104 protein-coding genes and 2 tRNA genes (2 of these 106 cut by a window edge) are annotated in these 114388 nt (G+C 67.9%); 78 read left to right on the top strand and 28 right to left on the bottom strand.

The window, feature by feature from the left end; all coding sequences use genetic code 11:
* Positions 1-2554, top strand: the 3' portion of a protein-coding gene (locus AAG688_RS10990; protein ID WP_411832273.1) for an alpha-1,6-glucosidase domain-containing protein. Its footprint begins 236 nt before the window's first position; the window shows 2554 of its 2790 coding nt (coding positions 237-2790); its start codon lies beyond the left edge, outside the window; the stop codon is at positions 2552-2554.
* 152 nt (positions 2555-2706) lie between these two features.
* Here the strand turns inward: AAG688_RS10990 and AAG688_RS10985 are convergent, their stop codons facing one another.
* Positions 2707-5349 carry an alpha-amylase family glycosyl hydrolase gene (locus AAG688_RS10985; RefSeq protein ID WP_411832272.1) on the bottom strand — a complete coding sequence of 881 codons (2643 nt, stop codon included), beginning with the start codon at positions 5347-5349 and terminating at the stop codon, positions 2707-2709.
* A gap of 218 nt (positions 5350-5567) precedes the next feature.
* On the opposite strand from AAG688_RS10985, the gene AAG688_RS10980 reads away from it, so the two are divergent.
* The 5 genes from AAG688_RS10980 to AAG688_RS10960 all read left to right on the top strand — a co-directional run bounded on the left by AAG688_RS10980 (position 5568) and on the right by AAG688_RS10960 (position 14611).
* Positions 5568-8261: a TonB-dependent receptor gene (locus tag AAG688_RS10980; protein ID WP_411832271.1), complete on the top strand. Its 2694-nt coding sequence runs from the start codon at positions 5568-5570 to the stop codon at positions 8259-8261.
* Positions 8262-8421: 160 nt separating this feature from the next.
* Positions 8422-8817 carry a hypothetical protein gene (locus AAG688_RS10975; RefSeq protein ID WP_411832270.1) on the top strand — a complete coding sequence of 132 codons (396 nt, stop codon included), beginning with the start codon at positions 8422-8424 and terminating at the stop codon, positions 8815-8817.
* Positions 8818-8868: 51 nt separating this feature from the next.
* Entirely contained in the window at positions 8869-10143 is a 1275-nt protein-coding gene (locus tag AAG688_RS10970) for a TolC family protein (protein ID WP_411832269.1), read from the top strand.
* Positions 10140-11399, top strand: coding sequence for an efflux RND transporter periplasmic adaptor subunit (locus AAG688_RS10965; protein ID WP_411832268.1), 1260 nt, complete (start codon positions 10140-10142; stop codon positions 11397-11399). The genes AAG688_RS10970 and AAG688_RS10965 overlap by 4 nt, the downstream gene beginning before the upstream one ends.
* A gap of 11 nt (positions 11400-11410) precedes the next feature.
* Positions 11411-14611, top strand: a complete 3201-nt coding sequence (locus AAG688_RS10960; RefSeq protein WP_411832267.1) for an efflux RND transporter permease subunit — start codon at positions 11411-11413, stop codon at positions 14609-14611.
* Positions 14612-14840: 229 nt separating this feature from the next.
* Here the strand turns inward: AAG688_RS10960 and AAG688_RS10955 are convergent.
* Both AAG688_RS10955 and rnd read right to left on the bottom strand, forming a co-directional pair.
* Positions 14841-14916, bottom strand: a tRNA-Ala gene (locus AAG688_RS10955).
* 149 nt (positions 14917-15065) lie between these two features.
* On the bottom strand, positions 15066-16169 hold the full coding sequence (gene rnd, locus AAG688_RS10950; RefSeq protein WP_411832266.1) for a ribonuclease D: 1104 nt from the start codon (positions 16167-16169) through the stop codon (positions 15066-15068).
* Between the two features lie 199 nt (positions 16170-16368).
* On the opposite strand from rnd, the gene AAG688_RS10945 reads away from it, so the two are divergent.
* Both AAG688_RS10945 and AAG688_RS10940 read left to right on the top strand, forming a co-directional pair.
* Positions 16369-18102: an SUMF1/EgtB/PvdO family nonheme iron enzyme gene (locus AAG688_RS10945; protein ID WP_411834988.1), complete on the top strand. Its 1734-nt coding sequence runs from the start codon at positions 16369-16371 to the stop codon at positions 18100-18102.
* Between the two features lie 109 nt (positions 18103-18211).
* Positions 18212-19033 carry a M48 family metallopeptidase gene (locus AAG688_RS10940; protein ID WP_411832265.1) on the top strand — a complete coding sequence of 274 codons (822 nt, stop codon included), beginning with the start codon at positions 18212-18214 and terminating at the stop codon, positions 19031-19033.
* A gap of 242 nt (positions 19034-19275) precedes the next feature.
* Here the strand turns inward: AAG688_RS10940 and AAG688_RS10935 are convergent, their stop codons facing one another.
* The 5 genes from AAG688_RS10935 to gluQRS all read right to left on the bottom strand — a co-directional run bounded on the left by AAG688_RS10935 (position 19276) and on the right by gluQRS (position 22719).
* Positions 19276-19446 carry a hypothetical protein gene (locus AAG688_RS10935; protein ID WP_411832264.1) on the bottom strand — a complete coding sequence of 57 codons (171 nt, stop codon included), beginning with the start codon at positions 19444-19446 and terminating at the stop codon, positions 19276-19278.
* Positions 19447-19494: 48 nt separating this feature from the next.
* On the bottom strand, positions 19495-20235 hold the full coding sequence (locus tag AAG688_RS10930; RefSeq protein ID WP_411832263.1) for a beta-ketoacyl-ACP reductase: 741 nt from the start codon (positions 20233-20235) through the stop codon (positions 19495-19497).
* A 72-nt stretch (positions 20236-20307) separates the two neighbouring features.
* Positions 20308-20829: a polyhydroxyalkanoate synthesis repressor PhaR gene (gene phaR / locus AAG688_RS10925; RefSeq protein WP_411832262.1), complete on the bottom strand. Its 522-nt coding sequence runs from the start codon at positions 20827-20829 to the stop codon at positions 20308-20310.
* A 164-nt stretch (positions 20830-20993) separates the two neighbouring features.
* Positions 20994-21734, bottom strand: a complete 741-nt coding sequence (locus AAG688_RS10920) for a beta-ketoacyl-ACP reductase (protein WP_411832261.1) — start codon at positions 21732-21734, stop codon at positions 20994-20996.
* 43 nt (positions 21735-21777) lie between these two features.
* Positions 21778-22719 (bottom strand): tRNA glutamyl-Q(34) synthetase GluQRS, encoded by a 942-nt coding sequence (gene gluQRS, locus AAG688_RS10915; protein WP_411834987.1) that lies wholly within the window; start codon positions 22717-22719, stop codon positions 21778-21780.
* 98 nt (positions 22720-22817) lie between these two features.
* Between gluQRS and htpX the strand changes: the two genes are divergently transcribed.
* On the top strand, positions 22818-23702 hold the full coding sequence (gene htpX, locus AAG688_RS10910; protein ID WP_411832260.1) for a protease HtpX: 885 nt from the start codon (positions 22818-22820) through the stop codon (positions 23700-23702).
* 73 nt (positions 23703-23775) lie between these two features.
* Here htpX and AAG688_RS10905 read toward each other — a convergent pair whose 3' ends face one another.
* On the bottom strand, positions 23776-25854 hold the full coding sequence (locus tag AAG688_RS10905) for an EAL domain-containing protein (RefSeq protein ID WP_411832259.1): 2079 nt from the start codon (positions 25852-25854) through the stop codon (positions 23776-23778).
* Positions 25855-25936: 82 nt separating this feature from the next.
* Complete coding sequence (gene epmB / locus AAG688_RS10900; RefSeq protein WP_411832258.1) at positions 25937-26956, bottom strand: EF-P beta-lysylation protein EpmB; 1020 nt, start codon at positions 26954-26956, stop codon at positions 25937-25939.
* 98 nt (positions 26957-27054) lie between these two features.
* Here epmB and efp point away from each other — a divergent pair, with 98 nt between their 5' ends.
* The 7 genes from efp (at position 27055) to AAG688_RS10865 (ending at position 34435) form a co-directional block, all read left to right on the top strand.
* The gene (efp, locus tag AAG688_RS10895; protein WP_411832257.1) at positions 27055-27621 is read left to right on the top strand and encodes an elongation factor P; all 567 of its coding nucleotides are present in this window, start codon (positions 27055-27057) and stop codon (positions 27619-27621) included.
* 239 nt (positions 27622-27860) lie between these two features.
* Positions 27861-29201, top strand: a complete 1341-nt coding sequence (locus AAG688_RS10890) for a TRZ/ATZ family hydrolase (protein ID WP_411832256.1) — start codon at positions 27861-27863, stop codon at positions 29199-29201.
* A 213-nt stretch (positions 29202-29414) separates the two neighbouring features.
* Positions 29415-30158: a bifunctional 2-polyprenyl-6-hydroxyphenol methylase/3-demethylubiquinol 3-O-methyltransferase UbiG gene (ubiG, locus tag AAG688_RS10885; protein WP_411832255.1), complete on the top strand. Its 744-nt coding sequence runs from the start codon at positions 29415-29417 to the stop codon at positions 30156-30158.
* Entirely contained in the window at positions 30148-30840 is a 693-nt protein-coding gene (locus tag AAG688_RS10880; RefSeq protein ID WP_411834986.1) for a phosphoglycolate phosphatase, read from the top strand. The genes ubiG and AAG688_RS10880 overlap by 11 nt, the downstream gene beginning before the upstream one ends.
* Before the next feature lie 85 nt (positions 30841-30925).
* The gene (locus AAG688_RS10875; RefSeq protein WP_411832254.1) at positions 30926-31615 is read left to right on the top strand and encodes a phytoene/squalene synthase family protein; all 690 of its coding nucleotides are present in this window, start codon (positions 30926-30928) and stop codon (positions 31613-31615) included.
* A gap of 133 nt (positions 31616-31748) precedes the next feature.
* Positions 31749-32693 (top strand): GTP cyclohydrolase FolE2, encoded by a 945-nt coding sequence (gene folE2 / locus AAG688_RS10870; RefSeq protein ID WP_411832253.1) that lies wholly within the window; start codon positions 31749-31751, stop codon positions 32691-32693.
* 80 nt (positions 32694-32773) lie between these two features.
* Complete coding sequence (locus AAG688_RS10865; RefSeq protein ID WP_411832252.1) at positions 32774-34435, top strand: diguanylate cyclase; 1662 nt, start codon at positions 32774-32776, stop codon at positions 34433-34435.
* Between the two features lie 445 nt (positions 34436-34880).
* Here AAG688_RS10865 and AAG688_RS10860 read toward each other — a convergent pair whose 3' ends face one another.
* The 3 genes from AAG688_RS10860 to yidD are packed head-to-tail and all read right to left on the bottom strand — an operon-like array spanning position 34881 to position 37323.
* Entirely contained in the window at positions 34881-35726 is an 846-nt protein-coding gene (locus AAG688_RS10860; protein ID WP_411832251.1) for a M23 family metallopeptidase, read from the bottom strand.
* On the bottom strand, positions 35723-37072 hold the full coding sequence (locus tag AAG688_RS10855) for a dihydroorotase (RefSeq protein WP_411832250.1): 1350 nt from the start codon (positions 37070-37072) through the stop codon (positions 35723-35725). The genes AAG688_RS10860 and AAG688_RS10855 overlap by 4 nt, the downstream gene beginning before the upstream one ends.
* Positions 37072-37323: a membrane protein insertion efficiency factor YidD gene (gene yidD / locus AAG688_RS10850; protein WP_411832249.1), complete on the bottom strand. Its 252-nt coding sequence runs from the start codon at positions 37321-37323 to the stop codon at positions 37072-37074. The genes AAG688_RS10855 and yidD overlap by 1 nt, the downstream gene beginning before the upstream one ends.
* Before the next feature lie 96 nt (positions 37324-37419).
* Here yidD and dksA point away from each other — a divergent pair, with 96 nt between their 5' ends.
* From dksA to radC, 4 genes are all read left to right on the top strand, one after another.
* Complete coding sequence (dksA, locus tag AAG688_RS10845; RefSeq protein WP_411832248.1) at positions 37420-38484, top strand: RNA polymerase-binding protein DksA; 1065 nt, start codon at positions 37420-37422, stop codon at positions 38482-38484.
* A 213-nt stretch (positions 38485-38697) separates the two neighbouring features.
* Entirely contained in the window at positions 38698-39897 is a 1200-nt protein-coding gene (locus AAG688_RS10840; protein WP_411832247.1) for a tyrosine-type recombinase/integrase, read from the top strand.
* Positions 39894-40958 (top strand): YhcG family protein, encoded by a 1065-nt coding sequence (locus tag AAG688_RS10835; RefSeq protein WP_037039054.1) that lies wholly within the window; start codon positions 39894-39896, stop codon positions 40956-40958. Before AAG688_RS10840 ends, AAG688_RS10835 begins: the two co-directional genes overlap by 4 nt.
* Positions 40959-41309: 351 nt before the next feature.
* Positions 41310-41819: a RadC family protein gene (gene radC / locus AAG688_RS10830; protein ID WP_037039057.1), complete on the top strand. Its 510-nt coding sequence runs from the start codon at positions 41310-41312 to the stop codon at positions 41817-41819.
* Between the two features lie 41 nt (positions 41820-41860).
* Here radC and arsH read toward each other — a convergent pair whose 3' ends face one another.
* From arsH to AAG688_RS10790, 8 genes are all read right to left on the bottom strand, one after another.
* The gene (gene arsH, locus AAG688_RS10825; protein WP_037039128.1) at positions 41861-42583 is read right to left on the bottom strand and encodes an arsenical resistance protein ArsH; all 723 of its coding nucleotides are present in this window, start codon (positions 42581-42583) and stop codon (positions 41861-41863) included.
* Positions 42576-42998 (bottom strand): arsenate reductase (glutaredoxin), encoded by a 423-nt coding sequence (gene arsC / locus AAG688_RS10820; RefSeq protein WP_037039059.1) that lies wholly within the window; start codon positions 42996-42998, stop codon positions 42576-42578. Before arsC ends, arsH begins: the two co-directional genes overlap by 8 nt.
* Positions 42999-43107: 109 nt before the next feature.
* On the bottom strand, positions 43108-44151 hold the full coding sequence (gene arsB, locus AAG688_RS10815) for an ACR3 family arsenite efflux transporter (RefSeq protein WP_051497092.1): 1044 nt from the start codon (positions 44149-44151) through the stop codon (positions 43108-43110).
* Positions 44148-45914 carry an arsenical pump-driving ATPase gene (gene arsA / locus AAG688_RS10810; protein ID WP_037039062.1) on the bottom strand — a complete coding sequence of 589 codons (1767 nt, stop codon included), beginning with the start codon at positions 45912-45914 and terminating at the stop codon, positions 44148-44150. The genes arsB and arsA overlap by 4 nt, the downstream gene beginning before the upstream one ends.
* Positions 45915-45927: 13 nt before the next feature.
* A complete protein-coding gene (gene arsD, locus AAG688_RS10805) occupies positions 45928-46287 on the bottom strand; it encodes an arsenite efflux transporter metallochaperone ArsD (protein WP_037039064.1) in 360 nt (119 codons plus the stop codon).
* Between the two features lie 42 nt (positions 46288-46329).
* Positions 46330-46827: an arsenate reductase ArsC gene (locus tag AAG688_RS10800; protein WP_037039133.1), complete on the bottom strand. Its 498-nt coding sequence runs from the start codon at positions 46825-46827 to the stop codon at positions 46330-46332.
* An 11-nt stretch (positions 46828-46838) separates the two neighbouring features.
* The gene (locus AAG688_RS10795; protein ID WP_209421559.1) at positions 46839-47285 is read right to left on the bottom strand and encodes an ArsI/CadI family heavy metal resistance metalloenzyme; all 447 of its coding nucleotides are present in this window, start codon (positions 47283-47285) and stop codon (positions 46839-46841) included.
* A 12-nt stretch (positions 47286-47297) separates the two neighbouring features.
* Positions 47298-47627 (bottom strand): ArsR/SmtB family transcription factor, encoded by a 330-nt coding sequence (locus tag AAG688_RS10790; protein ID WP_037039069.1) that lies wholly within the window; start codon positions 47625-47627, stop codon positions 47298-47300.
* Between the two features lie 541 nt (positions 47628-48168).
* On the opposite strand from AAG688_RS10790, the gene AAG688_RS10785 reads away from it, so the two are divergent.
* The 4 genes from AAG688_RS10785 to AAG688_RS10770 all read left to right on the top strand — a co-directional run bounded on the left by AAG688_RS10785 (position 48169) and on the right by AAG688_RS10770 (position 52432).
* Positions 48169-48996: a DUF932 domain-containing protein gene (locus tag AAG688_RS10785; RefSeq protein WP_411832245.1), complete on the top strand. Its 828-nt coding sequence runs from the start codon at positions 48169-48171 to the stop codon at positions 48994-48996.
* Between the two features lie 65 nt (positions 48997-49061).
* Positions 49062-51086, top strand: a complete 2025-nt coding sequence (locus AAG688_RS10780; protein WP_411832244.1) for a ParB N-terminal domain-containing protein — start codon at positions 49062-49064, stop codon at positions 51084-51086.
* Between the two features lie 62 nt (positions 51087-51148).
* Positions 51149-51358: a hypothetical protein gene (locus AAG688_RS10775; protein WP_037039073.1), complete on the top strand. Its 210-nt coding sequence runs from the start codon at positions 51149-51151 to the stop codon at positions 51356-51358.
* A 759-nt stretch (positions 51359-52117) separates the two neighbouring features.
* Complete coding sequence (locus AAG688_RS10770) at positions 52118-52432, top strand: DUF736 domain-containing protein (protein ID WP_014859397.1); 315 nt, start codon at positions 52118-52120, stop codon at positions 52430-52432.
* 70 nt (positions 52433-52502) lie between these two features.
* Here the strand turns inward: AAG688_RS10770 and AAG688_RS10765 are convergent, their stop codons facing one another.
* On the bottom strand, positions 52503-52796 hold the full coding sequence (locus AAG688_RS10765; RefSeq protein ID WP_128576136.1) for a helix-turn-helix domain-containing protein: 294 nt from the start codon (positions 52794-52796) through the stop codon (positions 52503-52505).
* A gap of 319 nt (positions 52797-53115) precedes the next feature.
* Between AAG688_RS10765 and AAG688_RS10760 the strand changes: the two genes are divergently transcribed.
* The 33 genes from AAG688_RS10760 to AAG688_RS10600 all read left to right on the top strand — a co-directional run bounded on the left by AAG688_RS10760 (position 53116) and on the right by AAG688_RS10600 (position 85018).
* Entirely contained in the window at positions 53116-53466 is a 351-nt protein-coding gene (locus tag AAG688_RS10760) for a DUF2958 domain-containing protein (protein WP_037039138.1), read from the top strand.
* A gap of 370 nt (positions 53467-53836) precedes the next feature.
* A complete protein-coding gene (locus AAG688_RS10755) occupies positions 53837-54607 on the top strand; it encodes a DUF2285 domain-containing protein (protein ID WP_037039077.1) in 771 nt (256 codons plus the stop codon).
* 112 nt (positions 54608-54719) lie between these two features.
* A complete protein-coding gene (locus AAG688_RS10750) occupies positions 54720-55004 on the top strand; it encodes a helix-turn-helix transcriptional regulator (protein ID WP_411832243.1) in 285 nt (94 codons plus the stop codon).
* A 26-nt stretch (positions 55005-55030) separates the two neighbouring features.
* Positions 55031-55876 carry a replication initiator protein A gene (locus tag AAG688_RS10745; protein WP_037039140.1) on the top strand — a complete coding sequence of 282 codons (846 nt, stop codon included), beginning with the start codon at positions 55031-55033 and terminating at the stop codon, positions 55874-55876.
* A 265-nt stretch (positions 55877-56141) separates the two neighbouring features.
* The gene (parA, locus tag AAG688_RS10740) at positions 56142-56780 is read left to right on the top strand and encodes a ParA family partition ATPase (RefSeq protein ID WP_312452891.1); all 639 of its coding nucleotides are present in this window, start codon (positions 56142-56144) and stop codon (positions 56778-56780) included.
* Positions 56777-57040 carry a hypothetical protein gene (locus tag AAG688_RS10735; RefSeq protein WP_037039142.1) on the top strand — a complete coding sequence of 88 codons (264 nt, stop codon included), beginning with the start codon at positions 56777-56779 and terminating at the stop codon, positions 57038-57040. The genes parA and AAG688_RS10735 overlap by 4 nt, the downstream gene beginning before the upstream one ends.
* The gene (locus AAG688_RS10730; RefSeq protein ID WP_411832241.1) at positions 57037-57594 is read left to right on the top strand and encodes a DUF2840 domain-containing protein; all 558 of its coding nucleotides are present in this window, start codon (positions 57037-57039) and stop codon (positions 57592-57594) included. The genes AAG688_RS10735 and AAG688_RS10730 overlap by 4 nt, the downstream gene beginning before the upstream one ends.
* The gene (locus AAG688_RS10725) at positions 57591-58190 is read left to right on the top strand and encodes a S26 family signal peptidase (RefSeq protein WP_037039081.1); all 600 of its coding nucleotides are present in this window, start codon (positions 57591-57593) and stop codon (positions 58188-58190) included. Before AAG688_RS10730 ends, AAG688_RS10725 begins: the two co-directional genes overlap by 4 nt.
* Positions 58191-58641: 451 nt before the next feature.
* Positions 58642-60627 (top strand): relaxase/mobilization nuclease domain-containing protein, encoded by a 1986-nt coding sequence (locus AAG688_RS10720; RefSeq protein ID WP_034011144.1) that lies wholly within the window; start codon positions 58642-58644, stop codon positions 60625-60627.
* 109 nt (positions 60628-60736) lie between these two features.
* Positions 60737-61135 carry a BlaI/MecI/CopY family transcriptional regulator gene (locus tag AAG688_RS10715; protein WP_023114178.1) on the top strand — a complete coding sequence of 133 codons (399 nt, stop codon included), beginning with the start codon at positions 60737-60739 and terminating at the stop codon, positions 61133-61135.
* The gene (locus tag AAG688_RS10710; protein WP_034011145.1) at positions 61135-62130 is read left to right on the top strand and encodes a M56 family metallopeptidase; all 996 of its coding nucleotides are present in this window, start codon (positions 61135-61137) and stop codon (positions 62128-62130) included. The genes AAG688_RS10715 and AAG688_RS10710 overlap by 1 nt, the downstream gene beginning before the upstream one ends.
* 140 nt (positions 62131-62270) lie before the next feature.
* Positions 62271-63518 carry a TolC family protein gene (locus AAG688_RS10705; RefSeq protein ID WP_411832240.1) on the top strand — a complete coding sequence of 416 codons (1248 nt, stop codon included), beginning with the start codon at positions 62271-62273 and terminating at the stop codon, positions 63516-63518.
* Complete coding sequence (locus tag AAG688_RS10700) at positions 63515-64744, top strand: efflux RND transporter periplasmic adaptor subunit (RefSeq protein ID WP_023101669.1); 1230 nt, start codon at positions 63515-63517, stop codon at positions 64742-64744. Before AAG688_RS10705 ends, AAG688_RS10700 begins: the two co-directional genes overlap by 4 nt.
* A 10-nt stretch (positions 64745-64754) precedes the next feature.
* On the top strand, positions 64755-67895 hold the full coding sequence (locus AAG688_RS10695; protein ID WP_023101668.1) for an efflux RND transporter permease subunit: 3141 nt from the start codon (positions 64755-64757) through the stop codon (positions 67893-67895).
* A 102-nt stretch (positions 67896-67997) separates the two neighbouring features.
* Positions 67998-68735 (top strand): HupE/UreJ family protein, encoded by a 738-nt coding sequence (locus AAG688_RS10690; protein ID WP_023101667.1) that lies wholly within the window; start codon positions 67998-68000, stop codon positions 68733-68735.
* A 22-nt stretch (positions 68736-68757) separates the two neighbouring features.
* Positions 68758-69384, top strand: a complete 627-nt coding sequence (locus tag AAG688_RS10685) for a hypothetical protein (RefSeq protein ID WP_023101666.1) — start codon at positions 68758-68760, stop codon at positions 69382-69384.
* A 126-nt stretch (positions 69385-69510) separates the two neighbouring features.
* Positions 69511-69774, top strand: a complete 264-nt coding sequence (locus AAG688_RS10680; protein WP_023101665.1) for a hypothetical protein — start codon at positions 69511-69513, stop codon at positions 69772-69774.
* 77 nt (positions 69775-69851) lie between these two features.
* Positions 69852-71183 (top strand): MFS transporter, encoded by a 1332-nt coding sequence (locus tag AAG688_RS10675; protein WP_023101664.1) that lies wholly within the window; start codon positions 69852-69854, stop codon positions 71181-71183.
* A 67-nt stretch (positions 71184-71250) separates the two neighbouring features.
* A complete protein-coding gene (locus AAG688_RS10670; RefSeq protein ID WP_023101663.1) occupies positions 71251-72195 on the top strand; it encodes a LysR family transcriptional regulator in 945 nt (314 codons plus the stop codon).
* Positions 72192-72470 carry an EexN family lipoprotein gene (locus tag AAG688_RS10665; RefSeq protein WP_023101662.1) on the top strand — a complete coding sequence of 93 codons (279 nt, stop codon included), beginning with the start codon at positions 72192-72194 and terminating at the stop codon, positions 72468-72470. The genes AAG688_RS10670 and AAG688_RS10665 overlap by 4 nt, the downstream gene beginning before the upstream one ends.
* Positions 72471-72706: 236 nt before the next feature.
* A complete protein-coding gene (locus tag AAG688_RS10660; RefSeq protein ID WP_411832239.1) occupies positions 72707-74716 on the top strand; it encodes a conjugal transfer protein TraG in 2010 nt (669 codons plus the stop codon).
* Positions 74713-75177: a ribbon-helix-helix protein, CopG family gene (locus tag AAG688_RS10655; RefSeq protein WP_003111089.1), complete on the top strand. Its 465-nt coding sequence runs from the start codon at positions 74713-74715 to the stop codon at positions 75175-75177. The genes AAG688_RS10660 and AAG688_RS10655 overlap by 4 nt, the downstream gene beginning before the upstream one ends.
* Positions 75174-76226 (top strand): P-type conjugative transfer ATPase TrbB, encoded by a 1053-nt coding sequence (gene trbB / locus AAG688_RS10650; protein WP_031636909.1) that lies wholly within the window; start codon positions 75174-75176, stop codon positions 76224-76226. The genes AAG688_RS10655 and trbB overlap by 4 nt, the downstream gene beginning before the upstream one ends.
* Positions 76223-76606: a TrbC/VirB2 family protein gene (locus tag AAG688_RS10645; RefSeq protein WP_031636907.1), complete on the top strand. Its 384-nt coding sequence runs from the start codon at positions 76223-76225 to the stop codon at positions 76604-76606. Before trbB ends, AAG688_RS10645 begins: the two co-directional genes overlap by 4 nt.
* The gene (locus tag AAG688_RS10640; RefSeq protein WP_003103993.1) at positions 76603-76875 is read left to right on the top strand and encodes a VirB3 family type IV secretion system protein; all 273 of its coding nucleotides are present in this window, start codon (positions 76603-76605) and stop codon (positions 76873-76875) included. The genes AAG688_RS10645 and AAG688_RS10640 overlap by 4 nt, the downstream gene beginning before the upstream one ends.
* A 15-nt stretch (positions 76876-76890) precedes the next feature.
* Positions 76891-79350: a conjugal transfer protein TrbE gene (trbE, locus tag AAG688_RS10635; RefSeq protein ID WP_023101657.1), complete on the top strand. Its 2460-nt coding sequence runs from the start codon at positions 76891-76893 to the stop codon at positions 79348-79350.
* Positions 79347-80072, top strand: coding sequence for a P-type conjugative transfer protein TrbJ (trbJ, locus tag AAG688_RS10630; RefSeq protein ID WP_023101656.1), 726 nt, complete (start codon positions 79347-79349; stop codon positions 80070-80072). The genes trbE and trbJ overlap by 4 nt, the downstream gene beginning before the upstream one ends.
* Positions 80073-80084: 12 nt before the next feature.
* Entirely contained in the window at positions 80085-80402 is a 318-nt protein-coding gene (locus AAG688_RS10625; protein ID WP_023101655.1) for a hypothetical protein, read from the top strand.
* On the top strand, positions 80399-81781 hold the full coding sequence (gene trbL / locus AAG688_RS10620) for a P-type conjugative transfer protein TrbL (RefSeq protein ID WP_023101654.1): 1383 nt from the start codon (positions 80399-80401) through the stop codon (positions 81779-81781). The genes AAG688_RS10625 and trbL overlap by 4 nt, the downstream gene beginning before the upstream one ends.
* Before the next feature lie 12 nt (positions 81782-81793).
* A complete protein-coding gene (gene trbF, locus AAG688_RS10615; RefSeq protein WP_023101653.1) occupies positions 81794-82498 on the top strand; it encodes a conjugal transfer protein TrbF in 705 nt (234 codons plus the stop codon).
* Positions 82495-83487 carry a P-type conjugative transfer protein TrbG gene (gene trbG, locus AAG688_RS10610; protein ID WP_023101652.1) on the top strand — a complete coding sequence of 331 codons (993 nt, stop codon included), beginning with the start codon at positions 82495-82497 and terminating at the stop codon, positions 83485-83487. The genes trbF and trbG overlap by 4 nt, the downstream gene beginning before the upstream one ends.
* 2 nt (positions 83488-83489) lie before the next feature.
* Positions 83490-84776 (top strand): TrbI/VirB10 family protein, encoded by a 1287-nt coding sequence (locus AAG688_RS10605; RefSeq protein ID WP_023101651.1) that lies wholly within the window; start codon positions 83490-83492, stop codon positions 84774-84776.
* Complete coding sequence (locus tag AAG688_RS10600; RefSeq protein WP_023101650.1) at positions 84773-85018, top strand: DUF2274 domain-containing protein; 246 nt, start codon at positions 84773-84775, stop codon at positions 85016-85018. Before AAG688_RS10605 ends, AAG688_RS10600 begins: the two co-directional genes overlap by 4 nt.
* Before the next feature lie 378 nt (positions 85019-85396).
* On the opposite strand, the gene AAG688_RS10595 is transcribed toward AAG688_RS10600, so the two are convergent.
* Together AAG688_RS10595 and cysS are read right to left on the bottom strand one after the other, a co-directional pair.
* Complete coding sequence (locus AAG688_RS10595) at positions 85397-85837, bottom strand: SufE family protein (protein ID WP_411832238.1); 441 nt, start codon at positions 85835-85837, stop codon at positions 85397-85399.
* Positions 85838-85899: 62 nt separating this feature from the next.
* On the bottom strand, positions 85900-87270 hold the full coding sequence (cysS, locus tag AAG688_RS10590; RefSeq protein WP_411832237.1) for a cysteine--tRNA ligase: 1371 nt from the start codon (positions 87268-87270) through the stop codon (positions 85900-85902).
* 110 nt (positions 87271-87380) lie between these two features.
* Between cysS and AAG688_RS10585 the strand changes: the two genes are divergently transcribed.
* The 11 genes from AAG688_RS10585 to AAG688_RS10535 all read left to right on the top strand — a co-directional run bounded on the left by AAG688_RS10585 (position 87381) and on the right by AAG688_RS10535 (position 99062).
* Positions 87381-87869 carry a hypothetical protein gene (locus AAG688_RS10585; protein WP_411832236.1) on the top strand — a complete coding sequence of 163 codons (489 nt, stop codon included), beginning with the start codon at positions 87381-87383 and terminating at the stop codon, positions 87867-87869.
* Between the two features lie 294 nt (positions 87870-88163).
* A complete protein-coding gene (locus AAG688_RS10580) occupies positions 88164-89189 on the top strand; it encodes an N-acetylornithine carbamoyltransferase (RefSeq protein ID WP_411832235.1) in 1026 nt (341 codons plus the stop codon).
* 59 nt (positions 89190-89248) lie between these two features.
* Positions 89249-90484, top strand: a complete 1236-nt coding sequence (locus AAG688_RS10575) for an argininosuccinate synthase (protein WP_411832234.1) — start codon at positions 89249-89251, stop codon at positions 90482-90484.
* 157 nt (positions 90485-90641) lie between these two features.
* Positions 90642-91742 carry an acetylornithine deacetylase gene (locus tag AAG688_RS10570; RefSeq protein WP_411832233.1) on the top strand — a complete coding sequence of 367 codons (1101 nt, stop codon included), beginning with the start codon at positions 90642-90644 and terminating at the stop codon, positions 91740-91742.
* A gap of 101 nt (positions 91743-91843) precedes the next feature.
* Complete coding sequence (locus AAG688_RS10565) at positions 91844-93160, top strand: acetylglutamate kinase (protein WP_411832232.1); 1317 nt, start codon at positions 91844-91846, stop codon at positions 93158-93160.
* 3 nt (positions 93161-93163) lie between these two features.
* Entirely contained in the window at positions 93164-93784 is a 621-nt protein-coding gene (locus tag AAG688_RS10560) for a GNAT family N-acetyltransferase (RefSeq protein WP_411832231.1), read from the top strand.
* Positions 93781-94728, top strand: coding sequence for an N-acetyl-gamma-glutamyl-phosphate reductase (argC, locus tag AAG688_RS10555; protein WP_411832230.1), 948 nt, complete (start codon positions 93781-93783; stop codon positions 94726-94728). Before AAG688_RS10560 ends, argC begins: the two co-directional genes overlap by 4 nt.
* 129 nt (positions 94729-94857) lie before the next feature.
* A complete protein-coding gene (gene argH / locus AAG688_RS10550) occupies positions 94858-96153 on the top strand; it encodes an argininosuccinate lyase (protein ID WP_411832229.1) in 1296 nt (431 codons plus the stop codon).
* A gap of 105 nt (positions 96154-96258) precedes the next feature.
* The gene (locus tag AAG688_RS10545) at positions 96259-96513 is read left to right on the top strand and encodes a YciI family protein (protein WP_411832228.1); all 255 of its coding nucleotides are present in this window, start codon (positions 96259-96261) and stop codon (positions 96511-96513) included.
* Between the two features lie 7 nt (positions 96514-96520).
* The gene (gene proB, locus AAG688_RS10540) at positions 96521-97666 is read left to right on the top strand and encodes a glutamate 5-kinase (RefSeq protein ID WP_411832227.1); all 1146 of its coding nucleotides are present in this window, start codon (positions 96521-96523) and stop codon (positions 97664-97666) included.
* A 130-nt stretch (positions 97667-97796) separates the two neighbouring features.
* Entirely contained in the window at positions 97797-99062 is a 1266-nt protein-coding gene (locus AAG688_RS10535; RefSeq protein ID WP_411832226.1) for a glutamate-5-semialdehyde dehydrogenase, read from the top strand.
* A 318-nt stretch (positions 99063-99380) separates the two neighbouring features.
* Here the strand turns inward: AAG688_RS10535 and AAG688_RS10530 are convergent, their stop codons facing one another.
* Complete coding sequence (locus tag AAG688_RS10530) at positions 99381-100739, bottom strand: MBL fold metallo-hydrolase RNA specificity domain-containing protein (RefSeq protein WP_411832225.1); 1359 nt, start codon at positions 100737-100739, stop codon at positions 99381-99383.
* A gap of 366 nt (positions 100740-101105) precedes the next feature.
* Between AAG688_RS10530 and AAG688_RS10525 the strand changes: the two genes are divergently transcribed.
* Positions 101106-102212: a saccharopine dehydrogenase family protein gene (locus AAG688_RS10525; protein ID WP_411832224.1), complete on the top strand. Its 1107-nt coding sequence runs from the start codon at positions 101106-101108 to the stop codon at positions 102210-102212.
* Positions 102213-102283: 71 nt separating this feature from the next.
* On the opposite strand, the gene AAG688_RS10520 is transcribed toward AAG688_RS10525, so the two are convergent.
* Positions 102284-103216: an SDR family oxidoreductase gene (locus tag AAG688_RS10520; RefSeq protein ID WP_411832223.1), complete on the bottom strand. Its 933-nt coding sequence runs from the start codon at positions 103214-103216 to the stop codon at positions 102284-102286.
* 105 nt (positions 103217-103321) lie between these two features.
* On the opposite strand from AAG688_RS10520, the gene AAG688_RS10515 reads away from it, so the two are divergent.
* Positions 103322-103813, top strand: a complete 492-nt coding sequence (locus AAG688_RS10515; RefSeq protein WP_411832222.1) for a MerR family transcriptional regulator — start codon at positions 103322-103324, stop codon at positions 103811-103813.
* A gap of 1 nt (position 103814) precedes the next feature.
* On the opposite strand, the gene AAG688_RS10510 is transcribed toward AAG688_RS10515, so the two are convergent.
* Positions 103815-103891, bottom strand: a tRNA-Pro gene (locus tag AAG688_RS10510).
* Positions 103892-104040: 149 nt separating this feature from the next.
* On the opposite strand from AAG688_RS10510, the gene hisS reads away from it, so the two are divergent.
* Positions 104041-105447, top strand: coding sequence for a histidine--tRNA ligase (hisS, locus tag AAG688_RS10505; protein WP_411832221.1), 1407 nt, complete (start codon positions 104041-104043; stop codon positions 105445-105447).
* Positions 105447-107339: an HAL/PAL/TAL family ammonia-lyase gene (gene hutH, locus AAG688_RS10500; RefSeq protein WP_411832220.1), complete on the top strand. Its 1893-nt coding sequence runs from the start codon at positions 105447-105449 to the stop codon at positions 107337-107339. Before hisS ends, hutH begins: the two co-directional genes overlap by 1 nt.
* A 199-nt stretch (positions 107340-107538) precedes the next feature.
* Here the strand turns inward: hutH and AAG688_RS10495 are convergent, their stop codons facing one another.
* Entirely contained in the window at positions 107539-109332 is a 1794-nt protein-coding gene (locus AAG688_RS10495) for a 7TM diverse intracellular signaling domain-containing protein (protein WP_411832219.1), read from the bottom strand.
* Positions 109333-109519: 187 nt separating this feature from the next.
* Between AAG688_RS10495 and AAG688_RS10490 the strand changes: the two genes are divergently transcribed.
* From AAG688_RS10490 to hisH, 6 genes are all read left to right on the top strand, one after another.
* The gene (locus AAG688_RS10490) at positions 109520-109846 is read left to right on the top strand and encodes a YerC/YecD family TrpR-related protein (protein ID WP_411832218.1); all 327 of its coding nucleotides are present in this window, start codon (positions 109520-109522) and stop codon (positions 109844-109846) included.
* 9 nt (positions 109847-109855) lie between these two features.
* Complete coding sequence (gene hisG / locus AAG688_RS10485) at positions 109856-110770, top strand: ATP phosphoribosyltransferase (RefSeq protein WP_411832217.1); 915 nt, start codon at positions 109856-109858, stop codon at positions 110768-110770.
* A complete protein-coding gene (gene hisD / locus AAG688_RS10480; RefSeq protein ID WP_411832216.1) occupies positions 110767-112062 on the top strand; it encodes a histidinol dehydrogenase in 1296 nt (431 codons plus the stop codon). The genes hisG and hisD overlap by 4 nt, the downstream gene beginning before the upstream one ends.
* A complete protein-coding gene (hisC, locus tag AAG688_RS10475; protein ID WP_411832215.1) occupies positions 112059-113150 on the top strand; it encodes a histidinol-phosphate transaminase in 1092 nt (363 codons plus the stop codon). The genes hisD and hisC overlap by 4 nt, the downstream gene beginning before the upstream one ends.
* Positions 113151-113274: 124 nt before the next feature.
* Entirely contained in the window at positions 113275-114348 is a 1074-nt protein-coding gene (gene hisB, locus AAG688_RS10470) for a bifunctional histidinol-phosphatase/imidazoleglycerol-phosphate dehydratase HisB (protein ID WP_411832214.1), read from the top strand.
* Positions 114348-114388 carry the beginning of an imidazole glycerol phosphate synthase subunit HisH gene (gene hisH / locus AAG688_RS10465; RefSeq protein ID WP_411832213.1) on the top strand. 559 nt of this gene lie beyond the right edge of the window, so 41 of the gene's 600 nt are visible here — the first part of the coding sequence; the start codon lies at positions 114348-114350; the stop codon falls past the right edge of the window. Before hisB ends, hisH begins: the two co-directional genes overlap by 1 nt.

Below are 114388 nucleotides of genomic sequence, written 5' to 3'. Positions count from 1 at the left end.
GATGGCGCAGGAAGGACGCTACCGCCTCTACCACTCGTCCACCGCCAGCCTCGTCGTCCGGCAGGGCAAACGGCCGAAGGGCGCGGAAGAGATATTGTCGCTATCGCCGCGCAAGGAACCGCCGCCGCCGCCGCTGGCCGAACGCTTCCGCTTCATCGGCGGCGGCGTGGAGCTGTCGCTCGCCGCGCAGGATCGCGCGCGCGTGCCGGATCTGCTGCGCGGGCAACTGCTGCTGGTGCGCGAGGACGCGCAGGGCCGCGTCGAGGCGTTCACCGCCTTGCAGCATCCCGGCGCGCTGGACGATCTGTACGCCGATGCCGCGCAGGCGTCGGATCTCGGGCCGATCATCGACGCGGAAGCCACCTCGCTGAAGCTGTGGGCGCCGACCGCGCGCGCGGTCTCGGCCTGCCTGTTCGACGGCGGCGAAGGCAAGGCGACCGCGCTGCATGCGCTGCAGGAAGACGCGCGGACCGGCATATGGTCCTGGCGAGCACCACGGGATCTCTCCGGCCGCTACTACGTCTACCTCGTGGATGTGTACGTGCCGGGCACGGGCGTGGTGCGCAACCGGGTGACCGACCCGTATTCGATCGGCCTGGGCGCCGACTCGCGGCGCAGCTACCTGGCCGATCTCGATGCGCCCGCGCTCAAGCCGGCGGGCTGGGATGACGCGCCGCGCCCGGATCGGGTCAAGGCGCAGACCGACATGGTCGTCTACGAACTGCACGTGCGCGACTTCTCCATCGGCGACGCCAGCGTGCCGGCGAAGCATCGCGGCAAGTACCTGGCCTTCGCCGAATCCGAATCGGACGGCATGCGCCACCTGCGCGGGCTGTCGCAGGCGGGCCTGACCGACGTCCACCTGCTGCCGGTGTTCGACATCGCCACCATTCCCGAGCGCGGCTGCGAAACGCCGCAGGTGCCGGCGGCCGCGCCGGACAGCGACGCGCAGCAGGCCGCGGTGATGGCGCTGGCCGCGCGCGACTGCTTCAACTGGGGCTATGACCCGTACCACTTCAACGCGCCCGAAGGCAGCTACGCCAGCGACGCCGGCGACGGCGCGCGCCGCATCGTCGAGTTCCGGCAGATGGTGATGGCGCTGAACCGCATCGGCCTGCGCGTGGGCATGGACGTGGTCTACAACCACACCAGCGCCTCGGGCCAGCATCCGCATTCGGTGCTGGACCGGATCGTGCCCGGCTACTACCAGCGCCTGGACGCGGACGGCCGGGTCGAGCGCTCCACCTGCTGCGATAACACCGCCACCGAACACCGGATGATGGCCAGGCTGATGATCGATTCGGCCGAACTGTGGACGCGGCACTACCGCATCGATTCGTTCCGCTTCGATCTGATGGGCCACCAGCCGCGCGCGGCGATGGAAGCGCTCCAGCGCCGCGTCGATGCGGTCGCCGGCAAGCCGGTGCAACTGATAGGCGAGGGTTGGAACTTCGGCGAGGTGGCCGACGGCGCGCGCTTCGTGCAGGCTTCGCAGGCGTCGTTGAACGGGTCCGGTATCGGCACCTTCAGCGATCGCGCGCGCGACGCGCTGCGCGGCGGCGGCCCGGCCGACAATGGCGAGGCGCTGGTCGCCGAGCAGGGCTGGCTGAACGGGTTGATCTACGCGCCGAATGCCGCGGCGGATCCGGCGCGCCCGCGCGAGGATCTGCTCAAGGCGGCCGACATGGTGCGGGTCGGTTTGGCCGGCACGCTGCGCGACTATCGGCTGACCGCCTACGATGGACAGGAACGCACGCTGGCCGGGATCGACTACAAGGGCCAGCCGGCCGGCTACGCCAGCGCGCCGGCCGAGGTCGTCAACTACGCGGACAACCACGACAACCAGACCCTGTTCGACATCAACGCCTTCAAGCTGCCGCGCGATACCCCGGCTGCGGACCGCGCGCGTGTGCAGGCGCTGGGCATGGCGATCGTCGCCTTCAGCCAGGGCGTGGCGTATTTCCACGCCGGCATCGAAACGCTGCGATCCAAGTCGCTGGATCGCAACAGCTACGATTCCGGCGACTGGTTCAACCGGCTGGACTGGACCTACCGCGAAAACTTCTTCGGCACCGGCCTGCCGCCGGCGTCCGACAACGCCGCGAGCTGGCCGCTGATGCGGCCGCTGCTGGCCGATGCGTCGATACGCCCGCGGCCGGAGGACATCGCCTTCGCGCGCGACGCGTTCCGCGATCTGCTGCGCATCCGCGCCAGTTCGCGGCTGTTCCGGCTGGAGAGCGCCGCGGAAGTCCAGCGCCGCCTGCGCTTCCCCGACAGCGGGCCGGCGCAGAATCCGCTGGTGATGGCGGGGCATCTGGACGGCGAGGGCCTCGACGACGCGGGCTTCCGCGAGATCCTCTACCTGGTCAACGTCTCGCCGCAGGCGCAGACGCTGACGCTGGACGGGCATGCCGGCAAGCGCTACGTGCTGCACCCGGTCCATCGCACGGCCGGTGCTGCCGATGCACGGCCGCGCGAGCAGGCGCGCTATGACGCGGCCGACGGAAGCTTCAGCGTGCCGGCGCGCACGGCTGTGGTGTACGTGGTCGAATAGGCGAGATGATGGATAACTTCTTCTGGATGTAGAGCCCTGCAAGAAACCTTCATTCGTCATCCCCGCGAAGGCGGGGACCCAGCGACTTTCCTGGCCCTTTCAGGGCAGGGAATCCCCGCCTTCGCGGGGATGACGATTAAGAATTCGCGGGACTAAGGCACCACGATGACCCGCGTATCGTCCATCACCAGCGGATCCCGTTCGCCGTCGCCGCCACCGAATCCGTACGGCTGCGCCTGCGGCGACAGCGAGCGGTAGCGGCCGTCGTAGTCCCAGGCGTTGACGTAGATCTTCAGGCCCGACAGCGACTCCGGATGGCCGAGCGCGCCGGCGGGGAAGATCAGCGTCAGCGTGCCGCGGGCCGCATCGGCCCGCACGCTGGCCGAGGGCGAGGCCACGCGGCCCTCGTTGCGCGCATCGGCGCCGTGCCAGGAGAACAGCGCATTGGACCAGCCGTGCATGCGCAGCCGGTAGTGCCAGCGCATGCCTTCGGGCAGTGAGGCGTTCTGCAGCGGCATCAGCGTGCTGCCGCCTGCGCGATCCGGCAGGCCGAGGAAGACGGTGAACGCGGCATGGTCGAAGCCATTGGCCGGATTCCACAGCGTCAGCAGGCGCGACATCCGCAGTTCCAGCTTCAACGCGCCGCCGGCGCCGTAGGCACGCACGCCGCGGATGTCGAGCGGGCGGTGATCGCGCCAGCCCGGGTCGGTGGGATAGGCGTAGCGGCCGTCGGGACCGTGGTCGTCGTGCGCGGGATCCTCATGGTCGGCCAGCAGGGTCCAGGGCTGCTCGACGCGGAACTCGCGCGCGGCGGAGGCCACATCGCGCGCCGCATCCCAGGCCACCAGCCGATGGACGACGGCGGCGTCCAGCATGTCGCGCGTGGCCACCGTCGCGCGCCAGCGACCGGCATCGTCGGTGCGCACGCGCACGGCGCGTGCGATGTCGCCATCGACGACCAGTTGCAGCGACGCGCCTGGCGCAGCTCGTCCGGAAACTTCGAAGTCGCCCCGCAACGGCATCGCGGCAAGCGGATCCATCGTCGGCCTGGAGGCGAAGGCGCGCGCGCGTTCCTCCGGCGCGGTCGCCGCGGCGATCCAGACCAATCCGCTGCGCGCGGGCAGCACGCGGGTGAGGCGGCCGTCCGCGTCGACGGCCGCATCGACGGGATCGCCGTCGATCGAGAATGCGCCGCGCAAGCGCGTGCCCGCTGCCAGCCCGGTCGGCAGCGCGTCCATCAGCCGCTCGCCGTCGGCGGTGTTGAACACCACCAGCGCCGTTTCGCCCTGGTGATCCATGCGATAGGCCAGCACGCCAGGCCCGGCGGCATCGTCGCGCAGCACGCTCGGCGTGCCCCGCGAGAACAGCCGGTGCGTCCGGCGCAGCGCCGTGGCCTGCTGCAGGTAGCGGTATAGCGGTGCCTGCGCATCGAAGCGATCGCGGCCGCCGGAACCGTAGCCGCCGGCGAACATCGCCGCGCGCTGGCCGGTGAAGCCCTGCTCGGTGCCGTAGTAGACGGTCGGAATGCCGGGCAGGGTCATGATCAGCAGCAGCGACTGCTTCAGCGCCTCGACGCTGCCGCCGGCGAGGAAGCGATCGACGTCGTGGTTGTCGACGAAGCTCGGCATCAGGTGAGGCCGCGCGTGCATGCGCATCGTGGCGGCGATGCGGTGGCCGAGCTGCGCGGTCGGCGCGCCGCGCGCGAACACGTCGTTCAGCGTGCCGTACAGCGGGAATTGCAGCATCGACGGCAGCAGCGCACGGCCGTCGCCGCCACGCATGTAGCCGTCGATGCGCCGCATCTGCGCCTCGTCGAACGGCCGGTCGATGGCGAAGCCCTCGCCAAAGGCGAGGAAGTCGCTTCGCCCGGTCCGCCGCGCGACTTCGGCCATGCCCGGCGCGTCGGCGTCGTCGGCATGCATGAAGTCGTCGAAGTATTCCGGCGGCACGTAGAACGCGGTGTCGATGCGGAACGCGTCCACGCCGACCTCGCGTATCCAGTGGCCGTAGGCATCGCGCAGCGCGCGCCGCACCACCGGGTTCCCGGTGTTCAGGTCGTCCAGGTCGGCGAGCTGGAAATCCAGTTCCTGCCGGCGCTCGCCGAAGTCGCGGATCGCCGGCGTCCAGTGGTAGACGCCGGCTTGGCGCTGCGCGGGGTCGCGCGCGTCGTTCATGTCGAAGGGTGCGCTGCGCGGCGCCTTCCTGCCGGCCGCGTCGGCGATGCGGCGGAAGCCGTGGGCCGGGTCGTCCTCGCGCCAGTCCTCGCCGTAGCTGAAGAAGTTGGCGGTGTGGTTGACCACCACGTCCTGCACCAGGTACATGCCGGCCTCGTGCAGCGCGTGCGACAGCCGGCGGTAGTCGTCCAGGTCGCCGTAGTGCGCATCGACGGCCTCGAAGTCCTCGGCCCAGTAGCCGTGGTAGCCGCCGTAGTTGGAGAGCGGGTCCCACCAGCGGTTGGCGACCGGCGGCGTGATCCAAACGGCGGTGGCGCCGAGCTCGCGGATGTAGCCGATGCGGCGGGCGACGCCGCGCAGGTCGCCGCCGCTGTAGCGCCGGTGGTCGGCCGGATCGTATTCGCCCGCGCCCTGGTCGTTGTTGGACGGATCGCCGTCGTCGAAGCGATCGATCATCAGGAAGTAGACGATCTGGTCGCGCCAGTCGGGCGAGGGCACATGCAGCTTCAGCGCCTGTGCGGCGTCCACGCTCGCATCGGCAACCACCGCAGGGGCGCCGGCCTGCGCAGGCAGGGCTGTCATCCATGCGGCCAATGCCGCGGCGATCAGGCGGGTTCGCATTTCGATTCTCCTCGCGCCGGCTGCGGCGATGCCGGAACTATCGTCCAGCGATGCGCGAAACCCCTATGAATACGTATGCAAGACCGGTTTGTGCACTGCGACGCACGACTAACATGGCGGCACATTTTGGGGCGGATAGCCCCGCCATGCAGCCGAAATGCCCACTTGCACGCAGGGGCCCGGCTTTTTTCGACAACGACCTTTGGGAGAGGGTAAAAATGCAGCAACTCAAGCGCAATCTACTCAGCGCTGCACTGGCTTCGGCCATCGCCTTGACGGCCGCCGGCGTCCAGGCACAGGAAGCGACCGCGGGCGGGCAGGAGAACCCGGCGGAAGCCACCAACCTCGACAAGGTCACCGTGGTCGGCATCCGCTCGGCCATCGAGAAATCCATCGACACCAAGCAGACCTCCACCTCGATCGTCGAGGCCATTTCCGCCGAGGACATCGGCAAGCTGCCCGATTCCAGCATCGCCGAGTCGATCGCGCGCCTGCCGGGCCTGACCGCGCAACGCGAGCGCGGCCGCGCGGCCCAGATCAACATCCGTGGTTTTGCCGGCGACTTCTCCACCGCCACGCTGAACGGGCGCGAGCAGGCCAGCACCGGCGACAACCGTGGCGTCGAGTTCGACCAGTATCCGTCCGAACTGCTCAGCCAGGTCGTCGTCTACAAGACCCCCGACGCGGCGCTGGTCGGCCAGGGCCTGTCGGGCACCGTGGACCTGCAGACGGTGCGCCCGCTGTCGTTCTCCGAGCGGGTGATGAGCTTCAACGCGCGCTATGACCAGAACAAGATCCGCGACCAGAAGGAAAACGGCTACCGCTTCAGCGCGACCTACGTCGACCAGTTCGCCGACGACACCCTCGGCCTGATGCTGGCGGTGTCGAAGATGGACAGCCCGCAGCCCGGCTACCAGAACGAGGTCTGGGGCTTCACCGACGGTCCCAACGGCACCACCGTGCTGGGCGGCGGCAAGCTCTACCGGTTCGACAACAACCACGAGCGCACCGGCGTCGCCGCGACCCTGCAGTTCAAGCCCAACGACGTCTACGAGGGCACGTTCGACTGGTTCTACTCGAAGTTCGAGAAGACCGAGATCAAGACCGGCATGGAGTTCGGCACGATCTGGGGCTCCGGACAGCTGCGCCCCGGCTACACCGTCGCCGGCAACAACACCATCACCAACAGCGTCTGGGACAACGTCTCGCCGGTGCTGCGCATGGACAGCAACCCGATCGACGACCGCCTGAACTCGATCGGCTTCAACAACAAGTTCCACGTCGGCGACCACTGGCTGATCAACGCCGACGCGTCGATCTCCGAGGTGGAGCGCAAGTTCCGCGTGCTCGAGACCTATGCCGGCCTCTCGACCAACAACGGCTACACCACGCTGGACATATCGCTGGATCCGAGCCGCCTGTACTACAACTACGTGCTCGGCGCGAACTTCGACGACCCGGGCGCGCTGGTGCTGACCGATGCCGGCGGCTGGGGCCAGGACGGCTACATCAAGGACTTCGAGGTCAACGACAAGCTGCGCGCGTTCCGGCTGAACGCGATCCGCAGCTTCGACGACAGCTTCGTCAGCAACATCGACTTCGGCGCCAACTACAGCAAGCGCACCAAGGACAAGAGCTCGATCGAGGCCAAGCTGTGCCTCACCGACTGCACGGGCGGGCGCTTCGGCGTCACCGCGCCGTTCCCGGGCAGCATCCAGGACTTCGACTTCGGCGGCATCGGCCGGTTCGGCATGTTCGACGCCAACCAGGTGCTGGCGTCGGGCATCTACAACTACGTCTACAACTACCACCAGGACATCGCCGCCAAGAACTGGTCGGTCGAGGAAGAACTGTCGACGTTCTACGTGAAGGCGGCCATCGACACCGACTTGGGCAGCATGCCGCTGCGCGGCAACGTCGGCGTGCAGAAGATCTACATCGACCAGTCCTCCGAGGGCTACAGCACCTTCGAGGGCAATCCGGTCGGCACCGCGGTCACCGATGGCATCGATTATTCGGTGACTTTGCCCAGCCTGAACCTGGGCCTGGAGTTCCTGCCGGAGACGGTGTTCCGCCTCGGCCTGGCCCGGCAGATGGCGCGTCCGCGCATGGACCAGCTCCAGGCCGGCATGAACGTCGGCATCGACGTGACCCGCAGCGAGTGGTCCGCGGGCGGCGGCAATCCCAGGCTGCGGCCCTGGCTGGCGGACGCCATCGACCTGTCGGTTGAGAAGTACTTCACCACCCAGGCCGGCAATCGCGGCTACCTCGGCGTGGCGTGGTTCCACAAGGATCTGAAGAGCTACATCTACAACCAGGACATCGAGTTCGACTTCGCCGGCTATCCGCTGCCGCCGCCGGCCGGGCAGACGGTGTATCCGGACTCCACGATTGGCCGCATCAACCAGCCGTTCAACGGCGAGGGCGGCACGATCAAGGGCGTCGAGCTGACCGCTTCGCTGCCGCTGGATCTGCTGTGGGCGCCGCTGAACGGGCTGGGCCTGATCGCCACCTATTCGGACACCAGCAGTTCGATCCAGCCGAACGGTCCCGGCACCAGCGAGCCGATCTCGGGCCTGTCCAAGTACGTCTCCAATGCGACGCTCTACTACGAGCGCGGCGGCTTCTCGATCCGCTACAGCCGCCGCACGCGTTCGGACTTCCGCGGCGAGACGCGCGGCTTCGGCGCCGACTACCAGACCATCAGCATCGCCGGCGAGACCGTGCAGGACGCGCAGCTGAACTACAGCTTCAACCAGGGCGCGCTGCAGGGGCTGTCGCTGTACCTGCAGGTCAGCAACATCGGCGACGAGCCCTTCGCCGCCTACAACGACGGCGACCCGGCCAACCGTCCCGAGAAGTTCTTCGAATACGGCAGGACCACGCTGCTGGGCTTCAGCTACAAGTTCTGAGTGCCGGTCACGCCGCCCTTGCGGATTCGACCGCAAGGGCGGCGCAGGCGAAGCCGCGCCATCATGGGCACGCCGATACGGATCCCGCGATGGAGAACCCGGGCCTGCGACGCCGGCCGTGATTGTTTAACACCTGCGCGCGGCGCTACCATCCGCGCCCATGTCCGTCCGCCGCCACCCGCTACTGTGCCTGCTGCGCGCGCCCGCGCTGTACGCGCTGATGCTGGCCGTGCTGGCGATGCCGATGCTGGCCGCCCTGGGCGACGTGCACGAGGCCGGGCAGGGCATGGGCCATGCGCACGACGGCGAACATGCCTCGCATCCGGCCCCTGAAGGCGGGCACGGCGACGGCCAGGGCGGCGAGCACGGCGAGGAGCGTAGCCTGCTGCACCTGCTCGTGCATGCCAGCCATTGCTGCGGCGTGCTCAGCTTCATCGCGCCCGACGCGCCGCCGCAATGGCATGGCGTCGTAATCCAGGTCCTGCAGACGCCGGCCGTGGAGATCTGGCGCAGCCTGCGCCTCGACGAGGTGTTCCGCCCCCCGATTGCGGCGTGACGCAGCCGCCGGCCGTGGCCGGCGTCCGTTCCCCTTTCGGAGATACCCTTCATGTGGTTGCGACTCGCGGCGATCGCCGCTTTCGCGGCGTGGCCGTGCGCGTGGGCGCAGGCGACGGCGCGGCTTTCCCTGGACGACGCGTTCTTGCGCGTGGCCCGGGTCCATCCCCAACTGCGGCTGGCCGACGCGCGCGAACGCGTGCTGGAAGCCGAGCGCGAGCACGCCGCGCTGCCGCCGGGCCTGTCGATGGCGGCCTCGGTCGAGAACGCCTTCGGCAGCGGCCGCGCGCGCGCGCTGGACGAGGCCGAGATCACGCTGACGCTGGCCTCGGTGCTGGAACGCGGCGGCAAGCTGGACGCGCGCCGCGCACTGGCGCAAAGCCGCATCGACGCATTGGCGATCGAGCGCGAAACGCAGCGCCTGGATCTGCTGGCGGAAACCGCGCGGCGCTACTTGGCCGTCGTCGCGGCGCGGCGGCAGGATGCAATCGCGCGCGTCGACGTCGCCCAGCGCGCCCGCGCGGTCGATGCCGCGCGCCAGCGCTTGCAGGCCGGCGCCTCGCCGGAATCGGTGCTGCTGACCGCGCAGGCGGCGCTGGCGCGGGCCGAGATCGAGCATGCCCGCGCCTTGCAGCGCGGCGACGTCGCGCGCAGGCACCTGGCGGCGCTGTGGGGACAGCGCGAGCCGGACTTCGACGTGGCCGACGCCGAGCCGGACCGGCTGGCGGACATCGGCGAGGTGGACGCGCTTTCCGCCTTGCTCGACGCCACGCCGGAACTGGCGCAGTTCGCCGGCGAGCGCCGCATCCGCGAGGCGCGCCTGCGGCTGGCGCGCCGCGCCGCCCGCGCCGATCTCGAATGGCAGGTCGGCGTGCGCCGCTTGCAGGCCAATGGCGACAGCGCGCTGACTTTCGGCCTGGCGCTGCCGCTGGGCGCGGCGCGGCGCGCCCAGCCGGAGATCCGCGCCGCCGAGGCGGAACTGGCCGCGCTGGAAATCGAGCGCGAGGCCGGCGGCCTGTCGCTCCATGCCACCCTGGTCGAGGCGCACGGCCGCTACCGCGGCGCGCAGATGGAAGTGCGGCGGCTGCGCGACGAGGTGCAGCCGCTGCTGGCGCGCGCCGAGGCCGCCGCCGCCCGCGCGTATCGCGCCGGCGCGATCAGCTACCTGGAATGGTCACAACTGCAAGCCGAGCGCATCGACGCCCAGCGCCGGCAACTGGACGTCGCCGTCGACGCCCAGATCGCCCTCATCGAAATCCAGCGGCTCACCGGGCAGGCGTTCGTCGCCGCGCCGGCCGCCGCCCGCGCGCAAGGAGCGCAGCCATGAATCCCTTTCGTTTCGCTTTCCCGATCGCGCTGCTGCTGGCGCTGGCCGCCTGCGGCGGCGCATCCGACTCCAGGCATGCGCACGGCGATGGTGAAGAACACGCCGATGACCATGCCGACGAGGCGCGCAAGGGCGCCCACGGCGGCCGTCTGCTGGAAAAGGACGGCCATGCCGTCGAACTGGCCATCGTCGAGGACGGCGCGCCCGCGCGCCTGCGGGCCTGGCTGTACCGCGGCGGCAAGCCGCTGCCGCCGTCGGCCGGCGCACTGCGCGTGCGCCTGACGCGGCTGGGCGGCGCCGTCGAGGAGCACGTGCTGACGCCGCGGCCCGACGGCAGCCTGGGCGCCGACGGCGAGATCGCCGAGCCGCATTCGTTCGACGTGCAGGCCATCGCGCGGCTGGACGGAAAGGAACTGCGCTGGGAGTGGCCCAGCTACGAGGGCCGCACCCGCATCGTGGCGGAAGTCGCCGCGCAGAGCGGCATCGAGGTCGCGCCGGTGGCCGCCGGCGAGATCGCCGACGAGCACGAGGTGCAGGGCCTGCTGACGCCGGTCGAGGGCCGCGTCGCCCAGGTTGCCGCGCGCTTCCCCGGGCCGGTGCGCCGGCTCGACGCCGGCATCGGCGATCGCGTTCGCCGCGGGCAGACGCTGGCGCTGATCGAGAGCAACCTCAGCCTGACCCCCTATGCGCTGACCGCGCCGATCGACGGCGTGGTGCTGGCGCGCAACGGCGCGGTCGGCGCGATCGCCGGCGAGGGCGCGGCGCTGTTCGAGATCGCCGATCTGTCGCGGCTGTGGGTGGATCTGCACGTGTTCGGCGCCGACGCCCAGCATTTGCGCGCCGGCCTGCCGATCGAGGTGACGCGGCTGAGCGACGGCGCCACCGCGCGCAGCGACATCGAGCGCATCCTGCCCGGCACCGCCACCGCCAGCCAGAGCACGATCGCGCGCGCGGTGCTGGACAACCGCGACGGCCAGTGGCGTCCCGGCGCGGCGGTGCGCGCGCGGGTGACGGTGGAGCGCCAGCCCGCCGGGCGGGTCGTGCCGCTGTCGGCCTTGCAGCGGCTGGACGGGCGCGAGGTGGCGTTCGTGCGCGTGGGCGACGTCTACGAGGCACGGCCGCTGGAACTGGGCCGGCGCGACGCGCAGCGCGCCGAGGTGCTGTCGGGCCTGGCCGTGGGCGAGGAGGTGGTCGTCGCGCAGAGCTACCTGATCAAGGCGGACATCGAGAAGTCCGGCGTTTCCCACGAGCACTGAAGGACGCCGACATGCTGGAGAACATCATCCGTTTCGCCATCGCCCACCGCTGGCTGATGCTGGCGGCGACGCTGGCGCTGATCGGCGTCGGCGGCTGGAGCTTCACCCGCCTGCCCATCGACGCCACCCCCGACATCACCAACGTGCAGGTGCAGATCAACACCGCGGCCACCGGCTATTCGCCGCTGGAGTCCGAGCAGCGCGTGACCTTCCCCATCGAGACCGTGCTGGCCGGGCTGCCGCGGCTGGACTACACGCGCTCGATCTCGCGCTACGGGCTGTCGCAGGTCACCGTCGTCTTCGAGGACGGCACCGACGTCTACTTCGCCCGCCAGCAGGTGGCCGAGCGGCTGCAACAGGTCCGCTCGCAACTGCCGCCGGGGCTGGAGCCGCAGATGGGGCCGCTGGCCACCGGCATGGGCGAGATCTTCATGTACACGCTGGACGCGCGCCCGGACGCGCGCAAGCCCGACGGCACGCCGTGGACGGCGACCGACCTGCGCACCCTGCAGGACTGGGTGGTGCGCCCGCAGCTGCGCGGCGTGCCGGGCGTGACCGAGGTCAACACCATCGGCGGCCACGCGCGCCAGATCCACATCACTCCGGATCCCGCGCGGCTGGTCGCGCTGGGGTTCACGATGCAGGACGTGGTCGACGCGGTGGCGGCCAACAACCAGAACGTCGGCGCCGGCTACATCGAAAGCAACGGCCAGCAACTGCTGGTGCGCGCGCCGGGGCAGGTCGCCGACGCCGCGGCGATCGGCGACATCGTGCTGGATCGCCGCCAGGGCGTACCGATCCGCGTGCGCGACGTCGCCGAGGTGGGCGAGGGCCTGGAACTGCGCACCGGCGCGGCCACGCAGAACGGGCGCGAGGTGGTGCTGGGCACCGCGTTCATGCTGTTCGGATCCAACAGCCGGCAGGTCGCGCGCGCGGCGGCGGAAAGGCTGGAGCAGGCCAACCGCAGCCTGCCGCCCGGCGTGACCGCCACGCCGGTCTACGACCGCACCGCGCTGGTCGATCGCACCATCGCCACGGTGGCCAGGAACCTGGTCGAGGGCGCGCTGCTGGTGGTGCTGGTGCTGTTCCTGCTGCTGGGCAACGTGCGCGCGGCGCTGATCACCGCGGCGGTGATCCCGCTGTCGATGCTGTTCACGATGACCGGCATGGTGCGCGGCGGCGTGTCCGGCAACCTGATGAGCCTGGGCGCGCTGGACTTCGGCCTGATCGTCGACGGCGCGGTGATCATCGTCGAGAACTGCCTGCGCCGCTTCGGCGAACTGCAGCATGCGCTGGGCCGCGAGATGGACGAGCGGGAGCGGCTGGACGCCACCGCCTCGGCCACCGCCGAGGTCATCCGGCCCAGCCTGTTCGGCCTGGGCATCATCGCCGCCGTCTACCTGCCGATCTTCGCGCTCACCGGGGTGGAGGGAAAGATGTTCCACCCGATGGCGATCACCGTGGTGCTGGCGCTCACCGGCGCGATGCTGCTGTCGCTGACCTACGTGCCGGCGGCGATCGCGCTGTTCCTGCGCGGCCGCGTCGGCGAGGGCGAGACGCGGGCGATGCGCTGGGCGCGGCGGCGCTACGCGCCGGTGCTGGACTGGGCGCTGCGCCGCCGCCGCTGGGTGGTGGCCGGCGCGTTGCTGGGCGTGCTGGGCTGCGCAGCGCTGGCCACCCGGCTGGGCTCGGAGTTCGTCCCCGGGCTGGACGAGGGCGACATCGCGCTGCACGCGCTGCGCATCCCGGGCACCAGCCTGGAGCAGGCGGTGCGCATGCAGGCCACGCTGGAGACGCGCATCGACCGCTTCCCCGAGGTCGAGCGGGTGTTCGGCAAGCTCGGCACCGCCGAGGTCGCCACCGATCCGATGCCGCCTTCGCTGGCCGACACCTTCATCATCCTCAAGCCGCGCGACCGATGGCCGGATCCGCGCAAGCCCAAGGCGCGGCTGGTCGCCGAAATGGAAGAGGCCGTGCGGCAACTGCCCGGCAACAACTACGAGTTCACCCAGCCGATCCAGATGCGGATGAACGAGCTGATCTCCGGCGTGCGCGCCGACGTGGCGGTGAAGGTCTACGGCGACGATCTGGATCGGCTGGTCGAGGCGGGGCGCGCCATCGAGGAAGTGATGCGCGGCGTGCCGGGCGCGTCCGACGTCGCGCTGGAACAGGCGACCGGACTGCCGCTGCTGAGCGTGATCCCGGACCGGCGGGCGCTGGCGCGCTACGGGCTCAACCCGAGCGTGGTGCAGGACACCGTGGCCACCGCGGTGGGCGGCGCGACCGCGGGGCAGTTGTTCGAGGGCGATCGCCGCTTCGACATCGTCGTGCGCCTGCCCGAGTACCTGCGCCAGGATCCGGCCGCGCTGCGCGACCTGCCGGTGCCGCTGGGCGACGACGCGCACGGCGACGAGTCGGATCGCGCCGCGGCGTGGCGCTCCGGCGCGCCGCGCACGGTGCCGCTGCGCGAGCTGGCGGCCATCGGGATCACCGAAGGCGCCAACCAGATCAACCGCGAGAACGGCAAGCGCCGCATCGTCGTCACCGCCAACGTGCGCGGGCGCGACCTCGGCGGCTTCGTCGCCGATCTGCGCCAGCGCATCGACGCCGAAGTGAAGCTGCCGCCGGGCTACTGGCTGGGCTACGGCGGCAGCTTCGAGCAGCTGGTGTCGGCCTGCCAGCGCCTGTCGCTGGTGGTGCCGGCGACGCTGGCGCTGATCTTCGCACTGCTGTTCTGGGCGTTCGGCTCCGGGCGCGACGCGGCCATCGTCTTCAGCGGCGTGCCGCTGGCGCTGACCGGAGGCGTGGTCGCGCTGGCCGCGCGCGGCATCCCGCTGTCGATCTCCGCCGGCGTGGGCTTCATCGCGTTGTCCGGCGTGGCGGTGCTGAACGGGCTGGTGATGCTGGGCTTCATCCGCAGGCTGCGCGCGCAGGGCCTGGCGCTGGACGAGGCCATCGCGCAGGGCGCGCTGGGCCGGCTGCGGCCGGTGCTGATGACCGCGTTGGTGGCCTCGCTGGGCTTCGTGCCGATGGCGGTCAACGTCGGCGCCGGCTCGGAGGTGCAGCGCCCGCTGGCCACAGTGGTAATCGGCGGCATCGTCTCGTCCACGCTGCTGACGCTGGTCGTGCTGCCGGCGCTGTACCGCATGCTGCACGGGCGCGTGCGCGCGCCGGCCGCCACCACCGGCGCGGCATCGCCATTGCCGGGTTGAGGCATGCAGCGCTACAGCATCTCCCCGGCATGCCGTAGAGCGGAGCTTGCTCCGCTGCTCGGCGCTACAGCCGCCCCAGCCACACTGTAGAGCGGAGCTTGCTCCGCTGCCCGGGGAGTTCCCGCCGAGCAAGCTCGGCGCTACAACCGTCTCGGAGAAAAGCCACAAAAAAGCCGGCCAACCTGGAGGTTGCCGGCTTTTCCGTACGTCCCGAGGGACGTTCTCGTAGTGGTGGAGAGGATGGGGATCGAACCCACGACCTCGTCATTGCGAACGACGCGCTCTCCCAGCTGAGCTACCCCCCCACGAGCCAGCGAATTGTACACCCGGCCGGCAGGAGCGCCAAGCGGGCCGGTTCAGCGGTGGTTGAAGCCGATGAACATGCGGCGCGCGGATGGCGTGTACAAGGACGTCGAAGGCGTGGGCGGACGTCGCGCCCTTCGCGGCCGCCGCTTCATGCAGCCGGCGGTGGCGCCGGTGGCGGATTCAGCAGCGGCGCCAGCAGCGGTTCCAGTTGCGCGCGCCGCCAGCCGGACAATGCCGCCGGCCACGGGCCGCCGTCCAGCAGGCTTTCCAGGTGGCGGCGCGATCCCAGCACGCCGTCGGGCAGGCCGAGTTCGGCGCTGTGGCGCGCCACGGCGTCCTGCAGCCTTCGCAGCGCGGCCTTGTCGCCTTCCTGCGCGGCGCGCGCCAGCGGCGCCTGCGCCTCGTCCTCCAGCGGCGTGTCCAGGGCGCGCCAGATCGCGTCGCCGAGCTTGCGCGGCGCCTTGGGATGGGCTTCGAGCTGCGCTTGCAGTGCCTGTCGGTCGGCCGGCGGCTGGCGGGCCAGGTTGACCACCAGTTCGTTGTCGAGGATCCAGCTGCGCGGCTTGTCGCCGCTGCGCGCGGCCTGTTCGCGCCAGCGCAGCAGCCGGATCAGCCGCAGCTGCGCGGCCGGTTCCAGGAACTGCGCGCTGCGCATGGACAGGTGCGGCCAGCGCTCGCCCTCGTCGGCGGCGGCCTGGGCGGTGAAGCGATCGCAGTCCTGCCGCAGCCATTCCAGCCGTCCCTGCGCGGCCAGCTTCTGTTCCAATGCGTCGTGCAGGGCGAACAGGTAGCGCACGTCGTCGGCGGCGTACTGCAGTTGCGCCTCGCTGAGCGGCCGGCGCAGCCAGTCCGAGCGGGTCTCGCCCTTGGCCAGGGTCACGCCGGTGATCTGCTCGACCAGCTTCTGGTAGCCGATACCGCCGGCCACCCCCGCCAGCGCGGCGGCGATCTGGGTATCGAACAACGGCGTGGGCACCACCCCGCAGGTGTACTGGAAGGCGACCAGGTCCTCGCTGGCGCTGTGCATCACCTTGACGATCGCAGGATCGGCCAGCACCGGCTTCAGCGCCTCGGTCATGCCCGGCGCCAGCGGATCGATCAGCAGGATGTCGTCGCCGACCGCCATCTGCACCAGCGCCAGTTGCGGCCAGTAGGTGCGTTCGCGCACGAATTCAGTGTCCAGGCCGACGCGGGCGGGCGGCGAAGCCAGGCGCGCGTGCAGCGCGGCGGGGGTGGCGATCCAATCGGGCACGGAATCTCCGCTGAGTGCAGGGGGTTTGATCAGGCAGGCGACAATAGCCTAACGTCGCACCGCCGGATACCTCGCACACCTGTAGGAGCGCATGCGGAAATCCCTCGTCACGCCGCCCGCGTTGTGCCTGCTGCTGGCGCTGTCGGGCTGCACCCGCGACGGCGGGAGCGGGGCGGAGGACGCGGACGCTTCTCCGCGCATGCCCACGGTGACGGTCAGCGGCGACGACAGCGCCAGCGCGTCGCTGAGCTGGCAGGCGCCGGCGGTGGCGCTGGACGCGGAAGGCCGCGCGCAGGCGCTGCGCGACGCCGCCACCGCGCTCGAACAGGGTCGCCTGTACGAGGACGCGCAGGCGGCCATCCCGATCTACCTGGCGTTGCAGGCACTGGGTCCCGACGATGCCGCGGCCCGGCGCGGGCTGGAACGCGCGCGCCAGCGCCTGCTCGAACAGGGCCGCCAGGCCCTGCGTAAGGCTGACGACGACGACGCGGCGATGCAGCGCGCGGCGGAGATCGCGGCGGTGGCGCGTACCCTCGATGCCGGCGCCGGCGCGGTGCAGGCCTACCTGGAGCGGGTGGACGAGGCCGAGCAGTGGGCACGCCTGAACCAGGCCAGCGAGCGCGCGCTGCGCGCCGGCCAGTTGGGCGAATCCGGCGGCGGCGCGCTGGCCGGATTCCGCGAGGTGCTGAAGTGGAAGCCGGAGCATCCGCGCGCGCTGCAAGGCGTGGCGGCGGTGGAGAGCGCGCTGATCCGCCGCGCCGAGGACGCGGCCGAGGCCGGCGACTTCGCCGCCGCGGCCGACTGGCTGGCGCACGCGGCGCGCGTGCGCGAGGAGGCGGCGACGATCGACGACGCGCGCGCGCGCGTGGCCGCCATCCGCCATGCCCGCATCGTCCGCCTGCGCGACGAGGGCCTGCGCGACATCGCCTCGCCGCTGGGCATCAAGGCCGCGCGCGGCAAGCTGGCCGAAGTGCTGCGGATCGCCGAGCCGGGCGATCCGCTGGCGGCCGATTTCCGCGAGCGCATCGACCTGGCCACCTACTACGGCCTGTTCCGCCCCGGCCAGGCGTTCACCGACACCCTGCGCAACGGCGGCCGCGCGCCGGAGATGGTGGTGGTCCCGCACGGCGGCTACCGGATGGGCGCCGAAGACGACGATCGCCAGGCTGCCGACGCCGAGAAGCCGGCGCACTACATCCGCTTCAACCGCGGCTTCGCGATGTCGCGCCACCCGGTCACCGTGGGGCAGTTCCGGCGCTTCGTAGAGGCCACCGGCTACCGCCCGCGCGCGACCCGGCGCGGCCATTCCGTCGTCTACGACGAACTCAGCGGCAACTTCGTCCGCCGCAGCGGCGTGGACTGGCGCTCGGACTACAGCGGCAAGCCGGCCGCCGACGACATGCCGGTGCTGCACGTCAGCGTCCATGACGCCGAGGCCTACGCCGACTGGCTGGCCGGGCAGACCGGCCACGGCTACCGCCTGCCCAGCGAGGCCGAGTACGAATACGCCCTGCGCGCCGGCACCCGGGGCCGCTATCCCTGGGGCGATGCGCCGGTGCCGCCGGCGCGGGCCGGCAACCTCACCGGCGCCGGCGACAGGTCGCCCAGCGGCCGGCGCTGGAACAACGCCTTCCCCGGCTATGGCGACGGCCATTGGGGTGCGGCGCCGGTCGGCAGCTTCCAGCCCAACGCCTGGGGCCTGCACGACATGACTGGCAACATCAGCGAATGGGTCGGCGACTGCTGGCATGCCAGCTACCGCCGCGCCCCGGCCGACGGCGCGGCCTGGTTCAACCCGGGCTGTCGCGTACGGGTGGTGCGCGGCGCCTCGTGGTCCAGCGCGCCGGCACAGACGCGCGCGGCGTGGCGATCTTCATCCGATTCGGATATGACTAACGGCAGAGTCGGCTTCCGCGTCGTGCGGGGCATCTGAGCCGAGGAAGGGAACGATGAGACAGGATCCATTCGGCCGCGGCCGCGGCGGTGACGGCCAGCGTGGGCAGCCGCAGCGGCGCGGACCGCTGGGCAACATCCGCTGATGGGTGCTGCTGGCCTTCGCCGGCTATGCGGCCTTCTACTGGTTCAGCAACCGCGTCGTCGATCCCTATACCGGCGAGAAGGTGCTGATCGACGGTTCGATCGGCATCGAGGAGGAAAAGGCGCTGGGCCTGCAGGCCTACCGGGAAATCCTCACCCAGGAGCGCCCGATCGACCCCGACTCGCAGGTGGCCCGGCAGGTGCGCGGGATCGCCCAGCGCCTGATCGACAAGGTGGGCGTGGTCGAGCAGGCCATCGCCGCCGAGCGCGGCACCCAGGCCAGCGGCAACTGGAAGTCGTTCGACTGGGACGTCAACGTCATCCAGTCCGAGCAGGCCAACGCGTTCTGCCTGCCCGGCGGCAAGATGGCGGTCTACACCGGCCTGCTGCCGGTGGCGCGGAACGCCGACGCGGTGGCGGTGGTGATGGGCCACGAGATCGCCCACGCGCTGCTGCGCCACGGCGCCCAGCGCATGTCGCAGCAGAAGCTGACCCAGATCGGCCAGATGGCCGGCGCGATGAGCGGCATGGATCCGCAGCAACAGCAGATGGTGATGGCGGCGATGGGCTACGGCTACCTGCTGCCGTACGCGCGCGAGCACGAGACCCAGGCCGACGAGGTGGGGCTGATGCTGGCGGCGGCGGCCTGCTTCGACCCGCGGGAGGCGGTGCCGCTGTGGCAGCGCATGGGCGAGGCCAGCGGCGGCCAGGCCCCGCCGGAGTTCGCCTCTACCCATCCCAATCCCGGCACCCGCATCCAGAACCTGACCGCGCTGATGCCCAAGGCGATGGAATACCGCAAGCGGTTCTGCGAGGCCGCCCGGTAGGGATCCTCCGGACTCGTCCGTTTTTGCTCGTTATGCACTTTCCCGCAGGCCAGGGCCATCGCGATGCGATGTAGCGGGCCTTGCCAAGGCCGGTTCTGCCTCCGGCGCGAGGAGCCGAGCAAGCTCGGCTCTACAGCCAGGCTTGTTGTAGAGCCGAGCTTGCTCGGCTCACCGCCATGCCGGCGGCCCATTCCTTGCCTCAAAGCGACCCGGAGGCACGGAAAGGGGAAACCGCTGTGGCGCTACAGCCGCGCGAACAGCGTGGACAGCACCAGCAGCACGAAGCCGGCGACCACCAGCCAGAAGGCGTGCGGAGCCAGCACCGGCACGTAGCCGAAGCGCGCGGCGATGCCGGCGCCGCCCAGCAGCACCGCGATCAGCCAGACGCCGAAGGTGGGAGGCGTGAGTTTCATGGTCGGCTCCTTTTTCCTGGAACGATTCGGAAGCGGCGCGGCTGGGCTTCAGAAGCCCATCAGCAGCCCGCCGTTGACCGGCAGGTTGGCGCCGGTGATGTAGCCGGCCGCGTCGTCGGCCAGGAAGGCCACCGCGCGCGCGATGTCGCCTGGCTGGCCGATGCGCCCGGCCGGCACGGTGGCGACGATGCGATCGCGCACCTCGGCCGGCATCGCCCGGGTCATCGGCGTCTCCACGTAGCCCGGCGAGATGCTGTTGACGGTGACGCCCTTGGCCGCGACCTCGCGCGCCAGCGACATGGTCAGCCCGTGCAGGCCGGCCTTGGCGGCGGCGTAGTTGGTCTGGCCGAAGTTGCCGGTCTGCCCGCTGATCGAGCTGATGTTGACGATGCGGCCGAAGCCGCGCGCCTGCATGCCCTCGATCGCGTGCCGGCACAGGTTGAACGCGCCGTCCAGGTGCACCCGCAGCACCGCGTCCCACTGCGCGATCTCCATCTTGCGCAGGGTGGCGTCGCGGGTGATGCCGGCGTTGTTGACCAGGATGTCGAGCGCGCCGTGGCGGGCCTGCACCTCGTTCACCAGCGCGCCGCACTGCGCGTGGTCGGTCACGTCCAGTGGCGCGTAGGCGATCTCCAGCCCGGCGTTGCCGGCGGCGAAATCGGCCCGCCGCGCGTCGTCCGCGGGCAGGTCGGCGGCGATCACCGCGCAGCCGGCGCGGGCCAGCGTGCGGCAGATTTCCTGTCCCAGTCCGCCGAGTGCGCCGGTCACCAGCGCGATGCGTCGTGCCATTCCTGTTCCCCTGTGTGCGTGCAGCAAAAAGCCCGCGCGTCGCCGCACGGGCCTGCATTGGACGGTTGCGTGTCAGCGCGTGCGCGTCTTCGGCGTCTCGCGCGGCGTTTCCTTTTTCGGCGCGGTGGTGCCGGACGTCGGCGCGGCCGGGCGGCCCAGGCCGCCGCTGAGGTTGCGCTGGAATTCCTGCCACAGCTCCATGTTGCGCTCGGTGAGCTGGTTCATCATGGTCCAGGGCGTCTGCCCGAGCAGGTTGCCCATCTGGCTGCGGAACTGCTGCTGCTGGTCCAGGAACAGCTGCATGCTGCGCTCCAGGTAGTTGCCCATGAAGCCCTGCAGCGAATCGCCGTAGAAGCGGATGATCTGGCTCAGCAACTGGGTGGACAGCACCGGTTCGCCTTCCTGCTCCTGCTCGCTGATGATCTGCAGCAGCACCGTGCGGGTCAGGTCGTCGCCGCTCTTGGCGTCGCGGACCTCGAAGTCCTCGCCGTCGACGATCAGCTGGCGGACGTCCTCGATGGTGATGTAGCTGGAAATCTCGGTGTCGTAGAGGCGGCGGTTCGGGTATTTCTTGATGATGCGGATGGCAGCCATTGAACCTTCACTCGAACGCAATGCTGCGCAGCATGACGCAGCGCAACAGCCCTTGCAAGCAGCCGCAGGTACGGCCTGTCCTGTTCAGGCAAGGCGGCGAAGGAACGGGGCGGGCCAGTGGAAACGCGGGCGCCGCAGCGGGGCGGCGCCGCGTTCCCGGGACCTCACCAGCCCATGTGGTGGCCGCCGTTGATGTCCAGGTTGGAGCCGGTGATCCACGCCGCCTGCTCGTCGACCAGGAAGGCCACCGCGTAGGCGATCTCCTCCGGCTTGCCGAGCCGGCCGGTCGGGATGTCGGCGGCGATCTTGGCGCGCACTTCCTCCGGCACCGCCATCACCATGTCGGTGGCCACGTAGCCGGGCGAGACCGTGTTGACGGTGATGCCGAGCTTGGCGTTCTCGCGCGCCAGCGAAATGGTGAAGCCGTGCATGCCGGCCTTGGCCGCGGCGTAGTTGGCCTGGCCGTACTGGCCCTTGAGGCCGTTGATCGAGCTGATCTGGATGATCCGGCCCCACTTGCGCTCGCGCATGCCCTCGATGACCGGGCGGGTGACGTTGAACACCGAGTTGAGGTTGGTGTTGATGACGTCGCCCCACTGCTGGGCGGTCATCTTGTGGAAGGTCCCGTCGCGGGTGATGCCGGCGTTGTTGATCAGGATCTCGACCGGGCCCAGCTCGGCCTCGACCTGGCGCACCATCGCCTCGGCCTCGGCCGGATCGGTGACGTCGCCCTTGACCAGGGTGAAGTCGTAGCCCTCGGCCTTCATCTGCTGCTGCCAGGCCCGGGCCTTCTCCTCGTTGCGGTAGTTGGTGGCGACCTTGTGTCCCTGGTCGGCCAGTTTCTTGCAGATGGCGGTACCGATGCCTCCGGTGCCGCCGGTCACCAGGGCGACGCGCGATGTCATGGGGAATTCTCCGATTCCGCCGCAAGTGGCGGTTGCCCGGATTCTAGACAGCGTTCGCGCCGGCGATGTTGTGCAACGCAGCGAATGGCAGCGTGGCGCGCGCGGGCAGCCTGCGCGCGTCGAAATGCAGCAGTGCGCGCTGCAGCCAGGCCTCGATCGGCAGCGTCGCCTGCATCGCGTGCGGTGCCTGTCCGAGCGCGCGCCAGGCCGCGCGCAGGGCCGGCAGCGGATCGGCCGCGTCCACCGGCAGCGCCGCCATCGACTTGGACAGCTTGTGGCCTTCCGCATCGACGATCACGGGCAGGTGCAGGTAGCGCGGGGTCGGCAGGCCGAGCGCGCGCTGCAGCAGGATCTGCCGCGGCGTGGAGTCGAGCAGGTCGGCGCCGCGCACGACGTCGGTGATGCCCTGCGCGGCGTCGTCGACGACCACCGCCAGCTGGTAGGCCCAGTAGCCGTCGGCGCGGCGCAGCACGAAGTCGCCGACCTGCGCGTGCACGTCCTGGGCGAACCGCCCCTGCAGGCCGTCGTCGAACGCCACCTGCGTCCCCGCCGGCACGCGCAGGCGCACCGCCGGATCCGGCCGCCGCGCGCCGGCCACGCAGGCATGGTGGAGGCCGCCGCCGGCGGCCAGCGCGCTGCGGCTGCAATGGCAGGCGAAGGCCAGCCCGCGCTCCAGCAGGTCGGCCAGCGCGCGCTCGTACAGCGCGCCGCGCGCGCTCTGGAAGACCACCGGCTCGTCGGCGTGCAGGCCGAACGCGGCCAGCGTCTCCAGTTGCCGCCGCGCCGCGCCGGGCACTTCGCGCGGCGGATCCAGGTCTTCCACCCGCACCAGCCAGGCGCCGCCGGCCGCGCGCGCCAGCAGCCAGCTGCCCAGCGCGGCCAGCAGCGAGCCGAAATGCAGCGCGCCGGTGGGCGAGGGCGCGAAGCGGCCGCGGTAGCCGGCATCGGCGCGTGCGGGAACGTCGGTGGCGGCGGGGGCGGCGATGGCTGAACGGTCCGGTCAGGAAGCGCCTTGAATTCTAAGCGGCCGGTCTACAGAAAGGCCCTTGTCGTTCCCTCAACAGCCTTCCGGAGTCCCTCGCCGTGTTCAGCCGCGCCGCCCTGTTCCTCGCCACCAACTTCGCCGTCCTGATCCTGGCGGGCATCGTGATGCGGCTGCTGGGCGTGCACCCGCAGCAGATGAGCGGGCTGCTGGTGATGGCGGCCATCTTCGGCTTCGGCGGTTCCTTCATCTCGCTGCTGATGTCCAAGTTCATGGCCAAGCGCGCGACCGGCGCGCAGGTCATCACCCAGCCGCGCAGCGAGACCGAGCGCTGGCTGCTGGCCACCGTGCAGCGGCAGGCGCAGGCCGCCGGCATCGGCATGCCGGAGGTGGCGGTCTACGACGCGCCGGAAATCAACGCCTTCGCCACCGGCGCCAACCGCAACAACGCGCTGGTAGCCGTGTCCACCGGCCTGCTGCGCGGCATGAGCCGCGACGAGGCCGAGGCGGTGCTGGCCCACGAGGTCAGCCACGTCGCCAACGGCGACATGGTGACGATGGCGCTGCTGCAGGGCGTGCTCAACACCTTCGTGATCGTGCTGGCGCGGGTGGTCGGCGGCATCGTCGACAGCTACCTGTCGGGCAACCGCGACGGCGAGCGCGGCCCGGGCTTCGCCTACTTCATCATCGTGATGGTGCTGGAGATGGTGTTCGGCCTGTTCGCGACGATGATCGCGATGTGGTTCTCGCGCCGGCGCGAGTTCCGCGCCGACGCCGGCGGCGCGCACCTGGCCGGCCGCCAGAAGATGATCGCCGCGCTGGAGCGCCTGGGCGCGCAGCACCGCGACAGCACGCTGCCGGCGCAGGTGGAGGCGTTCGGCATCGCCGGCGGCCGCGCGCTGGGGCTGCGCAAGCTGTTCCTGAGCCACCCTCCGCTGGAAGAGCGCATCGCGGCGCTGCGCGGCGCGCAGGCGACGTTCGCCTGAGCGGTTGTGGGAGCGACGATTTACCGGTAAAGCCTCGTCGCGACTGACGTCGCTCCCACAAAAGCAACGGTTTTCAGCCGAAGTCGTAGTTCATCGCCGGCCCCGGCGTGGCCAGGAAGTTGCCTTCGACGTAATCGACCGCGGCGGTGTAGAGGAAGCTCATCGTCGCCGCGTCCTGCACGTGCTCGGCCACGGTCAGGATGCCGAGCGACTGCGCGCGCTCGGCGATCTCGCGCAGCTTCTGCTGCAGTTCCGGCGTCTTGCCCAGATCCTCGGTGAAGGCGCGGTCGATCTTGAGGAACGCCGGCTGGAAGTGCGACAGCAGCTGGAACGAATCCAGGCCCGCGCCGAAGTGCTCCAGGCCGACCTGGCAGCCGAGCTTGGAGGCGCCGCCCTGGAATTCCTGCGCCTGCCGCAGGTGGGTGAACACCTTGGCCTCCGGCGTCTCCAGCCACAGCCGGTTGCCGGGCACGTCGTGCAGGGCCAGTTGCTGGGCGATGAGCTGCAGCAGGCGGCTGTCGGCGAACGAAGCCGGGCTGACCTTGACGATCAGGCGGGTGTCGTGGCCGGCGCGCTTGCGCTCGGCCAGCACCTCGATCGCGCGCTGCACGACCCAGCGGTCGATGTCGTCGAGCAGGCCGTGCTCCTCGGCGATGCCGAGGAAGGCCTGCGGCGCCACCGTTTCGCCATTGCCTTCCAGCCGCAGCAGCGCCTCGTACAACTGGCCCGGCTCGCCGTGCAGGCTGACCACCGGCTGGTAGTGGAGTTGGAAGCCGTTGCCGGCCAAGGCCTCGCGGATGCGCTTGATCCAGCTCTGCACGCGTTCTTCCTCGGCGCGATCCACCGCGCCCGGGTCGAACACCTCGATGCGGTTGCCGCCCAGGCTGGAGGCGGCCTGCAGGCTGTCGGTGGCGCGCTTGAGCACCTGCGCGACGCTGGCGATCTTCTCGCCGATCTGCACGCCGCCCATGCTGACGGTCACCGAGACCGAGCGCTCGCCGACGTTGAACAGGTGCGAGGCGAACGCGGCGCGCAGCTTCTCGGACAGTGTGGCGGTGTCGTTGTGGTCGCCGCGCAGCAGCACGGCGAAGGTGCGCTCGCCGAAGCGCGCCGGGATCGCGCGGTCGTCGAGCTTCTCGCCCAGCCGCGCCGCCAGCGCGGCGGCGAAGTCGTCGGCCGAGTCGATGCCGATGTCGTGGATCAGGCGCTGGTAGTGGTCCGGTTCGACCAGCAGCAGCGCGTACTGGCCGGCGCCGGCGGCGACCTGGCTGACCGCGTCCTCCAGCTCGCGCAGGAAGGTGGCGCGGTTGAGCAGGCCGGTGGCCTGGTCGCGCTGGCGCAGCGCCTCGACCTCGCGCGCCAGTTCCGGGTCGAACTCCTCGCGGCGGCGGAACACCACCTGCACGCACGGCTCGCCCTCGTAGGTGGCGGTGGCGAAGTCGAGCGTGGCCGGGAACTGCTCGCCCTCCAGGCTGCGCGCCTCCAGCTCGTAGCGCGACGGCGGCGGCTCGCCTTTGGACAGTTTCTTCAGCAGCGCCTTGAAGTCGTTGACGTACTGCGGCGCGACCAGATCCAGCAGCGACAGCCCTTCCACGTCCTCGAACGACTCGAAGCCGAACATCTCCATGTAGGCGTCGTTGGCGCGGATGTGCATGCCTTCGTGGATGTAGGCGATGGGATCGCGCGAGGACGAGATCAGCGCGTCGCAGCGGCGCTCGGTCTCGCGCAGCTGGCCTTCCAGCCTGCGCAGCGCGCGGCGCGCGTCCAGGTCGGACCATTCGCGGCGCAGCACCTGGATGAGGTGGTCGTGGTGGCCGCGCACGGCCACCGCGCGCGCGCCGGCGGCCAGGTCGGTGATCAGGTCGTTCTCGTTGACCGCGTCGGCCAGCACGATCACCGGGATGTCCTTGCCGCTGGCGTCGACCTGCGACAGCACGGTGGCCAGCGGGATGCCGGTGGCCGAGCGCGAGGCCAGCACCAGGTCCATCGGCTGGGCGCCCTTCAGCGCCTGCGCCAGTTCGTCGGCGTCGAGCGGGCGCAGCGGGCGCACCGCGATGCCGCCGTTGCGCAGCGCGCTGACCACCGCCTCGGCGTCTTCGCCGCTGTCGTCGATGAGCGTCAGGCGCAAGGTCGTGTCTTTGCCGATCTGCATGCAGGGGTTCCAGCAGGGGTGCGGGTTTATTACACGAAGGCGGCGGAACCGTCCAATCCGGGCCGCCGCGCCGTGGCGTGCGTCACAACGGCCGCTTGCCGCTGTCGCCGGGCACCTCGCGCACCAGCCGCGGCACCAGGTAGCCGGACAGCCGCGCGGCCAGCGCCGCGTGCAGCGCGCGGGCGCGCCCGTCGTCCACCTCGTAGTGGGCCACGCCGGCCACCCGGTCGAGCTGGTGCAGGTAGTAGGGCAGCACGCCGGCGGCGAAGCCGCGCTCGCTCAGGGCCGCCAGCGCCTCGACGCTGTCGTTGACGCCGCGCAGCAGCACCGCCTGGTTGAGCAGCGTGGCGCCGGCCGCGCGCAGGCGGGCGAGGGCGGCATCGACGCCGGCGTCGAACTCGTTGGCGTGGTTGGCGTGGATGACGAAGGCCACCGGCCAGGGCAGCGCGGCCAGCCATTCCGCCAGCGCGCCGTCCACCCGCTCGGGCAGCACCACCGGCAGGCGGCTGTGGATGCGCAGGCGCCTGAGGTGCGGGATGCGCGCCAGCGCATCGGTCAGTTCGGCCAGCCTGGAGGTCGCCAGCGACAGCGGATCGCCGCCGGACAGCAGCACCTCCTCGACGCTGGCATCGGCGGCGACGAGCTCGATGGCCTGCCGCCAGCCGTCGCGCGCGGCGGTTTCCTCGGCATAGGGGAAATGCCGGCGGAAGCAGTAGCGGCAGTTCACCGCGCAGCTGCCGGTGGCCACCAGCAGCGCGCGGCCGGCGTATTTCTGCAGCACGCCCGGCGCGGTGCGCGCGGCGTGGTCGCCGACCGCATCCAGGCCGAAGCCCGGCGCCGCGCGCATCTCCTCGTCCAGCGGCAGCACCTGGCGCAGCAGCGGGTCGTCGATGTCGCCGTGGCGCATCCGCGCGACGAAGCCGCGCGGCACCCGCAGCGGGAACTGCGTCGCCGCCGCCGGCGACAGCCGCGCCGCGTGCGCGTCCAGGCCCAGCAGCGCCAGCAGTTCAGCCGGGTCGCGCACGGCATCGCGCCACAGCTGCTGCCAGCGCGGCGGTTGCAGCGGGGCGGGCTGCATGGGGCGGGGGGCTGCGGTTATCATGTCGGGTCTGGAAACGCCCGCCGGGCCTGGCGGGTCGTCCATTCTATCCGCCCGCCGCTCCGCGCGCAGGCCCAGCCCCACCCTCAGGAGTTTTCCGCATGGCCAGCTATGGCATGAACGACGTCAAGAACGGGATGAAGATCCTGGTCAACAACGAACCGGCGATCATCACCGACACCGAATACGTCAAGCCGGGCAAGGGCCAGGCCTTCACCCGCGTCAAGTACCGCCTGATCAAGAGCGGCCGCGTGCAGGAAATCACCATGAAGTCCACCGACTCGGTGGAGGCCGCCGACGTCGTCGACACCGACATGCAGTACCTGTATTCGGACGGCGAGTACTGGCACTTCATGCAGCAGGAGACCTTCGAGCAGGTGCAGGCCGACAAGGCCGGCATGGGCGGCGCCGAGAAGTGGCTCAAGGGCGAGGAAGGCTGCGTGGTGACGCTGTGGAACGGCGCCCCGATCGCGGTGCAGCCGCCGAACTTCGTCGAACTGAAGATCGTCGAGACCGACCCGGGCGTGCGCGGCGACACCTCCGGCGGCGGCGGCAAGCCGGCCACGCTGGAGACCGGCGCGGTGGTGCGCGTGCCGCTGTTCGTCGGCCAGGACGAAATCATCAAGGTCGACACCCGCACCGGCGAGTACGTCAGCCGGGTCAAGTGACGATTCGGCCCGCAGCCGCTTCGCGGCTACGGCCTTGCCGGACCGTCATCCCCGCGCAGGCGGGGATCCAGCGACTTGCCTTTGCCGTTAAGTCTTCGAACCGATTGAATAATCGGCAGTGACACGACAAGTCCCTGGTTCCCCGCCTTGGCGGGGACGACGGTGCCGAAAGGGAATCGCGGCACCGTCCGCGTTTCCGACTCCCACGGGGGACGAACAAGCCTTGTGAGTAACAGCGCATGACCGACGCCTCCGCCCCCCAACCCTGCGACCTGCTGATCGAAGCCGCCTACGTCGTCCCGATCGCGCCGCACGGGCTGGTGCTGGAGGATCACGCGGTCGCCGTCGACGGCGGCCGGATCCTCGCGCTGCTGCCGCAGGCCGAGGCGCGCGCGCGCTTCGCCCCGCGCCAGGTCATCTCGCGCCCGCACGGCGCGCTGATGCCCGGCCTGGTCAACGCGCACACCCACAACCCGATGACGCTGCTGCGCGGCGTGGCCGACGACCTGCCGCTGAAGGTGTGGCTGCAGGAGCACATCTGGCCGATCGAGGGCGCGCTGATCAGCCCCGAGTTCGTCGCCGACGGCATCACCCTGGCGATCGCCGAGATGCTGCGCGGCGGCACCACCTGCGTCAACGAGAACTACTTCTTCCCCGACGTGCAGGCGGCGACCTACAAGCGCCACGGCTTCCGCGCGCGGGTCGGCCTGCCGGTGATCGATTTCCCCACCGCGTGGGCGAAGAGCGACGACGAGTACTTCGACCGCGCCGGCGAGGTGCACGACCAGTGGCGCGACGATCCGCTGATCGCCACCGCGTTCGCCCCGCATGCGCCGTACACGGTCAACGACGCCAACTTCGAGCGCGTGCGCATGCTGTCCGACCAGCTCGACGTGCCGGTCCACCTGCACCTGCACGAGACCGCGCAGGAAGTGGCGCAGTCGCAGGAAAAGCACGGCCAGCGGCCGATCGCGCGGCTGGACCGGCTGGGCCTGATCAACGACCGCCTGATCGCCGTGCACATGACCCAGCTGACCGAGGGCGAAATCCACCTGTGCGCCGAGCGCGGCGTCAGCGTGGTGCACTGCCCGGAGTCCAACCTCAAGCTGGCCTCGGGTTTCTGCCCGGCCTGCGCGCTGCTGCGCGCGGGCGTCAACCTGGCCATCGGCACCGACGGCTGCGCGTCCAACAACGACCTGGACATGTTCGGTGAGACCCGCACCGCCGCGCTGCTGGCCAAGGCGGTGGCGCAGGACGCGGCCGCGTTCGACGCCGCCAGCGCGCTGCGCGCGGCGACGCTGGGCGGCGCCAGGGCGATCGGCTTCGATCACCTGGTCGGCTCGATCGAGGTGGGCAAGCAGGCCGACCTGGCCTGCGTGGACCTGTCGGCGCTGGAGACCCAGCCGCTGCACCACGTGCTGTCGCAACTGGTCTACGCCACCGGCCGCCAGCAGGTCGCCGACGTCTGGATCGCCGGCCGGCCCAGGCTGCTGCAGCGTGAACTGGTGGACATGGACGTGGTCGCCATCGTCGCCAATGCGCGGCAGTGGCGGGAGCGGATCCGGGCGTTGCCGCGCTGATCCTGCCTGGCCCCGCTGGATGCGGTGGGTGATGTGGAATATGGGAGCGACGTGAGTCGCGAGCTCTCCAGCCAGACGCGAAATACCCGGAAAAACCGTCGCGACTCACGTCGCTCCCACAAGCGTGGAGGCGGATGGCGGGCCGGCGTTGGCTTTTCACGCCACCGATGGGATCATGGCGGCACCGTCGCACCTCCTTCCCCCGGAACCGCCATGAGCGAAGCCGCCTCCACGCCCTCCGACAACTTCGATCAGGCCGAACTGGACAAGTTCGGCGCGCTCGCCGGCCGCTGGTGGGATCCGGACGGCCCGCAGAAGCCGTTGCACGCGCTCAATCCGGTGCGCCTGGACTACGTGCGCCAGCGCGTGGCGCTGGCCGGCGCGCGCGTGCTGGACGTGGGTTGCGGCGGCGGCCTGCTCAGCGAGGCGCTGGCGAAGGCGGGCGCGCAGGTCACCGCCATCGACCTGGCCCCGGAACTGATCAACGTCGCGCGCCTGCATCGGCTCGAATCCGGCGTGCAGGTCGACTACCGGCTGCAGTCGGTCGAGGCGCTGGCCGGGGAGATGCCCGGCGCGTTCGACGCGATCACCTGCATGGAGATGCTGGAGCACGTGCCCGATCCCGGCGCGATCATCGCCGCCTGCGCGCGCCTGCTCAGGCCGGGCGGACGGCTGTTGCTGTCCACGCTCAACCGCACGCCGGCCGCGTTCGCGCTGGCGATCGTCGGCGCCGAGTACATCGCGCGGCTGCTGCCGACCGGCACGCACCATTACGAGGACTTCATCAAGCCGGCCGAACTGGCGGCCTGGCTGCGCCAGGCGGACCTGCAACTGGAGGACGTCAGCGGGCTGGCCTACGAACCGTGGCGCAACCGCGCGCGGCTTGCCTCGCGCACCGACGTCAACTACCTGGCCTGCGCGCGGAAGCCGGAAACCGGGGAAGGCGATCTTGGATAAGCCGCACGCACCGGCCTTCCCGCGCGCGGCGCTGTTCGACCTCGACGGCACGCTGCTGGACAGCGCGCCGGACATGCTGGCCACCGCCAACCGCATGCGCGACGCGCGCGGCCTGCCGCCGCTGGCGCTGGAGACGCTGCGGCCGCAGGTGTCCAAGGGCGCGCGGGCGATGCTGTCGGTGGCGCTGCCGATGCTGGAGACGGACGCGCGTGAAGCGCTGGTGGCTGAGTTCCTGGCGGTCTACCGCGAGGAACTGGGCCGCCACAGCGATCTCTTCGACGGCGTGGCGGCGATGCTCGACGCGCTGGAGGCCGCCGGCACGATCTGGGGCATCGTCACCAACAAGCCCGAGTACCTGGCGCGCGCGGTCCTGCCGCAGTTCGACTGGGAGCCGCGCTGCGCGGTGCTGATCGGCGGCGACACGCTGGCCGAGCGCAAGCCGCACCCGCTGCCGCTGCTGGTCGCGGCCGAGCGCACCGGCGTGGCCCCGGCCGATTGCGTCTACGTGGGCGACGACGAGCGCGACATCGTCGCCGCGCGCGCGGCCGGCATGCCTTCCATCGCCGCGCTGTGGGGCTACCGGCTCGACGGCGACGACCCGGAGACCTGGCAGGCCGACCTGCGCTGCGAGTCGCCGCACGCGCTGTCGCGGCCTTCCGGCTGGCGCAGCCGGAATCCGTAACGCCACGCATCCGCGCGCGAGCCGCCTTCGCCGGCGTTTCCCCCCGCGACCTGTTCGCCAACACCGCACAGCCTTTCCGAACGCCATGTCAGATTCCTCCGCGCTGGACAGCTTCCTCGACAAGTGGCGCGCGCGCTGGCCCGAATGGGACGGTGCGGAAATCTTCGTGCCGGCCGCGCGCCGGCGCACGACGCTGGCGTGGTTCGCCCTGTTGCAGGAGTTCGAGGACGCGATGAACGTCGCCGGTGATCCGCTGCCGGCCGACGCCAAGCTGTCGTGGTGGGCGCAGGAACTGGGCGACTGGGCCGGGCGCCGCTCGCGCCATCCGCTCGGCCGCCTGCTGGAACCGCAGCGCGCGCCCTGGGACAGGCTGGCCGACGCGCTGCCGGCGCTGATTGCCGCGCGCGAGCCTGCCGCGGATCCAGCGCAGGCGTTCGCACGCCTCCGGGGCTACGGACAGGCGGTGGTGGCGATCGAGAACGCGCTGATGGACGGGCAGGGCGGCGAGGCGGCGGTGCAGGCAGTGATCGCGCAGACCCTGGCCGCGCGCGCGGGCAGCCAGGCCGGCGCCGCCCTGTGGAACGAAGCCGGCGCTTCGGTCCCGGTCGCGCTGCTGCGGCAGTGGCCGGCGCGCTTCGCGGGGGGGCGCGAACGCCGGCTGTGGTCGGCGCTGGCCCGCCTGCGGCTGCAACGGCAGGCCGGGCACGGCGGACCGGCGCCATTGGCATCGCCGCTGCGGCGGCTGTTCGTCGCCTGGCGCGCCGCGCGCGGCTGACCGCCGCCGGGCGTTGCCGACAGCGCCGGACAATCGCCGCGATAGCGCCGGCCGATGCCGGTAACGCACTGTTTCAGCGGGCAATTCGGCGCAGCGGGGTACAATGCCGGACCCCCGCATCCGCTGGACTTCCATGTCTGCCTCGTCCGTCCCCGCGCCGCGCGCCGAACTGCCCGACGTCGCCCACCACACGGTGCCGCTGGCGCGCGCGCTGGACTGGGTGGGCATGGAGAACATCGCCCTGCCGATCCGTGTCTCCGACGGCGCCGGCGGCCAGTTGCAGGTGCCGGCCAGCATCGACCTGTCGGTCGACCTGGCCAATCCCGATGCGCGCGGCATCCACATGTCGCGGCTGTACCTGCAACTGCAGGAAGGGCTGGCGCGCGAGGCCATCACCCCGGCCGGGCTGCGCCACCTGCTGCAGGACAGCGTGGCCTCGCAGAACGGCCTGTCCGGCCGCGCCCGGCTGAAGCTGCGCTACGAGGCGCTGCTGCAACGGCGCGCGCTGGAAAGCGGCTACGCCGGCTGGAAGCGCTACCCGGTCGAGATCGAGGCCACCCTCGACGAAGGCCACCTGCAGCTGGCGCTGACCCTGGCGGTCGAGTACTCCAGCACCTGCCCGGCCTCGGCGGCATTGTCGCGGCAGGCCAACGCCGAGCGCTTCGCCGCCGATTTCGCCGATGCCGCCAGCGTGCCGGCCGCGCAGGTCGCCGGCTGGCTGGCTTCCGAGCGCGGCATGGCCGCCACCCCGCACGCCCAGCGCAGCCGCGCTCAGGTGCGGGTGGAACTGCGCCCGCAGTTCGACGAACTGCCGCTGGTGGCGCTGATCGATGCGCTGGAAGCGGCGCTGGCCACGCCGGTGCAGACCGCGGTCAAGCGCGTGGACGAGCAGGCCTTCGCCCGCCTCAACGCCGAGAACCTGATGTTCTGCGAGGACGCCGCGCGCCGGGTCGCCGCCGTGCTCGCCGCCGATCCGCGGGTGGACCGCTACGAGGCCTGCGTGGCCCATTACGAGAGCCTGCACCCGCACGACGCGGTGGCGCGGGTGGCCGGGCAGGGAACCGTTCAACCCCGCTGAGACGCCTCATATCCGGACCTGGCGCACAGTTTGCTCCGGTCGGCTATGCTTGAAGGCTTGCTCGATAGGCGGGGAAGGGGATGGGGATTCCTTGGCGCCTGGTGTTGGGCGGCATCCTGCTGGCATGGCTGGCGGCGCCGCTGCAGGCCCGTACGCTTGAACTTGCGCGACTGGATGCGGATGCGCCGGCATCGCAGGTCGTGTCCGGCCGCCTGGACGACGGCTTCGTCCGCGCGCGTTCGGACACCCTGTACGAGACCGCGGACGCGCCGCGCTGGTGGCGCGTGCGCGTGTCCGAGGCCGTCGCGCCCGACGACCATCCGCACCTGGTCCTGCAGTCGCCGGGCCGCAACCGCATCGAGGCCTGGCTGCCGGACGAGGCTGCGCCAGTCAGCCGCTCGCTGTTCGGCGACGACGCCGATCCGGCCTTCTCGACCCGCGCGCTGACCGTGCCGCTGCCCGAAGGGCTGCAACCCGGGCAATCGCTGTATCTGCGCATCCAGCCTTGGGGCAGCACGCCGATGCGGCTGTCGATCCAGCCGCTGGCGGTCATCCAGGGCGACGACCTCGAATACGTCGCCTGGCGCACGATGGTGCTCAGCACGATGGTGGTGCTGGCCATCCTCGCCTTCGGCTTCCGCATCGGGCTGCACGAGCGCAGCTATGCGTACCTGGCGCTGACCCTGCTCTGCCAGGCGGTCTACCTGGCCGCCCAGGGCGGCGAACTGCGCGGCGTGGAACTGTTCGGCCATGCGATCGGCGCGGACGTGCGCGCCGGCCGCCTGGCCGGGATGCTCTCGATCATCGCCAGCAACCTGTTCATCGGTTACTACCTCGACCTGCGCCAGCACCGCCCCTGGCTGATGCGCATCCTCGATGCCTGCAATGCGCTGGTGGGCGTGTTGATGCTGGCGTCGCTGGCGAGCGATTCCCTGCTGATTCCGCGCAGCAGCAACATGCTGCTGCTGGCGAGCGTGGCCACGCTATTGGTCGCGGCCGCCTCGGAAACGGCCAGGCGCAACCGCGCGGCCTATTTCCTGCTGCTGTCGCTGCTGCCGATGATGCTGCTGGTGATCCTGCGCGTCTTCGAACTGCAGGGCTGGTGGGCCGGCCCGATCTGGCTGGCGCACGCCTACCCGCTGGGATTCGCGCTGTCCGGGCTGGTGTTGACCGTGGGCCTGGCCGACAAGATGCAGCAATTGCGGGCCGAGCGCGACTGGGCCAGCCGCCTGGCCACGCGCGACGCGCTGACCGGGCTGCTGTCGCGCGCGGCGATCCTGCAGCGGCTGGAGAACGCCATCGAGGCCGCGCAGCGCCGGCAGCGGCCGCTGTCGGTGGTGTTCTTCGACATCGATCATTTCAAGCAGGTCAACGATCGCCACGGCCACCTGGTCGGCGATCACTGCCTGCGCATGATCGCCCTGCGCACGCGCGGCAAGCTGCGGCTGGAGGACAGCCTGGGCCGCTACGGCGGCGACGAACTGCTGGCGGTGCTGCCAGACACCACGCTGGAGCAGGCCCTGCACGTGGCCGAGCACCTGCGCGAGGCGGTCAACCGGCGGCCGCTGTCAATCGACGGCCGCGTCATCGAGACCAGCCTGAGCCTGGGCGTGGCGCAGTTGCAGCCCGGCGAGAGCTTCGACCGCCTGCTCGAACGCGTGGATACCGCGCTGTACTCCAGCAAGACGGCCGGGCGCGATCGCGTCACCGGCCACCGCGAGATGGCGATGGAAGACGCCTGAGCGGCCGTCCATTCTCTTGTAGAGCGGAGCTTGCTCCGCTGCTCCCGGCTTCCGGCTTCCGGAGCAGCATGGCCGAGCAAGCTCGGCTCTGCAGGTACGTAGCGCCGGGCTTGCGCGGCGGGCGTATTCGCTTCCTCTTGATCCAGCACCGACAGCAAGTCGATGCGCAGGCCGAACCGCGTCAGCGGAGCAAGTTGCCCCACGGCCGTCCATTCTCTTGTAGAGCGGAGCTTGCTCCGCTGCTCCCGGCTTCCGGAGCCGGCATGGCCGAGCAAGCTCGGCTCTACAGGTACGTAGCGCCGGGCTTGCGCTACGTGAGGCTTACTTCCCGCGCTCGAGCACCAGCAACGGATCGATGCGCACGTCGAACCGCGCCAGGCGAAAAGCGGGTTGACCGGGATGACGAACGCGCCGCCGCGCGTGCGGAGGGTGAACTGCCACGTGCTTACTTCCCGCGCTCGAGCACCAGCAGCGGATCGATGCGCACGTCGAACCAGTTCATCCCCCAATGCAGATGCGGCCCCGTCGCCCGCCCGGTCGCGCCGACCGCGCCGATCACCTGTCCCTGCGCGATGCGATCGCCGGCCTTCACGTCGATGCGCGACAGGTGCAGGAAGTTGGAACTGACGCCGTGGCCGTGGTCCAGCAGCAGCGTGCCGCCGGTGAGATACAGGTCCGGCGCGGCGAAGGTCACCACGCCGGCGGCCGGCGCCTTGACCGGCGTGCCGGCGGGCGCGGCGATGTCCATGCCGGAGTGGCCGCTGCCGGCCTGCGTGCTCCCGTCGGTCGCCACGTAGAGGCGCGCGTTGCCGAAGCGCCCGCTGATGCGGCCCTGCACCGGCCAGGCGAAAGCCTGCGCGAAATCGGCGCGATCGTCGTCGCGCTCGCGCGCAGCGGTGACCTGGGCCTGTTCGCGGGCGATGCGCGCGGCGATCTCCGGCGGCGGGTTGACCGTCCTGGGCGGCACGCCGCGCACCCGTTCCAGCGGCCAGTCGCGCGGGGCCACCGCGACGGCGACCGTCTCGCTGCGGCCCGAGGGCAGGGTGACCTGTAATTGCAGCGGCCCGGCCTCGTCGCGGCCGACGCCGAACACCACGCTGCCGTACGGCGTGACCCGCAGCCTGCGGTCATGGTGGACGACCTGGCTGCCCGCCGGCACCTTGCCGATGACCAGCGCGCCCTGCTGCGCCTGAGCGGGGAACACGATGCGCTCGTCCTGGTGCGCCTGCGATGCCGGCGCGGCGAGCAACAGGCCCAGCAGCAGCGCGATCCGCGCCGCGCCCGGGATCACCGATCAAACTCCAGCCGCTGCCCGCCGGGCGCGCCGACCAGCTGCTCGCCGTTCCAGACCATCCGGCCGTTGACCCAGGTCGCCGCCACCCGCGAGCGGAAGCGCATGCCCTCGAACGGCGACCAGCCGCAGCGCGACAGCACGTCCTCGCGGCGCACGGTGAATTCCGCGTCCTCCACCATCACCAGGTCGGCCCAGTAGCCCTCGCGCAGGAAGCCGCGCTCCTTCACGTCGAACAGCTGCGCCGGCGCGTGCGCGAACTTGCGCACCACCTGGGCCGCGTCGATGCGCTTGTCGTGCACCAGCTCCAGCGCCGCGACCAGCGCGTACTGCACCAGCGGCAGGCCGGACGGCGCCTGCGCGTAGGCCCTGGACTTCTCCTCCAGCGTGTGCGGCGCGTGATCGGTGGCCAGCACGTCGATGACGTCGCCGGCCAGCGCCTCGATCAGCGCCTGGCGGTCGTGCGCGTCCTTGATGGCCGGGTTGCACTTGATGAGGTTGCCCAGCCGCGCGTAGTCGGCGCGGTCGAAATGCAGGAAGTGGATGCAGGTCTCGGCGGTGATGCGCTTGCGCAGCTTGCCGGCCGCGTCCACCAGCGGGCCGCGCTCGAACAGCGCCAGCTCGTCGGCGGTGGAGATGTGCAGCACGTGCAGGCGGGTGCCGTGCCGGCGCGCCAGTTCCAGCGCCAGCCGCGTGGACTTGATGCAGGCCTCGCGCGAACGGATGTCGGGATGGTGCTCGACCGGGATGTCCTCGCCGTAGCGCGCGCGGTAGGCGGCCAGGTTGGCGTCGATGGTCGGCGTGTCCTCGCAATGGGTGATGATCGGCGTCGGCGCCTCGCGGAAGATCGCGTCCAACGTGTCCGGATCGTCCACCAGCATGTTGCCGGTGGAGGCGCCCATGAACACCTTGATGCCGGGTGCGGTCCTCGGGTCCAGCGTGCGCACCGCCTCCAGGTTGTCGTTGCTGGCGCCCAGGTAGAAGCCGTGGTTGCCCCACGCCCGCCCCTTGGCGCGCTGGTACTTGTCCTCCAGCGCGGTCGCGTCCAGCGTCGGCGGGCTGGTGTTGGGCATGTCCATGAAGCTGGTCAGCCCGCCGGCCACCGCGGCGGCCGACTCGGTGGCGATGTCGCCCTTGTGCGGCATGCCGGGCTCGCGGAAGTGCACCTGGTCGTCGATCATGCCGGGCAGCAGCCAGCGGCCGCCGGCGTCGACGACCTGGTCGCCGGTGCGGGCGGCCACGCGCGGGCCGACGTCGGTGATGCGGCCGTTCTCGAAGCGCAGGTCGCCCTCGAACTGGCGGTCTTCGTTGACCAGCCGGGCATTGACGATGACGGTTCCGGACATCAGGAATTTCCTGGGGAGGGGGTGGAGGAGTCGGGGCGGTCGGGCACCGGGTCGTGCCCGCCGGGGTGCAGCGGGTGGCAGCGGCCGATCCTGCGGATCGCCAGCCAGCCGCCGCGGGCCGGGCCGAAGCGGGCGATGGCCTCCATCGCGTATTCCGAGCAGGACGGCGCGAAACGGCAGCGCGGCCCCAGCAGCGGACTGATGAAGCGCTTGTAGCCGCGCAGGACGGCGATGAGCAGGCGGCCAACCATGCGGCGATGATACCCGCGTCGGGTTGCCGCTGCCCGCCGGGTAGGCTATAAAGTCGCGCTTTCCCGGCAATCGGGAAGAAAAAGGAAGCGCTTTTCGTGGCTGCAAAAAAACCTGCCAAGAAGGCCGCCAAGGCCGCCAAGAAGACTCCGACCGTCGCCAGGAAGACCGCCGCCGTGAAGAAGGCGGTGGCCAGGAAACCGGCCCCGAAGCCGGCGGCGAAGAAGACCCCGGCCAAGCCGGCCGCCAAGCCCGCGGCCAGGAAGGCCGTGGCGAAGAAGGCGGCCCCGGCCAAGCCGGCGGCAAAGAAGGCGGCCGCCAAGCCCGCCGTGGCCAGGAAGCCGGCGCCCAAGCCGGTGGCCAAGGCGCCCGTCAAGGCTCCGACCAAGACCCCGGCCAGGAAGGCCGCGCCGGCGAAAGCCGCTCCCAAATCCGTACCGAAGCCGGCCCCGAAGCCGGCTCCGGCCAAACCTGCCCCCCCCAAGGCAGCTGGCCGTGCCCAGGCGCCCGTCCCGGCCGCTGTATCCCCGGCACCCGCGCCCGCTGCCAAGGCTCCCTCAGTACCCAAGTCCGTGCCCGCCCCCAAGAATTCCCCCGCTTCAAAACCCGCCGTCGCTGCCGCCACGCCCGCCGTGTCCCCGCGCCCGATCAACGTCGGCAAGGTTGCCGTCGCCAAGCCGGCCAATCCCGCTGCGCCGGTCGTGCGTCCCAAGGCCAAGGTCGTGCCCTACAAGGTCGATGAAGCCAGCGGCCGTCCCATCGTGCCGGAAGGCTACAAGCCCTCGTCCGACGAGGAGTACATGAGCCCGCTGCAGCTGGAGTACTTCCGCCAGCGCCTGCTGCAGTGGCGCGCCGACCTGGTCGAGGAATCCAAGCAGACCATCGAGAACCTGAAGGACGAGGTCCGCGACATCGGCGACGAGGCCGAGCGCGCCACCCGCGAGACCGAGAACTCGCTGGAACTGCGCACCCGCGACCGCTACCGCAAGCTGATCGGCAAGATCGACAGCACGCTCAAGCGCCTGGACTCCGGCGACTACGGCTATTGCGTCGACACCGGCGAGGAGATCGGCCTGGATCGCCTGGAGGCGCGCCTGACCGCCGAGCGCACGATCGATGCGCAGGAACGCTGGGAACACATGCAGAAGCAGCAGGGCGATTGACCGCCCCACGAAAAACCCCGCTTCGGCGGGGTTTTTTGTTCAGCATGACTCCAGCCCGGTACTTCGCTGGACTGCGCCATAGCTCGATACAGCAGGTTTATCAAGAACTTACGCGCGTCCATCATATGCCGGTGCTTTCTGAAACTTGACCCGGTTTTCCTTCGCGCCGCTCCTATCTGGCTCTTGGAATTCGGGTCGTTCCAAGGAGTCATCATGGCTAAGATCAAGCTCACCAAGACCGCCGTAGAGTCAGCGCAACCCCAGGCCAAGGACATCGAACTACGGGATACCGTGGTGCCGGGCTTCCTGTGCAAGATTACCCCGAAGGGCCGCCGGGTGTTCATGCTCCAGTACCGCACAAACTCCGGGCAGCCTCGCAAGCCTTCGCTGGGCCTGTTCGGGGAACTGACCGTGGAGCAGGCCCGCGTCATGGCGCAGGACTGGCTGGCCGAGGTTCGCCGGGGCGGCGACCCCGGCGGTGCCAAGGCCGAAGCGCGCAAGGCGCCCACGGTCGAAGCGTTGTGCAAGAAGTTCATGGAGGACTACTCCAAGAAGCGCAACAAGCCCAGCACGCAGCGTGGCTATCAGGCCGTCATCGACCGCTGCATCGTCCCGCTGCTGGGCCGCAAGAAGGTGCATGAGGTGAAGCGGCCCGATATTGCCGGGCTGATGGAAAAGCTGGCCTACAAGCCGACCGAGGCGAACAAGACCTTCGGTGTGCTGCGCAAGATGTTCAACATGGCCGAAGTGTGGGGCTACCGCCCGGATGGCACGAATCCGTGCCGCCACGTCCCAATGTATCCGCCGGGCAAGGAAACCCGGCTCATCGTGGACGAGGAAATGGTGAGGATCTTTCGCCAGTTGGAGAAGCTGGAGGCGGAAGGGCTGGAGAACTACGTCATTCCGCTGGCGATCCGGCTGCAATTCGAGTTTGCCGCCCGGCGCTCCGAAATCTGCCCGCTCGAATGGAGCTGGCTGGACTTCGAGAACCGGCGTGTGGTGTGGCCCGACAGCAAGGTCGGTGGCATTTCAAAGCCCATGAGCGAGGAAGCGTATCGGCTGCTTTCGACGACACCGCGCAGGGAGGACTGCCCCTATGTCCTGCCGTCGCCGAACGACCCGGCCAAGCACCTGACCTTTAGCGAGCACTATGGCGGCTGGTGCCGGGTGCTCAAGGCCGCCAGCGTCCCGCACGTCGGCACGCACGGCATCCGCCATCGCTCGACCACTGACATTGCCAATTCGGGCGTGCCGACCAAGGTAGGCATGAAGCTGACGGGCCACAAGACCGTGGCGATGTTCATGCACTACGTCCACACCGAGGACAAGCCGGTACGCGATGCGGCCGAGCTGGTGGCCAGCCGGCGTCAGGCCATCACGGGCGCGCGCCAGCTTGCGGAGGCGGCAGTATGAACACGCGCCGGTCATCCGTGGCATCGCCCGCAGCGCCGTCGGCGCTGCTGGGCGACATTCGGGTACTGATTGAGGCGGCGCGGCAACGCGCCGCCTCGGCGGTGAATAGCGAGCTGACGATGCTCTACTGGCGTATCGGCCAGCGTATCCGCACGCAAGTCCTGGAGGGCCGGCGAGCCGACTACGGCGAGGAAGTATTGCCTACCCTGGCGGCGCAGTTGGTGAAGGAGTACGGCAGCAGTTTTGCGGTCAAGAACCTGCGCCGCATGGTGCAGTTTGCCGCCACCTTCCCCGAGGAGCAGATTGTCGTATCACTGATACGACAATTGAGTTGGACGCACTTCATTGCTCTGATCCCGCTGAAAGATCCGCTCCAGCGGGACTACTACGCGCAGATGGCCAGCGCCGAACGCTGGAGCGTGCGGACGTTGCGCGAGCGCATCAACTCGATGCTGTACGAGCGCACAGCGCTGTCCAAGAAGCCGGGCGAGACGATTGCGCAGGAGCTGGCGACGATGCGCGACGCGCAGCGCATGTCGCCCGCCTTGGTCATGCGCGACCCATACATCCTCGACTTCCTGGGGCTGCGGGACACTTGGCAGGAAGGCGACTTGGAGGCGGCGATCATCCGCGAAATGGAGTCGTTCTTGCTGGAGCTAGGCGCGGGGTTCAGCTTCGTGGCCCGACAGAAGCGCATCCCGATTGACGACGAGGATTTCCACCTCGACCTGCTGTTCTACAACCGCAAGCTGCGACGGCTGGTGGCGGTGGAGTTGAAGGTCGGTGACTTCAAGGCGGCCTACAAGGGACAGATGGAGCTTTATCTTCGCTGGCTCGACAAGCATGAACGCGAGCCGGAGGAAGCCTCGCCATTAGGGATCATCCTTTGCACCGGCAAGAAGCGTGAGCAGATCGAGTTGCTGGAGCTGGACAAGTCGGGCATCCACGTTGCCGAATACCTGACCGCCTTGCCTCCGAGGGGCGTGCTGGTGGAGCGGCTGCAACAGGCAACGCAGCGGGCGCAGTTGCAGATCGAGCAGCGCAAGACAGACAACGGGTAGTTCTGTCCCAAGCATTCGGGCGTCCCGGCGTGCCGCCGTCGGGTTCGCGGGCTGCGCCCCGCGCTTCGTGCCGAATCGCGGCCATCCGGCTTTGGCCCCTGCCGCCTCCGGCCCTGCCGGGCCTGCCGGGCCTGCGCGCTCCGCTTGCCCCAAAGGCCGACTGTGTGCAGTGGGCGGGGTGTAGGCGGTCTTGCTGTTTCCTTCACCGTATCACGGCGTTCTCGCCGTCAAGGGCGGCGCGCGCTTGTGCGCGCTTGCGTCCTGGCGGCCGTCTGCGACCCCTGACGGCTTGCGCTGCGCCGTGCTGGCGACGGTTCCGGGCAATTCCGCCCGAGCAACCGGAGCACGATCATGTCGCAACTATCCTTTTCCTCGTTCGATACCTCGCTGATGGTGCGCGATGCACAAGGCCGCTACCTGCTGGCGACGACCGACCAGATTCTGGAGGCCGCGCGCCAGGCCATCGAGCAGAAGATGCAGCGTGGTGCCTCGTTCAGTTCGCCAGCGGCGGTCAAGGAGTACCTGCGCGCCAAGCTGGCCGGCTTCGAGCACGAAGTCTTCGCAGTGCTGTTCCTGGATACGCAGCATCGCCTGATCGAATACAGCGAGCTTTTTCGAGGCACCATCGACAGTGCATCGGTGTATCCGCGCGAGCTGGTCAAGGAGGCGCTGCGGCTCAATGCGGCAGCGGTCATCGTTTCGCACAACCACCCGAGCGGCAATCCCGAGCCGAGCGGTGCCGACAAGGTGCTGACTCAGCGGCTCAGGGAGGCACTGGCGCTGGTGGATGTCCGCACGCTGGATCACGTCATCGTGGCAGGCGGCAGCACCATATCCTTCGCCGAACGCGGTCTGATTTGACCGAGGGGGCTTCGGCCCCCTTTTTGCTGCGATGGCGGTTCTCAGATCGCTGTTTGATTGACGCGCCGGCTCAGGGCGTCGGCGCTTTCCTTGCGCTCGCTATAGCGATCTACTAGATATGGCATCACGTCGCGCGTGAGCAGCGTGAACTTCATCAGCTCTTCCATCACATCCACGATGCGGTCGTAATAGGCCGAGGGCTTCATGCGTCCCGCTTCATCGAACTCCTGGTATGCCTTGGCGACCGAAGACTGGTTAGGGACGGTCAGCATCCGCATCCAGCGACCCAACACGCGCATCTGGTTGACGGCATTGAAGGACTGCGAGCCCCCCGAAACCTGCATAACCGCCAGCGTCTTGCCCTGGGTTGGGCGCACGGCGCCGACCGATAGCGGAATCCAGTCGATCTGGGTCTTCATCAGGCCGGTCATTGCGCCGTGGCGCTCGGGCGAACTCCACACCATGCTTTCGGCCCATTGCACCAGCTCGTGCAGTTCCCTGACCTTCGGGTGATCGTGAGGCGCATCGTCCACCAACGGCAGACCCGAGGGGTTGAACATCCGTGTCTCACCGCCGAGCGCGCTCAGAATGCGTGCCGCTTCTTCGGCAGCCAGGCGGCTGAACGAGCGCTCGCGTAGCGAGCCGTAGAGCAACAGAAAGCGCGGTGCGTGGGTGGCACGCTCGGGCGCCATCAGCCGCTGGGCATCGGGTTGCTGGAACAGCGCGGTGTCGATATTGGGTAGGTCGATTCTGGATTCAGACACGATGACCTTCCGCATTCACGACGGCTTCGCCGTCTTCCTTACAGAACGCACCGCGCTGCGGCTGGGGCAGGATGTCCAGCACTGTTTCCGAAGGTCGGCACAGCAGTATGCCCAGCGGCGTGACCACGATGGGGCGGTTGATGAGGATGGGGTGCTGGAGCATGAAGCCGATCAATTGCTCGTCGTTCCACTTGGAATCATCCAGGCCGAGTTCGGCGTAGGGCGTGCCCTTCTCGCGCAGCACCGCGCGCACTGGTACGCCCATCGCGGCAATCAGGCGTTGCAGCGTTTCGCGGTCGGGTGGCGTCTTCAGATATTCGATGACCACGGGCTCCTCGCCGCTGTTGCGGATCAGGCCAAGAACATTGCGCGATGTGCCGCAAGCGGGGTTGTGATAGATGGTGATCTGGCTCATGCCATTGCCTCGGTTCAGGAGTTGGTGGAGCTGGTGGAATACGTGCTGGTTCGTGTGAGCCGCGATCGGCGGCCCAGCCGCAGTAGCGATGCCAGGCCGGCGGAGTCCATCACGACGCTGGGAAGCGTGAGCGCGTGCGGTTGGCAAAGGCCACCAGCGACAGCATCACCGGCACCTCGACCAGTACGCCGACCACGGTGGCCAGCGCCGCGCCCGAGTTCAGGCCAAACAGGCCAATGGCCACAGCCACAGCCAGCTCGAAGAAGTTGGACGTTCCGATCAGCGCGCAGGGTGCGGCAATCGGGTGCGGCAGGCGCCACGCCCAGGCCCAGGCATAGCCCAGGGCGAAGATGGCGTAGGACTGGATGAGGATGGGCAAGGCAATCAGCGCAATCAGCGTGGGCTGGGCCAGGATCACCGGGCCTTGAAAACCGAACAGCAGCACCACGGTAAGCAGCAGACCGAGCATGGATATAGGCTTGATGCGTGCGGTGAAGTCCGAGACTGCCACCTCACCACCCTGGGCAGTTAGGCGCTTGCGCGTCCACCAGCCGGCGATCAGCGGTAGCACGATGTAGAGCACCACCGACAGCATCAAAGTCTCCCAAGGGATGGCGATCTCGGTCACGCCCAGCAGCAAGGCGACGATCGGGGCGAATGCGACCACCATCACCAGATCGTTCACTGAGACCTGCACCAACGTGTAGTTTGGGTCGCCCTTGGTCATCTGCGACCAGACGAAGACCATGGCAGTGCATGGCGCGGCGCCCAGCAGGATCAGACCGGCGATGTATTGCTGAGCATCGTCCGGGTTGATCAGGTCAGCCAACAGATACTCAAAGAACAGCACCGCCAACACGGCCATGGTGAAGGGTTTGATCAGCCAGTTGATTGCCAGCGTGATCACCAGCCCCTTCGGTCGCCGACCCACGGCTTTGAGCGAGCCTAGGTCGATGGCGATCATCATCGGGTACACCATGGCCCAAATGAGTATGGCGACGATGAGGTTGACCGAGGCGTATTCGATGGCCGCCAATGCACTGAACAGTTCTGGCATCAGGTTTCCCAGAGCCAAGCCGGCCAGAATGCACAGCGCGACCCAGAGCGTCAGGTAGCGCTCGAACACGCCTATGGGCGAGGGCGCGCGGTTCATGACGCTTTCCTTTTTGCCAAAGCCCGCAGATGCTCCACCCCCACCGGTTCCTCGGTCAGAAGCGGCACCACGGCATGGCGCCGGGCGTGTTGTGTGGCCACGGCGTCGATTTCCCGCAATTCGTTGCGTGCACGCTGGCGTAGCAGCGGGGAGTGTGGGTGCGCGGCCGCCACGCTGTTGTTGATGACCCAGGCCCACGGTTCTATGCCCGCGCGGCGCAGGTCGTCTTGCAGATTGGCCGCTTCCAGCACGGGCGTGGTTTCGGCCAGGGTGACGATGAGCACCTTGGTCTGCCTGGGGTCTTGCAACTGCATCATCGGCGTCGTGAAGTGAACGCCCGTCTCGCCCATCTGCCGGGCGATGTCGCGATGGTATGCGCCAGTGGCGTCGAGCAGCAGCAAGGTGTGACCCGTGGGCGCGGTGTCCATCACTACGAACTTCCTGCTCCCTTCGCGGATGGCGCGGGAGAACGCCTGGAACACCGCGATTTCCTCGGTGCAGGGCGAGCGCAGGTCTTCTTCCAGCAGAGCGCGGCCTTCGGCATCGAGCTGCGCCCCCTTGGTGTCCATCACATGCTGGCGGTAGCGCGCCGTGGCTTCCTGGGGGTCGATGCGGCTGAGTGCCAGATTGGGCACCGAACCTTCCAGCGTATCGGCCAGGTGCGCAGCCGGGTCGGAGGTGGTCAGATGCACGGGTAGTCCCCGGCCCGCCAGCTCCACGGCGATGGCGGCGGCCAGCGTGGTCTTGCCCACGCCACCCTTGCCCATCACCATGACCAGCCCGTGCCCATCGACGGCGATCTCATCGACCAGGGCGGACAAGTCTGGCGCATTGATCTGGTCGGGCAGTTCGATGGCATCGGCGTCATGCTTGGCGTCGGTATCGACCAGCAGGTGGCGCAGGGCATCGAGGCCGACGAGGTTGAACGGCTTGAGCGCGATCTGATCCCGAGGCAACGCCTGGAGTGCCGGCGGAATGGCGGCCAGCGTGGCCTGCTCTCTTTCGTAGATGGCAGCGGCAAGCGTATCGTTTTCGGCCTCGCCAGCAGGGAAGACGCCGTTGATGACCAGATGCTGGCGTGTCAGCCCAATGGCGGCCAGTTCTTCATGGGTGCGTGCCGCCTCGCGCAGTGTGGGGCGCTGCGCGCGGGCCACCAGCACCAGGCGGGTAAGCAGCGGGTCGGCCAGGGCGGCGACCGCGTCCTTGTATTGGGCGCGTTGTTTTTCCAGGCCCGCCAAAGGGCCCAGACACGACGCATCGCCCTTGCCCTCTTCCAGGAAGCCGCTCCATGCGCCCGGCAGTTGCAGCAGGCGGATGGTGTGGCCGGTGGGGGCAGTGTCAAAAATGATGTGTTCGTAATCCTGCGTCAGCGCCGTATCGGTCAGCAAGGCCGTGAACTCGTCGAAGGCGGCGATTTCCGTGGTGCAGGCGCCCGACAGAGATTCTTCGATGCCGCGCACCACCTCGTCGGGCAGCACGCCCCGCACAGGCCCAGCGATGCGGTCACGGTACGCTTGCGCCGCTGCCTGCGGGTCGATTTCCAGTGCCCACAGGTTCGCCACGGCGGCAATCGCCGTGATGCGGTTGCCGATGCGCTCGCCGAAAACCTGCCCCACGTTGGAAGCTGGGTCGGTGCTGACGAGGAGCACGCGCTTGCCCTGGGCCGCCAGTTGCACGGCCGTTGCGCAGGCGATGGAGGTCTTGCCGACGCCCCCTTTGCCGGTGAAGAAAAGGAATCGAGGCGGCTGGGTCAGAAAGTGCATGAAATCTCCTCGTTCAGCAGCAGCGGTTGCCAGAGCAGCAAGCGCCTTGGGTTGGGGAGGTTTCGGGCGCCTCGATGTCAGCCCAGCGGGTCAATTCGCTGCGGTTGGGATAGCGACCGGCCAAGGCCACCTCGCCATCGACCAGAACCAGGGGCAGCGCCTCTTGGCCCGAGCGTTCCAGAAAGCCTTTCACAGTCGGGTTTTCGGCGAAAGTAAGGGGCTGTTGTGCCAGGTTGAAGCGTTCGATCTGAGCACCGTTTTGTTTGGCCCAATCCACGTCGGCGGCAAAGTTCACCAAGTTTTGATCTACTTCAACGCCGCATACGCCTGTGCTGCAACACAGCGCCGGGTCGAAAATCTGGATGTTTGGCATGGGGTGTCCTTTCAAATCTGGTTGTTGATGAAGTGACGCTCTTCACTCTTGGCCGATATTTCGCAACTCGCGTTGCAGCGACATGGCGTCCAGGCGTTGCAGCGGCAGCGAGAGAAACAGCTCGATGCGGCGACGCAGGGTCAGCGCGGCATCCTTGAACGCCTTGAGCCGTTGTTCTTCGCTGCCTTCGACGGCTGCCGGATCGGGTACGCCCCAATGGGCCGATACCGGCTTGCCCGGCCACAGCGGGCACGCCTCACCGGCGGCGTTGTCGCAGACGGTGAAGATGAAATCGAACACCGGTGCATCCGGCGCCACGAACTCGTCCCAGCTTTTGCTGCGGTAGCCGGTCGTCGGCATGTGCAGCCGCTCCAGCGTGGCGAGCGCCAGCGGATGCACTTCGCCCTTCGGCTGGCTGCCCGCCGAGTAGGCCCGAAAGCGCCCTTGGCCCAGCTTGTTGAGGATGCCTTCAGCGAGAATGGAACGTGCGGAATTGCCCGTGCAGATGAACAGTGCGTTGTATGTGCTCTCCGTGGTCATGGCGTGCTTTCTCAACAGCAGGAAGAACGGGGGCTTGCTGTACAGCAAGCCGGTGCGGTGATCGGTGTCGTGACTGAGGCTGCCTCATGGAAGACTGGGATGCTGCCCAGCGTGTGGAAGTGCTCCCATGCCACACCTTGCGGGTCGGTGATCCAGTGCTTCTCGCTGCGTGCGTAACAGCAGGTCGTAGTGCCTTCGTCGAGCAGCGCCATGTCGGCGGCCTGCGCGCGTGCCTTGAGGGCGGCCAGTTCCTCAGCGTCGTCGGTCTGGATACCCAGGTGGTCGATGCCTGGCCTGTTGCCGCGCGTGGAAATGGCGAAGTTCACCGGCGGGTCTTCGAGCATCCACTTCGCGTAATCGCTTTCGACGCGCGTGGGTTGCGCGGCGAAGAGTTGGGAATAAAAGCCGATGCTGCGGGGCAGGTCATTGACATGCAGATGGACATGGAAGCGCTTCATGGATAGTTCCTTTCAGCAGGAGGCACAGGTGGCAGAGGATTCCGTGACTTCGCATGTGCCGCCCTGGCAGCAGTGTTCGGTCATGTAGCCGAGCAGGTTGTTCATCTGCGCGAAGTCGGCGCGATAGATCAGGTTGCGGCCTTGCTGCTCGATGGTGACGAGGCCAGCGTGGGCCAATTCCTTCAAGTGGAAGGACAGGGAATTGCGTGCCACGTCGAGCAGATCGGCCAGCACGCTGGGCGTCATCCCCTCGGGGCCGGCGACAACTAGGGCGCGGAACACACGCAGCCGCTGGGTATGGGCCAAGGCGCCGAGGGCGGAAACAGCTTGATTTTCGTTCATGGTTCGATAATACAACATTTATTGAATAGTCGCGCAAGTGGTAAGCGCGTAGAACCTCATGGCGTCCCGGCGCGCTGTCGTGCTGCGCATCGAGCCGCCTGCGGCGTCTCGCCCCTGACGGGCTTCCATCGTTCCCTCGCTCCGCTCGGCTGACGCCTCCGGCCCGGCTTCCAGCTTCGGGCCTGCGCGCTTCGCTTGCCGTGCGGTCGGCACAGATGGGCGACCGTTGCCTGTCCAGCCGTCTCCCCTGACTTCATCACCTTGTCCGCGACTGTAGCCCGCGACCGTATGCCTTCAAGGCGCGCAGGGCCGTGTCCTCGGCTGCGCCTGCGGGCCGCACCAACCCCGCGCTTGTCTCCTTGATGGCCTCCGTCCGCGCGCTCCCTTTCGTCGCGGGCGATGAACTCAGGAAAGACGGTGGCAACAGGGCCAACCGGGTTCCTCGTGCCGACCGCACCAAACAGCCGAAAGGCTGGGCTCCGAATCTTGGAATCCGGTGTGCGGTGTGAACAGCAAACCTCTTTTTGTCAGGAGAAAGACCATGCAACTCGCATCCCGTTTCGCCTCCCATTCCCCGGCGCTGCGCAGCGACCACCCCCTGTCCGACGACCAAATCCGCAGGGTGGCCCCGTCCATCTTCGCGGACGCGCCGCATGAGAGCCGCTCCGAGCGGTACAGCTACATTCCCACCGCCGCCGTGCTGACCGAACTGCGCAAGGAAGGTTTCCAGCCCTTCATGGTGACGCAGACCCGCGTGCGCGATGAAGGCAAGCGCGAGCACACCAAACACATGATTCGCCTGCGCCATGCCAGCCAGATCAATGGCGCGGAAGCCAATGAAATCGTGCTGCTGAACTCGCACGACGGTACCAGCAGCTATCAGATGCTGGCCGGCATGTTCCGCTTCGTTTGCAGCAATGGCCTTGTCTGCGGCGACACCGTGGCCGATGTGCGCGTGCCCCACAAGGGCGACGTGGCCGGGCATGTCATCGAAGGCGCGTTTGAGGTGCTGAGTGGCTTCGAGCGGGTGAAGGAATCCCGCGACCTGATGCGCGGCATCACGCTGGACGATGGCGAAGCCGAAGTGTTTGCCCGCGCCGCGCTGGCCCTCAAGTACGACGACCCGGACAAGCCCGCACCCATCACGGAATCGCAAATCCTGATGCCGCGCCGCTTCGATGACCGCCGCCCCGACCTGTGGAGCGTGTTCAACCGCACGCAGGAGAACTTGACCAAGGGCGGCTTGCATGGCCGCAGCGCCAACGGACGCCGCCAGCGCACCCGCCCGGTGCAGGGCATTGATTCCGATGTGCGCCTGAACCGCGCCCTGTGGCTGCTGGCCGATGGCCTGCGCCAGCTCAAAGCCTGACCGTTTCCCCGCCGGAGGGGCGGTTTCCCCTCCATTCCCTTGTTTCACTTGATTGGAGATACATCATGAACGCCATCACCCAAACCGAAGCCCGCGCCGTTACCCATGCCGCCGTGCTGGAAGCCGCCGACCCCACCAAGAACCTGATTCTGGTTCCTCTGTCGCGGCTGGTGCTGCGCCCCACGGGCCGCAACGTGCGCAAGGCTCCGCGCATGTCCATTCCCGAACTGGCTGCATCCATCCAGCGTGTGGGTCTGCTGCAAAACCTGATTGTCATTGCCGCCGCCGATGGCGAACGTTACGAAGTCGTCGCCGGTGGCCGCAGGCTGGCCGCGTTGAAGCTGCTGGCGAAGAAGCGCCGCATCCCGAAGGAATGGGAGGTGCCTTGCCTGCTGGTGGCTGATGGCACGGCCCGCACCGCCAGCCTCACCGAGAACGTGCAACGCGAAGCCATGCACCCGGCAGACCAGTTTGAAGCCTTCGCGGCGCTGGTGGCCGAAGGCCGACCCATCGAGGACATTGCAGCGGATTTCAGCGTCACGCCGCTGGTGGTGCAGCGCCGCTTGAAGCTGGCGAATGTCTCCCCGCGCCTGATGGCCGACTATCGGGCCGACGGCGTGAGCCTTGACCAGTTGATGGCCCTTGCCATCACCGATGACCACGTTGCGCAGGAAAGCGCGTTCTACGACGCGCCGACGTGGCAACGTCACCCGTCCAACCTGCGCGAACGCTTGACCGAGCGCGAAATCGACGCCTACCGGCATCCGCTGGTGCGTTTCGTCGGGTTGGACGCCTACGAGGTCGCAGGCGGCGGGATTCGCCGTGACCTGTTCGCGGAAGGTGACGCGGGCGTGTATCTGACCGATGCCGCGTTACTGGAACGGCTGGCGCAAGACCGGCTGGCAGGCATTGCCGCCAATGTTCGCGCCGAGGGTTGGGCATGGGTGGATACCACGCCGGGAGTGACCCATTCCGACCTGCACGCCTTCCAGCGTGCGTCCAGGGAGCGACGCGAGCCGACCAAGCGCGAGGCCCAACGCATCGAGAAGCTGCAAGCCAAGCTGCACGAACTGGCCGAAGCTGTGGATGCCGCGCTGAACGCCGAGGACGAGGACAAGGCCGACGCGCTGCAAGAGGAAGGCGAAGCCGTGGGCGAGCAATTGCAGGCGCTGGAAGATGGCTTGCAGGACTACAGTCCGAACGTGAAGGCCGCAGCCGGGGCCATCGTCACCATCGACCGCAACGGCGAAACCGTGATTCATCGCGGCCTGATGCGCGAAGCCGAAGCCAAGGCGCTGCGCACGCTGGAACGCTTGCGGCAGGGTTCCAGCGACGAAGGCGAGGACGACGAGCAGCCCAGGATCACCGCCATATCTGACCGGCTAGCGCAGCGGTTGAGCGCCCACCGCACCGCCGCGCTGCAAATCGAACTCGCCCGGCATCCGCAAGCCGCGCTGGCTGCCGTGGTGCATGGCATGGTGCAGACCATCTTGCAGGGCAGCCACTACGGCCACGACCTGCCGCTGGGCGTGAGCCTGAAAGTGCAAGACCGGCTGGAAGGCATGGCCCCCGACTGGCCCGAGTCGCCCGCCGCCGTGGCCCTGCGCGAGTTGCAGCAGGTCGCGGGCGAAGCGCTGCCGCAGGACAGCGCCGAACTGTTCGCCGCGCTGCTGGCGATGGAGCAAGGCGAGCTGGTGCGGCTGCTGGCGGTATGCGTGGCGGCGACCGTGGACGTGGTGACGCCTCGCGCCACGACGCACCAGCCGGGCGCGGAACTGGCGCAGGCCGTAGGCCTCGACATGGCGGCATGGTGGCAGCCCACCGCAGACGGCTATTTCCAGCATGTGCCGAAGGCCGCGATTCTGGAAGCCGTGGGCGAGTTCGCACCGTCGCACGCTACTCGACTGGCGAAGTTGAAGAAGGCGGACATTGCCAGCGAAGCCGAACGGCTGGCGGACGGCACCGGCTGGATGCCTGCCATCTTCAAGACCGAAAGCCCGGAAGCTGCGCCGCAGGAAACGCAGGCGCAGGATGCCCCGGAGGATGCCGAGGCAATGGCGGATGAACCCGCCGAGGCACTGGCCGCTTGACCCGCGCCGAAGGCAAGCGCCCCGGCCTCGACCGGGGCGCTTCGCTTGAAGGAGAAGCCCCCATGACCCGCACCACCACCAGCCGCCCGCGCATGGCGGCGACCTATGCGCCCGGCACGGTACGCGCTCGCCGCTGGCACGGCGAAGGCGACGTGCGCGGCTACCGTCCGCCCCCCGGCTGGACAGCCTGCGCCGACCTGACCGACTTGCATCCCATCACAGGCCACGCCTTGCCGCGTGCCGTGTGGTGGATCATCGAAACCAAGGAATAACGAGCAGCACCGGCCCCAAGCCGTTCCGCCTTGGGGCCGGTGGTCGAAAATCCGGGCGCGGCGGTGGCCGCGCCCGGTTCCAGCGTCCAAAGCAAAATCGCCACGTCGCCGCCTTCGGCCAGGCGGCGACGTGGCGGACGTGCAAGTGCCTTGCACGCGGTACGGCGATCGGCGCCCGCTGACGCGGGCAAGGTTTCGATGGCGCCCCGCCGCAATGGGCGGGGCTTGTGGGGCTACGCCCCGGCTTGCTGCGGCAGGTTGTGCCAAAGCGCGCCGTCCTCGACGCTGGCGGTTCGCGCTTGTACGTCACGAAGGACGGTTCACCGACACGCCACCCGGCTTCGCTATGGAGCATCCACGCCACGCCTCAAGCCCGTCGCCGCAATCTGCGGCAAGAGGCGTTCTCGCTTGTCGTTGGGGTGTTGGCCTTGCCCGCGTCAGGGCGCAAGCCGGTGAAGCCGTCACGCGGGGATGCCGAGTCGGCCACGTCTCCATTCGGGAGCGGGCGGCCCGTGCGTCCTTGGCTTGTCGTGAATCCTGGCGAGGGAACGGCTGCGCCTTGGGCTTCATGGCCGCAACCTTTCAGCGAAAACAATTTCCCCGCCGCTGCGCGGCTTCCTCGCGGGACAAATTCTTTTCGCTTCCAGGTTCTCCACGGTGTTGCGACCGCTGCGCGGTGCGGCCAGCCCATCCCCCGCTGGCCGGATCACAACAAGGACGCACTGGCGCGACCTTGTTCAACCCGAAAGGAGAAACATCATGGCTAACATCGGCACCTTCACCGCAGAGAAAGACGGCTTCACCGGCACGCTTCGCACCCTGACGCTCAACGTCAAGGTCAAGCTGGTTCCCAACGACAAGGGCGACACCGAGAACGCCCCCGACTTCCACCTTCAGGCGGCCGGCCACGAGATCGGCGCGGCGTGGAAGAAGACCAGCCAGGCCGATCGTCCGTACCTGTCGGTTTCGCTCGATGACCCTTCGTTCCCGGCGACGGTCTATGCCCGCCTGATCGAGAACGAGGACGGCACGCACGACCTGATCTGGTCGCGCAGCAAGCCCAAGGCGGCCTGACGGTCGCCCACCGCGCCCCGCCCATTGCGGCGGGGCGCCGTGCTGCTGGCGCAGCACGTCACGCACGCGCCTACGGCGTGTCGCGCTCCTTCAACACCGCCTCCAGCTCCTGCCGCACCTGCGCCAGAAGCTGATCGGTCTTGCGCGTGCTGTCGCCGGCATAGGCCAGCGTCAGCAGCGTGAGCGGATGCACGTCCATGACCTCGCACAGCTCGGTCAGCTTGTGCATGGTCGGGCTTTTCAAGTCGCGCTCCAGCGAACTCATATAGGTGCGGCTGGACACGTCGGAGAACGCTTCCTGGCTCAAGCCGCGCGCTTTCCTGACCGTCCGTATGGCCATCGCCAATGAGTGTTTCACTGCCACCAACTTGGTTTCCCCGTAAAAACCAAGATGACAGCCCATTGCACCCAATAGGACTACAATCTAAAGTGTTCATTCATGGCTGAAAGGCCCGCTTTCGTGCTTTTACGGAAATCCGCAAATGCGGATTCCGACAGAACCGGGGAATCGCATCCGTGTCTTTCCGGCTTTCTACAATTCCGCTTGTGCGCTTCCGTTCTTCTACGGATGCGATGGATTGCGTATCGGTGCTTGCGCACGGATGCACGGATACGGTTCGGCGGTTCTGCGCTTCGGCACAAAAGCGCATCCGCGCATCCTCGGTTTCGTGGGGATTCCGACCATGACCCTGCCGCTTGTCACCGCCGATGAACGCGCCCGGCTGCTGGCCCACGGCGCGGCACGCGCTGCCGGCCAGCACCTCGATCCGCTGCCCGTGGTGCGGCTGTTCACGCCGGACGCGCACGCGACCTGGCTGCTGGCCGCGCTCGATCCCGCTGACTGCGATACCGCTTCGGGGCTGATAGACCTCGGCATCGGGATGCCGGCGCTGGGCACGGTCAAACTGTCCGACCTGGCCGGCATCGTCGGCCCGCGCAAGCTGCCGGTGCGGCGGGATCGGTATTTCCAGGCAGCACGCCCGCTGTCGGAATACGTCCGGCTGGCCCAGGAGAACGGCTCGATCACGGACTGACCGGAACCGTGCGCAGCCTGCTGCGACAGGCCGGCGCAGCCCGTCCAGCCGGGGCGCATTGTGACTATTTCGGTCTTAGTCGAGACCGTGCGGGTCTGATTCCGCACTCTTGCACCGAAGCGGTGCAACTCTGCTGGAAACAGTCACGATCTTTGGCGCGGGCTGCGGCACGGTGTCCAGTGCTGCGCACCATTTTCCGGCGGTGCAGCCGTCGCGTTCAGACGATTTTGGCAATGCACCGGAGCGAATCGGTCTTGACACCACAAGTTACAGCTTACCCCGATATTGATGGCAGTTTGATGTTGAAACGGTAGCTCCCGCAAGCCGAAATCCATAGCGACGTTCCTGCTGATCGACAGGAGGTTGCGTCATGGCTGATTCGAGCGCCGCACACTGGTATCCGACCGCCGCGTATCTCTACACGCTGCATCTCGATGGCCCCGCGCTGGCCTGGGAGTACCTGCGCCGGAATCCCGACTACCGGCGCGACTGGCTGCGCCGTCGCCGCAGGCCGGACGCGGCGCAGGCTTGGGGCCTGCGCCTGCTGGAAGACCCGGCCCTGGATGCGCGCGACGCGCATCCAGCCTGGTTCCCCGACCACGATGCCGTGGTGCAGCTTTACCCCGATGCCGATCCGCCACCCGATGCCTATGCCTTCGAGTTCTGGAACGTCCCAGGACGCAAGCACCTGATCCATGATGGCAAGCGCCTGATACTGACGACGCAATGGCCCGGCTGCTGCGTGCGGCTCGCGCTCACGCCGAGCATGGCCGACGGCATGGCCTACCTCTACGCCATCCGAGGCTGCACTACGCCTTGCGCACGGTATCGCGCACTGGCGGCTGGGCTGGATGCGTTGTCCACTACAACTGGGACCGCGTCTGCGGCGGCGACTCGCTCGCGGCCCACGCACGCCGCAGTGTTGGAACTGCACACCTTGCAGGCACTCGACGCGACCCTGGCGGGCGCGTCTTTGCGCGAGGTTGCCGAGGGACTGTTCGGCGTTGATACCGTCGCGGTCGATTGGCACAAAGACAGCGCCTTGCGTGCCCGCGTGCGTCGGCTGGTGCGCCGGGGCGATGCGCTGATGCGCGGCGGCTACTGCCGCCTGGCACAGCTTCCGCCGTTCCCGTCGCATTAGGGGGGGACGTTTCACGCCCCCTGCAAATCGTCCCTTAGCAAGAAGCCTTGCTTTCTTGAAAGTGCCTCTATCCGGTCGCGTGGTGTGGCCGGGCTTGATGGAGGTACATCCCATGCGACCCTTTCCCTTGCGGCCTGCCGCCGCTACTGTCGCTGCGCCCTCGCAGCCCCAACGCTACCTGACCAACGACGAAGCCGCCGAGTATCTGCGCCTCAGCCCTCGCACGCTGGAGAAGCAGCGCGTGATCGGCGGCGGCCCGAAGTTCCGCAAGTTCGGTCGCCGCGTCATGTACGCGGTGAGCGACCTCGATGCCTGGGCCGACCAGCGCAGCTACGAGGCCACATCCGACCCGGAATACGCCGAACGCCACGCGGGCGACTACCGTGATGGCCGCTGATCGTCGGCGCGTGGGTGGCCTTCGCCATGTCCGGCCCACCAGGGCAAGCCTTGCCGCAGTGCGAACAGCTCGACCTGTTCCGCGCGCTGCCGGGCGATATGGCGCCGCGCGACAGTCAGGACTTGATGGCCTTTCCGTTCTTCTCGCTGGCGAAGTCGCGGCGTGTCGCGCCGATCGACTTCCGCAGCGGGAACATCACCATCCGCGTGGAAGGCACGGTCGAGCACGGCATCGCCACGATATGGGATGCCGACGTTTTGATTTGGGCGGCCTCGCAGATCGTGGAGGCTCGCGACGCGGGCATTCGCCCGTCGCGCTGGATACGCGCCACGCCCTACGAAATCCTGCGCTTCATCGGGCGCGGTACATCGCTCAACGACTACCTGCGCCTGAAAGCGGCGCTCGACCGGCTGCAATCGACCAGTGTGGCCACGTCCATCCGCGAAACCACGAGCAGGCGCTTGCATCGCTTTTCGTGGATCAACGAGTGGCGCGAACTGGCCGATGCCAGCGGCACGCCGCTGGGCATCGAGCTGATCCTGCCGGACTGGTTCTATGCCGGCGTGCTCGACGCCGCCTTGGTGCTGACCATCGACCCAGCTTATTTCCGCTTGAAGGGCGGCATCGAACGCTGGCTGTACCGCCTGGTGCGCAAGCACGGCGGGCGGCAGGAACACGGCTGGCAATTCGACTTCCGGCACCTGCACCGCAAATCCGGCAGCGCGGCGCGCTTCTCGGACTTCGCCTACGACCTGCGCGTACTGGTCGCTCGGCAGTCGCTGCCCGGCTACGTCTTGGGTATCGAGTCGATGCCGGACGAAAGGCTGGAACTGCTGACCTTCCGGCCCGTGCCGTTCACGGCACGGGGATAACTGCGGGAAAACCTGTGAACGGCCTCGTGCTATCAGGAGTACGGGGTATCGTGCTATCGGGAGTACGCCTATCGTGCTATCAGGAGTACGAAAACGCCGCAAAGCCAGTAACGGCGCGGGTTTTCGGCCCCTCTAACTTACCTAACTGTAAATCTCTAACTTTTAGTAGAAGCGCGCCGTTTCGGTGGACAACCGCCAAACGGCACGGCGAACAGCGTTTTTCATGGCAGGCAAAGCCCGGCTTTCCAGCATCGGAGGCCGCATCATGATCGTCGCGCTGTTGAATCAGAAAGGCGGCGTTGGCAAGACCACGCTCGCCACCCATATCGCTGGCGAACTGGCGATGCGCGGGCAATCGGTCGTCTTGCTGGACGCCGACCCGCAGGGTTCCTCGCTGGACTGGACGCAGCGCAGAAGCCAGCAGGGCTTGCCCCGGTTGTTCAGCGCCGTGGGCCTCGCCCGCGAGACGCTGCACCAGGAAGCGCCGGAACTGGCCCGCCGCGCCGATCACGTCATCATCGACGGCCCGCCGCGCATCGCCGCCCTGGCGCGTTCCGCGCTGCTGGCGGCCGAGCGCGTGCTGATCCCCGTGCAGCCCAGCCCCTACGACCTGTGGGCCAGCGCCGAGATGGTCGCGCTGATCCGCGAAGCCCAGGTATTCAGGCCAGAGCTGCGCGCGGCCTTCGTCATCAACCGGCGCGTCAGCACCACGATCATCGGTCGCGAGGCTCGACAGTCGCTGGCCGAACAGCCGCTGCCGGCGCTGCGCGCCGAGGTGCGCCAGCGCATCGTCTTCGCCGACAGCGTGGCCGCTGGCCGGCTTGCACGTGAGACGGCGCCCGACAGCGCCGCCGCACGTGAAATCATCGCGCTGGTCGATGAACTGCTGCGGTGGCCGACATGAATAGCCCGCGCAGCAAGCGCGTCGGCATCGGCGCACGTCCGCCCACGAATCCACACGCCGAGGCGTGGATTCGCCAGGGCGATGCCGATGCACTCAACAAGGGCGACCTCTACACGGCCCGCCTGACCCTCGACGTGACGCCCGCGCTTCGCGCACGCATCAAGATCGCCGCCTTCGGCCAGGACGTGACCGTGGCCGAACTGCTGCGCGGCCTGCTGGAGCGGGAGTTTCCCGAGAACCGCATGGAGAACACGCCATGAACGCATCCCTCGCGACTGCCGCGAACGCGGCCACGGCTGCCGCATCGCCTCCGGCTGCGCCGTCGCTCGCGATACTCGCTGGCCAGGCCGGCAACGTGCCGCTGACGCGCGTATCGCTCGCCTACATCGAGCCGCGCTTCAAGCTCTACCTGCGCTTCGGCGAACCGGCGCACACGCTGCGGCTCGACCGCTGGCGGCGCTGCGCGGTGTTCCTGCCCGGAGCAATGTTCTGCCGCATCCGCTGGCAGGCCAACGACTACGGCACCGTGCGTTGGCAGCTCATGGTGATGCAGGCTGGCACGCCGCTGGACGACGTGCAGCGCATCCCCGGAGTGCGGCCCGGCGCACGCCTGCTGCTGCACGCCAAAGGCGAAAACGCGGTGCGTGTCGTGCTGGAACGCATCGACGGCATCGACGCGCTGGGCATCGCCGCTATCGACGTGTCGCCCGCGTACTGGCGCACGCTGGGCAACCGTCTGGCGGCCCGCCTGGCGCTGCCCGAATACACCGCCGAGCGGCATGCCGCCTGGATGGCCGGGAGGGTGCTGCCATGACCGCTGATTCCACCACCGCACGCACGTCAGAAGCTGCGCCGCATCCTCGCTCGCGCCTGCGCGCTCGCATCGTGCAGGCGGGCTTCGCCGCCGTCGGCCTCGCTGCGCTGGCCTGGGCGGCTTTCGTGCAGCCGCTGCCGCGCCTGATCTACAACCCGTCCGACAGCGTTCCGGTCGGCTGGTATCGCGTGCAGCCGCTTGAGCATCGGGCCACCTCGCTGTCACGTCCCTTGTCCGTGGGCAGCATCGTCCTGACCCGATTGCCTGCCGACGCTTCCGCGCTCGCTGCGCAGCGCGGCTACCTGCCGGCGCACGTTCCGCTGCTCAAACGTGTGGGCGCGGTCGCACCGCAACACATCTGCATCGTCGCCCGTCAGGTTCGCATCGACGGCGTGCCTGCGGCTGCCGCGCTGCCTGTCGATCGGCTGGGCCGCCCGCTGCCACCCTGGCAGCATTGCCGCCCGCTGGTCGAGGGCGAGCTGTTCCTGTTGAGCGTGACCAATCCGGCATCGTTCGACAGCCGGTATTTCGGGCCGGTCAGCGCATCCGCCGTGATCGGCATCGCGCATCCGGTCTGGCTGGAGACACACCCATGATGGCTGCCGATTCGCTGCACGTTGCCGTGCATCTCATCGTGCCATCGGGCATGTCGTTCCGGCTGCTGCTGCCGCCGTGTCGTCGCGCGTGCAGTGCGGGCGCATCCGCGCCTCGCCTCGCGCAACATCCGTCACAGCCGTCCAACGTGCAGGCGTCTTGCCTCGAATGCACCCGGCCTATGGCCATTGGCGCGTTCGCTGGCGGGCTGGCTGCAAGCAGCACAGCGCCGCCGGGCCGCCGACGCCCGGAGCGACAGCGAAGGGCAAAGGCGGAAGGCAAGACAAAAGGACGCGGCACCGGGCCGCGTCGAAAGCCAGTCTGCACATGGGGGTGGCGCGGCACGCAGCGGCTTCGCCGCCGTGCCGCGTGGGGCGCGAGGCCCGCGCCAATGCAGGGCTGTCCGCGTGCTTCACACGACCGGACACGCCAGAGCTTGCAGGGAGCGCAGCCATGACCGACCGCCGCGACGATGATTTCCGCATCCGCCCCAGCGCACCGAAGAACCGGGGCCAGAGCTTCGTTTCCAAGGTGCTCAAGCAGGCAGGCAAGGCCAGTAGCGGCAAGTCGTCGGTGCGCCGTCCCGGCACTGCCAGCGGCTCCGGGAGGGGCAACGGCCAGCGGCCCGGCTCGCGCCTGGGGCGCGGCCACACGGCGGCGCGCTTCGCCGGAGCGAAGCTGACGCCCATGTCGCGGCGCGTGACCATCAAGACGCTACTGGTCAACCAGCGCCAAGCCAGCCCGCAGTCGCTCGCCAAGCACCTGCGCTACATCGAGCGCGATGGCGTAGGCCGCGATGGCGAGCCGGGCCAAGCCTACGGGCAGCAGACCGATGCCGCCGACCTCGACGCCTTCAAGGAACGCTGCACCGACGACCGGCACCATTTCCGCTTCATCCTCTCGCCCGAGGATGGGGCCGAGCTGGAAGACCTACGCACCTACACGCGGCACCTGATGGGCCGCATGGAGGCCGACCTGGGCACGGGCCTTGATTGGGTGGCCGTCAACCACTGGAACACCGACAACCCGCACACGCACATCGTCGTGCGCGGGCGCGACGATACGGGCAGAGACCTCATCATCGCGGGCGACTACATCGCCGATGGCTTCCGCCATCGTGCGGCCGAACTGGCGACCGAATGGCTGGGGCCACGCACCGAGCTGGAGATCCAGCAGACCTTGCAGCGCGAGGTGGAACAGGAGCGGTGGACGAGCCTGGATCGCACGCTCAAGCGCGAGCTGGGCGACGATGGCCTGGTGCATGTCGAACGGCTCAACGAGCCGAGGTTGCAACGCCAGCGCCTGCTGCTGATCGGCCGGCTGCAACGCTTGCAGCGTCTGGGCCTGGCCGACGAAACGCAGCCGGGCACCTGGGCGGTCCATACCGACGCCGAAAAGACCCTGCGCGCCCTGGGCGAGCGTGGCGACATCATCCGCACCATGCAGCGGGCCATGAGCGGCCAGCCGCGCGAGCTGGCGGTGTTCGAGCCGGGCGAGGATGGCCGAACCATCCTCGGCCGCGTGGCCGCGAAGGGGCTGGCCGACGAACTGCGCGACCGGGGCTATCTGGTCATCGACGGGGTGGATGGCAAGGCCCACTACGTCGCGCTCAACGCCCGCGACGAGCTGGCGAACTACCCAGCCGGTGCCGTGGTGGAGGTGAAGGGATCGGCCGACGTGCGCGCCGCCGACAAGAACATCGCCGCACTGGCGAGCGGTGGCCTGTACCGCACCGATCATCACCTCGCCATCGCGCAGGGTCAGGCCGTACCGGGCCGCGATCCGCAGGAAGTCGTCGCGGCCCACGTCCGCCGGCTGGAAGCCCTGCGCCGCGCTGGCATCGTGGAGCGCGTGGCCGAGGGACTATGGAAGGTGCCGGACGACCTGGCCGAACAGGGCCGCCGCTACGACGCGCAGCGCCTGGGCGGCGTGGCGGTGGAACTGAAATCGCACCTGCCCATCGAGCGGCAGGCCCGCGTTATCGGGGCCACCTGGCTTGACCAGCAGTTGATCGGCGGCGGCTCGGGCCTGGGCGACCTAGGCTTTGGCGGCGAGGCCAAGCAGGCAATGCAGCAGCGCGCCGACTTCCTGGCCGAACAGGGGCTGGCCGAGCGGCGTGGGCAGCGCGTGATCCTCGCGCGCAACCTGCTGGGCACGTTGCGCAACCGGGAGCTGGTGCAGGCCGCCAAGGACATTGCGGCCGAAACCGGCTTGGAACATCGGCCTGCGGGTGACGGTCAGCGCGTGGCCGGTATCTACCGGCGCAGCGTCATGCTCGCCAGTGGGCGCTACGCCATGCTCGATGACGGCAAGGGGTTCAGTCTGGTGCCGTGGCGGCCGGTGGTCGAGCAGCGGCTGGGCCAGCAGCTTGCCGCTACGGTGCGCGGCGGCGGCGTGTCCTGGGAGATAGGACGGCAGCGTGGGCCTGCCGTTGGTTAACTTCCTACGATAGCAGTGTCCGGCACGGGGTCGCACAATAAACCGATTGACGGTCGGTTTTTTGTGGTGGATACTCTTGAGTTCGAGTCAAAGCTCGGAGCCGACAACATTGACCAACCACAGCGTACCAACACTTGGCGATCTGGAAATCGCCGTGCTCGAAGACATCTGGCGCTTCGGCCCGTCCGACACCAAGGCGGTGTACGCGCGCATTGGGCAGTCTCGCTCGATTTCCTTGAACACCGTGCAATCCACGCTAGAACGTCTGTTTCGCAAGGCCATGCTCCAGCGCGAAAAGATCAGCCATGCCTACGAATACTCGGCACGAGTATCTCGCCGGGAACTGATCCAGAAGCTGGTCGAGTCCACGGTGCGTCGTGTCGCAGGCCCGCAGCCGGATGCGTTGTTGAGCGCCTTTGTCGATCTTGCTGCAAGGGCGGATGATGACCAGCTCAAGAGGCTGGAGGAGTTGATTGCCCGTCGTCGCGCTGAATTGGATCAGCCGTGATGACGAGTTATGGCCCACTACTTCAGTTCGCATTGCTATCCGGCTTCGTGCTGGCAGTAACGCTTACCCTGCTGATTGGAGCCTGCGAGCGCCCATTACGCCGTGCGCTGTCGGGAAAGACCCCCTATCAGCGAGCAAGAGTGTCTTGGTGGATGCTGGTAACACCCGCATTGGCGGGTATTGCCTATACGGCCATGACCATAGCCATGCCGTCGATGTTTGATGATTCGGCCAGATTTGCCGCTGCCTGCTCTGCGCACGCTGACACGCTGCTGCACCTGTGCGTTTGGCACCCGAGCGGCAATGGGCAAAGTGCCTGGCTATGGGGAGCATTGGCATTGTTGGCGGGATACGCGGTTTGGCTGGCTTTACGGGCCGCAGTTGGCCTTTGGCGTGCTCGTCGAACCCTTGCCTCGATGGTGCGCCTGAGCTGGCGTCCGGGGCATCCAGACAAACTTCGCGTGCTTGATGTCGATCAGCCTATGGCGCTGGCTTGTGGCGTCGGGAATGGCCACATCCTGCTTTCAACCTCGTTGATGCGGCGACTCGACCCAACGCAATTGCGCGTGGTGCTGGCGCACGAACAGGCTCATATCGCCAATCGAGATGTGCTGCATCGCCTGATCGCTGTCGTCTTGTCGAGCATCCAGTTGCCGGGCACTCGTCGCCGGCTGTTGCGCGATCTGGAACTCGCCTTGGAACAGCGTTGTGATTTCGCTGCTGCAAACGAAGTGGGATGCCCTGTCGCCGTGGCCGAGACCATCGTTGCAGTGGAGAAGATATTTCGGCAACACGCCAAGGAACAGGTGCCATTGGCGATGGCGTTCTTTTCCGATTTTATCCCTGAGCGTGTCGAGGCGTTGCTGTCGCCCAAGCACTCGTCTGTCTCATACTTGGGGCCGATGCTAGGCATTCTTGTTCTGGCGTTTTGCAGCCTATCTACAGGATGGCTGCATTCTGTGACCGAATCTCTCATCACTGTGATGACGAGGTAAGTCCATATGCGCGCGTGCTGTGTTTTTTTGCTCAAAAAACCGATTGACGATCGGTCTTATGGCGATTCCGCTCCGGCGTGCGCGGGAAGTCGTCACGCGGAATCGTTTGCTCGCCATCTGTTGTCGTCGTGAGGGTTTTCATGAATTTGATCCGCTTAGTAGTCTTGGTGTTCGTCGGAGCCTGCGGTACGTCCGCAGCCCTAGCCGCCGAACCCCTGCGGTTGGAGGAAGCAGTCTCCCGCGCGCTGGCCGCCCATCCATCCATTACCGCCGAAACGGCGCAACTCCAGGCCGTTCGAGCCCGCACGCAGCGCGAAGCCCTGCCACCGCCTTACACCATTGGCGGCGAGGTAGAGAACGTGGCCGGTAACGGCAACCTACGAGGTGTTCGCTCGGCGGAAACGACATTGCGCATTGGCCGGGTCATAGAACTCGGCGGCAAGCGCGAGGCCCGTCAGACGTTGGGCCGGGCCGAGATGAGGGAGCAAGAGCATCAGGCCACCAAAGTGCGGATCGACTTGGCAAGCCTGACTACAACTCGCTTCATCGAGGTGCTCGCCAGACAGCAGCGGCTGGCGTATGCCGAGGAACGTATCCAGCAAGCGGAGCGCACCCGCCAGGAGGTTGCAGCGTGGGTGCAGGCCGCTCGAAATCCCGAGTCGGATTTGCAGGCCGCGGAGATTGCGCTCGCTGAGGCGCAACTCAATCGCGAAAGTGCTGCACACGAGCTGGCTAGCGCAAAGATGACTTTAGCAGCGAGCTGGGGCGCGCTGGCGCCTGACTTCGGTGAGGTCGTCGGTGACCTGCAAGCCTTGCCGACTGTGGCGCCGTTCGAGACGCTGGCTGCACGCTTGCCTTCGACGCCAGAACTGTGGGCCTCGCGATTGCGGGCCGACACCATTGGCGCCCGGCGCCGGCTCGCCGAGGCTGAGGCCAAACCAAACATCGACGTCAGTTTGGGCGTGCGACGCCTGGAAGCCTTCAAGGATCACGGCGTGGTGATGTCGATCTCGGTGCCGTTGGGTAGTCCAACGCGCTCTGGATACGCGGTGTCTCAAGCAAATGCGGAGCTTGCTGCGCTGGAAGCGCGGCGTGATGCCGAACGCTTCGAGCGCCACCAGACGCTGTTCGACAAATATCAGGAACTCACGCACGCGCGGCACGAAGCCGAATCGCTACGCACACGAATGCTGCCTATGGCTGAAAGTGCCTTAGCGACGACTCGGCGCGGCTTTGAACAAGGCCGCTTCTCTTATCTGTCACTGGCTCAAGCGCAGCGGACGCTGTTCGATTTGCGTGCGCGAACTGTCGAAGCCGCCACCCGCTATCACCTTTTGCTGGTCGAGGTGGAACGCCTCACCGCCACCGTCGAGGACACCGCACCATGATTCGCATTCTTTCCCTGTTGCTCCTTTGCGTGCTTGCCACCGCTTGCGGCCCCGGCGGCGACAAATCCAAAGAGGAGGCCAGTGTCCAAGCCAGTGGAAGTTATGAGCGTGGGCCGAACAATGGCCGGCTACTCCGTGATGGAGACTTCGCCCTAGAAGTCACCATCTACGAAACCAACGCACCTCCGCATTACAGGCTCTACGCCTACCGCGATGGAAAGCCAGTCGCTGCCACCGATGTCGTTGCGACCATCAAACTCTCCCGTTTGGATGGCGAGGTCAACCAATTCACGTTCACGCCAGAGGGCAACTATCTAGTCGGCAGCGGCGAAGTGACCGAACCGCATTCGTTCGATGTCGCCGTGTCCGCCGAACATGCCGGAAAGAAGTCCACTTGGTCTTACGAGTCCTATGAGGGTCGCGTAACCATTCCGGCCGGCATCGCCAAGGATGCCGGCATCAAGACTGCATCGGCCGGGCCAGCGGTCATCCGAGATGTTGTGCGGTTGATGGGAACCGTTGTTCTGGATGCCGATAGACACGCGGCAGTTCGCGCACGCTTCCCTGGCATCGTGCGATCGGTGAACGTGCAACAGGGCGAACGAGTCCGCCGTGGCCAGACGCTGGCCGTCGTTGAGGGCAACGACAGTATGCGCACCTATCCAATTGTCGCGCCGTTCGATGGCGTGGTGCTCACGCGCAATACGAACGTGGGTGACGTGGCCGAGGCAGGTGCGCTGTTCGAGCTGGCTGACCCGTCCAACGTATGGATCGACTTGCGTGCCATTGGCACTGATGCCGAAGCCCTACAGCCAGGACAGCCAGTGCGAATCCGGTCAGCGACGGGAAAGACCGAAGCCAGCGGCAAGATTCAGCGACTGTTGCCGGTAGCTGGTAGCGGCCAGAGCGTCATTGCCCGCGTCAGCATCCCGAACCCGGAGGGACGCTGGCGCCCCGGAATGACCGTGGCGGCAGAGGTCACAGTAGGTACGCGCAACGTACCGCTGGCGGTGAAGGAGTCGGGGTTGCAACGATTCCGCGATTTCACCGTGGTGTTCGCGCAGGTCGGCGACACATACGAAGTCCGAATGCTCGAACTCGGCGATCGTGATGGTGAGTACGTTGAAGTGACTGGCGGACTCAAGCCCGGCACTAACTACGTGGCCGAGCAAAGTTTCCTGATACGCCAAGACATCGAAAAGTCTGGCGCAAGCCACGATCACTGAGGACGCAGATATGCTCGAACGCATCATTCGCGCGTCCATCGCGCATCGCTGGCTCGTGCTTCTATTGGTGCTCGCCCTGTCCGGGCTGGGTATCTGGAACTACAGCCGCTTGCCGATCGACGCGATACCGGACATTACCAATGTCCAAGTGCAGATCAATACCGAGGCGCCAGGCTACTCGCCAATGGAGGCCGAGCAGCGCGTCACCTTCCCGGTTGAAACGGCGCTGGCCGGCCTCGCCCGGCTGGACTACACCCGCTCGATTTCCCGCTACGGTCTGTCGCAGGTCACTGCGGTCTTCGAGGACGGCACTGACATTTACTTCGCCCGTCAGCAGGTCGCCGAACGCTTGCAGCAGGCATCTTCGCAACTTCCGGCGGGCCTGAATCCCTCGCTCGGGCCAGTGGCAACCGGCCTGGGCGAGATATTCATGTACACCTTGGAACCCGAAAAGGGCTACGAGGAAATATGGACACCCACCACGCTGCGCACCTTGCAGGATTGGTCGGTACGTCCGCAGCTTCGCAATCTGAAAGGCGTCACCGAGGTCAACACCATCGGCGGCTACGTGCGTCAGTTCCACATCACGCCCGATCCGGTCAAGTTGCTGGCCTACGAGTTGACGATGAATGACGTGCTGAACGCCGTCGCGCGGAACAACGCCAACGTCGGCGCCGGCTACATCGAACGTCATGGCGAGCAGTACCTGATCCGCATCCCCGGCCAGATTGGCGACATCGAGCGGCTGCGAAAAATCGTCGTGGCAACGCGCGATGGGCTGCCGCTGCGAATAAGCGATGTGGCGGAGGTGCTGGAGGGTAGCGAACTGCGAACCGGCGCAGCCACCAAGGACGGCAAAGAGGTCGTGTTGGGCACGGCTTTCATGTTGATTGGCGAGAACAGCCGGGCGGTTGCGCAGCGCACAGTAGAAAAGCTCGCTGAAATCGACGCGACACTACCAGAAGGAGTCCGCGCGCACGCCGTTTACGACCGCACTCAGCTCGTTGATCGCACCATTGCAACGGTGCAGAAGAATCTTCTGGAAGGCGCGCTGCTGGTGATAGCAGTGCTGTTCCTCCTGCTGGGCAACATGCGCGCGGCACTGATAACCGCGGCGGTGATCCCGATCGCCATGCTGCTGACGATTACCGGCATGGTGCAGAACCGCATCTCGGCCAACCTGATGAGCCTGGGCGCGCTGGATTTCGGCCTGATCGTCGATGGCGCGGTCATCATCGTGGAAAACTGCTTGCGAAGGTTCAGTGAGCGACAGCATCAGCTCGGTCGCCTGCTGACCCGTGATGAGCGTTTCTCGCTGGTTTCCAGCGCCAGCGCAGAGGTCATCAAGCCCGCCCTGTTCGGGTTGTTCATCATCACGGCTGTTTACCTTCCGATCTTCGCGTTGTCGGGCGTGGAAGGAAAGATGTTTCACCCGATGGCCCTCACCGTCGTGATCGCATTGACTGGTGCGATGGTGTTGTCGTTGACCTTTGTGCCTGCGGCTGTCGCACTGTTTGTCACCGGCAAAGTTTCCGAAAAAGAAACCAAGGTGATGCGCGGCATCAGCCGCCTCTATGCGCCACTTCTCCAGAAGGCAATCAAGCTGAGAGTCGTGGTTGCCGCGGCGGCGGCAGTGCTGGTGGTGCTGTCCGGTTTGCTTGCCACACGCTTGGGCACCGAGTTCATCCCCAATCTGGATGAGGGTGACATCGCCTTGCACGCGATGCGCATTCCCGGAACGAGTCTGACCCAGGCGATTGGTATGCAGCGCCAATTGGAAGCGCGGATCAAGCAGTTTCCAGAGGTGGAGGAAGTCGTCGCCAAGATCGGCACTGCCGAAGTTGCGACCGATCCCATGCCTCCTTCTGTGGCCGACACTTTCATCATGCTCAAGGATCGCAGCGAATGGCCCGATCCTCGCAAGCCGAGAGGCGTCCTGCTTGCGGAACTGGAGAAGGCGGTGAACGCCATTCCCGGCAACAACTACGAGTTCACTCAACCCGTGCAGATGCGCATGAATGAGTTGATCGCAGGTGTCCGTGCCGAGGTGGCAATCAAGGTGTATGGCGATGATATGGAGCAACTTGCCCGACTAGGCTCGGAGATTGAAGCTGTGGCCGAGAGCATCGAGGGGTCTGCTGACGTGGCGCTCGAACAGATCACGGGCCTGCCGATGATGACGATCACGCCGAACGTGGATGCGCTGTCCCGACACGGTTTGGCGATCGACGACATACAGCAGACGGTGGCAATCGCCCTTGGCGGCGCTGTCGCCGGCCAGGTATTTGAGGGGGATCGCCGGTTCGATATCGTGGTTCGGCTACCCGAAGCGCAACGCCAAGATCCGAAGGCACTGGCGACACTGCCCATTCCGGTTTCGACGGGCATGGCTGCCGGGCTGGGCCAAGCTGCTTACGTGCCGCTCGGCCAGCTTGCGTCCATCGAAGTGGCGCCCGGCCCCAATCAGATCAGCCGTGAGAACGGCAAGCGCCGGATCGTCATCACCAGCAACGTCCGCGGGCGCGATTTGGGGTCGTTCGTGGAAGAACTGCGAGAGCGGGTAAGCCGCGAAATCACGCTGCCAGAGGGCTATTGGGTCAGCTACGGGGGGACGTTCGAGCAGCTCATTTCGGCAAGCCAGCGCCTGTCCGTCGTCGTGCCCGCCGTGTTGGTTCTGATCTTCGGCCTTTTGTTTATGGCCTTTGGTTCAGGCCGGGACGCCGCCATCGTCTTTAGTGGTGTGCCTTTGGCGCTGACCGGCGGCGTGGCTGCATTGTGGCTGCGCGACATTCCGCTTTCGATCTCAGCAGGGGTCGGCTTCATTGCCCTATCCGGTGTGGCGGTGCTCAACGGCCTGGTGATGGTGAGCTTCATCCGCAAGCTGCACCACGACGGAGCGCCGATTCAGGATGCCATTGTGAATGGCGCGATGACGCGGCTACGCCCGGTGCTAATGACCGCGCTGGTTGCAAGCCTTGGCTTTGTACCGATGGCAATCAATGTCGGCACCGGCGCGGAAGTGCAGCGACCGCTCGCAACTGTCGTCATCGGCGGCATTGTTTCCTCGACGCTGCTGACGCTACTGGTACTGCCGGCCTTGTATCGCCTGATTCATCGGCGTGCCGACCGCCAGGACACCACGCCAGCGTGAGAACGCTGATTCTTACCACCTGATCGCAGGATTGCGGCGATTGAAAATCACTTGCCGCTCTCGGTCAAACAATTTGCGGAGTTTATTCAAGGTATGAGATTCATGCACGAAAGGCTGTCTGGAGTATTGCCGAGTCCTAACAGGCCGACTAGCCAGCGGATTTCCCTATATGTCGGGGCCGCGCTTCTTCTCTTGTTAGCGTGCGCGAACCAGGCGCTGGCCCATGCCGTTGCCGAGGGCGACAAGGGCTACATCCAGGAAATATCCGGCGTCAACCTGATCCCCTTTATGTATCTAGGGGCGAAGCACATGGCGACGGGGTACGACCACATCCTGTTCCTGCTCGGCGTGATCTTCTTCCTGTACCGGATGAAGCATATCGCTTTGTACGTGACGCTATTTGCCATCGGCCATTCGACCACGATGCTGCTTGGCGTGTATTTCAACGTCGGCATCAACAGCTACATCATCGACGCGATCATCGGGCTTTCGGTGGTTTACAAGGCGCTCGACAACATCGGTGCATTTCAGCGATGGCTTGGTTGTCAGCCAAACACGAAAGTCGCAACGGTTGTGTTCGGACTCTTTCACGGGTTTGGGCTATCCACCAAGATCATCGAATACAACATTTCACCGGATGGTCTGCTTCCAAACCTGTTGGCATTCAATGTCGGCGTTGAAATCGGACAGTTGCTTGCGCTCGGCGCCATTCTGATCGCAATGAGCTACTGGCGCCGAACAGCAAGTTTCTGGCGCCATGCGTACACCACAAACGTGGCGATGATGAGTGCCGGCTTCATCCTGATCGGCTATCAGCTAACTGGCTACTTCATTTCCTGAACCGCACTCGGAGAAAACATCCATGCACAACGTATCCAAGCCAACTCTTGACGATCTGCCTACATCGAAGCAACTACTGCGTTCAACATTTATTGCGATCGTCGCCGCCATCGTAGTTCTGGTCGCCTTCGTCCTGCCTTCCGAGTACGCGATCGACCCAACAGGAATTGGCCGTGCGCTCGGGCTGACGGAAATGGGAGAAATCAAGACGCAGTTGGCCGAAGAAGCTGCTGCCGACGCCGCAATGGATGCGGCTCAGGCCGCCACCGTGACGACAAGAAATGCAAGCGCCGCCGCTCCTGCGCAGGCGCAAAGCCAGGTGACGAGCGATTCGCCTTGGCGCGATGAAATGCGCATTGCACTCAAGCCCGGCCAAGGGGCCGAAGTGAAGTTAATCATGAAGGCCGGCGAACAGGCCGAGTTCAGTTGGATTTCCGAAGGTGGCGTAGTGAACTTCGACACCCACGGCGATGGCGGAGGACAGTCCATCAGCTATGAGAAGGGTCGCGCTGTGCCCGCAAGTGATGGCGTGATCCAGGCCGCCTTTAACGGCAATCACGGTTGGTTCTGGCGAAACCGTGGGGATGCCGATGTGACAGTGATCGTTCGCACTCGCGGTCAGTACGCGGAAATGAAGCGCGTCCTGTGATTGAACGACCAGACAGGGGCGAATGCCCTATGCACTCCCGCCGTCTTGCTGCGCCGTGCGCGTAACGGGCGGCCGAAGTTTCCCGCCCTGCCTTGTATGCAGGGCCTCACCCCAGGAGATAGTGAAATGAAGATTCGTCCATTTTTGATTGCCGCCCTGGCTAGCACGTTGCTCGCTTCGCCGTTCGTGATGGCCCATCCCGGTGGGCATGATGACGACGAGAAAGCGATGCCGAAGACATGCGAGCAATTGGCTGATACCAAGCGGTACATCAGCGATGTGGCTTATCCCGAAGTGAAGAAGCTGAAAGAGCAGTGCGACGCCGCGAAGAAGAAGCCGACTGCCACGCAGTCTCCGGCAACCCGCCGCTCGTCCAGCGGCGGGAACTGATTGCTCAAGGCTGTAGCCGTGACTCACCGGGTCGCGGCTACAGCCTGTGAGGCCCACTAGCTGAGAGTTATCTGTCTGTGCTCGCAATCCTCCAGAACATAACCTTCCGCCGGCTGTTTCTCGCACAAGTTTCATCGCTTGTGGGAACCGGCCTGGCGACTGTGGCACTCGCGCTGCTGGCCTACGAGCTGGCTGGCCCCGGTGCTGGCGCAGTCCTGGGCACGGCGTTGGCGATCAAGATGACCGTCTATATCCTGCTGGCCCCGGTGGCGGGCGCTGTTGTATCGCCCGAAAAGAGAAAGACCGTCCTAATCTCACTCGATGCGATCCGGGCTTGCGTCGTGCTGATGCTGCCCTTCGTCACCGAGATTTGGCAGATTTACTTGCTGATTGCCGTATTGCAGTCGGCCTCGGCTGGATTTACGCCGTTGTTCCAATCTTTGATTCCCGAGGTGCTTCCCGAGGAACATGACTACACCCGTGCTTTGTCCCTGTCGCGGATGGCCTATGACTTAGAAAGCCTGCTAAGTCCAGTGCTCGCAGCAGCCCTATTGGCTTTGGTCAGCTTTCACGTCTTGTTTGTTGGTACGGCTTTCGGCTTTCTGTTCTCGGCCGGACTGATTATGGCGGCGGCATTTCCGGCAGTCGTGGTCGCTAGTAGGCGCAACGGTGGATTCGGCGAAAGACTCCTTTGCGGAACACGCATCTATCTCCACACGCCACGGTTGCGCGGTTTGCTGGCATTGCACCTTTGCGCGGCAGCCGGTGGCGCGATGGTGTTCGTCAACACCATCGTGATCGTGCGGAACTTCTTGGATGGCAGCGAACAGCAGGTTGCGCTGGCGCTTGCGACCTTCGGTGGCGGCTCCATGCTGGCCGCGCTGCTATTGCCCAAGGTGCTTGACCGAATCTCCGATCGCCGCGTGATGTTGTCCTCCGCGACGATGATGGTGCTTGCGCTGCTGACCACTACTGCGGCCTGGATCGCATTGCCATCTTGGCGAGATTGGGCGTTGCTGCTGCCGGCATGGGGCATGTTGGGTGTTGCCTATGCCGGATTGGTGACGCCAGGGGGGCGCTTGGTACGGCGGTCGGCAAATGAGGAGGATCTCCCGGCGGTGTTCGCCGCGCAATTCTCCTTCTCGCATATCTGTTGGCTGCTGGCGTACCCGTTGGCAGGCTGGGTTGGCCTCAAGTTCGGTCTTGGCATTGCCTTGGCTGCCCTGAGTTGCCTTGCGGTCGTTGGGATGCTTGCCGCAGTTCGGTGCTGGCCGCGAGACGAGCAATCAGTTCTTGTGCATGAGCATAGCGATCTTCCAGATGACCACGCGCACCTTAGGTCGCATGGCGTAGCGCCGCACGCACATTCGTTTGTCATTGACGCGCTGCATCGGCGCTGGCCTGGATGAACAGGCCGAGGTTCTGGCAATGGTTAATGAGCGGCTTCTTTCTCGGTTCGCAGGGAGTGAGTATTCGATGGAATTGAGACACCTGAGATATTTTCTCGCTGTAGCCGAGGAGCTTCACTTCGCACGTGCCGCGGAGAAGCTGCACATCGAGCAATCGCCCCTGTCCCGAGCCATCAAGGAGTTGGAAGAAGAATTGGGCGTTGTGTTACTCGCCCGTACCACACGCAGTACGCGGCTGACTCGTGCTGGCAAACTCTTCATAGTGCATGTGCGCCGCGTGTTCTCCGCCTTGGAACAAGCGCGCGACAGTGTGAAAGCAGCGGCGAATGGCTTTCATGGGCAGTTGCGCGTGGCCTTGTCCGATGGCATCACGCCATCGCGCCTGCCAGCTTTGCTGGCGTTGTGCCGCCAAGAAGAACCCGAGGTTGAACTGCGATTCTTCGAGGTGCCATTGTCTCAGCAGATCAAGGGGCTGCATGAAGATATGTACGACGTGGGGTTTGCACAGTCCGATGACGTGGGCGATGGCATCGCCACCATACCGGCCTGGAATGACACGCTCATCGTGACGGTGCCAGCGCGGCATCCGCTGCTGGCACACAAGCGCATCCCTTTGGAGGAACTGCTGCGCTATCCGCTGGTTCTGTGCGATCCACAAGTGTGCGAAGGCCATGCCAAATTCGTCGATCGGGTGCTGCGCCGAGCCGACATTGAGCCGCTGGTCGCAGAGCGTGTCGCTACGTGCGATCTGATGATGGCCTTGGTATCGGCCGGCCTCGCGCTTGGGTTTACGGGCGCCGCGCGCATTGCCGCCAATCCCGATTCAGGCGTGGTGGCCCGGCCGCTGGCATTGCGCGTGCCGCCGCTGACAACCTACTTGCTGTACCCCGACGGCGAGCCGTCCGAGGTGCTGGCGCGGTTCGTTGAGCGCGTGCAGGCCATCGAGTCACCGGAACCCGCAAGGCCCAAGGCGGGTCGTCATTCCGATTTCCTAGAGGAGCCTCCGCCATGAAGAAGACCGTCCCATTCTTGTTGGTGGCCGCATTGACTGCCTGCGGCCAGTCCGAAACGCCTCAGAAGGCCAACACGTCGGAGGCGAATATCCCGACAGTGGAAGAACTGGCGGCCAACCCCGAACGGCTCAAAGAGTTGCGCCAGCAATGCAAGACCGATCGCCCAAAGCTCGGCGACTTGCTGTGCAACCGAGTGGCCGAGGCCACACGCAAGCGGTTCTATGGCGACAGCGAAACGCCGTACACGCCGCCAAAGGAACCGCCCAAGTTCTGATCGTTGGCGATTCGCCGCATCGCCTTCATTTTTCTGTTCGACACGCCGCAATGCGCCTTCGCTTGCGGCGTTTTTCTTTGGCTCGCCGTCACACTAATTCTGTCTTTTTGCTCGACCTTTCTGCTGAAAACGGTCTTTGACCGGCACTGACCCGGCACCGATCCTGACGCTTGCGGCACGCCCTTGTGCCGCTCTTTCCATGAGAAAACAGCGCAGGAGAAATCGGAGGCCAGGTCATGCAAGGGACGAACGTGCTGTTCGGTCAGATCGCCGTGGTGTTCGGCATCGTGATCGCCGGCGTGTGGGGCGCCACACAATGGACAGCAGCCTCCCTTGGCTATCAAGTACGCCTTGGCTCGCCCTGGTTCGATCTTCTTGACACGCCGATCTACCACCCGTGGAAGCTGTTTGAGTGGTGGTTCTTCTTCGGTGCCTATGCGCCGGAGGTTTTCGACACCGGCGGCGCCATTGCCGGCGCCAGCGGCATGGTCGCCGTGGGCGTTGCCATCGCCATGTCGGTCTGGCGCTCGCGCCAAGCGCGCCTCGTCACCACCTACGGTTCTGCACGCTGGGCGAACGCGCAGGACATTCGCAAGGCTGGCCTCACACAGCCTGCCGGCGTGTTCCTGGGCCAGCACGATCGCCAGTACCTGCGGCATGAAGGCCCGGAACACGTCCTGACCTTCGCGCCCACACGCTCGGGCAAGGGGGTGGGCCTGGTGGTGCCCACCTTGTTGAGCTGGCCAGCATCGGCCGTCATCCACGACATCAAGGGCGAGAACTGGCAGATTACCGCCGGCTGGCGTTCGCGCTTCTCGCATTGCCTGCTGTTCAACCCCACCGATGCGAAGTCGGCCGCCTACAACCCGCTGCTGGAGGTACGGCGCGGCGCGCATGAAGTGCGCGACGTTCAGAACATCGCGGACATTCTGGTCGATCCCGAAGGCGCGCTGGAGAAGCGCAACCATTGGGAGAAGACCTCGCACGCGCTGCTGGTCGGCGCGATCCTGCATGTGCTCTACGCCGGCGAGGACAAGACGCTGCGTGGCGTCGCCAACTTCCTCTCCGACCCGGCCAGTCCGTTCGAGCTGACCTTGCACCGGATGATGACCACGCCGCACCTCGGCGATGGGCCGCATCCGGTAGTCGCATCGGCTGCGCGCGAAGTGCTCAACAAATCGGACAACGAGCGTTCCGGCGTGTTGAGCACCGCCATGTCGTTCCTCGGCCTGTACCGCGACCCCACGGTGGCCGAAGTCACCTCACGCTGCGACTGGCGCATCGCCGACCTGATCGCTGCCGAACATCCGGTATCGCTGTATCTGGTAGTGCCGCCTTCGGACATTTCGCGGACGAAGCCGCTCATCCGCCTGATCCTCAACCAGATCGGCCGGCGCCTCACCGAATCGCTCGATGGCTCCGATGGCATCGAGCGCCGCCACAAGCTGCTACTGATGCTCGATGAGTTCCCCGCGCTGGGACGACTCGACTTCTTTGAGACGGCCTTGGCCTTCATGGCGGGCTACGGCATCCGCAGCTTCCTCATCGCGCAGTCGCTCAACCAGATCGACAAAGCCTACGGCCAGAACCATTCGATTCTCGACAACTGCCATGTGCGCGTGACGTTCGCCACGAACGACGAGCGCACGGCCAAGCGCATTTCCGAGACGCTGGGCACGGCCACCGAACTGCGCGCCCAGCGCAACTACGCGGGCCACCGGCTCGCGCCGTGGCTGGGCCACCTGATGGTGTCGCGCCAGGAAACCGCGCGCCCGCTGCTGACGCCGGGCGAAGTCATGCAGCTTCCGCCCGACGAGGCCGTGGTGATGGTGTCCAGCGTGGCGCCGATCAAGGCCAAGAAGCTGCGCTACTACGCGGACGCCAATTTCAAGCGTCGCGTGCTGCCGCCGCCCGCGCTGGCGGACGGGCAGTACGCCGACGCGCCGCCGTCGCGGCCCGACGACTGGAGCGGGCTGGCGATTCCTGCCGTGCCCGCTGCACTGGCCGCCGCATCCGCCAATGGCCTGGAGAACTTGGGTTCGACCGACGACGGCGGCCCGCGCCGTCAGCCCGAACTCTCCGAAACCGTCGCCTACGACCCCGAGCTGGCCGCTCCCGCGGCCGACCTTGGGCTGCTCGATGACGACGACGACCTGCCGCTTCCCCTTCCTCGCCAGCTCGATCCAGCCATGCAGCGCACGGCCCGGCTGGCTTCCCTCGACCCCAACGACGGAATCGAGCTATGAGCCACTACCGCCTCAACCTGTTCATCCAGCCGGAGCACGCCAAGCGGCTCGATGAGCTGGCCGCCAAGAAAGGCGTGTCCAAGTCGTCCATCGTCGCGGCGGCGCTCGCATCGTGGCTTTCGCCCGATGCTGCCGACCAGCGCGAGGCGGCCATTGCCAAGCGGCTTGATCGCCTGTCGCGCCAAGCCGAGCGCATGGAGCGCGACCAGAACATCGCCATCGAAACGCTGGCGCTGTTCATCCGCTACTACCTGACCGTGAGCACGCCAGTTCCCGAGGCGCACCAAGACGCGGCACGCGCGCAGGGCAAAGCGCGCTTCGAGCAGTTCACCGAGCAGCTTGGCCGCCACCTGCTGCGGGGCCGCAGCCTGGTGCGCGACGTGGTGGAGGAACTGCATCCCGACCCGATGCGGATGGAAGACGCGGCGGCAGCCGCGCAAGCGCAGGAGCGTGCGTCATGAGCGCCATTCCGCAGTCCATGAGTGCCACGTCGCTCGACCGCCGCATCCAGATGCTGCGCACGGCGATGGGGCCACTAATCGCCGCTGCGCTCGAAGACCCGGACGTGGTGGAGGTGATGCTGAATCCCGATCGCACCCTTTGGGTGGATCGGCTTTCCAGTGGGCGTGCGCCGATGGGCGTGGAACTGCCCGAGGCGGATGGCGAGCGAATCATCCGCCTGGTCGCGGCCCACGTCGGCGCGGAAGTCCATCGCGGCCAGCCGCTGCTGTCCGCCGAGTTGCCCGAGACGGGCGAACGCTTCGAGGGCATCTTGCCGCCGGCAGCGCCAGGGCCGGCCTTCGCGCTGCGCAAGCGCGCCATCGGTGTGATTCCGCTGGAGCGGTACGTCATCGACGGGATGATGACCAGCGCGCAGGCGGGCTTTCTCGTTCGTGCCGTGCGCGAGCGGCAGAACGTGTTGATTGCCGGCGCCACCAGCAGCGGCAAGACCACGCTCGCCAATGCTTTGCTCGCCGAAATCGCCGCCACCGGCGACCGCGTGCTGGTGCTCGAAGACACGGTGGAACTGCAATGCGCGGCCCGCGACCACGTTCCGCTGCGCACCCGCGCGGGCGTGGTGTCGATGACCGAACTGGTGCGCTCGTCCATGCGCTTGCGCCCTGATCGCGTCGTCGTCGGCGAGGTGCGCGGTGCCGAGGCGCTGGATCTCATCAAGGTGTGGGGCACGGGCCACCCCGGCGGCATCGCCACGATCCACGCCGGCTCCGCGCTCGGCGCGCTGCTGCGCCTGGAGCAACTGATTCTCGAAGTGGCGGTGAATCCGCCCCGTGCGCTGATCGCCGAGGCGGTCAACGTGGTGATCCACATCGCCGGACGCGGGCGCAAGCGCCGCATCGAGAGCATCGCCCGCGTCGTCGGCTTCGACGGCGTGGGCTACCAACTGGCGGACGCGCTGGAAACGCCGTTTCCCGAGCTGCCGCCACGTCCCGATGCCGCACCCGCTGCGGCGACATCCCCATCCCCTGACTCACTTGGAGAACTGCCATGACGCAGATGACCATTCCTGCTTTCCGTTTTTCTGCAAATCCGGCTTTGCGTCTTGCGCAGCTGCGCTGCCTGGCCCGCCCTGCGGGGCAAGGGCTGTTGCTGGCCGCGCTGCTGCTGTTCCTGGCCGGAACCGCGCAGGCCGCCGGTTCCTCGATGCCGTGGGAAGGCCCGCTGCAATCCATCCTCGAATCCATCCAGGGGCCGGTGGCGCGCATCGTCGCGGTCATCATCATCATCGCCACGGGCCTCGCGCTCGCGTTCGGTGACACGTCCGGCGGATTCCGCAAGCTGATCCAGATCGTGTTCGGTCTGTCCATCGCCTTCGCGGCGTCGAGCTTCTTCCTGTCGTTCTTCAGCTTCTCCGGCGGGGCCGTCGTATGAGTGCCCCGGACACCTTCGCGGACGGCTTCGAGGTGCCGCTGCATCGCTCGCTGACCGAGCCGATTCTGCTGGGCGGTGCGCCGCGCACCGTGGCGATCGCCAACGGCACGCTGGCCGCCGCTGTCGGCCTGGGCCTGCAACTGTGGATTCCCGGCGTGGTGCTCTGGATCGTCGGCCATTCGCTGGCGGTGTGGGGTGCGCGCGTCGATCCGCAGTTCATGCAGGTCTTCGCCCGGCACATCAAGCACCGCCCGCTGCTGGACGTGTGAGGGGAGGACGCCGCGATGCTGAACCTCGCCGAATACCGCCAGCGCCCGGCCTTGCTTGCCGACTGGCTGCCCTGGGCCGGGCTGGTCGCGCCGGGCGTGATCTTGAACAAGGACGGCAGTTTCCAGCGCACGGCCCGGTTTCGCGGGCCTGACCTCGACAGCGCGACGCAAGGCGAGCTGATCGCCACGTCGGCACGCTTGAACAACGCGCTGCGTCGCATGGGATCGGGCTGGGCGCTGTTTATCGAAGCCGAACGCTGCGCAGCCGCCGACTATCCGCACTCGGCGTTTCCCGAGCCGCTGTCGTGGCTGGTGGATGAGGAACGCCGCGCCACCTTCGAGGACTCGGGCAACCACTTCGAGAGCGGCTATCACTTGACGTTGGTATACCTGCCGCCCGAGGAATCACGCGCCCGCGCGGCAGGGATGCTGTACGAGAACCGGCCCACCGAGGGCGTGGACTGGCGCGAGAGATTGACGGCCTTCGTGGCGGAAACGGATCGCGTCTTTGACCTGCTCGATGGCGTGATGCCGGAAATCGCGTGGCTCGATGACGGCCAGACGCTGACCTACCTGCACGCCACCATCTCGACGCGCCGCTACTGCGTTGGCGTGCCCGAAGTGCCCTTCCACATCGACGCACTGCTGACCGACTCGCCGCTGGTCGGTGGCCTGGCGCCCATGCTGGGCGACCAGCACTTGCGCGTGGTGTCGGTACGGGGCTTCCCGACCTCAACCTGGCCGGGGATTCTGGACGATCTCAACCGCCTGGGATTCGCGTATCGCTGGAGTACGCGCTTCCTGTGCCTCGACAAAGCCGAGGCGGAACGGGAATTGGGGCGCTTGCGCCGCCAATGGTTCGCCAAGCGCAAGAACGTCATCGCGCTGCTGCGCGAGACGATCTTCCAACAGGAATCGCCGCTGGTCGATACCGACGCCAACAACAAGGCGGCCGATGCCGATGCCGCCTTGCAGGAGTTGGGCAGCGATCAAGTCGCCTTCGGCTACCTCACCGCCACGGTGACGGTACTCGATGCCGACCCGGCCGTGGCCGACGAGAAGCTGCGCATGGTGGAGCGCGTCATCCAAGGGCGCGGGTTCGTCACCATTCCCGAAACGCTGAACGCCGTCGATGCGTGGCTGTCCTCGATCCCTGGCAACGCCTACGCGAACGTGCGCCAGCCCATCGTCTCGACGCTGAACCTGGCGCACATGATGCCGGTGTCGGCGGTATGGGCCGGGCCAGAGAGGAACGCGCACCTCGACGGGCCGCCGGCCATCGTCACCCGCACCGACGGCGCGACGCCATTCCGGCTGGTCACGCACATCGGCGACGTGGGGCACATGGCGGTGGTCGGCCCGACGGGCATGGGCAAGTCCGCGTTTCTGGCCGTGCTGGCGATGCAGTTCCGCCGCTATCCGCGCTCGCGCATCTTCGCGTTCGACATGGGGCGCTCGATGCGCGCCACGATCCTGGGTTTGGGTGGCGAGCATTACGACCTCGGCGTCGATGGCGGTATCGCGTTCCAGCCGCTCGCGCGAATCGACCGCGACGGCTACCGCACCTGGGCGGCCGAATGGATCGAAGGCCGTCTGCTGCACGAGGGCGTGGTGATTGGCCCCGACGAGAAGGCGGCCATCTGGTCGGCAATCGGCAGCCTTGCCGGTGCGCCGGCGGAGCAGCGCACGATGACCGGGCTTTCTGTGCTGCTGCAATCAAACGCGCTGCGCCAGGCGCTCGCGCCCTACGTGCTCGGTGGTGCCCACGGCAAGCTGCTGGACGCCGATCACGACCGGCTGGGCACGGCCGACGTGCAGTGTTTCGAGATGGAAGAACTGATGGGTAGCCCTGCCGCCGTGCGGTCAGTGCTGGGCTATCTGTTCGCGCGCTTCGACGAGCGGTTCGATGGCGCACCGACCCTGCTGATTCTCGATGAGTCCTGGCTGTTCCTGGACGATCCGATGTTCGCCGCGCGCATCCGCCAGTGGCTCAAGACGCTGCGCAAGAAGAACGTCAGCGTCATCTTCGCCACGCAGAGCCTCGCGGACATCCAGAACTCCAGCATCGCGTCCGCGATCATCGAGAGCTGCGCCATCCGCATCTTCCTGCCGAACCCGCAGGCGACCGAGCCGCAGATTCGCACGATCTACGAAGGTTTCGGCCTCAACAGCCGGCAGATAGAGATCGTCGCCACCGCGCAGCCCAAGCAGGACTACTACTACCAATCCCGCCTCGGCAACCGCCTGTTCGACCTCGACCTGGGGCCGGCGACGCTGGCTTTCGCGGGCGCTTCCACACCGCAAGACCAGCGCGACATAGACCGCGTGCTGCTGGACGCCGGCGTGCCCGGCTTCGCGGGCGCTTGGCTGCGCCATCGCGGCCTCGATTGGGCAGCCGACCTGCTGCCCTCGTTCCCCGGCCTGGCGCCGGGTTCCCTCCGTACCACCGACCACTCACAGGAGAGCCTGTCATGAAGAAGCGCCTTATCGCCGCCGCCGTCGCGGCCATGCTTTGCACCGCCACCGCCCATGCGCAATGGGTCGTGGTCGATCCCACGAACCTCGTGCAGAACACGCTGACCGCGATCCGCACGCTGGAGCAGATCAACAACCAGATCCAGCAGCTACAGAACGAAGCGCAGATGCTGATGAATCAGGCGCGCAACCTCGCCAGCCTGCCGTCCAGCGTGGTGAACCAGTTGCGCGCCAATCTGGCGACGACCGAACGGCTGATCGCCCAGGCCAGGGGCTTGGCCTACGACGTGACGAATCTGGATCGTGAGTTCGCACGCCTGTACCCGGAGCAGTACGCCGCCACCGTCAGCGGCGACCAGATGTACCGCGATGCGCAGGAGCGTTGGAGGAACACGCTCCACGGCTTGCAGACCACCATGCAGATGCAGGCCCAGGTGTCGCAGAACCTGGGCGAAGACGAAAGCGTGCTGGCCGACCTTGTGGGCAAGAGCCAGTCGGCCCAAGGCGCGTTGCAAGCGATGCAGGCCATGAACCAATTGCTGGCCTTGCAGGCCAAGCAGTCGATCCAGTCGCAGCGGCTTCAGATCACGCAAGACCGGGCCGCTTCGCTGGAGCTGGCGCGGCAGGCGGCGGCTACGGAGCGCGCTCGCGAAGTGCGGCGGCGCTTCTTGGGCGATGGCACGCCGTACACGCCGCAGCGCGTGGATTTCTACGGCAACTGACGGGAGGCTGCCATGCGATGCGTCCTCGCCCTTTGCGTCGTGCTGCTGGCCGCTTGCAGCGAGCAGCCGGCCGACAACCTCGCCGATGCCTTGGCCGCCGATCCCGTGCGGCTCAAGGCATTGCGCGCGCAATGCGCGGCCAACCGGCAGGCCACGGGCGAGGACGCCTGCCGTGCCGCCGCCGAAGCCCTCCGGCGGCGCTTCTTCTCCGGCCAGACCGGGCCAGATGAATACCAGACGCTGGCCGATCTGCCGCCGATCCCACCGAGCTTCGATGAACCCGACGAAGGCGAGACGGCGGCCATGCCTGCCCAAGAGGACGCGCCATGAACGACGTGACCATCATCGACCGATTCCTCGCCACGTTCGCTCTCTACATCGACTCGGGGTTTGGGCTGTTGCAGGGCGAAGTGGCCTTCCTCACCGCCACGCTGATCGTCATCGACATGACGATCGCCGGACTGTATTGGGCGATGAGCCATGCGACCGGCCAGGGCGAGGACGTAATCGCCAAGCTGCTGCGCAAGGTGCTCTACGTCGGTGCCTTCGCTTACATCATCAGCAACTTCAACTGGCTGGCCGGCATCGTGTTCCGCTCCTTCGCCGGGCTGGGCCTGACGGCCACCGGCTCGGCCATCACGATGGAGAACTTCTTGCAGCCGGGCCGGCTTGCGAAAACCGGCATCGACGCAGGTGCGCCGATTCTGGAGCAAGTCGGCGAAATGGCAGGCTTCCCCGAGGTGTTTGTGAACCTCGATGCCATCACGGTGATGTTCCTCGCCTGGCTTGTCGTGGTTCTGTGCTTCTTCGTGCTGGCGATCCAGCTTTTCATCACGCTGATCGAGTTCAAGCTGACGACGCTCGCGGGCTTCGTGCTGGTGCCGTTTGCCTTGTGGAACAAGACGGCGTTCCTCGCCGAGAAGGTGCTGGGCAACGTGGTGTCCTCCGGCGTCAAGGTGCTGGTGCTGGCCGTGATCGTCGGCATCGGCTCGGGCCTGTTCGCCGAGTTCCAAGTTCATCCAGATGAGCCGTCCATCGACCACGCGCTGGTCATCATGCTGGCCTCGCTCACCTTGCTGGCGCTGGGCATCTTCGGCCCTGGCATCGCTACGGGCCTGGTGTCCGGTGCGCCGCAGCTCGGCGCCGGCGCTATGGCCGGCGCTGCTGTAGGCGCAGCCGGCACGGCCGTTGCCGTAGGCGCTGCCGCGACGGGCGTGGGCGGCGCGGTCATGGCCGGGGCGCGCATGGCGCCCGCCGCCGCCAAGCTCGCCGGCAGTGGCGCGCGCGCCGCAGCCTCGACGGCCAGCAGCACACGGTCGGCGTTCCAGGCTGGTTCCGCCGCCGCAGGCGGCGGCGCGAAGGGCGCGATGGCGGGCCTGGGCAACGTCGCCAAGACCGGCGCGCAGTCCGCCGGGCGTGCGGCTGCATCCCGTGCTTCCGCTGCCGGACAGCGCATGGCTGCTCCGTTCCGCGCTGGTTGGAACGGCCAGGCGGCCGACACAGGCACGGCCGGGGGAGCCGGAGCATCCAGCCAGGCCGCCGCAGGCGAGGCCGCTTCCGGCGCAGCCAATGCACAACCCGCTTGGGCCAAGCGGCTGCATCGCCGCCAACAACTCACCCATGCCGCGACCACCACCGCCCACGCGCTGCGCGGTGGCGATGGTGGCGGCTCCGGCCAGGGGCCGAGCCTGCGCGATTCCGATTCATAAGGAGAACTGAACATGCGATTCAAACGACCGCAGGTGCGCTACGCCGACACGCCGCAGCCTGCCACGCCGTACCAAGCTGCCGGCCAGGTGTGGGACGAGCGCATCGGCTCGTCGCGCGTGCAGGCGAAGAACTGGCGCCTGATGGCCTTCGGTTGCCTGACGCTCGCGCTGCTTATGGCCGGCGGCCTGGTGTGGCGCTCGGCGCAGTCCATCGTGACCCCCTATGTCGTGGAAGTGGACAACGGGGGCCAGGTGCGCGCGGTCGGTGAAGCCGCCACGCCGTACCGGCCCAACGATGCGCAGACGGCGCACCACATCGCGCGCTTCGTGACGCTGGTGCGCTCGCTGTCCATCGACCCGATCGTCGTCCGCCAGAACTGGCTGGACGCCTATGACTACACGACCGACAAGGGCGCGGCGGTGCTCAACGACTACGCGCGGGTCAACGACCCGTTCGCGCGCATCGGCAGGGAGTCGGTGACGGTGCAGATCACCAGCGTCGTGCGCGCCAGCGACACGTCTTTCAACGTGCGCTGGACGGAACGCCGCTACGTCAACGGCGCCGCGGCCGGGCTGGAGCGGTGGACGGCCGTGGTGTCCATCGTGCTCCAGCCGCCACGCACCGAAGAACGCCTGCGCAAGAACCCCCTGGGCATCTACGTCAACGGCCTGTCGTGGAGCCGCGAGCTGGATTCTTCCGAAGGAGTCAAACCATGAATGATCTTTTCCACAAATACGCCTTGCCGTTGATGCTTCTTTCCCTCGTGGGCTGCGCCACGCAGGGCAAGCCGCCGCCCATGATCTCGCTCGATGAGCCGGTGCAGGCGCAGCCGCTGCCGGAGCCGCCCGCGCCGTTGGAGGTAGTGGCCGTGCCCGAGGTACTGCCGATGCCGGCACAGTTAAAGCCAGTGCCCGAGGCAGAAGACGACAAGCCCAGGCCGGAACCGGCAGATGAGAAAGTGCGCGTCTCGCGCGCCAATGCCGAGGCGCGTGTCGCGCCCACGCGCGAGGGCTACGTCAACGCGATTCAGGTGTGGCCCTTCACGGATGGCGCGCTGTATCAGGTCTATGCGGCCGTGGGCCGCGTGACCGTTATTGCACTCCAGCCGAGCGAGGAATTGGTGACGGTGGCCGCTGGCGATACCGTGCGCTGGATCGTGGGCGACACATCCAGCGGTGGCGGTGCCGACCTGCGCGTGAACGTGCTGGTCAAGCCGATTCGCTCGGGCCTCAAGACCAATCTCGTCATCACCACCAGCCGCCGCACCTACCTGCTGGAGCTGACCTCGACGGAAAAGACGTGGATGGCATCGGTATCTTGGGAGTACCCGCGCGACCGGATGCTGGCCTTGCAACGCCAAGCGCAGGCGGCCAGCGCCGCAGCGCCGGTCGATAGCGGGCTGTCGCTGGAGAACCTGCGTTTCCGCTACGCGATCAGCGGCAGCAATCCGCCTTGGAAGCCGCTGCGCGCCTTCGATGACGGCGAGAAGGTTTATATCCAGTTCCCGGCGGGCATCGCACAAGGTGAGCTGCCGCCGCTGTTCGTCATCGGCGCGCAGGGCGACGGACAACTCGTGAACTACCGCTTCCGCTCGCCGTATTACATCGTCGATCGCCTGTTCGGTGCCGCCGAGCTGCGCCTAGGCGCTGACAAGGGCGACGTGGTGCGGATCGAGCGCACGGACGGCGTTACACGGAGGAACTGACCATGAGCCAGGACGACACTCCCGACCTTGCCACGCCGCGTCCGGGCAAGGTCGCGCCCGAAGCGGTGGCGCTGCGCGCCCAGCCGCGCCCGGTCACGCGCCTGAATCGGCGCACGCTGGCCATCCTCGTCGGTGGCCTGTCGGTCGTCGTGCTCGGCGCCACGATCTGGTCGCTGCAACCGCAGCGGCGTGGCGCCAATGAGCAGACCGAGCTTTACAACGTCGATCGCGTGTCGAAGTCGGAAGGACTGGATGCGTTGCCGACGGACTACTCGAAGCTGCCGCCGGCCTTGCCGCCCGATGTGCCCGAGCTGGGGCCGCCGCTGCCGGGCGATCTTGGCCCGGCAATCGTGAACTCGCAGCAGCCGGTGACGCCGGCCTATGCGCCACCGGGGCATGATCCTGCGGATGCCTTGCGCAAGGAAGCTGATGCGGCGGCGGCTTCGTCGGTGTTCTTCCGCTCGGGCGGCCAAGGCCAAGCTGCCGCCACGGTGGCGCAGGCGGCGCCGGGTGCGCCTGGTGGTGCAAGCGCGCTCGCGGCTTTCGATCCACTCGGCGCTGGGCCGGCCTCGACCGCGGCCCAGCCTGCCGACCCGACTGCCGTGCAGAACCGGCAAGACCAGAAAGAGGCGTTCCTGAAAGGCGGCTCTACGGAAACCCGCAATTCCGGCAACCTGGCGCTACCGGCATCGCCTTATCAGGTGATGGCGGGCACGGTGATCGCCGGCGCGCTGGTGACAGGTATCAAGTCGGACTTGCCCGGCGACGTGATCGCCACGGTGACGGAGCCGGTCTTTGACACGGCCACGGGCAAGTTCCTGCTGATCCCGCAGGGATCGCGCATCCTCGGGCGTTACAACAGCCAGGTCAGCTACGGGCAGAGCCGCGTGCAGGTCGTGTGGAACCGGGTCATCCTGCCCGACACGTCATCGCTGACGCTCGACAACCTCGTGGGCACCGACCCGGCCGGCTACGCCGGCCTGGAAGACGACGTGGACTGGCATTGGAATCGCATCGTCGCGGGCGCGGTGCTGACGACGCTGCTAGGCGTGGGCGCCGAGCTTGCCGCGCCGGAGAACCGCCAGGACGGCAACCGCATCGTCATCGCCGGGCGCGACAGCGCACAGGACAGCATCAATCAAGTCGGCCAGGAGATCACCCGGCGCAACATGAACATCCAGCCCACGCTGACCAGCCGGCCCGGCCTGCCGGTGCGGATCATCGTCAACCGGGATCTTGTGCTGCGGCCGTACCAGCCGCTGTTCTTCAACCGGGGAGCCTCGCAATGAGCACGACCAAGAAGCTGCGGCTCGGGCCACTGCCCAAGACCGAGAGCGTCAAGATGACCTTTGCCTGCCCGGCCAGCCTGAAAGCCGACCTCGAACGCTACGCCGCGCTGCACGCGCAGGCGTATGGCGAGTCGGTCGATGCAGAGAAGTTGATCCCGCACATGCTGGAGGCGTTTATGGCGGGGGATCGGGGATTCAAGAAGGGCACGGCGACCCGGAGCACGCCATCGAAGCTGCCATGATGGCGTCGCAACGGCATCCATCGAACGCGCAGCCCCAAGCTGCGCGTTCTTCATTCTGGATGCCGCCACGCCTCTTGGGCTATGATGATGCGACAGGCCCGCCATTCCTCGGCAACCCAGCACGACACAGTGCGATGCTGCTTCCCCTCCCGACGCTCTTATGTGGCTCCTAGCCCGCGAAGCCGCAGTGCTGCAAAGCGGCCCCGAAAAGAGCTAACCTACTGTCCCACATACGGTTTCAAGCCCTTCGTGATTTACACGAAAGACTTGACACCGGCACTTTTTTGTGGGCGGGATTGGGGATTGTGGATTCGGGATGGGAAATGATTCGCGCTTGGCTATTGCCAATCCCGAATCCCCAATCCCAATCCCGGCCTTTCACTTCAGCGACGATTGCGCGGTATCGCGGATGAAGGCCAGCAGCGCGGCCAGGCCGTTGCTGCGGGTCGGCGACAGGTGCCTGGCCAGGCCGATGCCGGCGATGTAGTCCGGTTCGGTGGCAAGGATCTCGGCCGCCGGGCGGCCCGAGTAGACCCGCAGCGCCAGGTGGATCAGCCCGGAGACGATCGCCGAATCGCTCACGGCGTGGAAATCCAGCCGCCGCGCATCGCCCTGCGGCACGATCCACACCAGCGACTGGCAGCCGTGCAGGCGGTGTTCCTCGGTCTTCCATTCCTCCGGGAACGGCGGCAGCTTGCGGCCCAGGTCGATCAGGTACTGGTAGCGCTCGGACCAGTCGCCGAAGAAGGCGAACTCGTCCTTGATCGCCTGCTGGGCCTCGGCGGCGGTGGGTTCGAGCGGGAAGATCGTGTCGGTCATCGGGTATCGGCCGGGTCCGGCGGTTCGAGCCCGTCTCCCGTGGAGAGGGGCCGGGGAAGGAATCAGGCGCGCTTCCAGCGCACGCCCTGCGGCGTGTCTTCCAGCAGGATGCCCTCGGCGGCCAGCTGATCGCGGAGGGCGTCGGCGCGGGCGAAGTCGCGCGCCCGCTTGGCCGCGGCGCGCTCGTCCACCAGCGACTGGATGCGCGCGTCGTCGTCGCCGGAGGCGCCGCGCGAGAACCACGCGGCCGGATCCTGCTGCAGCAGGCCCAGCGCCAGGCCGGCGCCGAGCAGTTCGCCCTTCAGGCGCGATTTTTCCTGCGCGTCGGTGGCCTTGCGCGCTTCGCCGGCCAGCCGTGCGATCTCGGCCAGCGCCTGCGGGGTGTTGAGATCGTCGTCCAGCGCGTCCTCGATGGTCTGCGGGATGACCGCGTCGGCCTCGACCCCGGCCAGGTCGCGCAGCGTGCCGTACAGCCGCTCCAGCGTGCGCACCGACTGCTCGACCAGCGCATCGGACCAGTCCAGCGGCTGCCGGTAGTGCGCCGACAGCAGCGCGTAGCGCAGCGCCTCGGGCGGATGCGCGCGGACCAGGTCGTGCACCTTCTCGATGTTGCCCAGCGACTTGCTCATCTTGGCGCCGCCGAAGTTGAGCATGCCGTTGTGCAGCCAGAAACGCGCGAACCGGGCGCCGCCGTGGGCGCATTCGCTCTGCGCGATCTCGTTCTCGTGGTGCGGGAACTGCAGGTCCACGCCGCCGGCGTGGATGTCGATGGTCGGGCCCAGGTGGGCGGCGGCCATCGCCGAGCATTCGATGTGCCAGCCCGGGCGGCCCACGCCCCACGGTGAGTCCCAGCCGGGCAGGTCCGGCGTGGACGGCTTCCACAGCACGAAGTCGCCCGGGTCGCGCTTGTACGGGGCGACCTCGACCCGCGCGCCGGCCAGCATCTCCTCCGGATCCCGGCGCGAGAGCCTGCCGTAGCCGTCGAAGGTGTTCACCGCGAACAGCACGTGGCCCTGCGCCGCATAGGCGTGGCCGCCGGCGATCAGCCGCTCGATCATCGCGACGATGTGCGGGATGTGCGCGGTGGCGGCCGGCTCGATGTCCGGCGGCGCCACGCCCAGCGCGGCCATGTCCTCGCGGTAGGCGGCGGCGAAGCGGTCGGTGATCGCCGAGATCGGCACGCCCTGCTCGGCGGCGGCGGCGTTGATCTTGTCGTCCACGTCGGTGATGTTGCGGGCATAGCGCAGGCGACCGTAGCGCCGGCGCAGCAGCGCGGCCAGCACGCCGAACACCACCGGCCCGCGCGCGTTGCCGATGTGGACGTAGTTGTAGACTGTGGGGCCGCACACGTACATCGTGGGGCCGGCCGCCGGATCGAGCGGTTCGAACGCCTCGACCCGGCGGGTGAGGTTGTTGTGCAGGCGCAGGGTCATGGGCAGGGGAGGGCCGAAAACCCGTCGATTCTACAACCACGCGCCGGTGTTCAGCCCCACTCAAGCAACGCGGCCTTAACTTGTCAGGCGGGAATCCAGTCTCCGGAATCATGTCTCCAGCCCGTTTTTCATCCCTGCTGCTGGCCGTGGCGATGTCCACGCCGGCATTTGCCCAGGAACGCGTCGTGCAGGCGGAGAACGTGCGTCTGGACTACGCGCAGGTGCTCAACGTCGAGCCGGTCTACCAGACCCTGCGCGCCAGCCGCACCGAGCAGCAGTGCGAGGAGATTCCCGCCCCGCCGCGCCCGGTCGAGAAGAAGGAAGAGAGCGTCTGGACGCGGATGGTCGGTTCGGTCAAGGGCGTCTTCAGCCGCGACGAGGAAAAGCGCGAGTCCAGCCCGGAGCCGGTGCGGTTGAACTGCCGCACGGTGCCGGTGGAGCGGGAGTTCCGCCGGCCCATCGCCTACGACGTCGACTACGTCTACAAGGGCGTCAAGTACCGCTCGCGGCTGGCCGAGGATCCGGGCAACCGCCTGCGCATCCGCATCTCGGTCATGCCCTACGTCCCGGAGCAGATCCCGGTGGCCAGCGGCCAGTAGCCGGTGGCCTGCGATTGGCGCGCTTGCGCCGCACCGCAGCACGTGCGAGGATGCACGCCCATGAAGATGAACGCACACGCCCACGCCGACAGCGCGGCCCGACTGGCCTCGGGCATGACCTCGCGTGCGCGTCGACCGGAATCCTGCACCTAGCTGGGTCCCCCGGACGTCTTCGCCTGTCTCACCGGAAACCCAGCCCCCAGGCTGGGTTTTTTTGTTTTCGCCGTACGCGTTTCCTTTCGCAAGAGCCCGGCATACCGGCCGGGATCCCAAACCCACGGAACCCACGAAGCCATGAAGCACTTCTTGAACACGCAGGACTGGAGCCGCGCCGACCTCGATGCCCTGCTGACGCAGGCCGCGCTGTACAAGCAACACAGGCTGGGCGACGCGCTGAAGGGCAGGTCGATCGCGCTGGTGTTCTTCAACCCGTCCATGCGCACCCGCACCAGCTTCGAGCTGGGCGCGTTCCAGCTCGGCGGCCACGCGGTGGTGCTGCAGCCGGGCAAGGACGCCTGGCCGATCGAGTTCGACCTGGGCACGGTGATGGACGGCGACACCGAGGAGCACATCGCCGAGGTGGCCAGGGTACTGGGCCGCTACGTGGATCTGATCGGCGTGCGTGCGTTCCCGAAGTTCGTCGACTGGGCCTACGACCGCCAGGACCTCGTGCTGAAGTCGTTCGCGAAGTATTCGCCGGTGCCGGTCATCAACATGGAGACCATCACCCATCCCTGCCAGGAATTGGCGCACGCGCTGGCGCTGCAGGAGCACTTCGGCACGCAGGACCTGCGCGGCAAGAAGTACGTGCTGACCTGGACCTACCACCCCAAGCCGCTGAACACCGCGGTGGCCAACTCCGCGCTGACCATCGCCACCCGCCTCGGGATGGACGTGACCCTGCTGTGCCCGACCCCGGACTACGTGCTGGACGAGCGCTACATGGGCTGGGCGGAAGCCAACGTCGCCGAGAGCGGCGGCTCGCTGACCGTCAGCCACGACATCGATGGCGCCTACGCCGGCGCCGACGTGGTCTACGCCAAGAGCTGGGGCGCGCTGCCGTTCTTCGGCAACTGGGAACCGGAAAAGCCCATCCGCGAGCAGTTCAAGCATTTCATCGTCGACGAGCGGAAGATGGCGCTGACCAACAACGGCGTCTTCAGCCATTGCCTGCCGCTGCGCCGCAACGTCAAGGCGACCGACGCGGTGATGGATTCGCCGAATTGCATCGCCATCGAAGAGGCGGAGAACCGGCTGCACGTGCAGAAGGCGGTGATGGCGCAGCTTGCTTCGCAAGCGGGAATAGGGAGTAGGGAATAGGGAATCGGAATAGCAAGAGCCAGCACACCTCTTATCTACGAGTCAGCAAGGAAAACATCATGAGCGCCGCTTCCACCATTCCCGATTCCCGATTCCCGATTCCCGGTTCCAAGGACATCGTCCTAGCCTTCTCCGGCGGCCTCGACACCAGCTTCTGCGTTCCCTACCTGAAGGAACAGGGCTGGAACGTGCACACCGTGTTCGCCGACACCGGCGGCGTCGATGCCGAGGAGCGCGAGTTCATCGAGCAGCGCGCCGCCGAGCTGGGCGTGGCCAGCCACGTCACCGTCGAGGGCGGCCCCGCGATCTGGGACGGCTTCGTCAAGCCGTTCGTGTGGGCGGGCGAGGGCTACCAGGGCCAGTACCCGCTGCTGGTGTCCGACCGCTACCTGATCGTCGACGCCGCGCTCAAGCGCGCCGCCGAGCTGGGCACCAACGCCATCGCCCACGGCTGCACCGGCATGGGCAACGACCAGGTGCGCTTCGACCTGGCGGTCAAGGCGCAGGGCGACTACCGCATCGTCGCGCCGATCCGCGAAATCCAGAAAGAGCACACCCAGACCCGCGCCTACGAGCAGCAGTACCTGGAGGCGCGCGGCTTCGAGGTGCGCGCCAAGCAGAAGAGCTACACCATCAACGAGAACCTGCTCGGCGTGACCATGTCCGGCGGCGAGATCGACAAGTGGGAAGCGCCGGGCGACGGCGCGCGCGGCTGGTGCGCCCCGCGCAGCGCCTGGCCGGCCGAGCCGCTGGGGGCCACGCTGAAGTTCGTCGAGGGCGAGGCGGTCGAGCTGGACGGCAAGCCGATGGAGGGCGCGAAAATCCTCGCGCGCCTGAACACCATGTTCGCCCAGTACGGCGTCGGCCGCGGCGTCTATACCGGCGACACCGTGATCGGCCTGAAGGGCCGCATCGTGTTCGAGGCGCCGGGCCTGGCCGCGCTGCTGGCCGCGCACCGCGCGCTGGAGGAGGCGGTGCTGAGCAAGCAGCAGAACCGCTTCAAGCCCGAGGTGGCGCGCAAGTGGGTGGAGCTGGTGTACGAGGGCTTCTTCCACGATCCGCTGAAGACCGACCTGGAGGCGTTCCTGAAGTCCTCGCAAGGCAAGGTCAACGGCGAGGTAACGCTGGAGACCCGCGGTGGCCGCGTCGACGCGGTGGCGGTGAAGTCGCCGCACCTCCTGAACGCCAAGGGCGCGACCTACGCGCAATCGGCCGACTGGGGCGTGGAGGAGGCGGAAGGCTTCATCAAGCTGTTCGGAATGAGCAGCACGCTGTGGGCTGAAGTGAACCGCTGAGCGTTTTTTCCTTCTCCCGCTTGCGGGAGAAGGTGGCGCGCAGCGCCGGATGAGGGAAAGCGCGTCATTCGGGCTTGGCTGCCAACGGCCTGCCCCCATCCGCCCTCCGGGCACCTTCCCCCGCAAGCGGGGGAAGGGAACTTAGATCGACACGACCATGACTCCATTGCTCGAATCCACGCTGACGCACCTCGAAAGGCTGGTGTCCCACGACACCCGCAACCCGCCGCGTGCAATCACCCCCGGCGGGATCTTCGACTACCTGCGCGCCAACCTGCCCGGGTTCGACGTGCAGGTGATCGATCACGGCGCCGGCGCGGTCAGCCTGTACGCGGTGCGCGGCAAGCCCAGGTACCTGTTCAACGTGCACCTGGACACGGTGCCGGACTCGCCGCACTGGAGCGCCGATCCGCACGTCATGCGCCGGCTGGACGATCGCGTGGTCGGCCTGGGCGTGTGCGACATCAAGGGCGCGGCGGCGGCGCTGGTGGCCGCGGCCAACGCCGGCGATGGCGACGCCGCGTTCCTCTTCAGCAGCGACGAGGAAGCCAACGACCCGCGCTGCATCGCCGCCTTCCTGGCGCGCGGGGCGCAGCCGTACGAGGCGATCCTGGTCGCCGAGCCGACGATGGGCGAGGCGGTGCTGGCGCATCGCGGCATCTCCTCGGTGCTGATGAGGTTCAAGGGCCGCGCCGGCCACGCCTCCGGCCAGCAGGACGCCGCCGCCAGCGCGCTGCACCAGGCAGTGCGCTGGGGCGATCGCGCGCTGGACCACGTTCAGTCGCTGGCGCACGCGCGCTTCGGCGGGCTGACCGGGCTGCGCTTCAACATCGGCCGCATCGAGGGCGGGATCAAGGCCAACATGATCGCGCCGGAGGCCGAGCTGCGCTTCGGTTTCCGTCCGCTGCCGTCGATGGACATCGACGGGTTGCTGGCGACCTTCGCCGGGTTCGCCGAGCCGGCCGCGGCGCACTTCGAGGAAACCTTCCGCGGGCCCAGCCTGCCGTCCGGCGACGTCGCCCGCGCCGAGGAAAGGCGGCTGGCCGCGCGCGACGTGGCCGACGCGCTGGGCCTGCCGATCGGCAGCGCGGTGGATTTCTGGACCGAGGCCTCGCTGTTCTCGGCAGGCGGTTACACCGCGCTGGTCTACGGCCCGGGTGACATCGCCCAGGCGCACACCGCCGACGAGTGGGTGTCGCTGGAGCAGTTGCAGCGCTACGCCGAATCGGTCCACCGCATCATCAACGGCAGCCGATGAAGCCATCCCCGCCTGTGGGAGCGACGTGAGTCGCGACAAGCTTTCCCGATAGATCCCGGTCGCGACTCACGTCGCTCCCACAACAACCATCCATACCTTCCATGCAATCGCAGAAACAGACCCGCCAGACCATCATCCGCCTGCTCTCCAGCATGGCCAGCGCCAAGGAGATCTCGCAGTACGTCAAGCGCTTCTCGCAGCTGGACGCCAAGCGCTTCGCCGTGGTCAAGGTCGGCGGCGCGGTGCTGCGCGACGATCTCGAGTCGCTGACCTCCTCGCTGACCTTCCTGCAGGAGGTCGGCCTGACCCCGATCGTCGTGCATGGCGCCGGCCCGCAGCTCGACGAGGAGATGGCCGCCGCCGGCATCGCCAAGCAGACGGTCGACGGCCTGCGCGTGACCACGCCGGAGGTGCTGGCGATCGTGCGCAAGGTGTTCCTGCAGCAGAACCTGGTGCTGGTCGAGGCCTTGCAGCAGGTCGGCGCGCGCGCGACCTCGATCGTGTCGGGCGTGTTCGAGGCGCAGTTCAAGGACCAGGCCACCTACGGGCTGGTCGGCGACGTCACCGGCATCAACCTGGCGCCGATCGAGGCCAGCCTGAAGGCCGGTTCGATCCCGGTCATCGCCAGCCTGGGCGAGACCGCCGGCGGTCAGATCCTCAACATCAACGCCGACTTCGCCGCCAACGAGCTGGTGCAGGTGCTGCAGCCGTACAAGATCATCTTCCTGACCGGCACCGGCGGCCTGCTCGACGCGGAAGGGCGCCTGATCGACTCGATCAACCTGTCCACCGAGTACGACGAGCTGATGGCGCAGCCGTGGATCAACGGCGGCATGCGGGTGAAGATCGAGCAGATCAAGGACCTGCTGGACAAGCTGCCGCTGACCTCGTCGGTGTCGATTACCAAGCCGGCCGAACTGGCCAAGGAACTGTTCACCCACAAGGGCTCCGGCACGCTGGTGCGCAGGGGCGAGCGGGTGCTGCGCTTCGACTCCTGGCAGGGCGTGGACCTGGAGCGACTGCGCACGCTGATCGATTCCAGCTTCGGCCGCCGGCTGCTGCCGGACTATTTCGAGCGCACCGTGCCGTACCGCGTCTACATCAGCGAGAACTACCGCACCGCGCTGATCCTGACCCGCGAGGAGGGCTTCGCCTACCTGGACAAGTTCGCGGTGCTCGACGACGCGCAGGGCGAGGGCCTGGGCCGGGCGGTCTGGCACGTGATGCGCGAGGAGAACCCACAGCTGTTCTGGCGCTCGCGCCACAACAACGCGGTCAACATCTTCTACTACGCCGAGTCCGACGGCTGCTACAAGCAGGAGAAGTGGAAGGTGTTCTGGTACGGCATCGACGGCTTCGCCGACATCGAGCGCTGCGTGGCCCATTGCCGCACGCGGCCGGCGACGCTGGAGGGCTGAGCGATGGCGAGCCTTTCCCCGCCTGCATGGCGCGAGGTTCCGACGCTGGCCGGCGATCACGTGCGGCTGGAACCGCTGGCGCCGCACCACGCCGAGGGCGTGGGCGCCGCGCTGGCCGGCGACGCGCTGGCGCGGTTGGCCTATGCCAACGTGCCGTCTGCGGCCGACGCGGACGCCTACGTCGCCGCCGCGCTGGAAGCGCGCGACGCCGGCCAGTGCCTGCCGTTCGCCGTGTTCGACGCGCAGGGCGTTCTGGTCGGCAGCACGCGCCTCTACGACCTGCACCCGGAAGTGCCGCGCGCCAGCATCGGCTACACCTGGTACGCGCCGCGCGTGCAGCGCACCGGCGTCAACACCGAGGCCAAGCTGCTGCTGCTCGGCCACGCGTTCGATTCGCTCGGCTGCATCAGCGTGTTGTTCGAGACCAGCACGCTCAACGAGCGCTCGCGCGCGGCCATCGCGCGCCTGGGCGCGCGACAGGAGGGCATCGTGCGCAACCACAAGCGGCACGGCGACGGCACGCCGCGCGATACCGTCATCTTTTCCATCATCGACAGCGAGTGGCAGGACGTGAAGCGCGGCCTGCAGGACAAGCTGGCAAGGCACGGGCAGGTTTCACCATGAGCAGGAAGACCGTCGGCATCGTCGGCGCGCGCGGCCACACCGGCGCCGAACTCATCAGGCTGATCGCGCGCCATCCGCAACTGGAGCTGGCGTTCGTTTCCTCGCGCGAGCTGGACGGCAAGCCGGTCAGCGGGCAGATCGCCGAATTCGCCGGCGACCTGCGCTACCAGAACCTTGAGCACGAACAGGTCGGCGGCAAGGGCGTCGACGCGGTGATCCTGGCGCTGCCCAACGGCAAGGCGGCCGGACTGGTGGCCGCGATCGACGCGCAGGCGCCCGATACGGTGGTGGTGGACCTGTCGGCCGACCATCGCTTCGACGAACGCTGGTACTACGGCCTGCCGGAACTGACCCGCGAGCGCTACGCGGGCCAGAAGCGCATCAGCAATCCCGGCTGCTACGCCACCGCGATGCAGCTGGCGATCGCGCCGCTGCTGGACCGGCTGGCGGGGCCGCCGCAATGCTTCGGCGTGTCCGGCTATTCCGGTGCGGGCACCACGCCGTCCGACAAGAACAACGTCGAGCTGCTGCGCGACAACCTGATGCCGTACGCGCTGGTCGATCACATGCACGAGCGCGAGGTCTCGCGCCAGCTCGGCATCCCGGTCGAGTTCATGCCGCACGTGGCGCCGCATTTCCGCGGCATCACCATGACCGTCAACCTGTGGCTGCAACAACCGGCCAAGGTGGAGGCGATACGCGAGCTGTATCGCCAGCGCTACGCCGGCGAGCCGCTGATCCGCGTCACCGACGACGCGCCGTGGGTCAGCCGCATCGCCGGCCGCCACGGCGTGGAGATCGGCGGTTTCACCGTCGCCCCGGGCGGCAAGCGGGTGGTGCTGGTGGCGACGCTGGACAACCTGCTCAAGGGCGCGGCGACGCAGGCGATGCAGAACCTCAATCTGGCGTTTGCCCTGGATGAATTCCTCGGGATTCCGCTTTGATGTCGTTTCTTCTTTCCCCTTGAGGGAAAGACCGGGATGGGGGGGTGTCGTCCGCGGTGTCCCGTCGAACACCATCCCCACCCAACCCTCCCCTTGAAGGGGAGGGCTTAGAACCAGGAGATTTCATCAATGTCCGACCTGCTTTGGCAAAAACCCGGCGTCGCGGTCGATGCGCAGATCCAGCGCTTCCTCGCCGGCGACGACGTGATCCTGGATCGCGAGTTCTTCCTGCACGACATCGCCGCCAGCAAGGCGCATGCGGAAGGCTTGCAGCGCATCGGCATCCTGTCGGCCGACGAACTGGACGGGCTGCTGCGCGAACTGGACGCGCTGGCGGAGGATTTCCGCGCCGGTGGCTTCGTGCTGGACGAAAGCTACGAGGACGGCCATTCGGCCATCGAGGCGCGGCTGACCGAACGCCTGGGCGATGCCGGCCGCAAGATCCACACCGGCCGCAGCCGCAACGACCAGATCCTGGTCGCCACCCGGCTGTGGCTGAAGGAGAAGCTGGGGCGCGTGTCGGCGCTGTCGCGCCAGATCGCCCGCGTCGCGCTGGATCGCGCGCAGGCCGAGCGCGATCTGCCGCTGCCCGGCTACACCCACATCCAGCGCGCCGTGGTGTCCTCGGCCGGCATGTGGTGGGCCGGCTGGGCCGAAGCCTTCATCGACAACGCCGTGCGCGCGGCCGACACGCTGGCGCTGGTCGACGCCAATCCGCTCGGCACCGCCGCCGGCTACGGCGTCAACCTCGGGCTGGATCGCGACCACACCACCGCCGCGCTCGGCTTCGCGCGCATGCAGGTCTCGCCGATCTACGCGCAACTCTCGCGCGGCAAGTTCGAACTGGCCGCGCTGGAGGCGCTGGGCGGCGCGACCCTGGACCTGCGCCGCATCGCCTGGGACCTGTCGCTGTTCACCAGCGCCGAGTTCGGCTTCGTCGCGCTGCCGGCGCAGTACACCACCGGCAGCTCGATCATGCCGAACAAGCGCAATCCCGACGTGATCGAGCTGATGCGCGCCACCCACGCCAGCGTTGCCGCCGCGCGCACCGAGATCGAGCAGCTGCTGTCGCTGCCGTCCGGCTACCACCGCGATCTGCAGGCCAGCAAGGGCGCGATCTTCCACGGCTTCGGCCGCGGGCTGGCGGCGCTGGAGCTGCTGCCGGCGCTGCTGTCCAACCTGGACTGGCGCGAGGACCGGCTGCGCGCGGCGATCGACTCGGGCATGTACGCCACCGACGTGGCGGTCGAGGCCGCGCTGGCCGGCGTGCCGTTCCGCGAGGCCTACAAGGCCGCCGCCGCATCGGCCGACAGTGCAGGGCAGGGCCGCACGCCGGAAGGCAGCCTGGCCGCGCGCGTGTCGCCGGGGGCGGCCGCAGACCTGCGGCTGGAGACATTGCGCGAACGCTGGAATGCGCTGCAATAGACCTCCAAACCTGTGGGAGCGACGTAAGTCGCGACAGGTCATCGGTAAAGCCTCATCGCGACTTACGTCGCTCCCACAAGAAAACCGAAGAGGTGGATACGGAACATGAAGCGATACCTGGTACTGGCGATGCGCAAGCCGAGCTTCGATGAGGCGGTCATCGCGCCGCACGTCGTGTTCCTCGACGAATTGCGCAAAGCGGGCAAGCTGGAGATGACCGGCGGCTTCAGCGACGGCTCCGGCGGCGCCTATCTGCTCAATGCCGATAGCCTGGCCGAGGCGCAGGCCATCGTCGCCGCCGATCCGCTGGCGGTTTCCGGCTCTTCCACGGTCACCGTGCACGAATGGAACACGCGCTGAGCGCCGCATGAGCCAGGCCACCATTTCCGCTTTCTCCGCACAGGCGCTGCCGGACTGGCGACGTGCCGTGCTCAAGGTGGGCAGCAGCCTGCTGGCCGACGGACAGGGGTTGAGCCCGCGTCACGCGCTGAACCTGGCGCAGTTCGTCTCGGCCAGCCAGGCGGCCGGGCGCGAGGTGGTCATCGTGTCCTCCGGCGCGGTCGCCGCCGGTCGCGCGCTGTTGCACCGCAAGCCGGCCGAGGGCGCGCCGATGGCCGAGCGGCAGGCGCTGGCCGCGCTCGGGCAGGCGCAGCTGATCGGCCTGTGGCAGCGCTTCTTCGATCGCCCGGTCGCGCAGGTATTGCTGACCCACGACGACCTGCGCAACCGCCGCCGCTACCTCAACGCGCGTGCCACCCTGCGCGAACTGCTTTCGCTGGGCGCGCTGCCGGTAATCAACGAGAACGACACCGTCTCGGTGGACGAGCTCAAGCTCGGCGACAACGACAACCTCGCCGCCGTGGTCGCCGCGCTGATCGATGCCGATGCGCTGTTCATCGCCACCGACATCGACGGCTTCCATTCGGCCAACCCGCGCACGCATCCCGACGCCCGGCCCATCGACGAGGTCGAGGCGCTGACGCCGGAATTCTTTGCGATGGCCGGCGGCGCCGGCAGCGGCGTCGGCACCGGCGGCATGCACACCAAGTTGGAAGCCGCGGCCAAGGCGGCGGCGGCCGGCGTGGAGACCTTCCTGTTCAACGGCACCCGCGCCGACACCATCGCCGCGCTGGCGCAGGGCACCCTGCGCGGCACCCGCTTCCGCCCCGCGCAGAACCGGCTGGCCGCGCGCAAGCACTGGCTGCGCAGCGCGCCGGTGGAAAGCGGCGGCATCGTCGTCGATGCCGGCGCGGCCGATGCGCTGGCCGGCCGGGGCGCCTCGCTGCTGCCGGGCGGGGTGGTCGCGGCCGAGGGCGACTTCCGCCGCGGCGACATGGTCGAGGTGCTGTCGCGCGACGCGCGGGGCGACCACCGCATCGCCCGCGGCATCGTGCAGTACTCGGCGGTGGACATCCGCCGCATCGCCCGCCGCCACTCGCGCGAGATCGAAGGCATACTCGGCTACAGCTACGGCGAGAACGTCATCCACCGCGACGACCTGGTGGTGCTGTAGCGGAAAAGAACCAACAACCGGACCGTGGGAGCGACGCCAGTCGCGACGCTTTTCATTAGATGCCCAGTCGCGACTGACGTCGCTCCCACAATGGTTTGCAAATGAATCGTCGGATACGGGAATGGAAAGGATGACGGATATCAAGCAACAGGCCCTGCAATGCCGCGACGCCGCCCAGGTCATCGCGCAGCTGCCTGCCGCCGACAAGGACGCCCTGCTGCGCGCGATGGCCGACGCGCTGGAGGCCGATGCCGAATCCATCCTGCGGGCCAATGCGCGCGACCTGGACGCCGCGCGTGCCAAGGGCATCGCCGGCGCGCTGCTGGATCGGCTGACCCTGGACGGCAAGCGCCTGCGCGGCATCGCCGACGCGCTGCGCGAGGTCGCGCGGCTGCCGGATCCGGTCGGGCAGGTGACCCGCAGCGAGGTGCGGCCCAACGGCATCCGGGTCGAGCGCGTACGCGTGCCGCTGGGCGTGATCGCGATGATCTACGAGGCCCGTCCCAACGTCACCGCCGACGCGGCCGCGCTGTGCATCAAGGCCGGCAACGGCGTGATCCTGCGCGGTGGTTCGGAAGCGCTGCATTCCAACACCGCCATCGCCACCGCGCTGCGCCGGGCGCTGCGCGAGGCCGGGTTGCCGGAAGCGGCGCTGACCCTGATCACCGATCCGGACCGTCAGGCGATGATCGAACTGCTGCAACTGTCGGACATCGTCGATCTGGCGATTCCGCGCGGCGGCGAGGGCCTGATCCGCTTCGTCGCCGAGCACGCGCGCGTGCCGGTGATCAAGCACTACAAGGGCGTATGCCACCTGTTCGTCGACGCCAGCGCGGATCCGGAACTGGCCCTGCGCCTGCTGCTCGACGGCAAGGCTTCGCGGCCCGGCGTGTGCAATGCGCTGGAAACGCTGCTGGTGCACCACGCCATCGCCGCGGATTTCCTGCCGAAGGCCGGCGCCGCGCTGCGCGCGCGCGGCGTCGAGTTGCGCGCCGACGCGAGGGCGCTGCCGCTGCTGGGCGTCGAGGCGCGGCCGGCCACCGAGGACGACTACGCCGCCGAGTTCCTCGACCTGATCCTGGCCGTGCGCGTGGTGGACGACCTGGAACAGGCCATCGAGCACATCCGCCGGCACGGCTCCGATCACACCGAGGTCATCGTCACCGGCGATGACGGCAACGCCGCGCGCTTCGTCCACGCATTGCGCTCGGCGGTGGTGATGGTCAACGCCTCCTCGCGCTTTTCCGACGGCGGCGAACTGGGCCTGGGCGCCGAGATCGGCATCTCCACCACCCGTTTGCACAGCTATGGCCCGATGGGCGCCGAATCGCTGACCGTCGAGCGCTTCGTCGTCCACGGCGAAGGGCAGGTGCGGCATCCGGACCTGCTGGCGTGAACGCCTGAATCTCTTCGAGTCCATTCCCCTGCCTGCAGCGCCCCTCGTAGAGCGGAGCTTGCTCCGCTGCCCTCGGCTCCGGAGCCCGGCATAGCCGAGCAAGCTCGGCTCTACATCGGCGATACCTCGCGGCTTGCCGCGAGGTATCTCAATGAAATGTTAGGCATAGCCGAGCAAGCTCGACCCTACAGCGATGCGGCGGTCGATTTTTTTTCCCCTTCTCCCATTCGCGGGAAAAGAGCCTGTCCCGTACTTGCTGTGGAGTAGCGCGCATGGCGCCGTATGGGGACGCTCGCGGAATCCTGATATCGATTCTGCTCAAAGCGTGAACGACTGATCCTGCAACGGCACCACCGCCTCCCAGCCCAGCTCGCGGCCGATGCGCTCGCGCAGCGCCTCCGATGCGCTGGGTTCGCCGTGGACGATGAACACCCGTCGCGGCGGGCGGCGAAAGCCGGACAGCCAGCGCATCAGTTCGTCGGCGTCGGCATGCGCCGAGAGCATCGGCAGTTCGGCCGTCTCGGCCTGCACCGGTATCCACTGGCCGAAGATCTTCACTTCGCGCGCCCCTTCCAGCAGCTTGCGCCCGCGCGTGCCGGCGGCCTGGAAGCCGGAGAACAGGATCGTGTTGCGGTGATCCGGCGCGAACGCGATCAGGTGGTGCAGCACGCGCCCGCCGGTGGCCATGCCGCTGGCCGAGATGATGATCTTGGGATAGCGGTTGGCCGACAGCGCCTTGGATTCCTCCACGTCGCGGACGTAGGTGGCCACGCCGCAGATCTGTTCGCAGGCCTCCTCGGAGAGGCGGTGATCGTCCGGGAACTGCTCCAGCAGCCGGCTGGCGCTGGTCGCCATCGGGCTGTCCATGTAGATCGGCAGGTTGCGGATCCTGCCGGCCTGCCTGAGCTTCCACAGGTAGTACAGCAGCGACTGCGCGCGGCCGACGGCGAAGGCGGGGATCACCACCGTGCCGCCGCGCAGGGCGGTGCGCTCGATGATCTCGCCCAGCGCCTCGGCCGGATCGGTGGCGTCGTGGCGGCGGTTGCCGTAGGTGGATTCGACGACGACGTAGTCGGCTTCCGGCACGGGCTCCGGGTCCGGCATCACCGGATCGCCATAGCGGCCGATGTCGCCGGAGAACACGATGGTGCGCCCGCCCCATTCGATCTGCGCGCTGGCTGCGCCGAGGATGTGGCCGGCGCGGCGCAGATGCATGACGGCGCCGCAGGGCAGCGCCACGTCGCGGTGCCAGGGCACGCGCACGAAACGCTGCAAGGCCCGCTCGGCATCGCGCAACCGGTACAGCGGCAGTGCAGGGTGGTGCTTGGAGAAGCCGTGCCGGTTGGCGAACTCCGCGTCCTTTTCCTGCAGGTGGCCGCTGTCCTTGAGGATCAGGTCGGCGACCGCATAGCTGGCGGCGGTGGCGTGGATGCGCCCGCTGAAACCGTCCAGCAGCAGCCGCGGCAGGTAGCCGCAATGATCCAGGTGCGCATGGGTCAGCACCACGTCGGTGATCGAACCGGCCTGGATCGGCAGCGGCCGCCAGTTCAGTTCGCGCAGGTTCTTCAGGCCCTGGAACAGCCCGCAGTCCACCAGCAGCCGCTGCTTGCCGTGGGTGAGCAGGTGCTTGGAGCCGGTGACGGTGCCGGCGCCGCCCAGCGAGCGCAGCGTCAGCATGGGAGGCGGTCCTGCAAGTCCGGACGATGGCGACAAATCACGATGCGTTTCCCCTTGCGGTCGATGCCGCCAGCATATCGCGCCATCCCGTGCCGCCGCCTGCTGATGCGCATGCCGCCCCCACCGTCTCCAGGCCCCATCGTCGGGGCGGAATACGCGTATCGAGCGCGGGCCGACACAGGGGATTGACCTTGAAGTCAACTTGAATCCTATGCTCTGCGGCGATGTCTTTTCATCTCCGGGTTGGCCTCCATCCTTGTGCTGTCGGAAAAGCGATTGGGTGCACGGCCGGAGCAGGCCCAGAATCCCCGTGCGAGCCGCTGGCCCGTCAGGCCGCTGATCCATCTCCCAGACAGGAGCGATGCAATGAGCAAGCAGAGTGACAGTCCTGTGCCCATGCGCTGGATGATCTATGGCGCGAATGGCTATACCGGGGAACTGATCGCCCGCGAAGCGGCTCGGCGTGGGCTCAAGCCGGTGCTGGCGGGCCGCAGGCGCGAAAGCGTCGAGGCGCTGGCGCGTGCGCTGGGGCTGGAGGCGCGCGTCTTCGGCCTCGACGATCCCGCGGCGCTGGTCGGGCAGATCCAGGGCCACGCGCTGGTGCTGAACTGCGCCGGCCCGTTCTCGGCCACCGCTGCGCCGATGATGGAAGCCTGCCTGCGCGCCCGCGTGCATTACCTGGACATCACCGGCGAGATTGCCGTGTTCGAGCAGGCGCAGTCGCTCGATGCCCGCGCGCGGGACGCGGGTGTCGTGCTGTGTCCTGGCGTGGGCTTCGACGTCATCCCCACCGACTGCGTGGCCGCCGCGCTGAAAGAGGCGCTGCCGGATGCGACGCGTCTCGCGCTGGGCTTCGATTCGCGCTCGGGCTTCTCGCCTGGCACTGCCAAGACCTCGGTCGAGGGGCTGGCCCAGGGCGGCAAGGTGCGCCGCGGCGGGAAGATCGTCACCGTGCCGCTGGCCTATGCGGTGCGCTGCATCGACTTCGGCGACGGTGAGAAGGAGGCGATGACGATCCCCTGGGGCGACGTGTCCACCGCCTACCACACCACTGGCATTCCGAACATCGAGGTGTTCATTCCAGGCTCGCCCCGCATGATCGCCAGTGCCCGGCGCGCCAACTGGGTCCGGCCGCTGCTGGGGCTGGCGTGGGTGCAGAAGCTGATCAAGGCGCGCATCGCCAGGACGGTGAAGGGCCCCAGCGAGGAACAGCGCGCGCAGATGCCCACCTTCGTCTGGGGGGAGGCCAGCAATGCGCGCGGAGAGAAAAAGATCGCGCGCATCCGTACCGCCAACGGCTACAGCCTGACCATCACCGGCTCGCTGGCCGTGGTCGAACACCTGATGACGGCCCAGCCCGCAGGCGGTGCCTACACGCCGGCCAAGCTGGTGGGCGCGGACCTGGTGACGCGCCTGCCCGGATCAGGGCCCCTGCGAATCGTCCAGGCGGAGGGTCGAATCGGCCTGGAGTGACGCCAGGAAAGCGCCATGCCAGCCCGGGCAGGATCAGGCGGTGTTCCGCCCCGCCAGTCGCGCCGGAGCACCTAGTTGCCCGATCCCCCCCGCCGGATCAGTTCCAGGCCCTCCCGATAGGTCGTCACCTCGAATTCGGGGAACCGGCGCTTGAACTTCGTGGAATCGAAAAGGTTGTCCTGCTCGTAGCGGGGCAGCAGTTCCCTGAGCTCGCGCACCTGCTTCGAGAACAGCCCGGCCGCGATCAGCGCCCACTTGCCGATGACCGCATGGGAAGGCGCGCGCCCGAAGACCTGGCAGGCCATGGCGACGAATTCCCCGTACGTCGGCCGGTCGTCGCAGCACGGCAGATGCCAGGTCTGGCCGAACGCATCGGGCGCATTGCCCAGGGCGGCAAGGGCGCGGCTTGCGTCGGGCGTCCAGATCAGCGTGCGCCGGGTGTCGTCGCGCACCGGCACGCGCGGCTTCCTGCCGGCCTGGAGCCTTTCGATGACCAGCGCGTTGGTGAAGCTCTGCGTCTTGCCTGGCCCGTAGAACTCGGGCGCCCGGCCGATGAGCACGGGGATCCCGCCGCGCGCCATTTCCTCGAGCACCATCGAGGCCATCGCGGCGCGCACCTTGCCCTTGCGGCCCAGCGGAGCGAAGGGCGTTTCCTCGGTCAGCAGCCGCGCATCCTGCAGATACATGTAGGTGTTGTCGAAATAGGCGAAGCTCGCGCCCGCCACGCGGCACGCATCCAGGGCGTTCTTCAGCATCGTGGGGAACTGCGCTTCCCACAGCTGCGTGTCCGGCGGCAGGCCGGCGGTGAAGTAGACGATGCGGCTCCCCTTGACCGCATCCAGGGTCTGCTTCGCATCGAGAAGGTTGGCGGACACCAGACTGTCGGTGTCGTTGACCTTGCGCGGATTGCGGCTGACGAGCCGCACATCGTGCGTGTATCTGCGCTGCAACTCCCGTGCCAGTTGCATGGCGATCTGGCCGTTCGCCCCCAATATCGTCTGCATTCCGTCCACCTTTGTGGAGTTGCACTCAGCGGTGTGATGGCTTCAAGGTTAACTTTGAAGTAATGTTCAATGTCAAACCACAGGGCCGCCCGGAACACCTCGACCATGAAAATCGGAGAACTCGCAGAGCGCACCGGCCTGGCGCCCTCGCGCATTCGATTCTACGAACGCATCGGCCTGCTCAAGGCGGTCGAGCGCCAGGCCAACGGCTACCGCAGCTACCCGGACGATGCGGTATTGGCGCTCAGGCTGATCGCGACCGGGCAGCGCGCGGGCTTCAGTCTGGACGAGTTGCGCGCGCTGCTGCCCGGCGATCTCGCCAGTTGGGAACATGGCACCCTGCTCGACACGCTGCGCCGCAAGGTGCAGGACATCGAGGCCCTGCAAGCACAGCTCGCACAGAGCAAGGCTCAGCTGGTCGAACTGATGGCGCAGATCGAAGCCAGGCCGCAGGACATGGATTGCGCCGCCAACGCCCGGCGCGTGCTGTCGGAAATGCGGTTGGGAGAAGCGGACAGTGCCCCGGCCGCCAAAAAGGTCCGTCGCCGCCATGAAAAAACCGGCACGAGGCCGGTTCATCATAAGTCGTTGATTTGACTGGTCGGGGAGACAGGATTTGAACCTGCGACCTCTACGTCCCGAACGTAGCGCTCTACCAGACTGAGCTACACCCCGCGAAGCTCGCCATTGTAAGCAGCCGGCCGGGCCTGGGCAAGACCCCGTGGCGATCTTCCTGCGCAGCCGTGTGCGCCGGTGCGGCCAGGCTGCGGCGGATGCGCCAACGAAAGTAAGATACGCGGCTACCGTCCGCCGGAGCCACCCGCTTGATCAAGCCGCGCACGCCGCCTGGAGTCATGGAACTGCTCCCGCGCGAGCAGATCGCCTTCCAGCGCATGCTGGATACCATCCGCCGCAACTACGAACGCTTCGGCTTCCTGCCGGTGGAGACGCCGGTGTTCGAGCTGTCGGACGTGCTGCTGACCAAGTCCGGCGGCGAGACCGAGCGGCAGGTCTACTTCGTCCAGTCCACCGGCGCGCTGGCCAACGCCGCCGAAGCCGCTGCGGGCAAGGGCGAGGGTGGGCTGCCCGAGCTGGCGCTGCGCTTCGACCTGACCGTGCCGCTGGCGCGCTACGTGGCCGAGCACGAGCACGAGCTGACCTTCCCGTTCCGCCGCTACCAGATGCAGCGGGTCTACCGCGGCGAGCGCGCCCAGCGCGGTCGCTTCCGCGAGTTCTACCAGTGCGACATCGACGTCATCGGCAAGGACGCGCTGAGCATCCGCTACGACGCCGAGGTGCTGGCGGTCATCCACGCGGTGTTCAGCGACCTGCGCATCGGCGGCTTCACCATCCAGCTCAACAACCGCAAGCTGATGCGCGGCTTCTTCGAGGCGCAGGGCGTGACCGACGCGCAGCAGCAGGCGCTGGTGCTGCGCGAGGTGGACAAGCTGGACAAGCGCGGCGCCGACTACGTGCGCCAGACGCTGGCCGGCGAGGGCTTCGGCCTGCCGGCCGAGGCGGTGGCGCGCATCCTCGATTTCGTCGCCGTGCGATCGACCGGCCATGCCGACGCGCTGGCGCGGCTGGACGCGCTGGGGCAGGGCAACGCGACCCTCGACCAGGGCGTCGCCGAACTGCGCGAGGTGCTGGCGCTGGTGCGGGCGCTGGGCGTGCCCGAGTCCGACTACTGCCTCAACTTCTCCATCGCGCGCGGGCTGGACTACTACACCGGCACCGTCTACGAGACGCAGCTGGACGACTACCCGCAGATCGGTTCGATCTGCTCGGGCGGGCGCTACGAGGATCTCGCCAGCCACTACACCAAGAGCAAGCTGCCGGGCGTGGGCATCTCGATCGGCCTGACCCGGCTGTTCTTCCAGTTGCGCGACGCCGGCCTGGTCGCCGGCAGCGACGAGAGCAGCGTGCAGGCGATGGTCGCGCTGATGGACGAGGCGCAGCTGCCCGATTCGCTGGACATCGCCCGCGCGCTGCGCGCGGCCGGCATCAACACCGAAGTGCAGATGGAATCGCGCAAGCTGGCCAGGCAGTTCCAGTACGCCTCGCGCGCCGGCATCCGCTTCGTCGTGCTGGCCGGCGAGGACGAGCGCGCCCGCGGCGCGGTCACGGTCAAGGATCTGCTGCGCGAGCAGCAGTACGAGGTGGCGCGCGAGGAACTGGCCTCGGCGCTGCGGGTGGAACTGGAACAGGCACGGGTACTGGCGGGACGCTGATGAAACCGATTCTTCTGGATGGAAAGTCACTGACCCGCGACAGGCTGGTCGAGATCGCCCACGGCGCGCCGGTCGAACTGGCCGCCGATGCGCTGATGGCGGTGGCGCGGGCGGCCGATTTCCTCGCCGAGCAGGTACGCCGCGAGGAGCCGATCTACGGCGTGTCCACCGGCTTCGGCAGCAACGCCGACAAGCTGCTGGGCGCGCACCCGCTGCACGACGGCCTGGCCGGCGCGGCGCGCTCGGGGCGCTCGCTGCACGAGGAACTCCAGCACAACCTGATCGTCACCCATGCGGTCTGCGTCGGCGAGCCGATGGCGCCGGAAGTGGTGCGGGCGATGCTCGGCATCCGCATCAACACCCTGCTCAAGGGCCACTCCGGCATCCGGGTGGAGACCTTGCAGGCGCTGACCGCGATGCTCAACGCCGGCATCGTGCCGGTGGTCCCGGAACTGGGCTCGGTCGGCGCCTCGGGCGACCTGGCGCCGCTGTCGCACCTGGCCATCGTGCTGCTCGGCGGCGGCGAGGCCTTCTACCAGGGCGAGCGCCTGCCCGGCGACGAAGCGCTGCGCCGCGCGGGACTGCAACCGGTCAGGCTGTCCTACAAGGAAGGCCTGGCGCTGAACAACGGCACCGCGCAGATGCTGGCGATGGGCGTGCTGGCGGTGTACCGGCTGGAGCAACTGCTGGACACCGCGGACCTGGCCGCGGCGATGACCATCGACGCCTTCGCCGGCCGGCTCGGCGCGTTCGCGCCGGAAGTGCACGCGCTGCGCCCGCATCCGGGCCAGGTGCGCGTGGCCGCGCGCCTGCGCGAACTGCTGGCCGGCTCGACGCTGGCCGACATCGCCTACCACCTGGTGCCGCGCTTCCGCCCGTGGCTGCCGCACAGCTGGGACGACGCGCAGGCGCGGCAGCTGCGCTTCGACATCGGCTGGGACTGGGTGCCGGCCGACCAGCGCCACGGCCGCGAGAAGTTCTACCGGCGCTTTCGCCCGTTCCGCGGCGGCAAGAAGCACCAGCCGCAGGACAGCTACTCGCTGCGCTGCATCCCGCAGGTGCACGGCGCGGTGCGCGACGCGGTCGATCAGGCCAGGCGCGTGCTCGACGTCGAGCTCAACGCGGTGACCGACAACCCGCTGGTGTTTCCGGACAAGACCGACGCTACCCACGTCGAGGAGCAGGTGATCTCGGCCGGCCACTTCCACGGCATGCCGCTGGCGCTGGCGATGAGCTACGTCAAGGCGGCGATCCCGACGCTGGCCTCGATCTCCGAGCGCCGCCTCAACAAGCTGGTCGATCCGGCCACCAACGACGGCCTGCCGGCGTTCCTGATCGGCAACGAGGACGGCACCGAGTCCGGCCACATGATCGTGCAGTACACCGCCGCGGCCATCGTCAACGACCTGGCCAGCCGCGCGCATCCGGCCAGCGTGTTCTCGGTGCCGACCAGCGCCAATGCCGAGGACCACGTCTCGATGGGCGCCAACGAGGCGCGCCACGTGCTGGCGATGACGCGCGACCTGGGCCGCGTGCTGGCGCTGGAGATCTACACCGCCGCGCAGGCGCTGGACCTGCGCCGCGACATGATCAACGCCGCCCGCGACCTGGCGCGGCGCGCCGACGCCGCCGCGCTGGCGGCCAAGGTGCAGGGCGGCCCGCTGCCCGGCGCGGCCGGCCACGAGGTCTTCCTGGCCGAGGTGGAGGCATTGCGCGCCGAACTGGCGGGCACCGCCGAGTTCCATCCGGGCGACGCGGTGGCCACGGCGCACGCGGCGCTGCGCGCGCGCATCCGCTTCCTGGATCGCGATCGCGCGCTCGACGGCGAGGTCGCCGAAGCCGTGCGGCTGGTCGAATCGGGCGAACTGCTGGCGGCGGTCAACGCGCGCTGAGTCGCGCAGGTTCGGCTCCAGAGCCCCTCTCCCGCCTGCGGGAGAGGGGTTGGGGTGAGGGCACGAAGCCGAGGTGCTGCGTGCGCCCCTCATCCGGCCCTCCGGGCCACCTTCTCCCGCAAGCGGGAGAAGGGAGAGAAGCGGCCTGGTTGAACTCCATGGGGGATTCGCCCCCTCCTGAAGAAGGCAGACGGCGCCCTCACACCGCGCGCACGCAATCCCGCCCTTGCGCCTTGGCCTCGTACAGCGCCTGGTCGGCCACCTGCAAGGCCGCCTCGACGCTGTCGCTGGCCTCGGTGTCCACCCCGTACACGCCGATGCTGGCCGACAGCGCGATCGTCATGCCGTCGAACAGGCACGGCGCGGCGCGCAGGTGGCAGCGCAGCTCCTCGGCCACCGCGCTGGCGTGCGGCAGGCTCAGCGGGATCACGACGATGAACTCCTCGCCGCCGTAGCGCGCCAGCAGCGCGTCGTGGCCCTGCAAGGTCTCCTTCAGCCGTCCGGCCGCCCAGCGCAGGCAGGCGTCGCCGGCGAGGTGGCCGTGGGTATCGTTGATGCGCTTGAAGTGGTCCAGGTCGATCATCAGCAGCGACAGCGGCTGCCGCGACTCGCGCGCGTACGCCAGCAGCGTCCCGAACGCCTCGCGGAACCACACCCGGTTGTACAGGCCGGTCAGGCCGTCGCGGCGGCTGGATTCGCTCAGGCGCTGGTGGGTGGACTCCAGCTGCGCCAGCGCGGTGCGCAGCTCGGCGGTGCGCTGCTGCACGTCCTGCTCCAGCTGCCGCTTGGCGTTGCTGACGATGCGCTCGTTCTCGTTGCGCAGCGCCGCGTAGCGGTAGCCCAGCGCCACCGACAGCAGCAGCATCTCTAGCGCCGAGCCGATCTGCACGCCGTACTCGGTGAAGAAGTTCTTCGGCAGCAGGCCGAAGGCGAGCATCACGAATATGCAGGTGCCGAGCAGGAACAGCGACCACGCCAGCAGGAAGATCCGGGCCGGCTGGTAGCCCAGCCGCACGACCACGCCGGAGATCACCGCGATCCACATGATGCTCAGGAACACCGACGCGGCGGCGATCGGCGTGGCCACGTGGTAAGTCAGCTGCATCGAGGCGATGCCCAGCAGCACGAAGAACACGATGTAGCCCAGGCTGATGCGGTCGCCCAGTCGCCAGCGCTGCTTGAGATCGAGGAAATGCCGCGAGAACTGCTGCATGCCGATCTGCGACAGGCAGATCGACAGCGGCACGCTCTTGTCGGCCAGCCAGGCCGAGCTGGGCCACAGGTATTCGAAGCCCAGCCCGTTGAGGGTGAACAGCACCAGCCCGAACGCGGTGATGTGGAACAGGTACCAGAAGTAGCTGGCGTCGCGCAGCGCCAGCCACAGCACCAGGTTGTAGATGAACAGCGCCAGCAGGATGCCGTAGTACAGGCCGATGCCGAACTGCGCGTCGCGCGACTGCTCGGTGAACGCGGTCGGCGTGTACAGCGTCAGCGGCACCTGCATCGAGCTCTCGCTGCGCACCCGCACCAGCAGTTCGACCGTCTCGTCCTGCGGCAGGTCCAGCCAGAAGTTGGGATGGCGGTGGCGGATGCTGCGCTGGTCGAAGTGCAGGTGGTCGCCGCCCTCGTAGTGCGTCAGCCCGCCGTCGGCATGGCGCAGGTAGACGTCGAGGCGGTCGCTGAGCGGGTACTCCTGCACCAGCAGCCAGCGCGACTCGTCCGGGTTGCGGTTGGTGATGATCGCGTGGAACCAGAAGGCGCCGTTCTGGAAGCCGAACGCCGGGCCATCCGGCGGCAGCGGCTGGAAGCGCGGCAGCCGGTGGCGGATTTCCTCCAGCGTCGCCTCGCCGCCGGCGTCGTGGAAGTAGCGGACGTGGGGGGCGAGATCGTACTGGGTGCGGTCGGTCAGCTCGATCGGCGACCTGGCCTGGGCGAACGCGCACATCATCAGCGACATCGTGGCGACGATGATCCGGCCCAGCCAATGACCCATCGGATTCCCCCTCCGGCGCTCCGGCCGATTGCGGCTATGTCCTGCCACTCCAGTCACGAGTTTAGCGCCGATGTGGGGACAAACCGGCGCGATGCCGGGACCAGCCGCCGGGCAGGGCGGTTGACCGGCTCGGCGGGCTTGATATATCGTATTAGCGCATTAATACATTGGTTGAACCGGATCTCCCATGAAACGCCGACCCGCCGCCGAACCGCAGGCCATCCACGCCTCGATCCAGGCACTGTCGCGCGCGCTCGCCGCGCTGAACCGGCCCGAGGACGTGCGCGCCTTCCTGGAAGACCTGTGCACGCCGTCCGAACTGGAGGCGATGGCCGACCGCTGGCGGGTGGTGCCGCTGCTGCTCAAGGGCGTGCCGTACCGGGAAATCCACGACCTCACCCAGGTCAGCGTCACCACCATCGGCCGCGTGGCGCGCACGCTGGAGCGCGGCGCCGGCGGCTATGCCGTGGCCATCCAGCAGCAGCAACCCGCGCGCAGCCGCGCCTCCCACTGAGTTCCCCGCATGAGCCCCCCTGTCGCCACCGCGACGCGCGATCGCCTGCGCATCGCCATCCAGAAAAGCGGCCGCCTGGCCGAACCGGCGCGCGCGCTGCTGGCTGCCTGTGGCCTGAGCTGGCGCGAGAGCCGCGACAAGCTGTTCTGCTACGGCGAATCGCTGCCGGTGGATCTGCTGCTGGTGCGCGACGACGACATCCCCGGGCTAATCGCCGACGGCGTCTGCGACTTTGGCGTGGTCGGCCGCAACGAACTGGACGAGCAGGACGCCGCGCGTCGCAGCGCCGGCCTGCCGTCGGCGTACCGCGAATGGCTGCCGCTGGGCTTCGGACGGTGCCGGCTGATGCTGGCCGTGCCGGAAGCCTGGCAGTGGGAGGGAGCGGCGCAGTTGCAGGGCCGGCGCATCGCCACCAGCTACCCGGCGATCGTGGCCGGCTGGCTGCGGGACAGGGGCATCGACGCCGGCGTGGTCGAGCTGTCCGGCTCGGTCGAGATTGCGCCGCGGCTGGGCACGGCGGATCTGATCTGCGATCTGGTCTCCAGCGGCGCCACGCTCGCGGCCAACCAGCTCAAGCCGGTGGAGACGCTGCTGGAGAGCGAGGCGGTGCTGGCCGGTCCGGTGCGCGGCTTCGACGACGCGCGCGCCGGTCTGGCCGCGCTGCTGCTGCGGCGCATGCAGGGCGTGCTCAAGCTCAAGGACAGCAAGCTGCTGATGTTCCGCGCCCACCGCGACACGGTGGCCGAACTGTCGCGGCTGCTGCCCGACGCCGAGCCTTTCGTGCAGCTGCCGGGCGAGGGTGACGGCCCGCTGCCGTTGCAGACGATGTGCCACGGCGCGCTGACCTGGCAGCGGCTGGAGGAACTGGAGCGCGCCGGCGCGCAGGGATTGATGGTGCTGTCGGTCGAGAGGTCGCTGGCATGAACCGCATCGAATGGGCCTCGCTCGACGCCGCGCAGCGCGCCGCCGCGCTGCTGCGGCCGGCGCAGTCGGTCGCCGAGCGCACGCGCGCCGACGTGGCCGCGCTGCTGGCGCAGGTGCGCGATGGCGGCGACGCGGCGCTGCGCGACATCACCGCGTGGCTGGACGGCGTGCGGCTGGAGGATTTCGTAGTTGGCGAAGACGAGTTCGCCGAGGCCGAGGCTTCGCTGCCGCCCGGATTGCTGGAGGCGATGCGGCAGGCGGCCGCGCGCATCGAGGCGTTCCACCGCGCCGGCATGGTCTCGCCGTACGCGATAGAGACCGCGCCGGGCGTGATCTGCGAGCGGATGGTGCGGCCGATCCCGCGCGTGGGCCTGTACGTGCCGGCCGGCAGCGCGCCGCTGCCTTCCACCGCGCTGATGCTCGGCGTGCCGGCGCGGCTGGCTGGCTGCCGCGAGGTGGTGCTGTGCACGCCGCCGCGCAAGGACGGCCGCGCCGATGCGGCGGTGCTGGCGGCCGCGCGGCTGACCGGCGTGGGCCGCGTGTTCAAGCTCGGCGGCGCGCAGGCGGTGGCGGCGATGGCCTACGGCACGGCGTCGGTGCCGCGTTGCGACAAGATCTTCGGGCCGGGCAACGGCTACGTCACCGAGGCCAAGCAGCAGGTGGCGCAGGGCGGCATCGCCGCGATCGACATGCCGGCCGGTCCGTCGGAAGTGCTGGTGATCGCCGACGCCGGCGCCGATGCGCGCTTCGTCGCCGCCGACCTGCTGTCGCAGGCCGAGCACGGGCCGGATTCGCAGGTCATCCTGCTGTCGGACGACGCCGATCTGCTGGCGCGGGCGGAAGCGGAAATCGATCGCCAACTCGCGCGCCTGCCGCGCGCGGCCATCGCCCGGCAGGCGCTGGCGGCCTCGCGACTGATCCGCGTCGAGCGGCTGGAGGAGGCCTTCGCGATCAGCAACGCCTACGCGCCCGAGCACCTGATCCTGGCGCTGCGCGAGCCGCGCGCCTGGCTGGAAAGGGTGGAGGCGGCCGGTTCGGTGTTCCTCGGCGACTACACGCCGGAGGCGCTGGGCGACTATTGCAGCGGCACCAACCACGTGCTGCCGACCAGCGGCGCGGCGCGCGCGTACAGCGGCGTCAGCGTGGCCAGCTTCCAGAACTTCGTCAGCGTGCAGTCGGCCAGCCGGCAGGGCCTGGCCGGCATCGGCGACTGCGCGCTGACCCTGGCGCGCGCCGAAGGATTGGATGCCCACGCCTACGCGGTGGCGGTGCGGATGGAGGCATCGGCATGAGCGCGGCGGAGAACGACGTGCTGCCGCTGGTGCGCGAGGATCTGCGCGGCTTCGCCGGCTACGCTTCGGCGCGCTCGCAGCCGCTGCGCGGCGAGATCTGGCTCAACGCCAACGAATCGGCCTGGGCCAATCCAGCCGATGCCGGGGCCGGCAGCCGCCGTTACCCGGATCCGCAGCCGCAGGCATTGCGCGAGGCGCTGGCCGCGCTGTACGACTGCTCGCCCGGGCGCCTGCTGATCGGGCGCGGCAGCGACGAGGCCATCGACCTGCTGGTGCGCGCACTGTGCGCGCCGGGGCGCGACGCGGTGCTGGTCACGCCGCCGGTGTTCGGCATGTATGCGGTGTCGGCGCGGTTGCAGGGCGCGCGCCTCGTCGAGGTGCCGTTGCGCGATGGCGAGGCGGGTTACGCGCCGGACTTGCCTGCGATCGAGCGCGCCGCGCTGGAGCAGGGCGCCAAGCTGGTGTTCCTGTGCTCGCCGGCCAATCCGACCGGCGGCGCCGTGCCGCTGCCGGAGATCGCGCGGTTGGCGAAGGCGCTGCGCGGCCGTGCGCTGGTGGTGGTGGACGAGGCCTACGGCGAGTTCGGCGCGCAGCCCTCGGCGACGACGCTGATGGACAAAAACGCCAACATCGCCGTGCTGCGCACGCTGTCCAAGGCGCATGCGCTGGCGGCCGCGCGCATCGGCGTGGTCATCGCCGAGCCCGCATTGATCCAGGTGCTGCGCGCCTGCCAGGCGCCGTACCCGGTGCCGGCGCCGTGCGCGGCGCTGGCGTTGGCGGCGCTGCAACCGGCGGCGCTTGCGCAGACCCGCGCGCGGGTGGAACAGGTGCTGGTCGAGCGCGAAAGACTGCGCGTTGCGCTGGCGGCGTCGCCGGCGGTCCGCCGCGTCTATCCCTCGCAGGGCAACTACCTGCTGGCGCGCTTCCACGACGTGCAGGCGGCGTTCGATGCGCTGCTGGCGGTCGGGGTTGTCGTGCGCGACCAGCGTGGCGCGCCGGGTTTGGACGATGCGCTTCGCATCACCATCGGTTCATCCTCGCAGAACGACCGCGTATTGTCCGCCTTGAACGTGCGGGAGGTTGCATGAACCCTCGTTCGCGTCGCCGTTGCGTAGAGCCGAGCTTGCTCGGCTGTGGAGGTTCCGGAGCACGATTGGGTAATGCAGCGGAGCAAGCTCTGCTCTACATCGGGGTGGAGGCGGACGATCGGTCATGACGCCGATTCTCTTCATCGACCGCGACGGCACCCTGATCGAGGAGCCCGCCGACTTCCAGATCGACGCCTACGAGAAGATCCGCTTCGTGCGCGGCTGCATTCCGGCGCTGCTGAAGCTGCGCGACGCCGGCTACCGGTTCGTGATCGTCAGCAACCAGGACGGCCTAGGCAGCGAGAAGTACCCGCGCGCCTCGTTCGAGGGCCCGCAGGCGCTGATGATGCAGATCTTCGAAAGCCAGGGCATCGCCTTCCGCGAGGTGCTGATCGACGCGAGCTGGCCGGAGGAGAACCGGCCCACCCGCAAGCCCGGCATCGGCCTGGTGCTGCACTACCTGCAGGATCGCGACGTCGACTGGGCGCGCTCGGCGATGGTCGGCGACCGTCCGACCGACATCGCCTTCGCCGACAACCTGCGCATCCGCGGCTTCCAGTTGAAGACGCCGCAGTTCGGCGGCGAGTGGGACTGGGCCGGCATCGCCCACGAGTTGGCCGACGCGCCGCGCCGCGCGCGCGTGCAACGCGATACGAAGGAGACGCGCATCCGCGTCGATCTGGACCTGGACACGGCGGCCGAGCCGCGGGTGCATACCGGCCTGCCGTTCTTCGACCACATGCTCGAGCAGATCGGCAAGCACGGCGGCATCGCGCTGGACATCCAGGCCGAAGGCGACCTGCACATCGACGAGCACCACACCGTCGAGGACACCGGCCTGGCGCTGGGCGCGGCGCTGAAGCAGGCGCTGGGCGACAAGCGCGGCATCGGCCGCTACGGCTTCACCCTGCCGATGGACGAGACGCTGGCCAGCGCCGCGCTGGACTTCAGCGGGCGGCCTTACTTCGTGTTCGAGGGCGAGTTCAGGCGCGAGCGCGTGGGCGACCTGCCGACCGAGCTGGTGCCGCACTTCTTCCGCTCGCTGTGCGACGCGGCGGGGCTGAACCTCAACCTGTCGGTGCGCGGCGACAACGATCACCACAAGGTCGAGGCCTGCTTCAAGGCGGTGGCGCGCGCGCTGCGGCAGGCGCTGCGCCGCGAGGGCCGCGAGCTGCCCTCGACCAAGGGAACGCTGTGATGAAGGTGGCCCTGGTCGATGCGGGCGGCGCCAACCTGGG

The organism is Pseudoxanthomonas mexicana, from assembly GCF_046736355.1.
Taxonomy (GTDB): Bacteria; Pseudomonadota; Gammaproteobacteria; order Xanthomonadales; family Xanthomonadaceae; genus Pseudoxanthomonas_A; species Pseudoxanthomonas_A mexicana_B.
The sequence above is the reverse complement of the archived record's forward strand: the minus strand, read 5'-3'. Positions and strand labels throughout refer to the sequence as shown.

Coding starts and splice junctions, on each gene's coding strand:
- AAG688_RS10790 (WP_037039069.1), bottom strand. CDS start 47,627: ATGAACGAAAATCAAGCTGTTTCCGCCCTCGGCGCCTTGGCCCATACC.
- AAG688_RS10495 (WP_411832219.1), bottom strand. CDS start 109,332: ATGGGTCATTGGCTGGGCCGGATCATCGTCGCCACGATGTCGCTGATG.
- AAG688_RS10695 (WP_023101668.1), top strand. CDS start 64,755: ATGCTCGAACGCATCATTCGCGCGTCCATCGCGCATCGCTGGCTCGTG.
- arsA (WP_037039062.1), bottom strand. CDS start 45,914: ATGCACTTTCTGACCCAGCCGCCTCGATTCCTTTTCTTCACCGGCAAA.
- AAG688_RS10670 (WP_023101663.1), top strand. CDS start 71,251: ATGGAATTGAGACACCTGAGATATTTTCTCGCTGTAGCCGAGGAGCTT.
- AAG688_RS10755 (WP_037039077.1), top strand. CDS start 53,837: ATGGCTGATTCGAGCGCCGCACACTGGTATCCGACCGCCGCGTATCTC.
- AAG688_RS10640 (WP_003103993.1), top strand. CDS start 76,603: ATGAGTGCCCCGGACACCTTCGCGGACGGCTTCGAGGTGCCGCTGCAT.
- AAG688_RS10560 (WP_411832231.1), top strand. CDS start 93,164: ATGGCGAGCCTTTCCCCGCCTGCATGGCGCGAGGTTCCGACGCTGGCC.
- AAG688_RS10530 (WP_411832225.1), bottom strand. CDS start 100,739: ATGCTGACGCTGCGCTCGCTGGGCGGCGCCGGCACCGTCACCGGCTCC.
- AAG688_RS10565 (WP_411832232.1), top strand. CDS start 91,844: ATGCAATCGCAGAAACAGACCCGCCAGACCATCATCCGCCTGCTCTCC.
- AAG688_RS10545 (WP_411832228.1), top strand. CDS start 96,259: ATGAAGCGATACCTGGTACTGGCGATGCGCAAGCCGAGCTTCGATGAG.
- argC (WP_411832230.1), top strand. CDS start 93,781: ATGAGCAGGAAGACCGTCGGCATCGTCGGCGCGCGCGGCCACACCGGC.
- phaR (WP_411832262.1), bottom strand. CDS start 20,829: ATGGCTGCCATCCGCATCATCAAGAAATACCCGAACCGCCGCCTCTAC.
- proB (WP_411832227.1), top strand. CDS start 96,521: ATGAGCCAGGCCACCATTTCCGCTTTCTCCGCACAGGCGCTGCCGGAC.
- hisB (WP_411832214.1), top strand. CDS start 113,275: ATGACGCCGATTCTCTTCATCGACCGCGACGGCACCCTGATCGAGGAG.
- AAG688_RS10535 (WP_411832226.1), top strand. CDS start 97,797: ATGACGGATATCAAGCAACAGGCCCTGCAATGCCGCGACGCCGCCCAG.
- AAG688_RS10835 (WP_037039054.1), top strand. CDS start 39,894: ATGAACACGCGCCGGTCATCCGTGGCATCGCCCGCAGCGCCGTCGGCG.
- trbJ (WP_023101656.1), top strand. CDS start 79,347: ATGAAGAAGCGCCTTATCGCCGCCGCCGTCGCGGCCATGCTTTGCACC.
- hisG (WP_411832217.1), top strand. CDS start 109,856: ATGAGCCCCCCTGTCGCCACCGCGACGCGCGATCGCCTGCGCATCGCC.
- cysS (WP_411832237.1), bottom strand. CDS start 87,270: ATGACCCTGCGCCTGCACAACAACCTCACCCGCCGGGTCGAGGCGTTC.
- yidD (WP_411832249.1), bottom strand. CDS start 37,323: ATGGTTGGCCGCCTGCTCATCGCCGTCCTGCGCGGCTACAAGCGCTTC.
- AAG688_RS10905 (WP_411832259.1), bottom strand. CDS start 25,854: ATGCAGATCGGCAAAGACACGACCTTGCGCCTGACGCTCATCGACGAC.
- AAG688_RS10840 (WP_411832247.1), top strand. CDS start 38,698: ATGGCTAAGATCAAGCTCACCAAGACCGCCGTAGAGTCAGCGCAACCC.
- AAG688_RS10890 (WP_411832256.1), top strand. CDS start 27,861: ATGACCGACGCCTCCGCCCCCCAACCCTGCGACCTGCTGATCGAAGCC.
- AAG688_RS10785 (WP_411832245.1), top strand. CDS start 48,169: ATGCAACTCGCATCCCGTTTCGCCTCCCATTCCCCGGCGCTGCGCAGC.
- AAG688_RS10735 (WP_037039142.1), top strand. CDS start 56,777: ATGAATAGCCCGCGCAGCAAGCGCGTCGGCATCGGCGCACGTCCGCCC.
- AAG688_RS10985 (WP_411832272.1), bottom strand. CDS start 5,349: ATGCGAACCCGCCTGATCGCCGCGGCATTGGCCGCATGGATGACAGCC.
- AAG688_RS10690 (WP_023101667.1), top strand. CDS start 67,998: ATGCACGAAAGGCTGTCTGGAGTATTGCCGAGTCCTAACAGGCCGACT.
- AAG688_RS10970 (WP_411832269.1), top strand. CDS start 8,869: ATGTGGTTGCGACTCGCGGCGATCGCCGCTTTCGCGGCGTGGCCGTGC.
- AAG688_RS10780 (WP_411832244.1), top strand. CDS start 49,062: ATGAACGCCATCACCCAAACCGAAGCCCGCGCCGTTACCCATGCCGCC.
- hutH (WP_411832220.1), top strand. CDS start 105,447: ATGAAACCGATTCTTCTGGATGGAAAGTCACTGACCCGCGACAGGCTG.
- AAG688_RS10730 (WP_411832241.1), top strand. CDS start 57,037: ATGAACGCATCCCTCGCGACTGCCGCGAACGCGGCCACGGCTGCCGCA.
- AAG688_RS10660 (WP_411832239.1), top strand. CDS start 72,707: ATGCAAGGGACGAACGTGCTGTTCGGTCAGATCGCCGTGGTGTTCGGC.
- AAG688_RS10960 (WP_411832267.1), top strand. CDS start 11,411: ATGCTGGAGAACATCATCCGTTTCGCCATCGCCCACCGCTGGCTGATG.
- AAG688_RS10700 (WP_023101669.1), top strand. CDS start 63,515: ATGATTCGCATTCTTTCCCTGTTGCTCCTTTGCGTGCTTGCCACCGCT.
- AAG688_RS10605 (WP_023101651.1), top strand. CDS start 83,490: ATGAGCCAGGACGACACTCCCGACCTTGCCACGCCGCGTCCGGGCAAG.
- radC (WP_037039057.1), top strand. CDS start 41,310: ATGTCGCAACTATCCTTTTCCTCGTTCGATACCTCGCTGATGGTGCGC.
- AAG688_RS10945 (WP_411834988.1), top strand. CDS start 16,369: ATGCCCACGGTGACGGTCAGCGGCGACGACAGCGCCAGCGCGTCGCTG.
- AAG688_RS10930 (WP_411832263.1), bottom strand. CDS start 20,235: ATGGCACGACGCATCGCGCTGGTGACCGGCGCACTCGGCGGACTGGGA.
- trbE (WP_023101657.1), top strand. CDS start 76,891: ATGCTGAACCTCGCCGAATACCGCCAGCGCCCGGCCTTGCTTGCCGAC.
- AAG688_RS10625 (WP_023101655.1), top strand. CDS start 80,085: ATGCGATGCGTCCTCGCCCTTTGCGTCGTGCTGCTGGCCGCTTGCAGC.
- AAG688_RS10600 (WP_023101650.1), top strand. CDS start 84,773: ATGAGCACGACCAAGAAGCTGCGGCTCGGGCCACTGCCCAAGACCGAG.
- AAG688_RS10490 (WP_411832218.1), top strand. CDS start 109,520: ATGAAACGCCGACCCGCCGCCGAACCGCAGGCCATCCACGCCTCGATC.
- argH (WP_411832229.1), top strand. CDS start 94,858: ATGTCCGACCTGCTTTGGCAAAAACCCGGCGTCGCGGTCGATGCGCAG.
- trbF (WP_023101653.1), top strand. CDS start 81,794: ATGCGATTCAAACGACCGCAGGTGCGCTACGCCGACACGCCGCAGCCT.
- AAG688_RS10855 (WP_411832250.1), bottom strand. CDS start 37,072: ATGTCCGGAACCGTCATCGTCAATGCCCGGCTGGTCAACGAAGACCGC.
- AAG688_RS10595 (WP_411832238.1), bottom strand. CDS start 85,837: ATGACCGACACGATCTTCCCGCTCGAACCCACCGCCGCCGAGGCCCAG.
- arsD (WP_037039064.1), bottom strand. CDS start 46,287: ATGCCAAACATCCAGATTTTCGACCCGGCGCTGTGTTGCAGCACAGGC.
- AAG688_RS10525 (WP_411832224.1), top strand. CDS start 101,106: ATGAGCAAGCAGAGTGACAGTCCTGTGCCCATGCGCTGGATGATCTAT.
- AAG688_RS10980 (WP_411832271.1), top strand. CDS start 5,568: ATGCAGCAACTCAAGCGCAATCTACTCAGCGCTGCACTGGCTTCGGCC.
- AAG688_RS10760 (WP_037039138.1), top strand. CDS start 53,116: ATGACCCTGCCGCTTGTCACCGCCGATGAACGCGCCCGGCTGCTGGCC.
- AAG688_RS10750 (WP_411832243.1), top strand. CDS start 54,720: ATGCGACCCTTTCCCTTGCGGCCTGCCGCCGCTACTGTCGCTGCGCCC.
- folE2 (WP_411832253.1), top strand. CDS start 31,749: ATGTCTGCCTCGTCCGTCCCCGCGCCGCGCGCCGAACTGCCCGACGTC.
- AAG688_RS10775 (WP_037039073.1), top strand. CDS start 51,149: ATGACCCGCACCACCACCAGCCGCCCGCGCATGGCGGCGACCTATGCG.
- hisC (WP_411832215.1), top strand. CDS start 112,059: ATGAGCGCGGCGGAGAACGACGTGCTGCCGCTGGTGCGCGAGGATCTG.
- trbL (WP_023101654.1), top strand. CDS start 80,399: ATGAACGACGTGACCATCATCGACCGATTCCTCGCCACGTTCGCTCTC.
- AAG688_RS10705 (WP_411832240.1), top strand. CDS start 62,271: ATGAATTTGATCCGCTTAGTAGTCTTGGTGTTCGTCGGAGCCTGCGGT.
- hisD (WP_411832216.1), top strand. CDS start 110,767: ATGAACCGCATCGAATGGGCCTCGCTCGACGCCGCGCAGCGCGCCGCC.
- epmB (WP_411832258.1), bottom strand. CDS start 26,956: ATGATAACCGCAGCCCCCCGCCCCATGCAGCCCGCCCCGCTGCAACCG.
- efp (WP_411832257.1), top strand. CDS start 27,055: ATGGCCAGCTATGGCATGAACGACGTCAAGAACGGGATGAAGATCCTG.
- AAG688_RS10725 (WP_037039081.1), top strand. CDS start 57,591: ATGACCGCTGATTCCACCACCGCACGCACGTCAGAAGCTGCGCCGCAT.
- AAG688_RS10865 (WP_411832252.1), top strand. CDS start 32,774: ATGGGGATTCCTTGGCGCCTGGTGTTGGGCGGCATCCTGCTGGCATGG.
- AAG688_RS10745 (WP_037039140.1), top strand. CDS start 55,031: ATGTCCGGCCCACCAGGGCAAGCCTTGCCGCAGTGCGAACAGCTCGAC.
- AAG688_RS10965 (WP_411832268.1), top strand. CDS start 10,140: ATGAATCCCTTTCGTTTCGCTTTCCCGATCGCGCTGCTGCTGGCGCTG.
- AAG688_RS10575 (WP_411832234.1), top strand. CDS start 89,249: ATGAGCGCCGCTTCCACCATTCCCGATTCCCGATTCCCGATTCCCGGT.
- AAG688_RS10920 (WP_411832261.1), bottom strand. CDS start 21,734: ATGACATCGCGCGTCGCCCTGGTGACCGGCGGCACCGGAGGCATCGGT.
- arsC (WP_037039059.1), bottom strand. CDS start 42,998: ATGAGCCAGATCACCATCTATCACAACCCCGCTTGCGGCACATCGCGC.
- AAG688_RS10720 (WP_034011144.1), top strand. CDS start 58,642: ATGACCGACCGCCGCGACGATGATTTCCGCATCCGCCCCAGCGCACCG.
- AAG688_RS10665 (WP_023101662.1), top strand. CDS start 72,192: ATGAAGAAGACCGTCCCATTCTTGTTGGTGGCCGCATTGACTGCCTGC.
- ubiG (WP_411832255.1), top strand. CDS start 29,415: ATGAGCGAAGCCGCCTCCACGCCCTCCGACAACTTCGATCAGGCCGAA.
- parA (WP_312452891.1), top strand. CDS start 56,142: ATGATCGTCGCGCTGTTGAATCAGAAAGGCGGCGTTGGCAAGACCACG.
- trbG (WP_023101652.1), top strand. CDS start 82,495: ATGAATGATCTTTTCCACAAATACGCCTTGCCGTTGATGCTTCTTTCC.
- AAG688_RS10935 (WP_411832264.1), bottom strand. CDS start 19,446: ATGAAACTCACGCCTCCCACCTTCGGCGTCTGGCTGATCGCGGTGCTG.
- AAG688_RS10800 (WP_037039133.1), bottom strand. CDS start 46,827: ATGACCACGGAGAGCACATACAACGCACTGTTCATCTGCACGGGCAAT.
- AAG688_RS10875 (WP_411832254.1), top strand. CDS start 30,926: ATGTCAGATTCCTCCGCGCTGGACAGCTTCCTCGACAAGTGGCGCGCG.
- AAG688_RS10685 (WP_023101666.1), top strand. CDS start 68,758: ATGCACAACGTATCCAAGCCAACTCTTGACGATCTGCCTACATCGAAG.
- AAG688_RS10655 (WP_003111089.1), top strand. CDS start 74,713: ATGAGCCACTACCGCCTCAACCTGTTCATCCAGCCGGAGCACGCCAAG.
- AAG688_RS10975 (WP_411832270.1), top strand. CDS start 8,422: ATGTCCGTCCGCCGCCACCCGCTACTGTGCCTGCTGCGCGCGCCCGCG.
- AAG688_RS10580 (WP_411832235.1), top strand. CDS start 88,164: ATGAAGCACTTCTTGAACACGCAGGACTGGAGCCGCGCCGACCTCGAT.
- AAG688_RS10770 (WP_014859397.1), top strand. CDS start 52,118: ATGGCTAACATCGGCACCTTCACCGCAGAGAAAGACGGCTTCACCGGC.
- AAG688_RS10710 (WP_034011145.1), top strand. CDS start 61,135: ATGACGAGTTATGGCCCACTACTTCAGTTCGCATTGCTATCCGGCTTC.
- AAG688_RS10645 (WP_031636907.1), top strand. CDS start 76,223: ATGACGCAGATGACCATTCCTGCTTTCCGTTTTTCTGCAAATCCGGCT.
- AAG688_RS10515 (WP_411832222.1), top strand. CDS start 103,322: ATGAAAATCGGAGAACTCGCAGAGCGCACCGGCCTGGCGCCCTCGCGC.
- arsB (WP_051497092.1), bottom strand. CDS start 44,151: ATGAACCGCGCGCCCTCGCCCATAGGCGTGTTCGAGCGCTACCTGACG.
- AAG688_RS10520 (WP_411832223.1), bottom strand. CDS start 103,216: ATGCAGACGATATTGGGGGCGAACGGCCAGATCGCCATGCAACTGGCA.
- AAG688_RS10585 (WP_411832236.1), top strand. CDS start 87,381: ATGTCTCCAGCCCGTTTTTCATCCCTGCTGCTGGCCGTGGCGATGTCC.
- AAG688_RS10795 (WP_209421559.1), bottom strand. CDS start 47,285: ATGAAGCGCTTCCATGTCCATCTGCATGTCAATGACCTGCCCCGCAGC.
- trbB (WP_031636909.1), top strand. CDS start 75,174: ATGAGCGCCATTCCGCAGTCCATGAGTGCCACGTCGCTCGACCGCCGC.
- AAG688_RS10680 (WP_023101665.1), top strand. CDS start 69,511: ATGAAGATTCGTCCATTTTTGATTGCCGCCCTGGCTAGCACGTTGCTC.
- AAG688_RS10570 (WP_411832233.1), top strand. CDS start 90,642: ATGACTCCATTGCTCGAATCCACGCTGACGCACCTCGAAAGGCTGGTG.